Origin of the sequence: Polaribacter atrinae (assembly GCF_038023995.1) — a bacterium.
Lineage (GTDB): Bacteria > Bacteroidota > Bacteroidia > Flavobacteriales > Flavobacteriaceae > Polaribacter > Polaribacter atrinae.
The window spans coordinates 25001-120000 of the sequence record NZ_CP150660.1; the positions used below are offsets into that span (position 1 = coordinate 25001).

At 30.2% G+C, this 95000-nt stretch carries 60 protein-coding genes, 3 rRNA genes and 3 pseudogenes (2 of these 66 running past the window's edge); 36 read left to right on the forward strand and 30 right to left on the reverse strand.

Annotation, left to right across the window (positions count from 1 at the left end; translation table 11 throughout):
* The 3 genes from WG945_RS00115 to WG945_RS00125 all read left to right on the forward strand — a co-directional run.
* Positions 1 to 200: ribosomal RNA gene (locus tag WG945_RS00115) — 23S ribosomal RNA — on the forward strand; it begins 2685 nt to the left of the window's first position.
* Positions 201 to 307: 107 nt separating this feature from the next.
* A 5S ribosomal RNA gene (rrf, locus tag WG945_RS00120) occupies positions 308 to 417 on the forward strand.
* A 1126-nt stretch (positions 418 to 1543) separates the two neighbouring features.
* The gene (locus WG945_RS00125; protein WP_038527458.1) at positions 1544 to 2740 is read left to right on the forward strand and encodes an IS256 family transposase; all 1197 of its coding nucleotides are present in this window, start codon (positions 1544 to 1546) and stop codon (positions 2738 to 2740) included.
* A gap of 57 nt (positions 2741 to 2797) precedes the next feature.
* Here WG945_RS00125 and WG945_RS00130 read toward each other — a convergent pair whose 3' ends face one another.
* The 3 genes from WG945_RS00130 to WG945_RS00140 form a co-directional block, all read right to left on the reverse strand.
* Positions 2798 to 4573: an AMP-dependent synthetase/ligase gene (locus WG945_RS00130; protein ID WP_068448569.1), complete on the reverse strand. Its 1776-nt coding sequence runs from the start codon at positions 4571 to 4573 to the stop codon at positions 2798 to 2800.
* A 370-nt stretch (positions 4574 to 4943) separates the two neighbouring features.
* Positions 4944 to 5738, reverse strand: coding sequence for a pentapeptide repeat-containing protein (locus WG945_RS00135; protein WP_068448574.1), 795 nt, complete (start codon positions 5736 to 5738; stop codon positions 4944 to 4946).
* A gap of 255 nt (positions 5739 to 5993) precedes the next feature.
* Positions 5994 to 6821 (reverse strand): DUF6597 domain-containing transcriptional factor, encoded by an 828-nt coding sequence (locus WG945_RS00140; RefSeq protein ID WP_068448568.1) that lies wholly within the window; start codon positions 6819 to 6821, stop codon positions 5994 to 5996.
* Between the two features lie 378 nt (positions 6822 to 7199).
* Here WG945_RS00140 and WG945_RS00145 point away from each other — a divergent pair, with 378 nt between their 5' ends.
* The 3 genes from WG945_RS00145 (at position 7200) to WG945_RS00155 (ending at position 9254) form a co-directional block, all read left to right on the forward strand.
* A complete protein-coding gene (locus WG945_RS00145; RefSeq protein ID WP_082864175.1) occupies positions 7200 to 7946 on the forward strand; it encodes a GIN domain-containing protein in 747 nt (248 codons plus the stop codon).
* Between the two features lie 292 nt (positions 7947 to 8238).
* A complete protein-coding gene (locus WG945_RS00150) occupies positions 8239 to 8802 on the forward strand; it encodes a hypothetical protein (protein ID WP_068448566.1) in 564 nt (187 codons plus the stop codon).
* A complete protein-coding gene (locus WG945_RS00155) occupies positions 8793 to 9254 on the forward strand; it encodes a hypothetical protein (protein ID WP_068448565.1) in 462 nt (153 codons plus the stop codon). Before WG945_RS00150 ends, WG945_RS00155 begins: the two co-directional genes overlap by 10 nt.
* Positions 9255 to 9294: 40 nt before the next feature.
* Here WG945_RS00155 and WG945_RS00160 read toward each other — a convergent pair whose 3' ends face one another.
* The 8 genes from WG945_RS00160 to WG945_RS00195 all read right to left on the reverse strand — a co-directional run bounded on the left by WG945_RS00160 (position 9295) and on the right by WG945_RS00195 (position 29215).
* On the reverse strand, positions 9295 to 10524 hold the full coding sequence (locus WG945_RS00160; RefSeq protein WP_068448564.1) for a threonine/serine ThrE exporter family protein: 1230 nt from the start codon (positions 10522 to 10524) through the stop codon (positions 9295 to 9297).
* A gap of 81 nt (positions 10525 to 10605) precedes the next feature.
* Positions 10606 to 14298 carry a phosphoribosylformylglycinamidine synthase gene (purL, locus tag WG945_RS00165; RefSeq protein ID WP_068448563.1) on the reverse strand — a complete coding sequence of 1231 codons (3693 nt, stop codon included), beginning with the start codon at positions 14296 to 14298 and terminating at the stop codon, positions 10606 to 10608.
* Between the two features lie 158 nt (positions 14299 to 14456).
* Entirely contained in the window at positions 14457 to 16487 is a 2031-nt protein-coding gene (locus tag WG945_RS00170; RefSeq protein WP_082864174.1) for an endonuclease, read from the reverse strand.
* 33 nt (positions 16488 to 16520) lie between these two features.
* Positions 16521 to 18731: an endonuclease gene (locus WG945_RS00175; protein WP_068448561.1), complete on the reverse strand. Its 2211-nt coding sequence runs from the start codon at positions 18729 to 18731 to the stop codon at positions 16521 to 16523.
* Positions 18732 to 18817: 86 nt separating this feature from the next.
* Positions 18818 to 20029 carry an RsmB/NOP family class I SAM-dependent RNA methyltransferase gene (locus tag WG945_RS00180; protein ID WP_068448560.1) on the reverse strand — a complete coding sequence of 404 codons (1212 nt, stop codon included), beginning with the start codon at positions 20027 to 20029 and terminating at the stop codon, positions 18818 to 18820.
* Between the two features lie 413 nt (positions 20030 to 20442).
* Positions 20443 to 21396, reverse strand: a complete 954-nt coding sequence (locus WG945_RS00185) for a T9SS type A sorting domain-containing protein (RefSeq protein WP_068448559.1) — start codon at positions 21394 to 21396, stop codon at positions 20443 to 20445.
* Between the two features lie 305 nt (positions 21397 to 21701).
* Positions 21702 to 26204, reverse strand: coding sequence for a GEVED domain-containing protein (locus tag WG945_RS00190; RefSeq protein ID WP_068448558.1), 4503 nt, complete (start codon positions 26202 to 26204; stop codon positions 21702 to 21704).
* A 617-nt stretch (positions 26205 to 26821) separates the two neighbouring features.
* Positions 26822 to 29215, reverse strand: coding sequence for a T9SS type A sorting domain-containing protein (locus tag WG945_RS00195; RefSeq protein WP_068448557.1), 2394 nt, complete (start codon positions 29213 to 29215; stop codon positions 26822 to 26824).
* A gap of 70 nt (positions 29216 to 29285) precedes the next feature.
* Between WG945_RS00195 and WG945_RS00200 the strand changes: the two are divergent.
* Positions 29286 to 29456: pseudogene (locus tag WG945_RS00200) on the forward strand (T9SS type A sorting domain-containing protein); the annotation flags it as partial.
* A 189-nt stretch (positions 29457 to 29645) separates the two neighbouring features.
* Positions 29646 to 31742 (forward strand): ATP-dependent DNA helicase RecG, encoded by a 2097-nt coding sequence (gene recG / locus WG945_RS00205; protein ID WP_068448556.1) that lies wholly within the window; start codon positions 29646 to 29648, stop codon positions 31740 to 31742.
* Here recG and WG945_RS00210 read toward each other — a convergent pair.
* A complete protein-coding gene (locus tag WG945_RS00210; RefSeq protein ID WP_068448573.1) occupies positions 31735 to 32886 on the reverse strand; it encodes an MFS transporter in 1152 nt (383 codons plus the stop codon). The genes recG and WG945_RS00210 overlap by 8 nt on opposite strands.
* Before the next feature lie 306 nt (positions 32887 to 33192).
* On the opposite strand from WG945_RS00210, the gene cysS reads away from it, so the two are divergent.
* The 6 genes from cysS (at position 33193) to WG945_RS00235 (ending at position 40160) form a co-directional block, all read left to right on the forward strand.
* Positions 33193 to 34671, forward strand: a complete 1479-nt coding sequence (gene cysS, locus WG945_RS00215; protein WP_068448555.1) for a cysteine--tRNA ligase — start codon at positions 33193 to 33195, stop codon at positions 34669 to 34671.
* Between the two features lie 116 nt (positions 34672 to 34787).
* A complete protein-coding gene (gene yidD, locus WG945_RS00220; RefSeq protein ID WP_068448554.1) occupies positions 34788 to 35021 on the forward strand; it encodes a membrane protein insertion efficiency factor YidD in 234 nt (77 codons plus the stop codon).
* Between the two features lie 96 nt (positions 35022 to 35117).
* The gene (lgt, locus tag WG945_RS00225) at positions 35118 to 35963 is read left to right on the forward strand and encodes a prolipoprotein diacylglyceryl transferase (protein WP_068448553.1); all 846 of its coding nucleotides are present in this window, start codon (positions 35118 to 35120) and stop codon (positions 35961 to 35963) included.
* Positions 35964 to 36043: 80 nt separating this feature from the next.
* Positions 36044 to 39568 carry a YncE family protein gene (locus tag WG945_RS00230; RefSeq protein ID WP_068448552.1) on the forward strand — a complete coding sequence of 1175 codons (3525 nt, stop codon included), beginning with the start codon at positions 36044 to 36046 and terminating at the stop codon, positions 39566 to 39568.
* 51 nt (positions 39569 to 39619) lie between these two features.
* Positions 39620 to 39808, forward strand: a complete 189-nt coding sequence (locus tag WG945_RS17715) for a T9SS type A sorting domain-containing protein (protein WP_422894425.1) — start codon at positions 39620 to 39622, stop codon at positions 39806 to 39808.
* Positions 39809 to 39848: 40 nt separating this feature from the next.
* On the forward strand, positions 39849 to 40160 hold the full coding sequence (locus WG945_RS00235) for a DUF6787 family protein (RefSeq protein ID WP_068448551.1): 312 nt from the start codon (positions 39849 to 39851) through the stop codon (positions 40158 to 40160).
* On the opposite strand, the gene WG945_RS00240 is transcribed toward WG945_RS00235, so the two are convergent.
* A complete protein-coding gene (locus WG945_RS00240) occupies positions 40157 to 40426 on the reverse strand; it encodes a hypothetical protein (RefSeq protein ID WP_068448550.1) in 270 nt (89 codons plus the stop codon). The genes WG945_RS00235 and WG945_RS00240 overlap by 4 nt on opposite strands.
* Before the next feature lie 93 nt (positions 40427 to 40519).
* Between WG945_RS00240 and WG945_RS00245 the strand changes: the two genes are divergently transcribed.
* From WG945_RS00245 to WG945_RS00260, 4 genes are all read left to right on the forward strand, one after another.
* Entirely contained in the window at positions 40520 to 41146 is a 627-nt protein-coding gene (locus WG945_RS00245; protein ID WP_068448549.1) for an NUDIX hydrolase, read from the forward strand.
* 53 nt (positions 41147 to 41199) lie between these two features.
* Positions 41200 to 42015, forward strand: coding sequence for a lysophospholipid acyltransferase family protein (locus tag WG945_RS00250; protein ID WP_068448548.1), 816 nt, complete (start codon positions 41200 to 41202; stop codon positions 42013 to 42015).
* 197 nt (positions 42016 to 42212) lie between these two features.
* Positions 42213 to 43565: a 30S ribosomal protein S12 methylthiotransferase RimO gene (rimO, locus tag WG945_RS00255; protein WP_068448547.1), complete on the forward strand. Its 1353-nt coding sequence runs from the start codon at positions 42213 to 42215 to the stop codon at positions 43563 to 43565.
* A 49-nt stretch (positions 43566 to 43614) separates the two neighbouring features.
* Positions 43615 to 44340 (forward strand): diphthine--ammonia ligase, encoded by a 726-nt coding sequence (locus tag WG945_RS00260; protein WP_068448546.1) that lies wholly within the window; start codon positions 43615 to 43617, stop codon positions 44338 to 44340.
* 201 nt (positions 44341 to 44541) lie between these two features.
* Here WG945_RS00260 and WG945_RS00265 read toward each other — a convergent pair whose 3' ends face one another.
* Positions 44542 to 47019: a M14 family metallopeptidase gene (locus WG945_RS00265; protein ID WP_068448545.1), complete on the reverse strand. Its 2478-nt coding sequence runs from the start codon at positions 47017 to 47019 to the stop codon at positions 44542 to 44544.
* Between the two features lie 199 nt (positions 47020 to 47218).
* On the opposite strand from WG945_RS00265, the gene bshC reads away from it, so the two are divergent.
* Positions 47219 to 48811, forward strand: a complete 1593-nt coding sequence (gene bshC, locus WG945_RS00270; protein WP_068448544.1) for a bacillithiol biosynthesis cysteine-adding enzyme BshC — start codon at positions 47219 to 47221, stop codon at positions 48809 to 48811.
* Between the two features lie 272 nt (positions 48812 to 49083).
* The gene (rlmF, locus tag WG945_RS00275) at positions 49084 to 49938 is read left to right on the forward strand and encodes a 23S rRNA (adenine(1618)-N(6))-methyltransferase RlmF (RefSeq protein WP_068448543.1); all 855 of its coding nucleotides are present in this window, start codon (positions 49084 to 49086) and stop codon (positions 49936 to 49938) included.
* A 296-nt stretch (positions 49939 to 50234) separates the two neighbouring features.
* On the opposite strand, the gene WG945_RS00280 is transcribed toward rlmF, so the two are convergent.
* A complete protein-coding gene (locus tag WG945_RS00280) occupies positions 50235 to 50837 on the reverse strand; it encodes a hypothetical protein (protein WP_068448542.1) in 603 nt (200 codons plus the stop codon).
* 149 nt (positions 50838 to 50986) lie between these two features.
* Here WG945_RS00280 and WG945_RS00285 point away from each other — a divergent pair, with 149 nt between their 5' ends.
* Positions 50987 to 52471: a hypothetical protein gene (locus WG945_RS00285; protein WP_068448541.1), complete on the forward strand. Its 1485-nt coding sequence runs from the start codon at positions 50987 to 50989 to the stop codon at positions 52469 to 52471.
* Positions 52472 to 52481: 10 nt separating this feature from the next.
* Here WG945_RS00285 and WG945_RS00290 read toward each other — a convergent pair whose 3' ends face one another.
* The 4 genes from WG945_RS00290 to argS all read right to left on the reverse strand — a co-directional run bounded on the left by WG945_RS00290 (position 52482) and on the right by argS (position 56769).
* Entirely contained in the window at positions 52482 to 52760 is a 279-nt protein-coding gene (locus WG945_RS00290) for a hypothetical protein (protein WP_068448540.1), read from the reverse strand.
* A 130-nt stretch (positions 52761 to 52890) separates the two neighbouring features.
* Entirely contained in the window at positions 52891 to 53265 is a 375-nt protein-coding gene (locus WG945_RS00295) for a LysM peptidoglycan-binding domain-containing protein (protein ID WP_068448539.1), read from the reverse strand.
* Positions 53266 to 53447: 182 nt separating this feature from the next.
* Complete coding sequence (lpdA, locus tag WG945_RS00300; protein ID WP_068448538.1) at positions 53448 to 54836, reverse strand: dihydrolipoyl dehydrogenase; 1389 nt, start codon at positions 54834 to 54836, stop codon at positions 53448 to 53450.
* A 157-nt stretch (positions 54837 to 54993) separates the two neighbouring features.
* Entirely contained in the window at positions 54994 to 56769 is a 1776-nt protein-coding gene (argS, locus tag WG945_RS00305; RefSeq protein ID WP_068448537.1) for an arginine--tRNA ligase, read from the reverse strand.
* Positions 56770 to 56958: 189 nt separating this feature from the next.
* Here argS and WG945_RS00310 point away from each other — a divergent pair, with 189 nt between their 5' ends.
* A complete protein-coding gene (locus WG945_RS00310; RefSeq protein ID WP_068448536.1) occupies positions 56959 to 57483 on the forward strand; it encodes a YkgJ family cysteine cluster protein in 525 nt (174 codons plus the stop codon).
* A 170-nt stretch (positions 57484 to 57653) separates the two neighbouring features.
* Here WG945_RS00310 and WG945_RS00315 read toward each other — a convergent pair whose 3' ends face one another.
* Positions 57654 to 59759, reverse strand: coding sequence for a thioredoxin domain-containing protein (locus WG945_RS00315; protein WP_082864171.1), 2106 nt, complete (start codon positions 59757 to 59759; stop codon positions 57654 to 57656).
* Between the two features lie 265 nt (positions 59760 to 60024).
* Here WG945_RS00315 and WG945_RS00320 point away from each other — a divergent pair, with 265 nt between their 5' ends.
* From WG945_RS00320 to bglX, 5 genes and pseudogenes are all read left to right on the forward strand, one after another.
* Positions 60025 to 60408 (forward strand): hypothetical protein, encoded by a 384-nt coding sequence (locus WG945_RS00320; RefSeq protein WP_317039173.1) that lies wholly within the window; start codon positions 60025 to 60027, stop codon positions 60406 to 60408.
* A gap of 24 nt (positions 60409 to 60432) precedes the next feature.
* Positions 60433 to 61869, forward strand: a pseudogene (locus WG945_RS00325) (glycoside hydrolase family 3 protein); the annotation flags it as partial.
* Positions 61870 to 61992: 123 nt separating this feature from the next.
* On the forward strand, positions 61993 to 62241 hold the full coding sequence (locus WG945_RS00330) for a fibronectin type III-like domain-contianing protein (RefSeq protein ID WP_340867186.1): 249 nt from the start codon (positions 61993 to 61995) through the stop codon (positions 62239 to 62241).
* A gap of 67 nt (positions 62242 to 62308) precedes the next feature.
* Entirely contained in the window at positions 62309 to 63292 is a 984-nt protein-coding gene (locus tag WG945_RS00335) for an SMP-30/gluconolactonase/LRE family protein (RefSeq protein ID WP_082864170.1), read from the forward strand.
* An 8-nt stretch (positions 63293 to 63300) separates the two neighbouring features.
* On the forward strand, positions 63301 to 65556 hold the full coding sequence (gene bglX, locus WG945_RS00340) for a beta-glucosidase BglX (RefSeq protein WP_068448535.1): 2256 nt from the start codon (positions 63301 to 63303) through the stop codon (positions 65554 to 65556).
* Positions 65557 to 65744: 188 nt separating this feature from the next.
* Here the strand turns inward: bglX and WG945_RS00345 are convergent, their stop codons facing one another.
* From WG945_RS00345 to WG945_RS00355, 3 genes are all read right to left on the reverse strand, one after another.
* Entirely contained in the window at positions 65745 to 67640 is a 1896-nt protein-coding gene (locus tag WG945_RS00345) for a cytochrome-c peroxidase (protein WP_068448534.1), read from the reverse strand.
* A gap of 83 nt (positions 67641 to 67723) precedes the next feature.
* On the reverse strand, positions 67724 to 69328 hold the full coding sequence (locus WG945_RS00350) for a metallophosphoesterase (protein WP_068448533.1): 1605 nt from the start codon (positions 69326 to 69328) through the stop codon (positions 67724 to 67726).
* A gap of 524 nt (positions 69329 to 69852) precedes the next feature.
* The gene (locus WG945_RS00355; protein ID WP_068448532.1) at positions 69853 to 70200 is read right to left on the reverse strand and encodes a tetratricopeptide repeat protein; all 348 of its coding nucleotides are present in this window, start codon (positions 70198 to 70200) and stop codon (positions 69853 to 69855) included.
* Positions 70201 to 70739: 539 nt separating this feature from the next.
* On the opposite strand from WG945_RS00355, the gene WG945_RS00360 reads away from it, so the two are divergent.
* From WG945_RS00360 to WG945_RS00375, 4 genes and pseudogenes are all read left to right on the forward strand, one after another.
* A complete protein-coding gene (locus tag WG945_RS00360; protein ID WP_068448531.1) occupies positions 70740 to 71315 on the forward strand; it encodes a sigma-70 family RNA polymerase sigma factor in 576 nt (191 codons plus the stop codon).
* 194 nt (positions 71316 to 71509) lie between these two features.
* Positions 71510 to 72355: a FecR family protein gene (locus WG945_RS00365; RefSeq protein ID WP_068448530.1), complete on the forward strand. Its 846-nt coding sequence runs from the start codon at positions 71510 to 71512 to the stop codon at positions 72353 to 72355.
* 65 nt (positions 72356 to 72420) lie between these two features.
* A pseudogene (locus tag WG945_RS00370) lies at positions 72421 to 75684 on the forward strand (SusC/RagA family TonB-linked outer membrane protein).
* Between the two features lie 28 nt (positions 75685 to 75712).
* Entirely contained in the window at positions 75713 to 77263 is a 1551-nt protein-coding gene (locus WG945_RS00375; protein WP_068448529.1) for a RagB/SusD family nutrient uptake outer membrane protein, read from the forward strand.
* Between the two features lie 244 nt (positions 77264 to 77507).
* On the opposite strand, the gene WG945_RS00380 is transcribed toward WG945_RS00375, so the two are convergent.
* From WG945_RS00380 to WG945_RS00395, 4 genes are all read right to left on the reverse strand, one after another.
* Positions 77508 to 79046 carry a RagB/SusD family nutrient uptake outer membrane protein gene (locus tag WG945_RS00380; protein ID WP_068448528.1) on the reverse strand — a complete coding sequence of 513 codons (1539 nt, stop codon included), beginning with the start codon at positions 79044 to 79046 and terminating at the stop codon, positions 77508 to 77510.
* 18 nt (positions 79047 to 79064) lie between these two features.
* Positions 79065 to 81341, reverse strand: coding sequence for a SusC/RagA family TonB-linked outer membrane protein (locus WG945_RS00385; RefSeq protein ID WP_340867188.1), 2277 nt, complete (start codon positions 81339 to 81341; stop codon positions 79065 to 79067).
* 452 nt (positions 81342 to 81793) lie between these two features.
* A complete protein-coding gene (locus WG945_RS00390; protein WP_068448570.1) occupies positions 81794 to 83152 on the reverse strand; it encodes a pyridoxal-phosphate dependent enzyme in 1359 nt (452 codons plus the stop codon).
* 265 nt (positions 83153 to 83417) lie between these two features.
* On the reverse strand, positions 83418 to 84653 hold the full coding sequence (locus WG945_RS00395) for an ABC transporter permease (RefSeq protein WP_068448527.1): 1236 nt from the start codon (positions 84651 to 84653) through the stop codon (positions 83418 to 83420).
* A gap of 3 nt (positions 84654 to 84656) precedes the next feature.
* Here WG945_RS00395 and WG945_RS00400 point away from each other — a divergent pair, with 3 nt between their 5' ends.
* Positions 84657 to 85928: an exo-beta-N-acetylmuramidase NamZ family protein gene (locus tag WG945_RS00400; RefSeq protein WP_068448526.1), complete on the forward strand. Its 1272-nt coding sequence runs from the start codon at positions 84657 to 84659 to the stop codon at positions 85926 to 85928.
* A 239-nt stretch (positions 85929 to 86167) separates the two neighbouring features.
* On the opposite strand, the gene WG945_RS00405 is transcribed toward WG945_RS00400, so the two are convergent.
* Entirely contained in the window at positions 86168 to 86914 is a 747-nt protein-coding gene (locus WG945_RS00405; protein WP_068448525.1) for a transporter, read from the reverse strand.
* Positions 86915 to 87306: 392 nt separating this feature from the next.
* Between WG945_RS00405 and WG945_RS00410 the strand changes: the two genes are divergently transcribed.
* The 3 genes from WG945_RS00410 to WG945_RS00420 all read left to right on the forward strand — a co-directional run bounded on the left by WG945_RS00410 (position 87307) and on the right by WG945_RS00420 (position 91875).
* Positions 87307 to 88341: a quinone-dependent dihydroorotate dehydrogenase gene (locus tag WG945_RS00410; RefSeq protein WP_068448524.1), complete on the forward strand. Its 1035-nt coding sequence runs from the start codon at positions 87307 to 87309 to the stop codon at positions 88339 to 88341.
* A gap of 97 nt (positions 88342 to 88438) precedes the next feature.
* A complete protein-coding gene (locus tag WG945_RS00415) occupies positions 88439 to 89053 on the forward strand; it encodes a LysE family translocator (RefSeq protein ID WP_068448523.1) in 615 nt (204 codons plus the stop codon).
* Positions 89054 to 89388: 335 nt separating this feature from the next.
* Positions 89389 to 91875: a M14 family zinc carboxypeptidase gene (locus tag WG945_RS00420; protein ID WP_068448522.1), complete on the forward strand. Its 2487-nt coding sequence runs from the start codon at positions 89389 to 89391 to the stop codon at positions 91873 to 91875.
* Between the two features lie 258 nt (positions 91876 to 92133).
* Here WG945_RS00420 and WG945_RS00425 read toward each other — a convergent pair whose 3' ends face one another.
* Together WG945_RS00425 and WG945_RS00430 are read right to left on the reverse strand one after the other, a co-directional pair.
* Positions 92134 to 92601: a DUF962 domain-containing protein gene (locus WG945_RS00425; protein WP_068448521.1), complete on the reverse strand. Its 468-nt coding sequence runs from the start codon at positions 92599 to 92601 to the stop codon at positions 92134 to 92136.
* A gap of 548 nt (positions 92602 to 93149) precedes the next feature.
* Positions 93150 to 93644, reverse strand: a complete 495-nt coding sequence (locus WG945_RS00430) for a TlpA family protein disulfide reductase (protein ID WP_068448520.1) — start codon at positions 93642 to 93644, stop codon at positions 93150 to 93152.
* 1040 nt (positions 93645 to 94684) lie between these two features.
* On the opposite strand from WG945_RS00430, the gene WG945_RS00435 reads away from it, so the two are divergent.
* Positions 94685 to 95000 (forward strand): 16S ribosomal RNA (locus WG945_RS00435) (it continues 1202 nt past the right edge of the window).

Genomic DNA, 95000 nt, shown 5'->3' on the forward strand with positions numbered 1-95000 from the left:
GTGTACCTGTTGTTTCGCCAGAAGCATAGCAGGGTAGCTACGTCGGGAAGGGATAAGCGCTGAAAGCATATAAGCGCGAAACCCACCACAAGATGAGATTTCTTTAAAGGGTCGTTGGAGATTACAACGTTGATAGGTCATAGGTGTAAAGGCAGTAATGTCATAGCCAAGTGATACTAATAACCCATAGACTTATGTACGCTTCCCGCCGAAAGGCGGGAGCATAGACTCTTTATTTATTAGACGATTTAGATATTATTTTACCATATGTTAACTTATACAGTTAAATAAATTTAGCTGAAAATTTTAGGGTGGTTATAGCATTGGGGCTCACCTCTTCCCATCTCGAACAGAGAAGTTAAGCCCAATCGCGCCGATGGTACTGCATTTATGTGGGAGAGTAGGTCGCCGCCTTTCTTTAATCTTGAGAAATCAAGATCTTAAACCTCAATTCTTACGAATTGAGGTTTTTTTTTGCTCTAAATTTAAATGGTTTATTTGCATTAGACATACTGCAAAAAGGTATCATTAATATCTGCTGTTTTTTGACCTTATAATCTTAATTGGCTGGTGTTATTGTTAAGCCTGTTCTAATATATTTCTGATAAAATTTATCAAGTATAGGTTTAGTAATAGATAAAAAAAATCAATTGAAATCTATTTTAAATATATGTTTACGAAGTGTTTTTTTTAGTTTGGTTAATGTATAAGGATATTTGTCTATTGTTAACTTGAATCTCTAATTTTTTATGAAGTATTAATTTTACATTCTTTTTGATTTTAATAAATAAAACAAGTTTAGTTTTTTTTCTATTTTTTTGATGTACTGTTAACTTTATAATATTGTTATAGGTATTAATCGCTTAGGATATAAAAGGTATGCTCTTGTTATAAGAATACCTTTAATTATTAAGTAATATTTCTTTTTGATGGATTAAGTTAATTAAGGATCTTATCGATTATTTATGATAACGATTACATCACTGATTTTTGATCGTATATATAGAGTCTCTTACCAATTTCACGTATAACCTTATAAGTTTTCTGCTATTTATTGATTCAATGAGAATGTTTTATAAGGCATAATTTTAGTATAAGCAGTTTAAACAACTTCTAGTAATAGTATGTAAACGTTAAAAGGTAAATACGTCTTTAACTTGTTGTTTTTGCGTGAAGGATAGTAGGGGAAAGCCCACAGTGAGGCACGAACGAGGACTTGTAACGGATAGCCTGACCATTTATATTCTATTTTTTATAATTTACTTATTTTGTAGAAAATGGGCACGCCCTAAATATTAATTAAAAGAAGAGTAACTCTAATTTCGAACATATTTTTAAAGTTTAAGGCTACAAACTATAACCGATATAATAGTTATTTGGTTAAACTAAAAATGAGCGTAAAGTTTTATTATTAAACTTACGCTCATTTCAATGAAATTAAAATATAGAAGGCAGTATCTCATAAACTGTGTAAGTTTTAAAATCTCAGGTTAAATATTAATCTGAGATTTTTTTATTCATTAATTTTAACTTTTACACACTTATGAAACCAGAAGATTTATTAAACGAAGACTTTTTAAAACAATTCAAGAATGCACCAGAGCTAACATCCTTTTTAGAACAGTTGCACAAACGTGGTATTGAGAAGTTACTAGAAGGGGAACTAGATGCCCATTTAGACTACGATAAGCACAAAAAAAGTAAAGCAGCCAACCTTCGAAATGGTTACACTAAAAAGAAATTAAAATCCGTTTTAGGAGAAACAGAGATTCAAGTTCCTCGAGACCGTGATAGTTCTTTTAATCCTTTAATTGTAAAGAAAAGAGAAAGTACAACAGAAGGCATCGAAAATATTATTATATCGCTTTATGCCAAAGGCATGAGTAACAGTGATATTGAAGAACAAATACGTGAGCTGTACGATTTTAATATTTCTACATCCACTATTTCAAGGATTACAGATAAGATTACAGAAGATGTTATTGCTTGGCGGAACAGGCCTTTGGAGGCCACTTACCTAATTGTTTGGATGGATGGCATCGTATTTAAAGTTAGGGAAAACTCTAAAGTCATAAACAAGACTATTTATATTGCAGTAGGCCTGAGAACAGATGGCAAAAAGGAAGTCCTAGGATTATGGTTAGGTAAAAATGAATCTTCAGCCTTTTGGATGAGTGTTTTAACCGATATTAAAGCTCGAGGAACTCAAGATATACTTATCACAGCTACCGATAATTTAAATGGATTTACGGATACTATTAAAACTATTTTTCCGAAATCAACGACTCAAATTTGTGTTGTGCATCAAATAAGAAATTCGTGTCGTTACGTGGTCTGGAAGGACAAAAAGGAATTTACTCGTGACATGAAGCAAATCTATACTGCTCCTACAAAAGAAGCTGCCAAAGCTGCTTTAAATGACTTCAAAACTAAATGGGATTCTAAATATTCTTACGCCATTAAAAGTTGGGAAAATAATTGGGATGAGCTTACAGTATTCTTTGATTTTCCTATTGAAATAAGAACCATAATCTACACCACAAATCTTATAGAAAACCTAAATGGAAAGATACGGAAATACACAAAAAACAAACTCTCGTTTCCAACCGATGAAGCAGTTATGAAATCCGTGTTTTTAGCTTTGAGAGAAAGCACTAAAAAATGGACCATGCCAATCAGAAATTGGGGAGTGATACTAAATCAATTTTTAGCTATATTTGAAAACAGGATTAAGTTATAAATAACCTAACCCTGAAATTTTGAACTTACACACTTTTTAGGATAGTGTCATATAGAATTAAGATTTATAAATTTTATCAAATAATTCTTTATAGATTTCTTTAATAATTGCACGTTTCATTTTCATGGTTGGTGTTAAATGTCCGTCTTCAATTGACCATACGTCTGGTGTAAGTTCAAAACGTTTTATTTGTTCCCATTTACCAAAGTTTAAGTTACACTTATCTACTTCTTTCTGAATACGGTCAATAACAATTTGCGAATTAGCTATTTCTTTATTACTTGTACCAATATTTAAGTTTTTATGCTTAATCCATTCTTTTATAAAATCAAAATTTGGTTGTATAAAAGCAGCTGGCATTTTTTCTCCTTCTCCAATAACCATTACTTGCTCTATAAATAAAGATTGCTTTAATTCTCCTTCTAATAATGGTGGAACAACATATTTACCTCCAGAAGTTTTAAACATTTCTTTAGTTCTACCGGTAATTTTTAAGAAGCCTTCGCTATCTAGCTCACCTTTATCTCCAGTGTAAAAATATCCTCCTTTTAAAACACTTTCTGTTCTCTCTGAATCTTTATAATATCCTAACATTACATTAGGTCCTTTTACTAAAATTTCACCGTTTTCAGCAATTTTTACTTCAACTTTATCTATTATTTTACCAACGGTACCTACTTTAAAGCCTTTATTTCTTTGGTCATTTACAGAGATTACAGGAGATGTTTCTGTTAAACCATATCCTTCCATTATTGGCATTCCTGCTGCTGCAAATACTCTTGTTAATCTCGGTTGAAGTGCTGCACTTCCGGAAACCATTAATTTTAATTCTCCGCCTAAAGCAGCTTGCCATTTAGAAAAAATTAGTTTTCTAGCTAATTTTAGTTGAGTTTCATACCACCAACCATTTGCTCCATTTGGTTCGTATTTTAAACCTAAATTTACAGCCCAAAAGAACAATCCTTTTTTTATGCCTGTTAATGCTTCTCCTTTTAAAATTATTTTGTCGTAAATTTTTTCATACAAACGAGGAACCGCAGTCATTACTGTTGGTTTTATTTCTTGTGCATTTTCAGATAATTTTTCAATTGATTCTGCAAAATAAATAGAAACTCCACAATATTGATATAGATATAAAATCATGCGTTCAAAAATGTGACAAATAGGTAAAAAACTTAATCCTTTAGATTTTCCATAATCAAAGGGTACCCGTTTTTCTGAACTTAAAACATTGCTAACAATATTTCTATGAGATAACATTACTCCTTTAGGTTTACCTGTTGTACCAGATGTATAAATTAAGGTAGCTAGATCATCTGTTTTTACATTATTTTTTCTTTCTTCAACAACATTTTGATTACTTGTGTCTTTTCCAGATTCTAAAATCTCATTCCAACTTTTTTCACCTTTTATATCATCAAAAGTAAAAACAGCCTTTAAACTTGTGTTACTCTTTATCTTATTAATTTTTTTTAACACTTCTATATCTGAAACAAAGCAATAAATAGACTCTGAATGATTTAGAACATATTCATAATCATCTTCTGAAATAGTTGGATATATTGGTACATTTTGTGCACCAGTTTGTAGTACTCCAATATCACAAATGTTCCATTCTGTTCTATTTGTAGATGAAATTACGGCTATTTTGTCGTTTGGTTTTACACCTAGATTAATTAAGCCTCTACTTATTTGATTGGCTTGATCAATATATTGTTGCGTAGTAATAGATTGCCAATTACCACTTGCCTTAGAAATAAATGCTTTTTCTAAATTATAGGTTTCTAATTGGTAATAAGGGAAATCGAATAATCTTGTAACTTCTATTGCCATATATTCATATTATAATTGAAGTAGGCAAATTAGCAATTTTAGATTGATTTAACAAATACTTATTATAAGAGTTTTTTATTAAGAATAATATAAAATTTATATAACAATATATTCATATTATTAATGAATAGATTATTTACTTATGAGTATTCTATTTTAAGTTGTTTTTTGTTTTTTCTGTATTCTATTATTTATCATAAAAACCTATATTACTGATATTTATAATAAATATTTGGTTTTTTTACAAAAAAAAGCTAGCTTTTGTTTAAAAGCTAGCTATATACGGTTTTGGTTAGCCCCCTAATTCCAACCTCTTCCATTACGAGTGCAATTTAGAATTAATTGTAGATATTAATGCAGGTATAAATACCTATTTTTTATCTAATATGGATTTATTGAAGCTTTTTCCGTTTATTTTGGTGTATTTAGAATCAATTTCATAGCCTACTTTTATATTTGTAATATCAAATTTACCAGAAACTTTCATGTATTTAATATTTAAGTTTTCTTTAAAAATTGTGTTTTTGAAATTTACACCATCTAAAAATTGTGAATATTTAAAAGTAGCATCATCTTTAAATAGGACATCATTAAAACTTGTTGAATTTTTGAACTTTGCATATTTAAAAGTAGCTATTTCATGAAAGGTGGTATTAGCAAAACTAATTTCTCTATCAAATTTAGCATATTTAAACGTGCTATCATCTTTAAAATTACTTCCAGAGAAATCTGTGTTTTTTTCGAAACGAGAGTATTTAAACATTGCTTTACTTTCAAATAGGCAGTTTTTAAAAATTGTTTCATTCTCAAAGCTAGCAGTAAAAGTTAATCCAGTGTCTTCATCTGGTATATATGCTAAAACATCATCTATAAAAGTACAGTTTGTAAATGATACATTTACATCTATAATTTTTTTGATTTCGTTGGTAGAACTATTAGAATTCCAATTAAACCAACTACTTTTCTTTTTATGAGATGTTTTTTTAAGAGCTTCCTTCATATAAGTGAAATCTAACACTCCAATAATAGTTGCATTATTAATTGAAATTGATTTTCCTGTTTTTATGTCTTCCATAATTTTAGAAGCATCTATTTTTTTCTGTGCAACTGTAACAGTAGAGATTAGTAATAAAGTGAAAGCAAGTAGTAGTTTTTTATTTTTCATATCTTTAATATTAGATGGTTTACATATAAGAGACCTTTTTTTTTTTAAGTTGTGACACATTATGAAAAATAAATAGTAGTTTAATTACGTATATATTAAAGTGTTTTTAAAATGCAAAAAAGACCAAATAATTAAATTTGATCTTTTTAAACTCCATAGCAAATATACTTTGTATTACAATTGTAAAATACTTCCCCCAAAATATTTTATAATTGTATAAATAGAAAGACAAATATAGTTCTAGTAATAATTAGTCTATTGTAAAAAATCGTAACTGTTATTTTTTAAAGCTTTTTTTACAAGAATGTAATCTTCTTGAAAATAATTTTTGAAGGATTTTGAAGTAAATAATTTAAAGTCTTTAGCAAAGTGTGATTCATCATAGTAATCATACATATATATTAAGTCTTTTAAATCTATTTGCTCCTTTTCATATTTTCGCATTAAATTTACAAAACGTTTTATCTGAATATATTTTCCAGGTGTTAAACCAACCATTTTTTTAAATTTTGTTTCTAATGTTTTTTGGCCAAAAGGAACAGTCTTTAAAATTTCATTTACAGATAACAACCCTTCTCTTTTATTAATTTCATTAATAACGCTATCAATGATTATAGTATCTTTATTTTCTAGAATAGGTAGATAGTTTAAACAAATAGAAATTTCTTTAAATAGCTTTTCAGAATCATCTGCATTGTTTAAAAAAATAGTTTTTAATTTTTTTGATACATCTCGTTCTACAGATTCTAATGAAGCATGATCGTTTGTTAATAGAGAAAGATCAATATTGGTTAATTTAAAGAGTGTTGTAGGTTTAAAACTAATTCCGCAACAGAACCCTAAGTTGTCAATAAAAAGCGGGAAAGATTTAATAAATTGACCAAATATGGTAAGACCATTTAATTCTTTTTTATTTTTATTCTGAATGGTATATTGGTTTCCAGAATAGAAAAAAGCAATGCTAGAAAATGCCATAGGAATTATGGTTGTTTTTAGAGGCGTAACTTTTTCTGAGTATTCAACACTATAAAATTCGTCCACTAAATGAGAAGTAGTTTCAGTATTATAATATTTTAAATTCATAGGGATTAATTTCTTAAATATAAATAATTATTTTAACCTAAATTTATTTATGATCAGTTATGTTTTTGACTCATATAGATAGATTTCAATAATTATTTTAGTAACCACTTTCTATTATTGGGGGGAATTATGCTTAAAAAATAAGAGTGAAATTATTTTTTAAGGTTCTTTTAGAATGAGTTATTTTTAATTTGTTATACAGCAATAAACAACAGATTTGTTGCCTAATACTTTACTTGTTTTTTCTTTTGTAATAAATAATATCAGTAAAAATATAAAAAAGAGTAACATATTAAAAACCGATTAGTCTTTTACGTAGTAATAGCGTAGTTATAAAATGATAAATTACGTGTAACCGTCAATTTTAAAATAAAAATTATGAAATTTAAATTTATTACTTTCTTTTTAAGCCTGCTATTTTTAAACAATAATGCAAATGCACAAGAAACGATTCCGCTAAGTACTAATTTTAATAAAATTATTGTGAGTCCACATATAGAAGCTGTTTTTATAAAAGGGACTAAAGCCAGTATTGTAATAGAAGCTATAAGCGTTCCTGTAAAGAAGTTTAAGTACGAATTAAATAAAGGAACATTACAAGTCTATTTAGAAGGCGCTAAAACTTATACAAAAAACAAAAAAAGAGTGACTAAAAATTACGAAAAGAAAGTTCCTTTATATAATAATAGAGTAGTAAGTTTAATTATTACTTATGTAGATGTAGACCTCTTTTCTATAAGAGGTGAAGAAAAAATCACATTCCAAACTCCATTAAATCAAAATAAATGTATTTTAAGATTATATGGAAAATCAGAAGTTACCATTCCTACAATTGAAGTTGATAACTTAGATATTTCTATTTATGGTGATAGTTTTTTAAAGATGGAAAAAGGGAATGTTAATAAGCAAAAAATTAAAGCCTACGGTGCAAGTAAAGTCATGGCAACAGAAGTTCTAACCAGAGAAACCAAAATTACAGCCTATGGAAACGGTATATTTCAGTTACATGCATCAGAACTAATTAAAGTAAATTCTTATGGAGAAGCAACTATTTTATATAAGGGAAATGGGCAACTAAAAAAGGGAATTGTTATTGGAGAATCTACCATTAGAAAATTGATTTAGCATTATGGCGTTCCCAAAGGTCGGGCTTTCCGCTATATCTTTTTACTGAAAAAGTAAAAAGGATATCGCTGCAATCCCTAACGCAAAACAGCTTTTAGAGTTTTCTAAAAGCTGTTTTTTTATGTAAGATGTTATTGTTTTTTTACTTGTTAAAAACAATGATATTCTGCAATACACTTTAAACTTAATTGGTTTATATAAGTTACTCAAAAATTTATTAAAATGCTCTTAAATAAGAAAGCTTACACAAGTAATTTAAGTATTTTTGCAGCTTATAAATTTAATACATTTTATGCTTAAAAAGCACGTAAAACAGCTTTCATTCAGTTTAATATTATTAAGCCATTTAGGTTTTTTAGCAGCAATATTATATGAAAAACAACAGAACATTTATGTTTCTGTATTTGTTGTTTTGGTAATTGTTTTGCTTTTAATTAGGTATAAGAAAACATCGTTAAAAGCTAAAAATCATGATTTAGAACATGTGCTAACTGTCGCATTTGTTTTTTTTGGAGCAATTATTACCTACGTTTTAAGTGTTTCATTTAAATTAAGTAGTGTTTTAGCAGCAAGTTTAGTAGGTTTAGTTGTTAGTTTTGTTCCTACCTTTTTTAAAAAGAATAACTTTATTAAAGGAATGCCTACGGCTGTTTATTGTGGTGCTTTTGTAGGAATGACAAATGTTAATATTGCTCCGGATTATATATTTATAGCCCTAGCAAGTGTTATAACTGGTTTTCTGTTAGTAGGTACAAAAGATGCTTTTCATGGTTTTGGCGGAAAATTAGGGACCTTAGCTTTTGGAGGAGTTACCCTTGCATTTTTTATCACATTTATAATTTCTAGATGGCTATAGATTATTTTATATTATTAATAATAGGAGGGCTTTCTTCTATCATCACTTTTCTTTTACAAATAAAATATAAACAAGGACCCGTTAGGTCCTCTTCTTTAGTTGGTGTTTTTGTAGGAGTTTTTGTTTTAGTATTTCCTAATTTATTATCTACATACTTAACAGAAAATTTACCATTAGTTTGTTTTGGAGCTTCTTTTATAGGTATGGTATCTTCTAAAATTATGTCTGATTATATATTAATCGGGTTTTCAGGTGTTGTTTTTACGATTATTTATTTTAATACAAGCACCTATTTCAGTGGCTTTGGAGGTGGATTAGGCTCTGCAGCTTGTATTGCTCTATTAGTTACTTTAAGTATTCCCGTATTAAAGAAAAAAAGAAAATTAAGCAACGGATTTTTGTTGTTAAGAAGGCAAATGCGCTCTAGAATGAAAAAGAAAAACTACAAATAGATTTCTAAGATTTTTTTAGTTTTAACGTAAAAAAAAGATCTTAATTATTAGTTTCAATTAATTTTTTTCTAGGTTTTCTTTCTCTAAAAGTACCTGCAAAAAGTAATCCACCAATGATAGCCATTAATATAAAAGCGACCTCTTCAAAAATGTTTGCAGAAGCAGTAATAGAAGGATTAAAAAAAGAATTACTTAAGCCCATAAAAGACTTGCTTCCTGGTACAAGCATAATAATACCTTGTGTTAAATATACAGATTTTGGTGTTTTAGAAATTCTGCCGAACAGTCTACTAATACCAACAACGGCTAACGTACCAACAAAAGTACTTACTAATATCCCTAAAACCGATGATAAAAATACCGTAATAAAAAAAGCGAGGACTCCTGTTAAAACTCCAAAAAATATATCTTTTTTACGGACTTGAAATATCGGTAAAACCGTGATAGAAAATATAGGAATGGCACAAAATAAAGTCCATTTTGGCATATCAGACACATAGTGAGTTAGATCAATATCAATTAAAGAAGTCATTAAGCCTAATCCAAGAATTACTCCAAAAAATTGTTTAAACAGTACAATCATAGCATCAAAAAGCTTTGCGCTTCCCGACACTAAACTTTTAGAAGTTATTTCTTCTAATGCGGTTGTAATTGCCAATCCTGGAATAAAAATAATGATGGAGGCTAATATTGTCAAACCTAAATTAAAGTCAGGAAAAACTAAGGATAAAAGGCAACAGATAACAGTTATTACTAAAGCAGATAAAGACTCGAATACATTTTCTACATACTTAGATTTTGTAGCTAAGTAAACGAGTAGGTAAGTGATAGAACCTAATAATAAAGAAAAAATAAAAGACACCCAATTGGTACCAATCATCAAACTAAATGAACCTGCAGCAAAAGTATATGCGAGAAATAAATAAAAATGATTTATTTCTTTGGTTTTAGCATGAATAATATTTAATTCTTCATTAATGGCACTTTCATCAATTTTAGAATCAATAACTTTATTAGTCAGTTCGTCAATTCGAGAAAAAGCCCCTAAATTTAAAGATCCAGGAGGAATACATTCTACATAATTATAAGAATTTTTCTCATCATAAAAAACATAATTTATCCATGTAGGTAAATCCATAAAACTACCTGTTATACCTTTGTTTTGTGCAACTTCTGTTAGGTAAGACTGAATTTTATAGGATGGAATACCATAAGTGTGTAGGGCTTTACCTAATTCAACTATAAACTGATATTTTTTTGGAACTCTCATTGTACTTAATTAAATAGACTTGTTTTTAAAGCCAAAAAAAGGGCTTAAAAAAAGCCCTTTTAGATATACTTTTTTACTCAATTATTTTGTTAACCAGTTTTTAGCATTTACAAATGCTTCTAACCAAGGAGAAACTTCATCTTTTCTGTCTGTTGGGTAATTCGCCCAATTCCATTGAAAAGTAGAACGCTCAATATGAGGCATTGTAACTAAATGTCTTCCAGACTTATCACACATCATTGCAGTGTTAAAGTCAGAACCATTTGGGTTATTTGGGTATCCTGCATAACCATATTTAGCAACGATGCTATAATTTTCTTCAGCTTCTGGTAAGTTAAATTTTCCTTCTCCATGAGAAATCCAAACCCCTAATTCTGTTCCTGCTAAACTAGATAACATTACAGAGTTGTTTTCTTGAATTTTTACAGAAGTAAAAGAACTTTCGTGCTTATGAGAATCATTATGACCTAATTTACCATGTACTTTATGGTCTGGATTAATCAATTCTAATTCCATCCATAATTGTGCACCATTACAAATACCAACAGACAATGTATCTTCTCTTTTAAAGAAGTTTTTTAAAGCAGTGTTTGCTTTTTCGTTGTATTTAAATGCTCCTGCCCAACCTTTAGCAGAACCTAAAACATCAGAATTAGAGAAACCACCAACAGCACCAATAAACTGAATGTCTTCTAATGTTTCACGACCGGAAATTAAATCTGTCATGTGTACATCTTTTACATCAAAACCAGCTAAATACATTGCATTTGCCATTTCACGTTCAGAATTAGAACCTTTTTCACGAATGATTGCAGCTTTTGGTTTGTCTTTTCCTATTACAGGTAATTTACCTGTAAAATTCTCTGGGAATTTATACGTTAAAGGCTGATTTTTATAATTATCAAAACGATCTTGTGCTAAATTATTAGCAGTTTGTTTTTGATCTAATAAGAAAGAAGTCTTATACCAAACGTCTCTCATTTCTGTAACATCAAAAGAGAATGCATCTTCATTATTTTGAATATTTACTTTTCCTGTATTATTTGCAGTACCAATATTGAAAAATTCAATGTTATTTTCTGATAAAATTGTTTCTACAGAAGCATCTGCTTGAAAAACAATTCCTGAATTTTCTGAGAATAATACTTTTATAGCATCTTCTTCATTTAAAGCAGATATATTAAAATCTGCTCCTAAATTTACATCAGCAAAACACATTTCTAATAAAGTAGTAATTAAACCACCAGAAGCAACATCGTGTCCTGCGTTAATTCTATCAGCTTTAATTAAATCTTGAATGGTGTTAAAAACCGTTTTTACATACGCTACATCTGTAACATCTGGCGCTTCGTTTCCAATCGCATTTAATGTTTGATTAAATGAACTTCCACCTAATTTAAATTCGTCTTGAGAAATATTAATATAATAGATATTTCCACCATCAACTTGTAAAAGAGGCTCTACCACTTTACTAATTGCATTACAGTTTCCTGCTGCAGAAATAATTACAGTTCCTGGAGCAATTACTTCTCCATCTGTATATTTTTGTTTCATTGATAAAGAATCTTTTCCTGTAGGAACATTGATTCCTAAACCAATAGAAAATTCTGAAACGGCTTTTACAGCTTTGTATAAACGAGCATCTTCACCTTCATTTTTACAAGGCCACATCCAATTTGCAGAAAGAGAAACACTTTTTAAGTTATCTTTTAAAGGTGCCCAAATTAAGTTGGTTAAAGATTCTGTAATTGCATTTCTAGAACCAGCTTCTGGACTAATTAAAGCAGAAATAGGAGAGTGCCCAATACTTGTTGCAACACCTTCTTTTCCTTTATAATCTAATGCCATTACACCAACGTTGTTCAATGGAATTTGTAACGGTCCAACACATTGTTGTTTGGCAACTTTACCACCAACACAACGGTCTACTTTATTTGTTAACCAATCTTTACAAGCAACAGCTTCTAACTGCAACACTTGTTTTAAATAGATTTCTAAATTTTTGGTTTTATAACGTGGATTTTTATATTTTCTGATCACTGTTTTGTCTGTTAAAACAGTTTTAGGAGAAGAACCAAACATATCTTCTAAGGCTAAGTCCATTGGTTTTACACCAGTAGATTTAGATTCGAAAGTAAAACGATTATCACCAGTAACTACACCAACATCGTAAATAGGAGAACGCTCTCTATCTGCAATTTTATGTAAAGTTTCTAAATGTTTATCAGCAATTACTAATCCCATTCTTTCTTGAGACTCGTTACCAATAATTTCTTTAGCTGATAGTGTAGGATCTCCAACCGGTAAAGCATCTAAATCGATTTTTCCACCTGTATCTTCTACCAATTCTGATAAACAATTTAAATGTCCACCAGCACCATGATCGTGAATAGAAACAATAAAGTTTTCTTCACTTTCTACCATTCCACGAACTGCATTAGCAGCACGTTTTTGCATTTCTGGATTAGAACGTTGTACAGCGTTTAACTCAATTCCTGATGCAAACTCACCAGTATCTGCAGAAGAAACTGCTGCTCCACCCATTCCAATTCTGTAGTTTTCACCACCAAGAATTACAATTTTATCGCCTTCTTTTGGCGTGTCTTTTAAAGCTTGATCTGCTTTTCCGTATCCAATTCCACCAGCTTGCATGATTACTTTGTCGAAACCAAGTTTTCTTGCAGGAGAATCACTTACAGAAGAATTTTCTTCGTGTTCAAAAGTTAAAACAGAACCTGTAATTAAAGGTTGACCGAATTTGTTTCCAAAATCTGATGCTCCGTTTGATGCTTTTATTAAAATATCCATTGGAGTTTGGTACAACCAATCTCTAGCTTCAAATTTGTTTTCCCAATATCTAGAATTCTTAACGGAGTCGATAGAAGCTTCTAAACGAGAATAAGAAGTCATATAAACCGCTGTTCCTGCTAGAGGTAAAGATCCTTTTCCTCCTGCTAATCTATCTCTAATTTCTCCACCAGAACCTGTTGCAGCTCCGTTAAAAGGCTCTACAGTTGTTGGGAAATTATGTGTTTCTGCTTTTAAAGATATTACAGATTCAAAATCTTGTGTTTGATAAAAGTCTGGTTTATCCGCCGTTTTAGGTGCAAATTGTTCCACTTTTGGCCCTTTTACAAAAGCAACATTGTCTTTATATGCAGAAACAATATCGTTAGGAAATTGTTTAGAGGTTTCTTTAATCATATTGAATAGGGAAGTAGGTTGTTCTTCTCCATCAATAACAAATGTTCCGCCAAATATTTTATGTCTACAGTGTTCTGAGTTTACTTGGCTAAAACCAAATACTTCAGAATCTGTTAATTTTCTTCCTATTTTAGTAGCAACACTTTCTAGGTATGCTACTTCTTCATCACTTAAAGATAAACCTTCTTGATTGTTGTAAGCAGCAATATCTTCGATATCTAAGATTGCTTCAGGTTGAATTTCTATGGTAAATGAATCTTGATTTAAGCCATTAAATTTCTCAGAAATCATTGGGTCAAAGTCAGAAAACTCTTCTGTAGAAGCTGTAAATTCTTCTATTCTGATGATGTCTGAAATACCCATATTTTGAGTGATCTCTACAGCATTGGTACTCCAAGGCGTAATCATTGCTGCTCTTGGCCCTACAAAAAAAGCATCAATTGAAGTTTCTTCTATTTTTGGTTGATCTGCAAATAACCAAGTTAATTTAGCAGTCGTTTCTGTACTTAATTTTTTTGTTGTTTGAACAGCGAATATTTTACTGTCTATATTTCCAAAGAAATGAATCATTATTGTGTTTTATTTGGGTGTTGTTGTAAAATGCAAATTTACTTTTTTTCAATTTAATACTAATGATTTAATTTACTGAAATTTAAGAGTTATTCACGAGGTTATAAACCAAAAAAAAAGACCGCCGAAGCAGTCTTTTTTTTAAGATAATGTAGTAATTAATTCTTTATCAATTTTTTTGTTATCGATTGATTTTCAGATTTTATTTTCACTAAGTATATTCCTTTCGTTAAGTTAGAAGTATCTATGCTATTGTTGTTAGAGTTAATAGTCGCTTTTTTAATCAACTTTCCTAAAACATTGTAAACCTTAAGCTCTGCACTTTCTGTTATTTTAAAATAAACCTTATTACCGTCTGTTGGGTTTGGGTACATTTTAAAAGAGTTAAATAGATCTTCGCCTGTACTTAAAGTAGAAAAACAAGTCCAAGTTAAATCGTCTATGATTACACGATCACCTCCAGAGCTAGATTCATTTAGAACAACAGTTACATCACCAGAAATATTAATATCTGAAATTGTTGTTGTTTGAATTTCATCACCATAAGGTAATGTACCTACTATATTTCCGTTCACTAAAACATCTAATGTACCAGAACCTCCTGTAAAAGCACGTAAAGTTGAAGCTGTTAAACTTCCTATTCCGCCTGCAAATGTAGATGAAGTAAGTGAACCCGTTTTACTGTCTCTAACATCAAAAGCAATTGCTCTACCATTTAACTCTTGATCTGTTCTAGCCAAAGTAGCAGTCCATTCTAGTCCATTATCACCCGTCCAAGTTCTGGTAGAATATGAACTATCGTTAGTTGGCATCAATTCAAAAGTTTCTTCACCACAAGATGTTCCAGTATTTTCTGTTCCTGTTATCGCTTGTACAGTTTCTGATTGTTCAGAAACATTGCCTGCAATATCTTTTGCAGAAATAGTTACATTATATGTAGTTGATGCCGTTAAGCCTGTAACTTGGTATTCTGTACTTTGTACTGTCTCTTTTAAAGATCCATCTATAAAAATATCATAACTAGCTACACCTGAATCATCGGTAGAAGCTGTCCAGTTTATTTTAAAACCAGAACTAATTTGATTAGAAATAGTAATATCTGTAGGTACTGATGGAGCTGTAACATCTGATAATGTGGTCGCATTTTCAGCTACAGATTGAGCTGATTTATTATCTGCAATATCTTTAGCTAAAACAGTAATACTATAAGATGTATTTGGTGTTAAACCCGTTAAGGTGTATGTTGTTGTTGCTGTGTTACCTTGTAATACACCATTAGCAAAAACTTCATATCTTGTTACAGCTTCATTATCTGTAGATGCCGTCCAAGAGGCGTCTATAGTTGAAGTGGTAATATTGCTAAGAGAAATATCTGTAGGTACTGTAGGAGCTTCTGTATCTGGAGTTAAATAGATTCCCCAAGAATCTAAAGCATTATCTCCTCCCCAAATTCTAGTAGCTAAGTATGCATTGTCTATAAAAGGATTTCTATTTCCTTGTGCATACGTTTCATTAGAATCATGATACGTATTTCTTTGTCTTTCAAAATCTGATACAGGATCTTCTACGTTCCATTCTAAGAATAAATCGATCATTTCATCGTCTGGTCCAACAAGATTTCCAACACCAACACCGGTTGGTTTACATTGGTCAGCATAACGAATGTACATGTACATCATCATTCTAGCAACATCACCTTTCCATTCGTCTCCAGGATACCATCCTCCAGAAACTGGACCAGCATTACCAGAACCATCTGCAAATCTTAGACTACTTCTTTGAGCATTAAAACCAACATCAGATGGACGTAAATGATGTGCATCTGCACCAGGTCCAGCAGTACCTAGATTAGGCGTTCCTAAAGACTTTGCATAGGTGTGTTCTCTATTCCAATCATTAGAACCACTTCCGTTTTCATAAATACCTCTTGTTCTGGCAGTTGTGCCAGATGTAGAATATCCATAAATTAATAATACTTCTTGGTCATTTTCTGGGTTGACATCTGTTGCTTGTAAAGCTGGCCAACCATAAGATAGTATGTTTGTATGTGCTGCTATTGTTTTAACTGCTAACGCTTCTTTTAGTTCTAGTTCAGATTTTGTTAAATCTACATCGTCATAATAAGATTCTGCTTGCGCATTCATTAAGAATGAAGAGAATAATAAAAGTATAAGTAATGTTTTTTTCATGGGGTTTGTGTTTGTTAAGTTTAAAAAAATGTATTATTTTTTAATTAATTTTTTAGTGATAAATTGTTCTTCAGAATTAATTTTAAGGATATAAACTCCTTTTGATAAATCTGAAATATCAATAGAGTTTTTACTTTTAGTAATTTCTGAGGTTGATATCAATTTACCTAATACATTGTAAATAGTAATTTTTGCCTCTTTTGTAACACTAAAGTAAATGGTACTTCCATTTGTTGGATTCGGAAACATTTTAAAACTTTCAAAAGTGTTTTTAGTAGTTGTTAAAGTACTAGTATGGCTACCCAAACCGTCTGCAGTATTTGCAGGGAAAGGTGTCCATTCACCTTGTAAATCAAAAGTTGTATTTGGTGCACTGATATCACCATTTCTTCTTAATGTTTTGTTTACTGCAAAATTAGCGCCGTTACCAAATTCTCCTATAATATCTATTAATACGTTATCTTTAAATAAACCAATGGCGTCATTACCTGTAAAGTTTACAGGTTGCCCCCAGTTCGTTTCTTCAATAACTGGTTGTACTAAATCTACCTGACCAATGGTATTTGTTTCTGAATAAGTTTGTAATTCAGGAATTGAGTTCTTTCCATTTCCAATTACAAAAACATCTCCGGGAACAATATTTTTAACAGTTCCGCTATCTAGTGCTAGTGGAGATACCCATTCGCCAGTATCATTTCTATCTAGTTTTATTACATAACCAGATAAACTTACTGTACCTCCAGTTAAATTAACAATTTCTAATGCTTTGTTTGTTCCTCCGTCACCTTCAAAATATTCAGAGAAAAATAATTCTGAAGCAGAACCTCCAGATGCTCCATCTGTTGTTGTTGCATTTACGGCAGTACTTTGTGCCGATTTATTATCATCTTTATCTTTTGCTAAAACCGTTATACTATAAGTAGTAGATGTTGCTAAACCAATAACAGCATAAGTAGTTGTAGTAGAAGTTTCTTTAAAGGTTCCATCAATAAAAATATCATAACCAGCTACTTCGTTGTTATCGGAAGATGCAGACCAGTTTATATTAAAAGAACTATCTGTGATGTCTGTAATGGTAACGTTTGTAGGAATTGATGGTGCTGTAGTATCTGCTAAGGTTGTACCGACCACTTCATTACTTGCTTCAGATTTGTTAATTAAATCTTTAGCAATTACCTTAAAATTATAAGTTGTATTTGTTTCTAAACCTGTAATAGAGGCAGAGGTAGCTGTTGTTGTTTGTTTGGTTAAAACATCATTAACATACACTTGATATTGTGCAACGCCAATATTATCTGTAGAAGCAGTCCAGGAAATATCTATAGAAGTTAAGGTTTGGTTGCTTAAAGTAACATTAGTTGGTGCAGTAGGAGCTTCTGTATCACTACTTGTATAAATTCCCCAAGTATCTTCTGCGTTTTCTCCTCCCCAAATTCTAGTAGCTAAAAAAGGGTTGTCTATAAATGGATTTCTGTTTCCTTGTGCATAGGTATTTGAAGTATTTTCATGATAGTTGTTTCTTTCTTTTTCAATATCAGAAACAGGATCTTCTCTGTTCCATTTTAAGAACAAGTCAATCATATCATCAGGCGTAAATTGAGAATCTCCAACACCAACATTTGTTGGTAAACATTGGCTACCATAACGCAAGTACATATACATTATAATTCTAGAAACATCTCCTTTCCATTCATCTCCAGGATACCAACCTCTTGTGTCTGCACCATCAGGACCATTGTAAGTAATAGAAGAACGCCCTGAGTTTCCACTATCTAATGCAAATTTGTAGTTGTTTCTTTCTGAGTTTCTATTTTTGTCTGCGGGTCTTAAATTATGTGCATCTGTTCCCGCACCTGGGTTGTCTGTAATTAAACTTGGGTTAGCAAGCGATTTAGAGAATACATGTTCTCTATTCCATACAAAAGTAGCACCTGTACCGGCATCTTGTAAAGAATTATCTCTAGTTCTGTCATTAGTAATATCACTATCAGAACCATTTTCCCAACCGTAAATTAAAACAACAGAGTCTGGCTCATCAATAACTCTATCTGTAATTTTAGAAGCAGCCCAAACACCAGGAGTATAGCTTAACATATTGGAATGTGTGCTAATAATCTTGGTTGCTAAAGCATCTTTTAAATTGATGCCTGTTAATTGTAAATTTACATCATCGTAATAATCTTCTTGAGTGTAGGAAGTTAAAGATGTAATTGTTAAAATAAAAAGAAGTAGTTTTTTTACCATAGATAATAAAATTAAGTTAAAAATAAGTACTTTCTTTTTCAGCAATTAAGGACTATATCAGCAATAAATATAGTCCTTTGTTTTTTTTATTTTCTTTCTAAAAGTGCCATGTAAAATCCGTCGAAACCAGAAATATGTGCAAGTACTTTTTTATCGGATACAAATGTAAAGTCTTTTCCTGCATCGGATGTTAAGAAATGATTAACTTGTTCTTGGTTTTCTGATGGTAATACAGAACAAGTAGCATACACCATTTTTCCGCCTGGTTTTACCATTGTAGAATATTGTTGTAAAACATCTTGTTGTATTTTCTTTATGTTTTCTATAAACTCTGGCTGTAATTTCCATTTAGAATCTGGGTTTCTACGGATAACACCTAAACCAGAACAAGGAGCATCAATTAAAACTCTGTCTGCTTTACCTTGTAATTTCTTAATAGGTTTTGTAGAATCTATAACACGCATATCTATGTTGTGTGCTTTATTTCTTTTTGCTCTAACTTTTAATTTACGCAATTTACTTTCGTAAATATCCATGGCAATAATTTGACCTTTATTTTCCATTAAAGCAGATAAATGCAATGTTTTACCTCCTGCACCTGCACAAGTATCAATTACTTTCATACCTGGTTTAACGTCTAAATAAGCAGCAACAAGTTGTGATGATGCATCTTGAACTTCAAAATAACCAGCATGAAAAGCTTCTGTTTTAAATACATTTGCTCTTTCAGGTAAAATTAAAGCATCAGGATGGTTTGGTACAAATTCTGTAAGTACATTTTCTGCTCTTAATTTCTTTTGAAGTGCGCCTCTAGTAATGTTTAGCGTGTTTGTTCTTAAAATTACACTTGCTTGTACATTTAAAGCTGCAATTTCTTTAGTCCAAACTTCTTCACCTAATTCTTTAGAACACATTTCATCCATCCAATCAGGTATAGATTCCCTATACTTTCTTGTTTTAGATAATTCAGCAAAACGCCCTTTTATTCTTCTTTCTGGTACATCACCAATTTGATTCCAATCTGGTAATGCAATTCCTCTTAGAATACACCATACAGAGAATAATCTCCAGATATTGTCTCTATCATAAGGCGTTTTTACTTCTGCAATTTCGCTATATAAACGATTCCAACGAACAATGTCGTATATGGTTTCTGCTACAAATTTACGGTCTCTTGCTCCCCAACGTTTATCTCGCTTTAAAGCTTTTTCTACTGCTTTATCAGCATAAACACCTTCATTAAATATATCTCTTATGCTGTCAATAACTGCAAAAGTTAAGTTTCTGTGTAATCTCATTATTTCTTTTGAATATAATGCACAAATGTACAAAATCTGCCTTACGAATCATTAGTTTTGATTCATTTTTAACTTTAGATAGGTTTTAATAAGATTCAGTATTATTTATAGTGTTTTGTGTTTTCTTTTATTAATGGTAATTGTTGTCATAAATGAATCTGTTTTAAATAAAACAAAGGAAAGTTAAATAGATATCGATCTAACTTTCCTTTGCTATAAGCAATTATTTAATGACTAATTTTTTTGTACTTTTTATGGTATAAATACCATATGATACGGCTAAGATAATTAGTGTTAAAATGCCAGTTCTATCTCTAGACCTGGAGGTGGGTTGATTGGGGGAGTTTGGATGAGTGCAATCATGAGTTGAGTTAGGTTGTTTAGTTATTGGTTGTGTGTCATTTATTTATTTATCAAAATAGCACTTTCTTATTTATGATGCCTTTATCTGTATTTAACCTTACAATGTAAATACCCGTTGGTATTTGATTATTAATTGCTAATTGGTAAGAGTTTTTTAGTTCTTTAATTTCCCAAAAATTGGTTTTTTTACCAAGAATATTATATAAGGCTACTTTATATATTGTTACTTCTGGGTTTTTAGAAATAATTACGTTTTGATTTTTATTATCAGCATATATAATTGTTTCTTTCATTAGTGTATTTCTATCTACACTTAGTGCTTCAGATTCTTTAAAAGCTAAAACAAAACGTTCTGTGCAGACCCCTTTATCTAAGGTTATATTGATTTTTCCGTTTTCTAAGTTATAGGTGTTTCCTGTAAGTTTATCTTTTATATAAATGTCTCTAGAAACATTTTGAATTTGATCTAGCATTAAATTTACTTCTCCAGAATAGCCCATCGTTATTTCTAAAGGAACTTCTAAATCGTCAGATATTTCTTGTACACCAGTAATTACATATTTTCTATGATCATCAGAAAATTTCCAATAGATATGCGTGTCATTTGTTTCAAAAGATTCAGAGTCATATCCTTTCTCATAATCAAATGAATTTGATTCTTGAAAAGAAACTGCTATTTGACTATGTAATAATAAGTCATCTGTATTTTTATACTCAAATCCTAACTTAATAATTGGTAATAATTCTGCAGTGTTTGTTGTTTTTAATTTATTAGTCCTGTAATTTTTTAAAGGACTTTCTATTGTACTTAAAATAGGAACGCTTTCTTCACACAGTAAAGATGCTGTTTTTATAGGTGTTGTGTTCGCATAAGTTTGTGGAATGAACAACAATGATAGGGTTAAGGTTAAAAACAAGATTTCTTTTTTGTTTGTGAAGTATTGAGTTTTAAAAAAATCAGATACTTGAAAAATTAATTCTAATAGGTTTTTATCTTTATTCATTTTTTTGGGGGATTAAATTAAATAAATATTGTTTAAATATAATAAAATAATGTTTATTCTGGTTGATTTTTTGAGTATAAATCATTAAATATTGTGTAATTATTGTATATTCTTTTAAAAAATAGATTTTTGTTGAGAATTTAATAATAAAAAATATTGGTTTAAAAAAATGCATAAACACTTGAAGTATTCAGTGTATACTTTAAGAATTAACTATTTATTTGAAAGGAAATTTTAAACAAAAAATAGCTGAATAATGATAACATTATTCAGCTTTAATTGATAGACTTTATTCTTTTTAATGCTTATTCTATAATTACTTTTTTATTTATGTTACCTTTATTAGTGTCCATTTTTACAACATAGATACCTGTTGGTAATTGTTTGTAGATGTCTAGTTGGTAATCATTTTTTTGTTCTTTAATATTCCAAAGGCTTATTTTTTTACCTAAAATATTAAATAACGCTACGTTATTAATTTCTATGTCACTGTTTTTAGAAATTACAATCTGGTTGTTTTTATTGTCTGTGTAGATGTTTGTGTTTTTTGCTAGTATATCGTTTTCAACATCTAATACAGTGCCTGTTTCGTTCGTAAAGGTCAAAACAAACCTATCAATGTAAGTGCCTTTTTGTAGTTGAAATGCAGCGCTAGCATTATTTATTTTTTGTGTTTTACCCGTAAGTTTGTCTTTAATGAATACATTTTGATTGATGTTACTCTTTTCATCGATACGAATAGTGATTACACTATTTTTACTAACAACAATTTCTAAAGGTATTTCTAATTCATTAGATATTTCTTGTACACCAGCAATTACATAATTACGTTGATCATTCGGAAACTTCCAATAGAAGTCTGTAGAATTCATATCGTACATTTCAGAATCGGAGCCTTTGTCATAGTCAAAAGAGTTTTCTTGATTAAAAGAGATTCCTATTTGACGATGATAATTGTTTCCTACCTCATTAGAGTAGTTCATGCCTAGTTTTAAGATAGGCAGGCTAGAGTTATCAGTTTTTTCTGTTGTTTTCTTTTTATCACTTTTAAAAAATACAGATTCTTCAGATTCTTTTGTAATATATGCTCTTTGACTATTGTTAAAAATAATTTTACCTTTCGTGTTACTACCTTCTACAAAAAAACCTTGTCCTATTGCAATATAAGGCTCTGGAGCTTTGTACTTGTCTGCATAGCTAGTTCCTCCTGTACTAGGAACACAATCAATTTCACCATTCTTATTTATAAGTGTTATTTTGTCTATTTTAACACTAGATTGATCATTTGTAGAGGTTAGTGTAATATCACTACCTGCTGCTACACATAAAGTTAATACTTTATCAACATAATTATTATTTGTATTCGTAAAAGTAATATCACCTTTCTCGATGTCATTTACTTTTAGTTTTAAAACTTTGTCGTTAGTACTAGCATAGGTTATTATTAAAGTATCTATTCCGTTAGAAATATTATTAATTTTTAGGTAGTCATATTCATTTAGTGAAACTGCACTAATAGTCCCCGAATTAATTATAAGTCCATTATGTTCTGCTTCTTCTGCTTCTAGTAATATCTCTACAGGATCATTTGAATTAGCAACATATGCATTTGTAGCCATATCTTTATTTTGAGACGCATATCCACCTATATACCCTCCAAAGTTATGACCAGCTGTTCCATTGGTAGACTCTTCACCAACGTGTTGCCAAAAATATAACGTACCTGTGGTAGTATTTATATTGTCTTGAATAAATTTTCTAGCATTCATGGCGGACGGAAAAGGGTTTCCAATTAAATAAGATTCTCCGCTATTAATTTCATTTACGGTAGTAAAACTACCATCATTAGGTGTACCTACAAATGTGTAGTTTTGTATTTGTCCGGGCCCCTTAAATATATATCCATCACCTTTATTTATGGTTCCGTTTTTATATTTATGTTCCCAGTTAGATCTTCCGTTGCTTCCAGCAGCGTATGTATAAATCCAATAATCTGCTAGTTTAAGAAGCCCTTCGTTATAAGAACCATCATAACCAGAAACAAAATCAATTTCTTTAGGCTCATTGGCATTGGTACCATCTTTAAAAACTGTTTCTAGTGTATAAGTATTTTCACCTATGGTAGTAACAGGAGAACTCATATAATTATAACGATATTTACTAGGGACTTCAGATTCTTGATTTACAAATAGTTTTCCGTTACCAGTAATTTTAGTCGAATTGGTATGAGTTTGTACTAGTTGTGAGTTACCTAGTAAACGAATGTTTCCGTCTAATTTTATGTTGTTATTCACAACGAGTAAATTATCTGTTATTGTTAATTCTTTACTAAGATCTACTTCTAGTTTTCTAGCGCTTAGTTTATTATTTATGTGATTATAATTTTCATCTATTTGTACATAACGAGATCTATCCGGATATCCATTATCCCAAAGAGGTAGGGTTTCAGTAGAGTTTGTAGTTGTTTTACCAATTCTATGTAAGCCTAGTAAGGTATTTGCTTCTTTAGAAGAATTAAATACCTCTGAAATTAATGGAGCTTGTGGATGTCTGCTTATACTGATAATATCTGCACCAGATCCAGATTGATAGGTGGCGATATCATCATCTATAAAAGTTACCCATTCTTCGGAATCGTAATTTTTGTTTGGCTTTAATACTTCGTCTATTCTTACTAAAGAGGTGTTGTCTTTAATTGAAGTGACAACATCATACCTATTTTCCCAGGCTGTTGCATCAATTTTTTTTGTAGTTATTATAATATCTTTACTATCACTAAAATCTGTAATTGCAGCTTGTTCTATTGCTAAGCCATTTATAGCAGTAATTTTAGAACTTGGTTTTTTTATCAATACTGATGCTCCTGGAGCTATTTCTGCATTTATGTAAAAAGTTGAAGAAGGTTTAACATCTGTTAGGTCTCCTGACACATTTTTAAATAATGCCAAAGCAATTTTGTTTGCAGGTATTGTTTCTGTGGTGTTTGTATTTGTAACTTCTATCCATCTGTCTGTTGTATCATAATGAAGCACTTGCGTAATCATAGCAGATTCAAAAGCGGTGTTATCAGTAGGACCAATGTAAATGTCGTAATCTTCAATTTCTCCTCTTTGACTACCAAAATTACATGCAGAAGTTGGAGCTGAAGTGTGTTTAATACTTACACGTAATCTTGTTTTACCAAGGGTAGCAGTTTCTGGTACTAAAATATCTGTAAGTGCTATATTAAAAACACTATTAGAATTTCCTGAACCAGGATTGGATGTGCTAAAAACTTTATCCTCAGAGTCAGAAAAATCACCATTATTATTATAGTCTATCCAAACTGTAACAAATGTATCATTATTAGGGTCTCTAGTATACGTTATTTCTCCAGAAAAAGTTTCTCCTGCAACAATATTTGTTGAGACATTTTTATAATATTTGTATACATCAGCATTTTTATCACTAGAATTATTAATGTTACCAATCTTAACATTAGAAATGTAGTATCTGGAGTCCTTATTCACATCTACGTCGTCATTACAATATTGTACTTCTACTGTTGTAAAAGTGATAATACCTGTAAAATCATTACTACAAGTAGTAGCTGTTTTAACTTGTACGTCATATTCTAAACCATCATCTAAACCAGTAATCTTTTTATATTTTAAGCTAGAAGTAGTTTCGTTCCAATCAGTAGTTCCTTTTAGGCGATGTTGTATTATAAAAGGGCCTTCATCTTCAGATTCCCAGCGAACTATAGCTGTGGTTTCACTAATATTTGTTATTGAAATGGTAGGTGTTGCTGGATTTTTTATTGTAATATTTTGTGTACTAATTTTAGTAGTTGTTCCATTATTAAATATCCAATCTATTTTATAAGTACCTGGTGTTTTAAAAGAGATAGGATCTGTAGTTGTAGCTGTAATTTCTTGATTACAATTAAGGTTCATTACAGGTGTAATTGCTGTATAAGAACAATATTCTGTTATATCTTCTAGAGTAGGAGTAACAAAGTTTCCAGTATAAGGTTTTACGTTTACAGTAGTTGTAGACGTAGCTTTTAATCCATCTGAATCTGTTACAGTTAAAGTAACTGTAGATGGTGTTGAAATATCGTTACAATCAAAAATATACTTATCTAATGAGAATATTAAATCTAATCCATTTGAACTGTCAAAAGCATCATAGGAACCATTGTTAATGTCTTCTGTAGTTATAGTTGCATTTCCAAGAACATCTAAATTAAGATCTATATTGTTAATGCTTTTTGCAATTGGAGCTTCTGCAACATCTTTTATATAAATATCGTAATCTTCTGTTTCTCCAACTTGGTTTTCTGCATTACAGGCATCACTTAAATTATTTCTATTGATAGCAATACGCATTCTAGTTTTACCTGTTTTAGCAGTTGAAGGTATGTTTATTTGAAAATTTTTTATGATACCGTCTGAACTGTAAGGTTCGGAAACGGTGTTAACATAAACGACTTCTCCTTTGTCTGAGAAATCACCATCGCTATTGAAATCAATCCATATCTTTAGTGTACTTTGATTGTTGTTTTGTACATTATACCTAACAGAAGCAGCATAATTTTGCCCTAGATACACATCTGTAGATGTAGACAAAGTATTGTAATATTCATATACTTTGGCAGTATTATTAGAGTCTTGAAATAGGTCCCCAAAACTGACCTTACTTATAAAGAACTCTTTATTGTTATCTGTTTTAGTAGGTATACAATATGAAGATTGAGCGTTGCTATTATTGATTATAGCGCTTAGTAGTACAATACTAAAAAGGATATGTTTTTTTAGATTAGGCATTTTTATATGTGATAAACGAAAGTTATTTTTATTTTTTGTAGAATAGAATTGTTCTATTCTAAATTTTGGAATAGAACATGTGTTGTTAATAACCTTATAGCAAAACAATACTTTAGTAGTACTGATTGTGCGTTGTAAAATTTTTAAAAACTTTTAAAAGAGTAGTTGCTTTCTGTTGTTAACTATAAGTTACTGTAACTTATAAAATAATTTTAAATTATTTCATGTTAAGCAGATTTTCTTGTTAACGATAAATACTTTTGCTATTTTAAATCTTAGCAGTAAGAGGAAATTGTCATTTAATATAGAACGAGTTATTTCCCTAAATAAGTACGTTCCTTTTAAATGTAATAACATAAAAGAAAAATTTGAAATGCAAAATTAGTTGTTTTTTTATAAATAGAGTTACTAATAATTGTTAAAATATATAAAAAAAAACATACTCACAATATTGTTTTATAGAGGTTTAATTATTTTTCTTTTTATAAAATTAAATTAGTATTGCAGAGTATTATTTTGATATATTTTATAAAAAAAAACACCCTATTAAAATTATTTTAATAGGGTGAAATTAATTTACTCTTTAAGTATAAAGTGCAAGTAATAAATTGGTGCTACTACTCAAAAAGTACTTTTTTATTTATGTTACCTTTATCTGTATTCACTTTTACAATGTAGACGCCTGTTGGTAATTGTTTATAGATGTCTAGTTGGTAATCACTTTTTTGTTCTTTAATATTCCAAAGAATTACTTTTTTACCAAGAATATTAAATAACGCTATGTTATTAATTTCTACATCATTGTTTTTAGAAATTACAATTTGGTTATTTTTATTGTCGGCATATACATTTGTATAGGTAGACAATAATTCGTCTTCAATACTAAGAACCGCGTCTTGTGCAGTGGTAAATGCTAAAACAAATCTATCTGTATAAGTACCTTTTTTTAATTGGTATGTAGCACTAACATCATTTATTTTTTGTGTTTTACCTGTTAATTTATCTTTTATATATATGTCTTGATTGATGTTTTTTATTTCATCAACATTTATAGTAATTATACTATTTTGGTTGACAACAATCTCTAAAGAAACTTCTAAATCATTAGAGATTTGTTGTACACCAGCAATAACATAGGTACTGTTGTTGTTAGGGAATTTCCAATAGAAGTCTGTAGCACTCATGTTATTCATTTCAGAATCATATCCTTTTTCATAATCAAAAGAGTTTGCTTTATCAAAAGAAATACCTATTTGACGATGTAAATTATTTCCTTCGTTATTAGAATAATTCATACCTAATTTTAAGATTGGTAAGCCAGAATTTGATGTTTTTTCCGTTGTTTTCTTTTCACTTTTAAAGAAAACAGATTCACCAGATTCTTTTGTAATGTATTCTCTTTGACTATTGTTAAAAACAACTTTTCCATTTGTTGTATTCCCTTCAATGAAAAAACCTTGTCCAACAGCAATATATGGTTCTGGAGTTTTGTATTTGTCAGTGTATTCTTCACCACCTGTATTCGGAGCGCAAGAGATTTGTCCGTCTTCATCTTTAAAAACTACTTTGTCAACAAAAATACTATGGCCATCACTACTAGAAGTCAATGTAACATTACTACCAGCTTCTATACATAAAGCAATTTTAATTTCTTTATATAATAAGCCAGTGTTAGGAAATGTAATTTCTCTTCTGTCTGTATTGTTAATTTTAATTTTTAATGTTTTATCATAAAAAGATGCATAAGTTATTCTTAATGAGTCTACACCTCTAGAAATATTAGGAAACGTAATATGGTCTTCATTATTTAAAGAAATTACAGAGAAACCAATCATTGGTATTGATATTTCAAATCCATCTCCTTCAAGGGCATCTTCTGCTTCTAAGGTATAATTTACAGGTTCATTTTGGCTAGTAGCATTTGCTGCAGTAGCCATTGTTTTGTTTTGAGTAGCATAACCACCAATGTAACCTGCAAAATTATGCCCTGCAGTACCTTCATCCTCATCTTCTCCTACATGTTGCCAAAAGTATAGCGTTCCTGTTATTGAATCTTCGTTATCTTCTATAAATTTTCTAGCATTCATTGCAGAAGGAAAAGGATTACCAATTAAGTAAGATTGTCCTGCGTTTATTTCATTAATAGTATTAAACTCACCATCATTTGGTGTCCCTACAAATGTGTAGTTTTGTTCTTGTCCTGGTCCTTTAAATATGTAACCATCTCCTTTATTTATAGCTCCGTCTTTATATTTGTGCTCCCAATTAGATCTACCGTTACTGCCTGCAGCATATGTATATACCCAATAATCTGCTAAAGAAATATCAGTACCATTCACTGCACCATCATATCCAGAAACAAAAGTAATTTCTTTTGGAGTATTAGTTATTGTTCCGTTTCTAAGAACAGTTTCTAAAGTATAGGTACTTTCCCCTAAAGTAGTTACTGGAGAACTCATATAGTTGTAACGATATATACTTGGTACTTCAGATTTTTGATCAACAAAAAGTAAACCAGAACCCGATACTGTACTTAAACTTGTATGTGTTTGTACTAATTGAGAAGTACCAGATAAACGTATGTTTCCGTTTAATTCGATATTATTAGTAACTACTAATAAATTATTTGTGACTAATAATTCTTTAGAAGTGTCTATTTTTAGTTTTCTAGCACTTAATATATCTGTTGTATGGTTGTAATCTTCATCTATTATAACATAACGAGATCTGTCTGGAAAACCATTATCCCAAGTTCCATCTAAATTTCTAGTAGTTTCTTTAATTCTGTGTAAACCAAGTAATGTGTTTGCATCGGTATTAGAGCTTAGTATTTCTGATATTAATAATTCTTGCGGATGTCTTCTTTGGATAATAGCTGTAGATATTGCACTATTTACTACATCATAAGTAGCTATTGCATCATCTATAAATACACCCCACTCAGCAGCGTCATAATCTTTATTAGTATTAGTCGTTTCATCTATTCTTACAAATGATGTTTTGTTGGTCATATTTGAAATAACATCGTATCTGTTTGTCCATGAATAAGTTCCTGATAAAAATGAGCATGATTTAGAGCTAAAGAATGTGAAATTATATAATCTTTTAGGACAGAAAATTGGTCAATGGAATAACTTAGATCAAAAAGCGAAACAACAAAGATTAAAAACAACTAAATTATCTGATGCTATCTACATTATTAATATAGAAACAGATAAAGGTAAACTTTCAAAGAAAGTTGTATTAGAATAAATTGTTGAGGTTTATTAGTTATTTTTAAATAGTTCTATTAATTTTTATTATAAAAATTAATAGAACTATTTTTTTTAGAAGAGTTTGGTTATTAATTAAAAAAAAAAGACCATTCTTATCTTCAAAAATGATGAATTTCTCCATTATTAATATGGATTTCTGTATTTTCGTTTTTTATATTTTTTAAAATTGAATTTAAACTACCCAATAACATATATTAAAGGAATTAGTGTACAAAGAGCATCGCTTATGTATACAGAATTGGGTATAAAAACGTGTAACGATTTACTCAATTTTTTTCCCAATAGATATATCGATAAAACTACTTTTTACGCAATAAAAGACTTGCAGCCAAATTCTTCAGAGGTTCAAATTGTAGGTAAAATTACACGCGTAAAATCGGTAGCTCAAAAAAGAGGTAGTAGATTGGTGGCCACCTTTCAGGATGCTACTGGAAGCATGGAGTTGGTTTGGTTTAAAGGACAAAAATGGATTAAAGATGCGCTAAAAATTAATGAACCTTACGTGGTTTATGGTAAGCTGAATCATTATAATGGTAATTTTAGTATTCCGCACCCAGAGTTAGAGTTGGTGGTAGAATACAAAAAAAAGTTGCAAACCAAAATGCAACCTGTGTACCCGTCTACAGAAAGACTTGTGAACTCTGGTGTTTCTAATAAATTAATGAGAACGTATGTTCAGCATTTATTACAACAGTTTTTCGAAGTAATTACAGAAACATTATCACAAGAAATAATAGACAATTTTAAATTGATGTCTAAACGAGATGCTTTGCTAAATGCACATTTTCCTAAAAGTCAAGAAAATTTAGCGAAGGCTCAAAATCGATTAAAATTTGAAGAATTATTTTTTATTCAATTACAATTATTACGAAAAAAACTCATTAACAAAACAAAAATAAAAGGCTTTGTTTTTGAAAACGTGAGCGATTATTTTAATACATTTTATAAAGACCATTTACCATTCAACCTAACGAATGCTCAAAAAAGAGTATTAAAAGAAATTCGAAAAGATGTGGCTTCTGGTGCTCACATGAATCGCCTTTTACAAGGAGATGTTGGTTCCGGAAAAACCATTGCAGCCCTATTAACCATGCTTATGGCAATAGATAATGGTTACCAGGCAACCATTATGGCACCAACAGAAATTTTAGCAACGCAACATTACCACGCAATTTCAGAAATGTTGAAAGACATGGATATAAATGTAGATTTATTAACAGGATCTGTTAGGGTAAAAAAACGAAGAGAAATTCATGCGAATTTAGAAGATGGAACTTTACATATTTTGATAGGAACACACGCTTTGTTAGAAGATAAAGTAAAGTTTAAAAACCTAGGAATTGCAATTATTGATGAGCAACACAGATTTGGAGTTGCACAAAGAGCTAAATTGTGGACCAAAAATATTTTGCCGCCCCATATTTTAGTAATGACGGCAACACCAATACCAAGAACATTGGCTATGTCTGTATATGGAGATTTAGATATTTCTGTGATAGATGAATTACCTCCAGGAAGAAAAGAAGTGAAAACGGTACATAGATATGATAGCAACCGTTTGGCTGTTTTTAAATTTATGAGAGATGAAATTGAAAAAGGACGACAAGTATATGTTGTGTATCCTTTAATTCAAGAGTCTGAAGCCATGGATTATAAAGATTTAATGGATGGTTATGAAAGTATTTCAAGAGATTTTCCAACGCCAAAATATCAAATAAGTATTGTACACGGTAAAATGAAACCTGCAGATAAAGAACATGAGATGCAGCGTTTTGTAAAAGGAGAAACACAAATTATGGTGGCTACAACCGTAATAGAAGTTGGAGTAAATGTGCCTAATGCAAGTGTTATGATTATTGAGAGTTCAGAACGATTTGGGCTTTCTCAATTACATCAATTAAGAGGAAGAGTAGGACGTGGAGGAGACCAAAGTTATTGTATTTTACTTTCTAGTTATAAATTGTCTGAAGAAGGGAAAACACGATTAAAAACCATGGTAGATACTACCGATGGTTTCAAAATTGCTGAAGTAGATTTAAAATTACGTGGTCCAGGTAACTTAATGGGTACGCAACAAAGTGGTGTTTTAAACCTTAAAATTGCTGACGTTGTAAAGGATTCTAAAATTTTAGTTGCCGCAAGAAATACGGCAATTAGTGTTTTACAAGAGGATTCTAATTTATCGCAACCAGCAAACATCAATATTAAAAAAGCATATGTAGAATTGTCTAAAAATTCTAAAATTTGGAGCGAGATTAGTTAGATTTCTTTAGTAAAACCAAGTAGTAATAAGAAAAGCAAATACCTATTGCTACCATACCAACTCCAATAAGTAGTGGCGAATTGTAGGCATAACCATACGTAATTGGTAATCCGCCAAAAAAAGCACCCATAGTATTTCCTAAATTAAAACTAGACTGACCGCCTGCAGCAGCAATACTTTCTGATCCTTCCGCAGAATCTATTAAAAGCATTTGTATTGGTGATGAACAACTAAAAGCAGCAACGCCAGTAATAAATGCCATTGCATAACTCATAAACGGAATGTGGGCGGTAAAATAGATGATAATTAAACAGAGCATCATAAATATAAAAGAAACCGTAACTGTTTTTTGAGGGGTAATTTTATCTGCTAACTTTCCTCCTAAAAGGTTTCCTATAATCATTCCCAAGCCAACTAAAACCATAACAAACGGAATTCCGTCTTCATGAACTTTGGTAATTTCCGTCATTAAAGGTGCTATATAACTTAACCAAGCAAATAACCCACCAGTTCCTATAGAAACCATACCAATAATAACCCAAGCTTTTTTTGTTTTAAAATACCCCAATTGACTTTTTTTACTAACTTGTGATAAAGGTTGCATTTTAGGAATCCATAAATAAATAGAAAGCATCGATAATAAACCGAATAGACTTATTATTAAATAGGTGTATCTCCAAGAAAAATGATGCCCTATATAAGTACCTAAAGGAACACCAATAAGGTTTGCAATGGTCATACCAGTAACCATTATTGCAATTGCTTGTGCTTTTTTACCTTTATCTGCAAATTTTGCGGCAACTACAGAACCAACTCCAAAAAATGCACCATGTGGCAAACCTGCCATAAACCTTGATATTAATAAAACAGAATAAATAGGTGAAACAGCAAATAATCCGTTAAAAACAGCAAACAATAACATTAGAAAAATTAATACTTTTCTAGGTGAATATTTAGCAGTGAATAAGACTAAAATAGGAGAACCAATAACAACGCCTAAAGCGTATAAAGAAATTAAATGTCCTGCAGACGGAATATCAATATTTAAGTCTTTAGCAATATCAGGTAGAATTCCCATCATTGTAAACTCTGTCATTCCTATAGCAAAAGTTCCTAATGCTAATGATAATAAACTTTTCTTAATCATATAATTTTTTTGACACCCTTTTATAAAAGTATGGCAAAAGTACTACATGTTATGTTCCTAAGAAGAATCTAATCTGATAGATTTATAAACTTTTTAATGTTAGTTATTAATCTTAAAAAAGTATAATATTTGGCTATAATTACTAAGATTTAACTCTATTTATAAGGTGTTTACGTAACAGCTATTTCTCTTGATAGAGAATTTAATTATATTTTTAAAATCTTAGCAAACTTCTAACAAATTCCATTTCGTCATTCTCTTTAAAGTGTCTATCTTTATCGGCTGTAAATAGTCACTTATTTAATGGAACTGTACAAAGAAAATCAACTAAAAGTATACAACTCTTTAACCAAATCTAAAGAGGATTTTAAAACCATAACAGACGGATACGTAGGTATGTATGTTTGTGGTCCAACCGTTTATAGCAACGCACATTTAGGTAATGTTAGAACCTTTATGTTTTTTGATGTTGTGTATAGATACTTATTGCATTTAGGGTATAAAGTGCGTTATGTACGTAATATTACCGATGCAGGTCATTTAGAAAACGATGCAGATGAAGGCGAAGATAAAATTGCAAGAAAAGCACGTTTAGAACAAATTGAGCCGATGGAAGTTGTACAAAGGTACACGGTAGACTTTCATGACGTTTTAAAAAATTACAATTTTTTACCACCAAGCATAGAACCAACTGCAACAGGACATATTGTTGAGCAGATAGAAATGATTAAAGAAATCATAGAAAAAGGTTTTGCTTATGAGGTAAATGGATCTGTATATTTTGATGTACATGAGTACAATAAAAAAGAGAATTATGGTATTCTATCCGGAAGAAAAGTAGAGGATTTATTACATAATTCAAGAACTTTAGATGGGCAATCAGATAAGAAAAACCCACAAGATTTTGCCCTTTGGAAAAAAGCGGATGAAAAACATATTATGCGTTGGCCTTCTCCTTGGAGCGATGGTTTTCCGGGGTGGCATTTAGAATGTTCTGTAATGAGTACAAAATATTTAGGCGAAAGTTTTGATATTCACGGTGGTGGAATGGATTTAAAATTTCCGCACCACGAATGTGAAATTGCACAATCTAAAACATGTAGTGGAGTTACTCCTGTAAATTATTGGATGCACACAAATATGCTTTCTTTAAATGGACAAAGAATGGCAAAATCTACAGGGAATTTTATTTTACCAAATGAAATTTTATCTGGAGAAAATACGATTTTACCAAAACCATTTTCTGCAAGTGTAGTTCGTTTCTTTAACATGCAAGCCAATTATAGAAGTATTTTAGACTTTTCTGGAGATGCATTAGAAGCATCAGAAAAAGGACATTCTAAATTGATGGAAGCGGTTAATTTCTTAGATAAGATAGAAGCAGGAAAAACATCTACGTTTGATGTGCAAAAATGGAAGAAGGATTGTTATGCTGCAATGAATGACGATTTTAATACACCAATGTTAATTCCTCAATTATTTGAAGCTGTAAAGGTTGTAAATCAAATTAAAGAACATAAAGCAAGTTTAACGGCAGATGATTTAGCTGAATTTAAAACAACAATTAACGCATTTGTTTTTGATGTTTTAGGGTTGATGAATGAAAATTCTCAAGACAATTCAGAAAAAATAAATGGCGTAGTAGAATTGTTGATTAAATTAAGAAAAGAAGCAAGAGAAAATAAAGATTGGGCCTTGTCAGATCAGATTAGAGATGAATTAATTGCATTAGGAATTCAACTAAAAGATGGTAAAGAAGGAACCACTTTTTTAATCAATTAAGAGGTAATTACGAATTATGAATTTCAAGTTTTTGAGTGTGATTGTCATTTCGAAATAAGAACGATTGAGAAATCTCATAATCAGGATGTATTCATTTAATTCTTAAAGTTTAATCATTGAAAAAAATACTGTCTTTTCCATTTATATTGCTAGTTCGTTTTTATCAAACCGCAATTTCACCATTTACACCAGCAACTTGTAGATACAGTCCTACGTGTTCACACTACACAATTGAGGCTTTGCAAAAACATGGTTTGTTTTCTGGGGGATGGTTAGCATTAAAAAGAATTTTTAGTTGTCACCCTTGGGGAGGAAGTGGTTATGATCCTGTTCCAGAAAAGAAAGAATAATAATTGTTACCTCGAGCGCAGTCGAGAGGTTTTTTATAAATTGTAGTTAATAATGAGGTCTCGACTGCGCTCGACCAGACTTAGAATAAGAAAAATATGAGCTTTTTAGCAATTACATGGAATCCTTCTATAGGAATAGATTTAGGTTTTTTTACCGTTCGTTGGTACAGTTTAATGTTTGTAGCCGCATTTTTATTAGGTTTACGACTAATGAAAAAAATCTATGTAGAAGATAAAATTCCGCAAGAGAAATTAGATGTGTTATTTATGTATGTCTTTGTTTCTATGCTTGTTGGTATGCGTTTAGGAGATGTGTTTTTCTATAGTTGGTCTTATTATCAGAATCATTTATTAGAAATATTTTTACCGATAAAAGAAAGTGCAAACGACTCTTTATTTGGTATTATTAAAGGATGGAAATTTACTGGTTTTACTGGTTTTGCAAGTCATGGAGCAGCAATTGGTATTCCTATTGCTATGTTCTTTTATGCAAAAAAACACTTACAAAAACCTTGGTTATTTATCTTAGATAGATTGGCTATAATGGTTGCCTTGGCTGGTTTTTTTATCCGTTTAGGTAATTTTTTCAATTCAGAAATTTATGGAAAAGCAACAGGTTCTAGTTTTGGAGTAATTTTTAAAGCAGCAGGAGAAACAGTACCAAGACACCCTACACAATTGTATGAAGCATTTAGTTACTTAGCATTGTTTTTTGTGATGTGGCATTTATTCTGGAAAACAGACAAAAAAGAACAAACAGGATACCTTTTTGGTCTTTTTATGATAGTACTTTGGTCTTTAAGATTCTTTATAGAATTCTTAAAAGAGGCACAAGTAGATGGAAGAGAAGATTGGATTTTAAACTCTTTAAATACGGGGCAAGTTTTAAGTATACCTCTAGTTTTAATAGGTTTATGGTTGATGCTAAGGAAGAAAAAATAGTTTGATTATCTAAAAAATTAACATTTTTTTTGTAGATTTATTGTTAAGCTCTTCAAATCCTTAATAGATTTAGTTCAACTATGAAATTTACAACTCCTTTATTTTTTGTTTTTGCACTTCTGCAAATGACAGTAATGGCCCAAAGTTTAAAATATAGCGGCCCTAATTATTTTGATATTACAGAAGTCGATTTTGTAGGAGCTACAAATGGTATTATTTCTTATGAAACAACTCCTAATGGGATGGCATTTGGAGATGGAGGAACAAAATTTTATGTGGTTGGTTCTAGTGCAAATTTTATTAGTCAATTTAACTTAACCACACCTTACGATTTATCTACAATGTCTCATTTAGATAAAAACTATTTTATAGAATCTAGTGTAGATAATAATCCAGAAGATGTAACTTTTAATACATCTGGCTCTAAAATGTACATTACAGGAGAAAGTAATATTAATATTACAGAATTTGATTTACCTATAAATTGGGATGTTTCTTCTGCCATAATTAATGATACTTTTGATATTTCTGCAGCTATATTTTCTTATGATGGGTCTTCAGCAACAAGGCCTCATGGTATTACTTTTAATAATGACGGTTCTAAACTATATGTATTAGAGAGAGATACCGATAAAGTTTACGCATTTAATCTAACTACTGTTTATGATGTTTCTACAGCAAGTTCAACGGGTGTTGTAGATTTAGATGTTTCTAGTCAAGAAGGCAATCCAAGAGGACTTGCTTTTAATAATGATGGAAGTGAACTATATGTTATTGGGACGACCGGTGATGATATAAATACTTACACTTTTCCGTCAGGGAGTGAATTTAATTTATCACTAGCTAGTTACTCTTCTAATTTTTCCATTCAAACGCATGAAAAAGAACCCCAAGAAGTTATTTTTAATGATATAGGTTCTAAATTTTACGTTCTTGGAACAGATGGAATAGACGTAGATGAATATACATTATCTACTAATTTCGATTTTACATCTACCGTAACATATTTAGATAGCTATAAAATAGAAACAATAGAAAAAACAACACATGATGTATTGTTTAATGCAGATGGTACTAAAATGTATGTTGCAGGAGATATTTTAAATTCGGTATCACAATTTTCTTTATCTACTCCGTATGACATTTCAACAATAACTTTCGAAGATGCTTTATCCATTAGTAGTCGAGAAACATTTATTAGAGGTATACAATTTAATAATATTGGAGATCGGTTTTATATTACTGGATCACAATCTGATGACATAGAAGAGTATTCTGTTTCTACTCCATTTGATTTATCTTCTAGTGTTAATCATTTAGGTAGTTATAATATAAATTCAGAAGATTCAAATCCATCTAGTTTTACTTTTAATAATGATGGAAGTTTGTTATTTCTTTTAGGAAACAATACCGATAGAATAATTGTATATTCCCTTTCTACTAATTTCGATTTATCTGGTATTGCATCTGGTTCTATAGGTAGTTTTTCTGTTAATACAGATGATGATTCACCAACAGGTTTAGCTTTTAATAATGATGGTACAAAGTTTTTTATTACAGGTAATGAATTTACAAAAGTTTTAGAGTATACATTAATTACTCCATTCGATTTAATTAGCAGGACACCAATTTTAACAAATGAATATTCGGTTAATGATACTGAAGTAAGGCCAACAGGGATTACTTTTAATAATTCAGGTTCTAAAATGTATGTAGTTGGTTTCCGTAATGATAATGTTAATGAGTATAATTTAAAAAAAGGTTTTTTACCCGAAGTAGCAGCAACAAATACCGGAACAATAAGTACTTCTAATCCATTAGTTGTAACTATAAGCGGAGATACTTTTGCAGATATTGATGGAGATGATTTACTTGATGAAAATACCGAGTTTACAATCACTAATTTACCAGAAGGACTAACACCTGTTTTTACGTTGTCTGACGCAGATACAGTAGCAACACTCTCTTTTACAGGAGTAGCAAAATCTCATTTAGATACAGATGATGTAGCAGATTTAGTTTTTAATTTTACAGATGCAGCCTTTACATCATCCACGGCAATAATGGTTACTAATGCGGTAGCTTTTTCAGACTTTGTAGGTATAAACTTTATAAATTGTTATGATGATATTATTTATAATGGAAGTTGGTCTGGTGGAAGTGGAGTTAGTGGACAACCAACAGTAGCAGATGTAACAAAAGGAATTCGCATTCAATCTGATGTAACTTTAAATGAAGATGTAGATTGTTTTTGTTTAAATGTAGAATCTGGAAATACTTTATCAGTAACAACAGGTTTAGAGTTAAACGTTTCTAACTCTTTAGAATTAATAGGAGATATCCGTTTATTGGGGACTTCTCAATTAAAGCAAACACATACAGGTGTTAAAAATGCATCAGGTTCAGGAAACCTTTATAAAGATGTAAAAGGAAATTTATCTAACGTTTATCAAACAAGTTATTGGTCTTCTCCAGTAACAACAAATGGAGAAACATACAATATAAAAGGTGTTTTAAAAGACGGTACAATTCCGTTAGCAGCAACGGGTACACCTTTAGATATTTCTTTTACAGATAATTATAATGGAGATAATAGTACTTCTCCTATAAGATTAAGTAGAAGGTGGTTGGCTAAACTTGTAAATAGTAATGATTGGACAAGGCAAATAAATGAATCTACAACGTTATTAAACCCTTCAGAAGGTTTTACTAAAAAAAGTACAGGAAATACAACTGGGCAAAATTATACTTTTGTAGGGAGACCTAATGATGGAGATTACACAAGTGAAATAGCTGCTTATGGTTCTGGTACATGGAGTGTTTTAGGTAATCCTTATGCTTCTCCTATAAATGCAGATACCTTTATAGCTGATAATGCAGGAGTTATTGTTGGGTCATTATATTTTTATGATTCTGGTGATGATACTTCTCATGTAAGAGGAGAATATTTAGGAGGTTACGCAACAAGAACTTCCGGTATAGGAACTCCGGAATCTGGCATTGGAGGAACAGGAACGAAGACTCCAAGTCAGAATATAGATATAGGTCAAGGTTTCTTTGTAGAAGCATCTGCTTCTGGAGGTTCTGTAAATTTTAATAACGCACAAAGAGTTTTTGATGTTTCTGGTGCTGCAACAGAAGTATTTCATAAAAGTAGTTTAATTACAAAGAAATCGGCTTTTCCTATTTTAAGAATAGGTTATGAGTTTTTGTTAACCGACCAAACGTATCATAGACAAGTATCTGTTGGTTTTAGAGGATTAACAAATGAGTATGAAGATGGTTATGAAGCAGAAATGTGGGATTATAAATCCACAGATTTGTCTTTAAAAATTGAAGAAAAAGATTTTCCTTATGCTATTACGGGGATAGAAGATTTTAATAAATCTTTAGTAATACCTCTTAAAGTTCAAACCGATTTAAATAGAGATGTTACTTTTAAGATAGATGACATGACAGATATCGATTCTGAAGTCTATTTATATGATAGTGTCACTGAAAACTACGTTGATATAACTGTTACTAATGCAACAGTAAATCTAGATTCTGGTGTTTATGATGATCGTTTTTTTATTACTTTTAATCAAACTGTTCTTGGTTTATAGCTTAATAAAATCAATAATTTTACAATTAAGAGTAAAGAAAAAGAACTCATAATTTCATCAAAAGAAGTAATAGAGAAAGTACAGATCTATAATTTGTTAGGGCAAAATGTTACTACTAAAATAAATTTATTAAAACAGCCTGAAGTAAAAGTTAATACAGCTAGTTTTAATAAGGGAATTTACATCGTTAGAGTAAAAAATTCAAACGGGAGTTTTACTAAGAAAATTAATATCAACTAAATTTCCTTAATTGGTTTCCTAATTGTAGTTTTGTCGAAATATGGAAAAATTAAAACAACGTTGGGGAGTAAAAAATAATTGGTCTATTGTAGCAATTATTTTGGTGTTTTCTATAAACGGTTCTTTTGCTACTTGGGTAGCTAAACCTATTACTAGTTTTATAGGACTGTCTCAAGACACAACAAACCCTTGGGTATTTTGGCCTTTAAGAATTATGTTAATTTTTCCTATTTATCAAGCAACATTGCCTATTGTAGGTTGGTTTTTTGGTCAGTTTAAATTCTTTTGGGCTTTCGAGAAAAAGTTTTTAAGTAGATTGGGGTTAGGTTTTTTATTCAAAAAAGAAGATTAAAACATTATAATTTCTTCTACTTCTTCCTTTTTAATGACATGGCTGTAAAACCACATTATTGTAAATGTTGGTATGATATCTAAAAAAGGGATGGCTTCTTCAATAAAACTGATTATAGCAGCAACTTTTCCCTGTTTTCCTTTGTACATTTTGGATATTAAATAACTAGATAATGGAGCCCAAAGAACATCTATAAAAGGTATTGGAATAATACCAATAAGATCTAGTAGAATGCTTAGAATTAGTTTTTTGTATTTTTTAGTCATAGTTGTGTTTTATAGTGTCATTCAAAATTCTTGCCAAATACTGCTTATTTAAAGTCGAAAAAGAATAATTTTGTTAAAATTAAATTTTTCTAAGTGAATTTTAACGATTTTAAAAATAAAATAGCGCAATTAAAAACAACTGAGTTAGGAGGTTTATCTGCACAATTTAAATTAGCACCTAAAATTAGACTAAAATATGATGCTGATAAAATTACTGCAAATAATCCAAAAAAAGCGGCAGTATTAGCATTGTTTTATCCAAATTTAAAAAATGAAACTTGTTTTTTACTCACACAAAGAGCTAGCTATAAAGGAATACATTCTGCACAAATAAGTTTTCCAGGAGGTAAGAAGGATCAAACGGATACAAATCTTCTAAAAACAGCGTTAAGAGAAACCTTTGAAGAAGTTGGTGTTGTTGAGGAATCTATTGAAATAATTAGAGAATTAACAGATGTATATATTCCGCCAAGTAATTTCTTGGCAACCCCTTTTTTAGGATATGCAAATCAAAGACCAAATTTTAATTTAAACTACGAAGTAGCGCAAACAATTGAGGTTCTACTAAGAGATTTGTTAAGTGAAACAAATTTTACTTCTATAAAAATGAATACTTCTTATATGAATAACGTAGAAGTACCGTGCTTTAATCTAGATGGTTATGTTGTTTGGGGGGCAACAGCCATGATGCTTTCTGAAATTAAAGAACTCTTAAAATAGCATCTTTCTTAATTGTTTTGTAAGTTTGTTAAAATAACTAAAACTAATTTAGAATGCCTTTATTTAAAAGGAACCCATTTGGTCATATTTTATTCCTAAAAAAATGGCTTATAAGAATTTTTGGAATTGTTTCTCACGGTAGATATCGTAAATTCAATAACCTACAGATTGAAGGTTCAGAAAATCTTAAAAACTTACCAGATTCAGGAGTCTTATTTATTGCCAATCACCAAACTTATTTTGCTGATGTAGCGGCAATGTATCACGTTTTTAATGCTTCTTTAAGTGGTAGAGATGATTCTATTAAAAATATTGGATATATCTGGAAACCCAAATTGAATGTTTATTTTGTTGCTGCAGGAGAAACAATGAGAGCGGGATTATTACCTAAAATATTTGCTTATATGGGATCTGTTTCTATAGAAAGAACCTGGAGAAGTGGTGGTAAAGATGTAAAAAGACAAGTTAAAAATTCTGATATTTCTAATATTGGAAAAGCAATAAAAGATGGTTGGGTAATTACTTTTCCACAAGGTACAACAACCCCTTTTAGACCAATTAGAAGAGGTACAGCTCATATTATTAAAACCTATAAACCAGTTGTAGTACCAATTGTAATAGATGGTTTTAGACGTTCTTTTGATAAAAAAGGATTAAATATTAAGAAACGTAATGTTTTACAATCTATGGTTATTAAAGAACCGTTAGATATAGATTATGAAAATGAAACCGTTGCAGAAATAGTAACTAAGATAGAGTATGCTATAGAGCAACATCCTTCATTTTTAAAAGTTTTATCTGTAAAACAATTAGAAGAACTTACAAAAGAAGAAGAAGAATTGAATAAGAAAAGAGAGTTTTGGAGCTAATTATTCAATTTGAAATATACTACTTAAAAGCCTCGAAATTTCGAGGTTTTTTTATGCAATAAAATTAGATTTAAGAACTTCATCAATAGGTAAACAACCAACTTTTGTACAATCTATATTTGTTTATAATAACCATATTAAAAACTATATAGATATACCCTAATTAAGCTGTATATTTGCAGTCTGAAAAAAATGATATGCGTACAAAAACCATCAAAAAAAATAAGATTAACGTAGTTACTTTAGGGTGTTCTAAAAATGTTTACGATTCTGAGGTGTTAATGGGACAATTAAAGGCCAACGGAAAAGAGGTTGTTCACGAAGATGAAAACGATGATGGAAATATTGTCGTAATCAATACTTGTGGATTTATTGGTAAAGCCAAAGAAGAATCTATTGATACAATTTTACATTATGCAAAAAGAAAAGAAGCTGGTGAAATTGATAAAGTTTTTGTTTCTGGTTGTTTAAGTGAACGTTATAAACCAGATTTAGAAGCAGAAATTACCAATGTAGATCAATATTTTGGTACGCACGATTTACCGAATCTTTTACAAGCATTAGAAGCAGATTATAAGCACGAATTAATTGGTGAACGTTTAACTACAACACCTAAACATTATGCGTATTTAAAAATAGCAGAAGGTTGTGATAGACCTTGTTCGTTTTGTGCAATTCCTTTAATGAGAGGAAAACACGTTTCTACACCTATTGAAGATATTGTTACAGAAGCAACAAAACTTGCAGAAAAAGGAATTAAAGAAGTAATGTTAATCGCGCAAGATTTAACGTATTACGGATTAGATATTTACAAAAAAAGAGCATTAGCAGATTTATTAGAAGCTTTGGCTAAGGTAGAAGGAATTGAATGGATTAGAATGCATTATGCTTTTCCAACAGGTTTCCCTATGGATGTTTTAGAGGTAATGAAACGTGAACCTAAAGTGTGTAATTATTTAGATATTCCTTTACAACACATTAATACAGAGTTGTTAAAGTCGATGAAACGTGGTACAACGCACGAAAAAACAACGGCATTAATTCATAAATTTAGAGAAGTTGTCCCAGAAATGGCTATTAGAACAACTTTGATTGTTGGTTATCCTGGAGAAACAGAAGAAATGTTTCAAGAGTTAAAAGATTGGATCGAAGAAATGCGTTTTGAACGTATGGGCGCTTTTGAGTATTCTCATGAAGAAAATACTGGAGCATATGTTTTAGAAGATGATGTACCTGCAGAAGTAAAGTTTAGAAGAGTAAATGAGATTATGGAAATTCAATCTCAAATTTCTTGGGAATTAAATCAAGAGAAAATAGGAAAAACATTTAGATGTTTATTCGACAGAAAAGATGGAGAGTTTTTCTACGGAAGAACAGAATCTGATTCGCCAGATGTAGATAATGATGTTATTGTAGATGCAAAAGAACATTATATTAAAATAGGTGAATTTATAGATATTAAAATCCACGAAGCAGGAGATTATGATCTATACGGTACACCAACTGTTAAGCAAGAAAAACCAGTTTCTTTAAATCAAAAAAGAAAATAAATAATCAAAATCCTACTTTATGTAGGATTTTTTTATGCAAATTGTTCGTATGAAAAAAACGTATTTTAATTGGAGTTCTGGTAAAGATTCTGCTTTGGCACTTTATAAAATTTTACAAGATCCAACTTACAATTTAGATTTATTAGTAACCACAATTAATAAAGATTTTAATAGAGTTTCTATGCACGGTCTTAGAAATGATTTATTATTAAAGCAAGCAGCATCTATAGGAATCGATTTAAAAACAATAGAATTTCCTGCGGATGTTACGATGGATTTGTATGCTGAAATAATGAAAGAGGCGATGGATTCTTTAGTAGAAAAAAAATATTCACATACTATTTTTGGTGATATTTTTCTGGAAGATTTAAAAGCATACAGAGATACTAAATTAGCTGAGGTAAATATCACAGGAGTGTATCCGCTTTGGAAAAAAGATACTAAAGAAGTCTTGCAAGAATTTTTAGCTTTAGGCTTTAAGGCAATTACAGTTTGTGTAAATGCAAAGTTACTAGGCGAAGAATTTGTGGGACGAGTTATCGATGAACAGTTTATAAAGGATTTACCAGAAAATGTAGATGTTTGCGGAGAAAATGGTGAGTTTCATACTTTTGTTTTTGACGGACCTATCTTTAAAAACCCAATTGATTTTTCTATAGGAGAAAAAGTTCTTCGTTCTTATACGTTACATGATAATGAAGATGATAATTGTTATCAAGCTAAAAAAGAAGAAGCTAACCACGATACTAGTTTTTGGTATTGTGATTTGAGTTGATTCTACTTTTTATAAAATATAAAAACCCGATCTATTGATCGGGTTTTTAAGTTTTAATATTGTTTGATGATAAATATTAATTGAGCTCTTAAGATAACTTGTTTTAAGTAACTGCTTGCGTTAAGGATTGAAATGGCATCCTTTTTACTTTTTTGTAAAAAGATATAATGGAAAGCCTGTTAAAACGCCCAAATTAAAAATCTATTTCAATTTATCTGAATTTAATAAGAAAACAGCATTGGCAACAAATAGTTTTCCGTTTTGCCAGAAAGATCTAAACAAAGGGTTGTCTACCATATAAATGATGCTTCCGCTACCCATTTTTTCCTCGGCAAATAAAACAGATTTTGGTACTTTTTTTATGGCTTTACTACCTGCGTAACCAGATACATTTTTAACATTTTCATCAAAGTAAGCAACGTTATTTCCGTCTTTTAAATACTCATACGTAGTTCCACCCAATTTTAAAGAAAAATAGGTTTTTCCATAACCAAAAGCTAATGGATGCGTATTGTCTAAAGTACTTTTAAAAATACTACCGGTAATTAAATGGGCTACACTTTTGCGTTCTCTATCTGCAAAAGGAATTAAATTTGCTTCTTTAATTATTTCTTCGGATACTTTCTTTTTTAAAGAGAATTCCTTTTTATCTGCAAAACTATTTAAAGCGTTTCCAATAGCAATTAAAGTACCACCAGAACGCGTCCAAGTTTTTAATTTCTCTAAAGTAGTTTTTGTTAAAACTGAATTATATCGTCCGTCAGGAATAATAATAACATCGTATTTTGAATAATCTAAATAGCTAAAATTGTCTGAGTTTACATTGGTTATTGGGTATTGTAATTGTGTTTCAAAGAAATGCCAAATTTCACCAAAGCTTAAAGAAGATGTTCCCTTACCAGATAAAACCGCAACTTTTTGTTGGTTGATTGGTTTTACAGAATACGAACCAAAGTCTGCACCAGAAGAAACAAAACCTGTAGAAACATTTGCTAATTCTCTTTGGTGCTTGTTTGCAATGGTTATTAAATTCGTATCAAAATCATCATTTCTGTTGTCATTTCTTAAAATAATTAAAGTTCCTCTTTCATACGATTTACCCGCAATAGAAAAAGGTTTTTCTGAGAAACGAGGCGTAATATTTGCTTGTAACAAAGCTCCTAAAAAAGTGGCATCCTTTAAACTATTCCACTTAGAGATGTAAGCATACGCACTTTTATCAATTAAATTAGTAATAGGTTTTGTGGCTTTGCTAGCGCTAGAACTTACTTTTGTTTTAGAAGCAATTGCTTTAAATCCGTGGGCATAAGGTAAAGACCAAGCAGTAATATCATAGGTTAAAGAATCTACTATTTTTGCTTTAGGCTCAAAAAGTACTTTTACCATTTTTCCTTTTGGCTGATTGGTGTGTATTACTAAATCAGATGAAGAAACATTCATTTTAGCTTCTTTTTGAGTACTATAATCATACCCTTTTACAGTACCTGTATTTGTGTTTTCATAGGTAATTTCATGCGTGTCTAACAATGCTTTTAAACGATTTGTCTTGTCTTCATTTTCATTTTTTAACACATAACTTTTGAATTCTATAGCATCATTTTTAAAGAACTTTCTAAATTCGGTATTTAATTTTTCTGCATTTTTAGAGGAAACTTCTACAGTAGACAAACCTGTTGTAAGATGATGTGTAGCTCTATCTTTTAAGGTTAAAACTTCTCCTTGATCTGTATTGATGCCTAAACCAGCCATTCCATGACCAGCTTGTTCATAGGTCATTCCAATGGCACCCATATAAGTTGGGTAGGTGTCTCCGTAACTTGGGTATAATAAATCGAAACTTTCTTTTGTAAAATACAACCAACCTTCTTTATCAAAGTAACTCGCATGATTTTTTCCTATTTCAGTTTGAAATTCTCTTTGCCAATCAGAAATAATTTCATGAAAAGGTTCTGCCGCTGGTGCAAAATAATAAGGATTATTGATATATTGTTCGTGGAAATCTACATGTACATGAGGCATCCATTTGTTATACATTTTTATACGTTGTGCAGATTCTACTTGTGTAACCCAAGCCCAATCTCTATTTAAATCGAATAAATAATGATTTGGTCTTCCAGAAGGCCAAGGTTCTGCATGTTCTTTTGCATCTTGGTTGCTATTATAAGGAGTGCTTTTTACTTGGTTGTACCAATTCACATATCTATCTCGTCCGTCTGGATTTACAGAAGGATCTATAATTACCACTGTGTTTTCTAACCAAGCAGCTTTTTTAGTAACCAATTCATACAAAGTTAACATGGCTGCTTCTGTACTAGAAGCCTCGTTTCCATGTACGTTGTAACTTAACCAAACAATGGCTTTATTGTTTTTAGAATTTCCAGAAAGAATACCTGTTTGCGTAAGGTTGTTTTTTCTAATAGTTTCTAAATTATTGATGTTTTCTTGCGAAGAAATATAACTTAAATACAAAGGTCTGTGTTCATTAGTTTCTCCGTATTTTTCTAATTTTACATTAGATAAAGTGTTGCTAACATATTTAAAATAGTCTACAACTTTATGATTTCGGGTAAAACGAGTACCAATTTCATAACCTAAAAATTGAGAAGGAGATTGTAGTGTTTGAGAAAAAATGCTTCCAACCGTTAAGAAAGCAGTGATAAAAAGGATTTTAATTTTCATAAAGATGGGTTTGGAAGCCAAAAGTAAGAATATATTTTTTTGTTTATCAGAAGATTGATTCTTTATGTTGTTAAAACTTTGTTAGATTGAAAGAAGCCTTTCGACAAAGGATAAATAATTCGTATTTTTATCAAAAATTAATCAAACTAAATGAATTCTACCACAGAATCTGATTGTTGCAAAAACCGTGTTATTTAAGATGAAAGTAACACAGATACCATTTCAAAAAACAGGATTTTTTTCTAATATAATGCTAGATTATTTAGAGAAAAAAGAGTCTATACAACCATTTTATAATAATTTTCCGGATATTTCTGGTTTTCATAATCAGATAGAAGAGAAGCAAAAATCGTTTAGATTGCAATCTAGATTGGTGCTAGTAGATGCTTTAAAAAATCAATACAAAGGTTTTAACGTTTCTAAAAAAACGGAAGAAAACATTGAAACTCTAAAGTTACAAAATACATTTACAGTGACTACGGGACATCAATTAAACTTGTTTACGGGTCCTTTATACTTCTTGTATAAAATTCTTTCTACTATTAATTTGTGTGAAGAATTGTCTGAAAAATTTCCAGAACAAAATTTTGTTCCAATTTATTGGATGGCAACAGAAGATCATGATTTTGAAGAGATTAATTATTTTAATTTTGATGGAAAAAAAGTACTTTGGAACCGTGAAGATGGTGGGGCAGTTGGACGTTTTTCTACTGAAGGATTAGCAGCCGTTTTCGATGTTTTTTCTGAACACTTGGGGCATTCTAAAAATGCAGAATTTCTAAAAAAGTTATTTTTTGATGGGTATTTAAAACATCATAATTTAGCTGATGCTACACGTTATATTGCAAATGAATTATTTAGCGATTATGGTTTGATTATTTTAGATGGAGATGATGCTAGTCTAAAACAATTGTTTACCCCAATTGTAAAAGACGAACTAGAAAACGAAACTTCGTTTAAAGCTGTTTCAAAAACAATTATAGATTTAGAAAAGAATTATAAAATTCAAGTGAACCCAAGAGAAATTAATTTATTTTATTTGGGAGCTGATTTTAGAGAACGTATTATTTTTGAAGAAGGAGTTTACAAAGTAAACAACACAGATATTACTTTTTCTAAGGCTGAAATTTTAAAAGAAGTAGATGAAAATCCGAAAGCATTTTCTCCAAACGTAATAATGAGACCTTTATACCAAGAGGTAATTTTACCAAACCTTTGTTATTTAGGTGGAGGAGGAGAGATGGCGTATTGGTTAGAATTAAAAGATTATTTTAAAGAAGTAGCCATTCCATTTCCTATTTTACTATTGCGTAATTCTGTGCAAGTAGTTTCTGAAAAACAAGCAAAAAAGTTAGAGAAATTAAATATTTCTTTAGAAGAACTGTTTTTAAATCAATATGATTTATTGTCTGAAAAGGTGATAGAAAACTCAGAGATTAAGGTGAATTTTAATGAGAAGATTCAGTTTTTACAAAAGCAATTTTTAGAACTGAAAGAAGTAGCCAAACAAACAGATGTTTCTTTTGTAAATGCAGTAAATGCACAAGAAAGAAAGCAAGTTAAAGGTTTAGAGAATTTACAAAAGCGTTTGTTAAAAGCAGAGAAAAAAAGACAAACAGATTTAGTGGAAAGAATTACGCTACTTCAAAATGAAATTTTACCAAATCAGAGTTTAGAAGAGCGTCAACGTAATTTTTCTGAATATTATTTAGAATATGGTTCAGCATTTACAAAAGCATTAAAAGTTTCATTAAAACCATTGCAATTAGAGTTTACAATTTTAGAACTGTAACACAGCTTTTTTTAGAGAGAATATAGCTGTTTACAGCGTTTTCTCTAAAATGTTTACCTCATACATAACGTTCTCTCATTTTGAAATGATTTTTTTTGAAGTGAATTATGTGTTTTAAATAGAAAATAAATTATTTTGAACTAACTTTATAAATTCGAGCTAATTCATCTTATTATAAACTACTTTTGACCTTTGAAAAAAAGAAACACAAATGGCTGTGACAATCAGTATAATTCGTTTTGTTTTTTTTCAATATAATTACACGAAATACAATGAAAGATAAAGGATTACACCCAAAAAATAAATTCAACAAAGGTTATAATTTTGATGAATTAATTATCATAAACCCAGCATTAAAAGAATACGTCGCTAAAAATCAATTTGATACTGTTACCATAGATTTTTCAAATCCGGATGCAGTAAAAGAATTGAATAAAGCTCTATTATTTTCTTTAGATAAAATTTCTACTTGGAATTTTGGTGACAAAAACTTATGTCCTCCAATTCCTGGACGTTTAGATTACATTCACCATTTAGCAGATTTACTTTCTGGAGAAAAAGATATTAAGATATTAGATATTGGTACAGGTGCAACTGGTATTTATCCTTTATTAGGTATTGCAGAATATGATTGGAATTTTGTAGCTACAGACATCGATTTAGATTCTTTAGATACTGCCCAAGATATTATGGACGATAATAATTTTACAAATAAAATTGAATTACGTCAACAATTAAATGAAGAACAAATTTTAAAAGGAATTTTAAAAGACACAGATTCTTTTTCTGCAACAATGTGTAATCCTCCTTTTTACAAATCGGCAGAAGAAGCACAAGGAGCTAATGGAAGAAAGTCTAGAAACTTAGGCAATAACGCAGTTAGAAACTTTGCAGGAAACAACAATGAGCTTTGGTACATTGGTGGAGAAAAAGCTTTTTTACATAATTATTTATATGAAAGTTCTTTGTTTCCTAAAAGTAGTAAATGGTACACAAGTTTAGTTTCTAAGAAAGAAAACGTAAAAAGTTTAGAAAAATCTTCTGCAAAATTAGGGGCTGCTGAGTTTAAAATTATTCCGATGCATCAAGGAAATAAAGTAACTAGAATTGTTGCTTGGAGGTTTTAAGAAAACTTCTTTATTTTCTTAATAAGAAAACATATTTATAAAAAAAGGTTCAATCAAATTTCATTTTGATTGAACCTTTTTTTATTTGAAATAATAGATTTCTCAATTGCTAAAAAGCTCATTTGGAAATTACAGTCGGTTTGTTGTTTGAAGTTGAAATTCAGTCTGTCATTCCGAATGAGGAACGAAGAGGAATCTCATCATGTTTTTAATAATCTTAATAATGTAGGTTTTGTAAAATTTTCATGAGATTTCTCAATCGCTAAAAAGCTCATTTCGAAATGACAAAAGAAGACTTAGTTAAACACCACATCATTAATTTTATACTTTTTACAAATAAAATGTAACAGCGTATAAACTAACATATGTACAAAAACCAAACAGATAAACGCATACAAAGGCACTCCAAAAAGTTGATAAGGCCAATAATAGGTCCAAACTCCTAAATAAATAGTAATTACTTCTCCAAAAGCAGGGAGAATTAAGGCCAATAAAATTGCCAAAAGAATCTTGTTTTTTTGAGTTTTCTCTTTTAATAAAGGAATTAAATTACGTTCTAATTTGTACAAATAATGGAAGGCGAGCATCCAAGCAAAAGGTAACCATAAGGGCAATTCTCTTGTAACTTCATGATACTCCCAATATCCATTTGCAACTCCCCAAGTTTCACCAACAATTCCTCCAAAACCAGTTAATAACATACCTATTAATAACAACCAATTCTTGTTTGTTTTTGGCTGAATTATTTCTTTATAGATATTAGATACAATTTTTAGCACTAAAATTCCTGCAATTATAGCGTCATATTCTTTTAAAAGACCAATAAAAATTCCTGCAATTATTAATTTTAATAGCGCTTTAAGCGTTTCTTTTAAGAATAGTTTTTTGTTAGTAATCAATGTGTTATTTCTTTTTTGGCAAAAATAAGGTTCTAAATTGAGTCAACTCTTATTTTTTTATAAAATTGAACGATATGAGTTCATTCTTTTCTGTATTGAAGTAAGAAAAAATAAATTAGTATGTTAGATTTGTTTTAAAGCTAACTCACATGAATAAAAAAACGTTTAAAATATTTTTACTAGTCGTATCTATTTTATCTATTTATAAAATTGTGGAGTATCGGGTTACAAAAAAATTAGACGCATATTTAATAACCCAAGAATTAAATTATGACACGTTATCAATAAATTTATTATTTGGGAATATTACTTTAGAAAATGTTTCTAAGAAAAAAGACAGTCTTCAGCTTAGTGCTGAGAAGTTAGAAATAAAAGGAGTTTCTTATTATCAATATCTAAAAAATAATTCAATTTATATTCAAGATTTAAAAACGATTAACTCTACAATTACAGGAAAAATTCTAAAAAAAGGGCATAAAAAAGAGACTCGTAAAGATTCCTCAAAAAAGGCTCCCTTAGATTTAAAAATAGATAATATTGACTTTGAAAATGTAGAAATTGATATTCAAAAGAATGATAATTTTCCTTTAACGGTTAAAAACATTTCTTTTGTAATTAATGATTTTGAGCTGGATACTTCTCAAAACAAGTCGATTCCTTTTTTATATTCTAATTTAGAGGTATCGGTTATTGATTTTGAAACTCAGTATTCTAAAGTTCAAAAAGTGAAGTTTTCTAAACTGATTTTTGAAAAAGACAATTTATCTTTAGACAGTTTAGAGATTGTACCTTTAAAGTCAAGAGAAAAATATATCTATCATGTTTCCGAAGAAAAAGAACTGATGACTTTATTAAGTGAAAAGGTTGTTATTTCTGATATAAAAATATCCGAAAAAGAAAAATTTAACTTCACGGCAAACCATATTTTATTTGAAGAAGTTTTTTTTAATTTATACTTAGACGGAACTGTATTAGAACATCCAGATAAAAGAAAAGACTTGTATAGTAAAAGTCTTAGAGAGCTGCCTTTTAATATTGATATCAAGAATGTAGAGATTAAAAAATCGAAAATTGTTTATGAAGAGTACACCATAGAAGGGAACAAACCAGGTATTTTAAATTTCGACAATCTAAATGCCCAAATAAGTAATATAAATAATAATAGTGTTAGAGAAAACAACGTAACAACAGCAAAGATTCAATCTAACTTTATGAAATATTCTCCTTTAGATATTGAGTGGATATTTGATATCAATAATAAAAATGATAATTTTAGAATTAAAGGAAGTTTGTTTGATGTGAATTCAAAAAATATGAGTTCTTTTTTATTGCCAACCATGAATGTGAAAATGGATGGTTATATCGATAAAATGTACTTCGATTTTGAAGGCAATGATTATACTTCTAACGGGAAGTTAAATTTAGATTTTAAAAACTTTAATATTAAAGTTTTAGATAAAGACAAAAGTAAGAAAAAGGTACTAAGTTGGTTGGCAAATCTATTTATAAAAGATTCTTCTAAAAACGGAATTGTAAAAGTAGCAACTGAAAATGTAGAAAGAGATAGAACAAAATCTTTTTGGAATTTCTTTTGGAAGAATGTTGAAAAAGGACTGCAAAACTCGTTAATTTAATAGCTTAAAACTATGCCTCTTTTTTTAATCTTTGATATTTCTTCTCATAAATAGTAAAAGAAACATAATAGGATAAAAGAAAATATACGCAAAATAAGGTAAGGACTTTAGTTACGAATTGTAAGGTTAAAAAACCTTGTACACTTTCTATAAATTGAAAAACAATACCAAAGGGAATTGCAAAGTAAAGACTTTGTAATAGGGCGTATTTTACTCTTTGTGTTCTTTTAGGTTCCCAATATTTTATAAAGTTGTCTTTCTTAGACTTTGCAGATTCTTTAGAACTCATTTTTAGTTTTTAGAATTCAAAGATAAATAAAACGAAATAAATTTAGTTTCTAATACAGTTTTTTTGGCAATCAATACAAATAAAAAAACCGAAGCAACTTGCTTCGGTTTTAATATAGTTTTGTTTATGCCTAGATATTAGGGATCACCAATTCTTGTCCTATTTGAATTGCATCTGGGTTATTTAAGATGTTTGTATTTGCTTCAAAAATAATATTGTATTTTCTTGAGTTACCATAATATTTTTTAGATATTTTACTTAAAGTATCTCCGCTTTTTACAGTATGATTTGCAAAAACAGAAGTATCTGCAACTTCTATATTTGCTTTAATATCTGTAGGATTGTCTCCACCTACTTCTTTTATTTTATCCCAAAGAAGGTTTTTTTCATATTGGTTTTTTGCCGTACCAGTTACGTGTAAAACACCATTTTCTTCTTTTACATCTCCATTTTGAATTGCTAATTGCTCACCTAAATCTAATACACTTTGATATTTTGTTTTCATTTTGTTTTTTAGTTATCGTTAATACTTGAAAGATACAAAAAAACCGAAGCAAGGAGCTTCGGTTTTCGTTAAAAGTACTGTTTTTATAGATGAAATTTAACTGTTGTAAGTAGTATCACCTTTTTTATATATTGATTTGTGGTTCTAATAAACTACAAACCAAACAGTTTAGTGTTTAAATCTTATAAGTGAATTACTTCATCATAAGCATCCGCAACTGCTTCCATAACAGCTTCACTCATTGTTGGGTGAGGATGAATTGTTTTTAAGACTTCATGACCAGTAGTTTCTAATTTACGTCCTAAAACTGCTTCTGCAATCATATCTGTAACACCAGCACCAATCATATGGCATCCTAACCATTCACCGTATTTTGCATCAAAAATTACCTTTACAAAACCTTCAGTCGCTCCAGATGCAGTTGCTTTACCAGATGCAGAAAAAGGAAATTTACCTACTTTTAAATCGTAACCAGCTTCTTTAGCTTTTGCTTCTGTCATACCCACAGATGCAATTTCTGGAGTAGCATAAGTACAACCAGGTACATTTCCGTAATCGATTGGTTCTGTATGTAAACCAGCTAATTTCTCAACACAAGTAATTCCTTCTGCAGAAGCAACGTGTGCTAAAGCTTGTCCAGGAACCACATCACCAATAGCATAATAACCAGGTATGTTTGTTTGGTAAAAATCGTTTACTAAAATTTTATCTCTATCAACAATAATACCAACATCTTCTAAACCAATGTTTTCAATGTTAGATTTAATTCCAACTGCAGATAATAAGATATCAGCGGTTAAAGTTTCCTCTCCTTTTTTAGTTTTTACAGTTGCAACAACACCTTCACCAGAAGTATCAACAGATTCTACAGAAGAATTTGTCATTACTTTAATACCCGCTTTTTTAATAGATTTTTCAAATTGCTTTGAAACATCAATATCTTCTACAGGTACTACATTTGGCATAAATTCTACAATAGTAACATCAGTTCCCATAGAATTATAAAAATGAGCAAACTCAACACCAATTGCTCCAGAACCTACAACAATCATAGATTTTGGTTGCGTTGGTAAACTCATTGCTTGTCTATAACCAATTACTTTTTTACCATCTTGTGGTAAATTAGGTAACTCTCTAGAACGTGCACCAGTTGCAATAATAATATTGTCTGCGCTATATTCAGTTACGGTACCATCTTCTGCAGTAACATCAACTTTTTTACCCGTTTTAATTTTACCAAAACCGTTAATAATATCGATTTTGTTTTTCTTCATTAAAAAGGCAACACCTTTACTCATTCCATTTGCAACACCACGACTTCTTTTAATAACAGCTTCAAAATCTTTATCAATTGCCTCTGCTTTTAAACCATATTGATCTACATGCTTTAAATAATCATAAACCTGTGCAGATTTTAACAATGCTTTTGTAGGTATACATCCCCAGTTTAAGCAAATTCCACCTAAGTTTTCTTTCTCTACAATGGCAACTTTAAAGCCTAATTGAGAAGCTCTAATTCCTGTTACATAACCTCCAGGTCCACTTCCAATAATAATGATGTCGTATTTCATAATTGTATATTTAACTTTTTATTTCTCTGTTTTGGGCGTTTTAACGGGCTTTCCGTTGTATCTTTTTTGTAAAAACAAAAAAGGATGCCACTTCAATCCCTAACGCTTGCTAATTTACTAACTTTTGGTCTTACAGCCAATGTAAGAATCAACTAATTTACATTCTCTCTGGAACCTGAATTCCTAACAATAAAAATGCAGATTTAATAGTATCAGCTACTTTTTTAGACAATTGTACTCTAAAAGCTTTTTTATCTAAACCTTGTTCTCCTAAAATATGCACATTCTGATAGAAAGAATTAAATTCTTTTACCAAATCATACGTGTAATTTGCAATAATTGCTGGCGAATAATTAGCAGCAGCTTGTTGCACCGTTTCTGGATATAACTCTAATTGTTTTAGTAATTCTTTTTCCTTTTCGTGTAACTCTATCTTTACAGGTTCAGAATAATCAAAATCTGCTTTTCTAATAATAGACTGAATTCTAGCATAGGTATATTGAATAAAAGGACCTGTGTTTCCTTGAAAATCTACAGAAGATTTTGGGTCGAACAAGATTCTCTTTTTAGGATCTACTTTTAAGATAAAGTATTTTAAAGCACCTAAACCAATCGTTTCATATAACTCGTTTTTTTCAACATCAGAATAGCCATCTAATTTCCCTAATTCTTCAGAAATTTCTTTTGCAGTTGCTGTCATTTCATCCATCAAATCATCGGCATCTACAACAGTTCCTTCTCTAGATTTCATTTTACCAGAAGGTAAATCTACCATTCCGTAACTTAAATGATGTAATTGTTTGGCCCAATCAAATCCTAATTTTTTTAAGATTAAAAACAATACTTGAAAATGGTAATCTTGCTCGTTACCAACCGTATAAACCATTCCACCAACATCTGCATAATCTTTTACACGTTGTATAGCGGTACCAATATCTTGCGTCATATACACTGCTGTTCCGTCAGAACGCAACACAATCTTTTCATCTAAACCATCTTCTGTTAAATCACACCAAACAGAACCGTCTTCTTTTTTATAGAAAACACTTTTTTCTAAACCTTGTGCAACTACATCTTTACCTAATAAATACGTGTTACTTTCATAATATAAGGTATCAAAATCTACACCCATACTTTTATAAGTAACCTCAAAACCTTTATAAACCCAAGAGTTCATTTCTTTCCAAAGAGCAACAACTTCTTCGTCTCCAGCTTCCCACTTCAACAACATTTGTTGTGCTTCTACAAATAACGGAGCTTCTTTTTTAGCTTCGTCTTCGGTTTTACCTTCCGCAATTAATTGCGCAATTTCTTTTTTATATTCTTGGTCGAATTTTACATAGTAATTACCAACCAATTTATCACCTTTTAAACCTGTAGATTCTGGCGTTTCTCCGTTTCCGAATTTTTCCCAAGCCAACATAGATTTACAGATATGAATACCTCTATCGTTAATAATCTGTGTTTTATAGACTTTTTTACCAGCAGCTTTTATAATTTCTGCAACAGAATAGCCTAATAAATTGTTACGAACGTGCCCTAAGTGCAAAGGTTTATTTGTATTTGGAGAAGAGTATTCTACCATCACTGCTTTTTCATCCGCCTTTGGCGAAACGATTCCATATTTAGAATCTGGGTAGATCGAATTGAAAAAGTTAGTATAAAAACTATCGTCAATGACTAGATTTAAGAAACCTTTTACCACATTATAATTAGTGATTTCGGTAACATTTTCTACTACATATTTACCTAAATCCTCACCAATTTGTACCGGATTTCCTTTTTTGTGGCGCAATAAAGGGAATACTACTACCGTAATATCTCCTTCAAATTCTTTTCTTGTTGCCTGAAATTCTACAGTTGGAATTTCTATATTGTATAGTGCTAAAAACCCTTCTTTTACTTTGGTTTCTATAATGTTTTGAATGCTCATTTAGTATCGAAAATTGAAATGCAAAATTACGTTAAAAGATTAAAAGATTCAAGCCTTCACAATTAAAGATTTACATGTTTAAATTAGATGAATTTTAAGCGATAAAATAGAAGTAATCTATGTCTAAGATATTTGTGAAACCTTTTTTTAGAAATCTTGTTTTAAACTATTAAATTGTATTTTTGCACAATGGAAAAACGTCTAGAACAATTACCAAAATTAGCAGAAGAAGCTAAAAAGGAAAGTCTAAAGTACTTTGCGACGCTTAAGAAAAGAACGCCCAAAAATTTAGATTACGTTGTACAAGAATTGCATGATGCAGAATTTAAAAAAACAGATTGTTTAACCTGCGGAAATTGTTGTAAAACTACAAGTCCTATTTTTACGGATAAAGATGTAGAACGTATTTCTAAGCATTTAAAAATGAAAGTGGCCGGTTTTACAGAGCAATATTTAGAAAGAGATGAAGATGATTTTATGGTGTTAAAAACAGCACCTTGTTCTTTCTTTGACGAATCTGATAATACTTGTTTTATTTATGATGTTCGGCCAAAAGCGTGTTCTGAATATCCGCATACAAATAGAAAAAAGTTTATAAACATATCTGATTTAACGGTTGCAAATACAGCAATTTGTCCTGCTGCTTATTCTATTGTAGAAGCATTAAAAAAAGCAGTACCTATGGTTTCTAAAGTGAAAAAAAGAAGGAGTTAATTAGGCTAATTGTTAAATATATCTAAAAATAAAATTCAAATATATTTTGGCATAGAACTTGCTTTTATAAATATGAAGACAACGTAGTTAACTGTTTTCATTGTGTAGATTATTTGAATTAGTTGATTAAACAAACCATCTCTTTGGAGATGGTTTGTTAGTTTTATAAATTATTTGTTAATCAACTCAATCGCCTTTATAGTTTCTTTCTGCGGCAGTTTACAAGTACCTAAATTACAGACGTAAATGAAAGTTTCATCTGTTATAAATTTATCCTTTAATAAAGGAATGGTGTTGTTTTCATTGGTAGAACCTACAATGATGGTATTAGGAATGTAATGCTCTTGTAATTCATTTTTAAGGAGCGTTGCTTTTTCTCCAACAATGGCTACTTCATAAAAAGGTCTTGTATAATTAGTCATCAAGTTTAACCAATTACTATAACCAGATGGAGTTTCTAAAATATGACCAAGCATATTATGAAGCATTTGTTTTGCTATTTTAGTGTAATTTGTATCATAATAATACAATCCTAATTTAAACAAACAGTTTGCTAAAATAGAATTTGGAGAAGCAATTACATTATCATCTACTTTTACTTTTCTAGTTATTAATTTTTGACTTTTATTAGAGGTAAAGTAAAACATATTGTTTTCTTTATTAAAATAGTGTTCTATTGTAAAGTTCATTAAATTTCTAGATTCTTGTAACCATTTTTCATCAAGAGTTACTTCATACAAATTAATAAAAGCATCTATTAGAGTTGCATAATCTTCTGAATATGCCTCAATTGTACTTTTTTCATTTTTGTAATTACGAAATAAGTTTCCGTCTTTATGTAATTGGTTCTTTAAAATAAAATTAGCATTTTTTAGTGCGGCTTTTAAATAGTCTTTATTTTTTAATGCTTTATAAGCGTCTAGATATCCTTTTATCATTAAGGCATTCCAAGAAGTTAAAACCTTACCATCTAAATTAGGTTTTGCTTTTTCCTTTCTGGCTTTTTTAAGTATTTTTTTCCAGTTTTTTATGGTTGATGAAAGTACATCCGCATTTATTTTATGTTTTTGAGCAAAAGCAGCATCCGTAGAACTTCTTATTAAAACATATCGGTCTTTTTCCCATAGGCCAAAATCACTTATATTATAGTACTCTTCAAACAAAGCATAATCATCAGTAATTAAATTTTGTAATTCTTGTTTTGTAAAATAATAATATGCACCTTCTTCTAATTCGTTTTTTTTGTTTTTACTATCCGCATCTAAAGAGGAAAAGAAAGTCCCATTTTGGTCTGTTAATTCTTGATTTACAAAATTTAAAGTTTCTTCAATAACTGTTTTGTACAACTCTTTTTTGTCTTTTTGATACGCTTTTGCATACAAACTAACAAGTTGTGCATTGTCATAAAGCATTTTTTCAAAATGAGGAATGTGCCATTTTTTATCAGTAGCATATCTAGAAAAACCTCCGTTTATTTGATCATAAATTCCACCAAAAGCCATTTTTGTTAAGGTAGTTTCTACATGGTTGTTTATGTTAAGATCATTAAATTGATAGCCATATCTCATTAAAAAATCTAAAGAATTTGGCATTGGAAATTTAATATCACTTTGTTCACCACCATATATTGTGTCAAAGTTTTGTTTCCATTTTAAAACAGCATTTTCTATTTCGATACCTTTAAATTCATCTTTGTCTTCTTTTAGTGTAATTAATTCAGATTGCTGTAAACCTTCCGTTAGTTTTGTTGCAAAAGCAATTGCTTTTTCTGGAGTTTCATTATAGAGCGCAGAAATGTTTAATAAAATCTGTTCCCATTGTTCTTTAGTAAAATAAGTTCCTCCAAAAATTGGTCTACCATCTGGCAATGCAATGCAGTTAAGCGGCCATCCACCGCTACCGGTCATTAGTTGTACTGCATTTAAATATACATTATCTATATCTGGTCTTTCTTCTCTATCAACTTTAATATTAATGAAATTTTCGTTCATTATTTTGGCTATTGAATCGTTTTCAAAACTTTCTTTTTCCATTACATGACACCAGTGGCAAGCAGAATAACCAATAGAAATAATAATTAACTTATTCTGGTCTTTGGCAAGTTGTAATGTTTTATCATTCCAAGCTTTCCAATTAACAGGGTTGTTTGCATGTTGTAATAAATAAGGACTCGTTTCGTTGGCTAATTCATTTTGACTTGCTGTTTCTCCGTTTTTATTACAACTTAAACAGAGCGTTAAACATAAATAGAATAAGGTTTTAGTAATGAGTCTCAAGCTTTTATTTTTTATTAAAAATTAAATTCAAATATCAATAGGACTAAAGTATTATAAAACTCTAATTTAAAAAATTCTTTTGATGCAAAATCTAAAGCATCAAGTAACTCATATGTGTTATTGCCTTATAAAATGAGGTGTTAAGGGAGTAATTGCAACAAATGTTTTAATCTTAGTTCAAATAGTTTTATTCATATATTTAGTTAAATAGTAGTTTTATCGAAAATAGTAAACAATAAAATAAACTTTAACTATGAGACTAGCGTTGAAAAAAAATATCCCTGTACTCGTTTTTGTTTTGTGCTTGCAGATTTCATATACGAAAGCACAAAATAAGATTCCTAAAATTGAATTAGAGAAAAACCAAATATCTACAGTCTTTATAGAAGCCAAAATAGATAGTATAATTGCTGTTTTAACTTTAGAAGAAAAGGTAGCAATGACGCATGCACAATCTAAATTTAGCACAAAAGGTGTTGCTAGATTAGGTATTCCAGAAGTTTGGATGTCTGATGGACCTCATGGAGTGAGAGAAGAAATTAGTTGGGATGCTTGGGAAAATGCAGGTTGGACAAACGATGCTATCACCGCTTTTCCGGCGCTTACTTGTTTAGTAGCAACTTTTAATCCTCAATTAGCTGAAAGTTAAGGTTTTAGTTTAGGTGAAGAAGCTAAATATAGAGAAAAAGATGTACTTCTTGGTCCTGGTGTAAATATCTATAGAACACCAATGAATGGTAGAAATTTTGAGTATTTAGGTGAAGATCCTTTTTTAGCCTCTACCATGGTTGTACCTTATATTAGAGGTGTACAAGAAAACGGAATTGCTGCTTGTGTAAAACATTTTGCTTTAAACAACCAAGAACATTGGCGTGATAAAATTAATGTAGAAGTAAGTGATAGAGCATTGCATGAAATTTATTTGCCAGCATTTAAAGCTGCTGTGCAAAAAGGGAACGTTTGGGCATTAATGGGCGCTTATAATAAATTTAGAGGTCAGTATACAACGCATCATAAAATTCTACATAAAATTTTAAAAACAGATTGGGGATTTGATGGAGTTGTTATTAGTGATTGGAGTTCTGTGCACTCTACAGAAGAAGCTGCGTTGTATGGCGTAGATATGGAAATGGGAACAGGAACAGATGGTTTAGGAACCACTACAAATAACCATTATCAACATTATTATTTAGCAAATCCATTTTTAAAAGCAATTAAAAATGGAGAGTTAAGTGAAGATTTAGTAGATGATAAAGTACGTAGAATTTTAAGATTAATGTATCGTACAAACTTAAATCCTAACAGAACTTTAGGTAAACTTAATACTGACGAACATCTTAAAGTTGCTAGAAAAGTAGCTATAGAAGGAATTGTGTTATTAAAAAATGAAGATAATTTCTTTCCTATTCAGGATAAAAAAGGAGTAACAATTGCCGTTATTGGAGAAAATGCAACGAGAGATATGACACAAGGTGGAGGATCATCTCAATTAAAACCTCTTTTCGAAATTTCTCCTTTACAAGGGATAAAAGAACGATATAAAAATGCAACCATTGTTCACACAATGGGATATGAATCTGGCGCTTCTGTGTATGATGAAATTCTACCTGCAAGTTTAAATCAAGATTCTTTGTATGTAAAAGCAATAGAAGTTGCTAAAAAAGCAGACATCGTTCTTTTTGTAGGAGGATTAAATAAAAGTCATCACCAAGATAGTGAAGGAGATGACAGACAAGTTTATGGCTTACCTTACGGACAAGAAAAATTAATAAACGGAATTTATGAGGTTAATAAAAACATAGGATTCTTATTAGTTACAGGAAATGCAGTAAAAATGCCTTGGGTTTCTAAAACAAAAGGAATTTTACAAACGTGGTATTTAGGTAGTATGGCAGGTCATGCAATTGCAGATATTGTTAGTGGAGATGTAAATCCTTCGGGGAAACTTCCTTTTTCTTTTCCAAAAGAATTAAATGACAATGCAGCTCATACTTTTGGTAGAATTTCATATCCAGGAGATGGAGTTAATCAAGAATATATAGAAGATATTTTAGTAGGATATAGATGGTTTGATACTCGAAAAATTAAACCTCAATATGCTTTTGGTTACGGATTGTCTTATGCAGATTTTAAAATTTCTGATGTAAAGATAGATCAAGAAAAATATGCTAAAAAAAATCAAATAAAAGTAACTTTTAAGGTTGCTAATACAGGTGATAGAGAAGGAGCAGAAGTGGTACAAGTATATGTTGGTAAACACAAGTCTAAAGTAAAAAGAGCTTTAAAAGAATTAAAAGGTTTTGCGAAAGTAAATTTAGAGAAAGGAGCAGAAAAAACAGTTACAATTTCTATTGACGCAACCTCATTAGCATATTATAATACAGAGATTTCAGATTGGTCTGTAGAAGACGGAACGTATTATTTATACGTAGGCAATGCATCTAATAACATTGTGAAAAAGATTAAGTTTAATTTGTTTTAATTTGAGTTGTTAAAAGTGGAAAAGCAGTATAAAGTTACTTTGTGCTGCTTTTTTTGAATAAAAAATTATGATAAAAAAGATATTATGTATTAGTTTTTCAATATTACTATTTGCTTGTAATTCTAAAAAAGAATATAGAGAGAAAATTGTAAAAGGTAAAAATAAAACGGTAACACTAGCTTATCAAATAAAGGCCAAGTTAGGAGAAGGTGCTATATGGAATTATAAAACACAAGAGCTTTATTGGGTAGATATAGAAGGAAAGAAATTTAACATTTATAATCCGAAATCTAAGGTAAATACAATTTTAAATACAGCATCTAGAATAAGTACTGTTGTTCCTTTTACAGAAAATGAAGCGATGATTGCTCTTGAGGACGGAGTGCATAAAATGAATTTACAAACCGGAGAAAGTACTTTGTTTACAGACATGAAAAGTGAATTACTTGGCAGTAGATTAAATGACGGAAAATGTGATCCAGCAGGAAGATTCTGGGTTGGTTCTATGCATTTTAAACAAGAAAAAGGAAAAGCTAATTTGTACACTATTTCATCAGAAAATATTTTACAAAAGAAAATTGATAGTGTAACAATTTCTAACGGAATTGTTTGGACTTCCGATAAAAAAACGATGTATTATATTGATACGTCAACATCAACCGTAAAATCTTTTGATTATAATAATGAAACAGGCGAAATATCAAACGAAAAATTGGCTGTTAAAATTCCGATTTCATTAGGTTTTCCTGATGGAATGACAATTGATGAAGAGAATATGCTTTGGGTTGGTATGTGGAATGGTAATGCAGTTATCAGATTTAATCCTGTAACAGGAAAAGTTATTTCTAAAATAGAAGTTCCTGCTCATAATATTACTTCATGTGCCTTCGGAGGAGAAAATTTAGACATCTTATATATTACTTCTGCAAGTGTAGATATGACGGCTGAAGAAATAGAGAAATATCCTTTAGCAGGTTCTATATTTAAAGTAAAACCAGGTGTTAAAGGAGTAAATAGTAATTTTTATATCGAAAATAAATCAACCAAATAAAAAATATTATGAGAAAATTATTCCTTTTTATACTGTTATTGGTAACAATTATAAGTTGTAAAGAAAATAAAAATACATCTTCTGTAAAAGACACTATGCATGAAGCTAAGATTCAAGCTTTACTACAAAAAATGTCTTTAGAAGCAAAAATTGGGCAAACCAATTTAAGAGGAATGCACAGCACAGAAAGTGAGCTTCCTGAAAAATTAATTGCATCTGTTAAAAAGGGAAGTGTAGGTGCTTTTTTAAACATCATGAATTTAGACTATGTAGATGAATTGCAAAGAATAGCGGTAGAAGAAAGTCCGAATGGAATTCCGTTAATTTTTGGTAGAGACGTAATACATGGTTTCAAAACTATTTTTCCAATTCCTTTGGGATTAGCTGCTACTTGGAATACACAAATAGTAGAAAAATCTTCTGAAATTGCTGCTTTTGAAGCAACGTCATTTGGCATACGATGGACGTTTGCACCCATGTTAGATATTGCAAGAGATAGCCGATGGGGGAGAATAGCAGAATCTCCAGGAGAAGATCCTTATTTAGCAAGTGTTTTAGGAGCTGCTTATATCAAAGGTTTTCAAGGAGATAATTTAACAGATCCTTATAGAATGGCGGCTTCTGCAAAACACTATATTGCTTATGGAGCTGCCATTGGCGGTAGAGATTACAACACGGTTAATTTAAGTGAACCACTTTTAAGAAATGTTTATTTACCTCCATTTAAAGCCGCTATAGATGCGGGGTCTGCAACGGTTATGAGTGCTTTTAATGAAATAAACGGAATTCCGGCAACAGGAAATGAGTTTCTATTAAAGGATGTTTTAAGAGGAGAATTGCAGTTTGATGGTTTTGTAGTAAGTGATTGGGATTCGGTTACAGAAATGATTGCTCATGGTTTTGCTAGTGATGAAAAACATTCGGCAGAATTAGCAGCAAAAGCAGGATTAGATATGGAAATGAATAGTGAAGCTTATGAACATTATTTAAAAGAATTAATTAAAGAAGGAAAAGTAAGTATAGAAGAATTAGATGAATTTGTTCGTAATATTTTACGAATTAAATTTAGACTTGGTCTTTTCGAAAATCCATATAGAAACAAAGAACACACAGGAAACTTGTATGCAGAAAGTCATTTAAAGGAAGCTAAAAAAGCAGCGATTGAAAGTACCGTTTTGTTGAAAAATAAGGATTCTATTTTACCAATATCAGAAAAAACAAATGTTGCTATAATTGGTCCTTTGGCAAATGCCCCACACGAACAATTAGGAACTTGGGCTTTTGATGGAGAAAAAGAACATACTAATACGCCTTTAGATGCTTATAAAAAAGTAAATACAAATTTTCTGTTTGCCAAAGGATTGGATTATAGTAGAGATAAAACTAAAAAAGGATTTCAGGAAGCAATTGATATTGCAAAAAAATCTGATGTTATTTTATTCTTTGGAGGTGAAGAAGCTATTTTATCAGGAGAGGCACACAGTAGAGCAAATATAGATCTCCCTGGTGCTCAAGAAGAACTACTTAATGAATTGGCAAAAACAGGAAAACCAATTGTTTTAATTATTATGGCAGGTAGACCTATTACTATTACCAATATTATAGATAAAACGGATGCTGTTTTAATGGCATGGCATCCAGGAACAATGGGAGGTGAAGCTTTGTATGAAATTATAAATGGTATAAAATCTCCAGAAGGAAGATTACCTGTTTCTTGGCCTAAAACAGCAGGACAATTACCGTATTTCTACAATCATAAAAATACAGGTAGACCTGCAGATAGCATTAACTATATTCCTATGGATAAAATACCTATTGCTGCGTGGCAAAGTTCTTTAGGAAATGATTCTCATTATTTAGATGTTGGTTTTACACCACACTTTCCTTTTGGTTATGGTTTGTCTTACACGACTTTTAAATATGAAAATGTATCAATTTCTAAAGATGTTATCAATTTTAATGAAGATTTAGAAATTAAAGTATCCGTAACAAATTCGGTGAAAAAGGATGGTAAAGAAATAGTACAATTATATGTACAAGATATTGTGGGGAGTATTACAAGACCGGTAAAAGAATTAAAAAGGTTTAAACACGTATTCTTAAAAAGTGGAGAAACAAAAGAAGTTACTTTTAAAATTTCTTCTAAAGATTTAGAGTTTGTAAACCATAAAATAATAAAAGATGCAGAAGAAGGGACGTTTAATCTTTGGGTTGGCCCTAATGTTGCACAAGGTTTAAAAGCTTCTTTTACTCTTAAAAAATAAACATTAGCAAGTTGAATTAAATTAAATACATTGGGGTAAAAAGAAGGTGCTTATTATATAGAGTTCCCTAAGTTTTGCTTATGGGATTTTTAATGCAGATGAACGTGTATTATATTAAAAATATATTAGAAGAAATTTTTAGTTGTAATGTACAGTTGACTTCAGTATAAGCTTCTTTATATCAATATTTATTCTAAAACTTCGTTTTTAGTTTTGTTTGTCTTGTGATCTGAAGTGTCAGAAAGTGTTTTGATGAAAGCAATAATAACATTAATTTCTTGTTTAGATAAATTTAAATGAGCGTTCGAAAGTGTTTGGTTTTCTACTTTTAACCCCATTCCTTCTCCGCCTCCTAAATTATAAAATGCTAAAACATCTTCTAAAGTATAAAATAATCCATTGTGCATATAAGGAGCCGTTAAATCTGTATTTCTAATAGAAACTGTTTTAAAAGAATTTTTAAAATAAGGTTGTTTATCACCTTTAAGACCATTATCATAGCGACCTAAATCATTATCTAATTTAGGCGAAATTGAATCAAAACCCTGTGTAATTCCTAATACTTCCGATTCTGTTTCTAAATAAAATGGTGGTGTAGTACCGTTAAAAACCGGAGCAAAATGGCAAGTTGCACAAGTTCCTTTTCCCATAAATAAATTAAAACCTCGCTTGGCATTTTCTGGATATTCTTTAATTTCGTTTCTTACGTATTTATCAAAAAGACTATTAAAAGACTTTAATGAATTTACATAGGCTGCAATTGCATTACTTATAGATTTTTGATTGATGGTCTGTTTATGAATACCTCCATAAGCATCTTTAAATAATTTTCTATAGTTATTGTTTTTAGTTAATTTATTAATTATTACTTTAAAAGTAGTATTAAATTCTAAGGGGTTATCAATAACATGAGCCACTTGCGATTCTAAATTAGAAGCACGCATGTCTAAAAAGTAACGCGTGGAATAACCTGCGTTTAAAAGGGTTGGAGCATTTCTAGTACCAAAGGTTCCTTTTTTATTAGAAACACTTTTTGGCAAACCATCTGTAAAACCTTTACTAGGGGAATGACAAGTTAAGCAAGACATTTTACCACTATTAGAAAGCAAGGGATCATTAAATAATAACTTACCTAATTTAATTGTTTTTTTATTATCTAAAGGTAAGTAAACTAATTCTGAATAAAAATTGGCATTAATAAAGTTGACATCAAATATATTTTTTGCTTTATAATTTTGAGCGTGTTTTTTATAAGGTTCTAACAGGGTATTATTTAAGTTTTGAAATTCTAATAATTCTGCATACAACGGATTTACTATTTCCTTTAAAAAGAGCATTCTATCAAAATTATTAAAATTATTTTCTGATAGTAATAAGTTTTTACCTTTTTTAAATACCTTTATTATGTTTTTAAATTTAGTGTTTGCATTAGAATTAATTTCTTCTTTAAAATAAGAAAAAGTAGTTTCCATACTTTGTAAACTCACCAAACTTTCTTCTAGACCATTTACAGAACCAGGTGTATCGTAACCTGTTATTCCTAGGGTGAAAATCCGTACTATGCCAGAGCGAATAGATTCTATAATTTGACTAGGTTTTAAGGCAATAGGTAAATGGCTTTTTAAAAGAAAATCTACTCGTTCTTTTAATTTATTAGCCAAGTTTTTAATCTGTTGTTTGTTTTCTAAAGAATTTTCTTCAAAAACGACTTCATCTAAAGCTTGTAAACCATTTGGGTGTATAACATTTGTCGCTTCAAAATATTCACTTATTTTGGGTAAAGGAGCTCCGTTTATATAACTGGTATTGTAAAATGTTTGGTAATAATCAAAAATGAATTCAATTTTTTTATAAGCTAATCTTGTTTTTTTAATTTGGTATTTTATGTCTTTATAAGAACCGATGTTATTTGAAAGGGAGTCTAATAAATTAACTTCTTTTTGAAACTTTAAAAAATTACTAGAATAAACAAAGGCTATTTTTTTTAAAACAGGATCGGTTTTATAGAGCTTACTTCTGTTTTTACCCGATAAGATAAAAAAGCAAGTAAAAAGTAAGATACATAAAACACTTTTTTTTTTCATTGTATACAAAGTTTATCAATTATTAAGGCTTTTTTATTCTTATAAAAAAGCCTTAATAGTAATTCTTTAAAATTGATTTTTTATTATTTTAAGAGAACAGATTTGTAAAAAGTTTTTTTATCTGTAGTTATTTCTAAAACATAAGTACCTAACTCCATCTTTTTAACGTCAATTTTATTGTGTTTACTTTCTTTTATAAGTTGACCAATAGTATTGTAAAACTTAACTGATTTTAATTTTTCTGTAGGGTTGATGTTGATTGTAAGTAAACCATTAATAGGGGCTATAAAAGATTTTTCACTTTTTGTTACTTCCTTTTCAATTTCAGGTTTAACAGTTATGTTAGATTTATTGATGGTAAAATAATCATCAATTTCATTATTATCACGTAAAAATTTAACGGTTAAATTTTGCCCACCTTTTCCGTCATCATCAATCTCCATAACACAAGAACCTAACTTGTTTAAAGAAATATACATGGCTTTATGGTTTAACTCACCACCAGATATTTGTCCAGAAGATCCTGTTGTAATATAAACAGCTCCTTTTGTGTCTATATTTGTTTTTTTGTAGGCTCCATTTCCATTTATTTTTCCATCTCCATTTCCATTTTCACTAACAATGTTACCACCTTTTGTTGTTTGATTAGCATTAAAAGTATTTGAAAATCCGTGATGTCCGTTTAAAAAATAAGAACGTTCGTAAGAATGACTGTGCCCGTTTAAAACAAGGTCTATACCATTGGCTTCTAACATTGGCATAAAATTTTCTCGCATTTCAATAAGTCTATCTTCTACATCAGAATCATGAGAACCTTTAGAGTATGCAGGATGATGAAATAAAGTTACAATCCAATCTTGTTTTGTGTTTTGAATATCTGATAAAGCCCAATTATACATGGCATCTCCAACGGCACGACTAGAATGATGAGAGTCTAATATTATAAAATGGATATTAGCATAATTAAAAGAATAATATGCTTCGGTACCAGATGCTATTCCGCCTGCTTCTGCTTTTTTAGGAAAAGTAAAAATATCATAATAAGGACCAGATTGTGTGTCTGAATCTGCCGTATAACCATCGTGGTTGCCTAAGCAAGACCAAGCTACAGATTTTTTTAACATTTCATCATAAACATCAAAAAAAGCAAGTTTATATTCTTCATCTGTTCCGCTACTATAAGCATTGTCCCCTAAAAGGAGCATCATATCTGTCTTACCAGGGTTAATAGAATCAGAGTCAACATACTTATAATAAGCATCTCTTACATTTCTTTGGCTTTTATTATCTGTACCAGGATCTCCCAAAATCCATGCGCGAACAAATTGATCTGTACCAACTTTTGGAGCAGTTACTACATACATGTCTCCAGAAATACTTTCAGACAAAACTTCTTTTTGATTACCGATGTTAAAATAATATTTGGTATTTGGTAGCAAACCAGATAAAAGAACTTCATGCTCTGTTGTTTGTTTTTTATTTGTTTGGTTCTTAAATAAAGAGTCTAATTTTGTACCGTAATTAACAACAGATGCTGTTGCAATATTTGTTCTCCATTTTACAATAACACTGGTTGATGTTCCGCTTTGTAAATAGGGGCCTCTTTTTACAATAGTAGAAGTAGAAGTTTGAGAAAATAAAGATACCGTAATCAGCATAAATAGTAAAAGCATGCTTTTTTTAATCATAATATTTAGTTATTAATGGTGTTTTCTAAAGTTTTAATTTGTTCTTTTAGCTTAATTATTGACTTCATATTTTTAAATTTTATATCTAATTCTGCTATATTCATATGAGCCAGTTGTAAAGCAATATTTGCTTGTTGAGGTTGGTTAACGTTTGCTAAATATTTAGCTTTTTTATAATACCAAAACTCATTTCTATTGTACTCACTAATAAAATAATTATACTGTTTAATTACTTTTTCTGTTTGATGAGATTCTTTTAAATATTCTAATTTTTTTAACTGAAGAGATAAAGTGTTTTTTCCAAGTTTATCTAACCCTGTTTCAATAGCACTTAATGCTTCTTTATAGTTTTTATTATTTTCCGTAAGTATAATGTTTGCATATTCTAAGATCTCTTCCGGACGAATTTCTGGTAGGTTCTTAATAACAAATCGATATGATTTTATGGCTTTTTTATATTCTTTTAAATGAAATAATATTTGAGCTTCCAGCTTTTTGCCTATACTATTTGTATTTTCTTTTTTTTAATAAAAAGCTATATGTTTTAATGCTACCTTGTATTCTTCAGACAAATAATTAACCTCTGCAATTCTATATTGTAGTACATTTTCTTGATTCCCTAATTGTTGAGACTTCTTATAATCGGTTAAGGACTTTTTATATTCTGAATGTTGTTGGTATAATAAACCTCTTTGAAAATACAGATTACAATCTTTAGGGTTTTGTTTTATTTCTTCCGTTTTCTTTTCTATTCTAAGAGATAAATCTCCATGTGCAAATATTTGTGTATGTAATAGTAAAAAAGAAATGATAAAAACAGTTCTAATAAAAATAGGACTATTGAAGTTTAGTGAAAATGATTTTTTTTGCATGGAAAGGAAGAAGTTTGGAAAGGCAAATTTATATAATCTGTTTTCAAATTATTTTTTACAAAATTAAAAACGAGAAGGAGTTAATTTGTTGATAATAGAGGGCAATCCGCTGTTTTACTTTAATATGTTTTTTTTTTTTTTTTTGCTTAAAGTGTTGTTTTGTAGTTGTTTATGTGTTTTTGTTACGTTTAGATTAATAATAAGTTAAGTAAATGTTTATTTAGACTGAGTTTGTTCAAATTATAATTATGAAAATTTGAAACTATAAACTGATACCTAAAATAGGACCGAAATACGGTTTTAAAGGCTCTTCTTTAGTGCTTTAAAATAGTATGTTTTTTATTAGAAATCCATTTTAAAATAATCTTCATTCCTTGAATTTAGATTTTTTTTGATGGTTAAAAATATTAACAACCAGTGATTTATCAGAATATGAACCCTTTGTTTTTTGATTTAACAGAATGATAATATTTACTTATTAGAGGTTGCTGTTAAATACTATTTTTTTGTAAAATCTAAAGATGCTAACAAATTAATTTATGGGTAAACAACAGGACTATAATAAAGCCTACAATGAGTATTGGTATCAACTATTTGGTTACGCTAATAATATTTTAAGATCTAGCCAAGACGCAGAAGATGTTACGCAAGAAGTTTTTTTAGATTTATGGAATCGGTTAAACGATTTATCTATTGAACATTATAAAGCCTATTTATTTAAAGCCGTAAAGTTTCAATGTGCAAAGAGACTTCGTAGCAAACCTTTTACAGAGGTTTTGTTAGATAAGATGGAGGCTGTTTTAAATTTAGATGATACGGATGACGTAGAAGATATCGCTGAGAATAAAGCATTACTTATCAAAAAAATAGATGTTTTAGCAGATGAATTATTACCAGAAAAATGTCTCAAAATATCCAAACTTCGGTTTAAAGAGAGCTTAAGTTATAAAGAAATTTCAACGGTATTAAATATTTCTACCAGTACTGTTGATAATCAAATAAACAAAGCATTAAAAATTTTACGAAAATCAGGTGTTTATAGTTCAGAAATGATGATACTTCAATTTGTTTTAACAGGTCTTATAACTGCTCCATGTTATCTTAGTGTTAGCTAGGTTAATAAAACCTTAACTTAAAAAAAAGGCATAGGGGATAATTAAAATCTGGGTACTTAACAGTAAAGGGAAACTATTTCTCTAGCAAGTAAGTACATTATGAAAGAACAAGATTTTAAAATTATTTTAAAAAAAATGAAGAAAGAACTGCTACACAAAAAGAAATTGATTGTGTAGAATCTTTTTTTGATGAAATGCAAAAAGATGGAACAAAACCTATTGATTTTAAATACAATCTTGCTCTTAAAAACCGCATTTACAAAAGAATTCAAAAAAATAAAAAACCAGCATTTATTAGGAGCTGGACTATTGCTGCTTCTATTGTTATTTTATTAGGGATTAACTTTTATTCTCTAATTTATAATAAGAGTTTTTCTTTTTTTAATAGTCAAGATAAAATAGCTCTCATTTTAAAAGAAACAGATTTAAATCAACAGGTAAAAGTTTCTTTGCCAGATGGTTCCTTCGTTATTTTAAATGGAGAAAGCTCTATAGAATATCCAGAAAATTTTAATGATACAATTAGGCTTGTAAAACTTAAAGGAGAAGCCTTTTTTGATGTTACAAAAAATATAAATAAACCATTTGTAATTCAATCTGGTAGCATTAGAACTAAAGTGCTAGGGACTTCTTTTAATATAAGAGAAGCAAAAACTACTACAGAAGTGGTGGTTCATACAGGCCTGGTAAAAGTAACCTCTAAAGAAGCATCTGTATTTATTACTCCCAACCAAAAAGTAATCTATAATAACAAAACAAACAAACTATACAAGAAAGAAGTAAATGCAGAAGTAACAAACCTTTGGTGGAAAGAAGAAGTGGTTTTAGAAAAAATAAAAATTGAAGAGTTAGCAATAGAGCTTCAGAAGTTATATAAAATTCCATTTGTCTTTAAAACCGAAGAGATTAAGGAAGCGTATTTCTATTCTTTACGATTGTCTAAAAATGAAACATTAGATGAATTATTAGTACGTGTAAATTTTATCAACGAAGTAAAACTAATCAAAAATAATAATATGGTTGAAATAGTAAAAAAATAGTAAGGTAAATTAATAAAAACAATAAGAATTACATTAAAAACTAAATAAAAATAACACTTAAATAAATGAAGAAATTTTACAGTAAAACATTACAACTAATACTATTTGTATGTTTTTTTAGTACGATTCAACTATATGGATCGTCGCAAAATATTGATGTAACAAATTTAACATTAAATGAAAAAGGAGTTACGCTGGTAACAATTTTAAATAAAATATCTAACGTTACACACTTTAACATTACTTATGGCAATTTTATAGCAAAGAATCATCAGCAATACAACGCTGTTTATCAAAATAAACCATTGACTTTAATTTTAGAGGATTTAGGAAAACGTGCTCAGTTTGATTTTAAAGTGAATGGTAATGAAATTTTAATAGGTAAAATAAAAGAAACTAATAAAAACGTGTTGCAACAAAAAGTAACCATAACGCGTATTATTGTTGATGAAATAGGTGAACCTTTGCCAGGTGCTAGTATTCTAGAAAAAGGAACAAATAATGGAGTTACAACAGATTTTAATGGAGGGTTTTCATTAAAAGTTTCTAATAATAAAGCTGTAATTGTAGTTTCTTATTTAGGTTTTGTAACTAAAGAAGTTCCGTTAGAAGGAAAAAAAGAAATCTCTGTTCGTTTAATAATGGATTCATCTAGTTTAGATGAAGTTGTTATTGTAGGGTACGGAAGTGTTAAAAAAAGTGATTTAACGGGGTCTGTTTCTTCTATCGATTCAGAAGATTTAGTTGCTTTTCCTGTTATGGATGCAACACAAGCTTTACAAGGTAGAGCTGCAGGTGTAACTGTGCAAGCTACAAACGGAGCGCCAGGTTCTGGTTATAGCATTCAAATTAGAGGAAATACCTCTATAAATGCAGGTAACGATCCTTTAATTGTTGTTGATGGTTTTATTGGAGGTGTAATGCCTCCTGCGGAAGATATTGAATCTATGGAAATTCTTAAAGATGCTTCATCTACAGCAATTTATGGAGCAAGAGGAGCAAATGGAGTTGTAATTATCAGTACAAGTAGAGGTACCAAAGGAAAGACACAATTTAGTTTTTCTTCTTCTTATTCTACACAGAAAGAAATTAATCGCTTAGATTTATTAAATGCAGACCAGTTTACTTCTTTTATAAATGAATTAGATCCTAGTTTTGTGCCTGAGTTTACAGGAGAAGGAATTGATTGGCAAGATCAAATTTACAGAACTGGTGGAGTTCAAAATTATCAACTATCTGCTTCTGGAGGAACGGAAAAAGTAAACTATTATTTATCGGGTTCTATTTTTGATCAAAAAGGAATTGTAGAAAATTCAGATTTTAATAGATACTCTATAACTTCTAATTTAGACTTAAAGGTCTCAGAATCTGTAAAATTAGGTTCAAGTATTTTTGTTCGTAGAACTAATAAAAACGGAGTTAAAAGTCAAGAAGGAGGAGATGCAGCACAAACAGGTGTAATTTCTGGAGCTTATAAATTTTCGCCAACACAAGGAGTTACAGATGAAAATGGAGACAATTCTTTAAGTACCATTGGTTACCCTATTGATAATCCGTATGCTTTAGCAAAAGAGTATAAAAATGAGACAATTACAGATTTGTTTCAGGGAAATGTATATGCAGAAGTTGGACTTTTTAAAGATTTAAAATTTAAATCGACTTTAGGTGTTAGTATCAATCAATCTAGAACCGGACGTTATTATCCAACAACTTTAGATAGAGGGAATAGTGTAGGTGGTGAAGCTACTTTTAGTACAAGAAAGAGTACAAGTTTTATCAACGAAAATTATTTAACGTACAATAAAACGATCGGTAAAAAGCATGATTTTTCTATTATGGCGGGTTATTCTTTACAAAAAGATAGATCAGAATCATCTAATATAATTGCTTCTGGTTTTATTTCTGATTCTTTTTCTTTTTGGAATTTAGGAGGAGGAACAAACCCTGCTTCTGTAGATTCAGAATTATCAGAAACTGCTTTTGAAGCTTTCTTTGGTAGAATTAATTACACGTTAGACAATAAATATTTATTTACGTTTACTGGTCGCCAAGAAGGAGCTTCTGTATTTGCAGCAAATAATAAGTAAGGTTTTTTTCCATCAGCAGCTTTTGGATGGAAAATTTCTGAAGAACAATTTTTATCAGAATCAAACGTCATCAACTTATTAAAATTACGTATGAGTTATGGTCAAGTTGGTAACCAGGCAATTAGTCCTTATCAATCTTTAGCATCTTTTACAGATGTTTTTTCTACAGTTCAAGGTAGTACTGTTACCGCAATAAGACCGTCTACCATTTCTAATAATGATTTAACTTGGGAAACCACTACACAAACAAATATTGGGTTAGATCTTCAGGTTTTAAGAAATCGATTTGGTGTTACTTTAGATTATTATAATATGAGGACCAATGATCTTTTATTTGATGTACCAACACCAAATTATACAGGTTTTTTAACGCAGTTACAAAACATTGGTACCGTAGAAAATAAAGGATTTGAATTTGCTGTAAATGCAAATGTCTTACAAGGTGATTTAAAATGGAAAACGTACGCTAATATTTCATTCAATAAGAATAAAATAATAAAATTGGTAGATAATGATACCGACGGAAATGATATATTTTATTCATCATCGCCATTGTCTGGAGCAGGAACTACTCAATTATTAAGAGAGGGGTTATCTGTTGGTCAATTCTGGGGATATATTTATGAGGGTGTTGTACAAACTGCAGATGATGTACTTGTTGGCGGAGAAGAAATTGGAGGAGAAAAGTTTAAAGACCTTAATGGAGATGGTGCTTTAACGGATGATGATAGAGCAGTAATTGGAGATCCACATCCAGATTTTAGTTGGGGTTGGAATAATGATTTTAGCTACAAAAATTTAAGTCTTAATATTTTTATTCAAGGTTCTAAAGGAGGAGAAATATTAAATTATACTTTAATGGAATTAGGCGCTTTAAACGGAAGAACCAATGTTACTACAGATGCTCTTAACCGTTGGACACCAACAAATACAGATACAGATATTCCACAAGCAAGAGTAAGTAGAAGTTTTGTAACCTCAGATAGATGGATAGATGATGCCAGTTATATTCGAGTAAAAAATATTTCTTTGGGATATAATTTCCCTGAAACTTTGTTATCTAAAATTAGTTTGTCTTCTGCAAGACTTTATTTAAGTGGGCAAAATTTATTTACAATTACAGATTATAAAGGGATAGATCCAGAAGTGTCTTATAGTAATTCTAGTAGTAATATAGGACTAGATTATGGTAGTTATCCAAACGTTAAATCATTCACTTTAGGGGTAAACATAGAATTTTAGTATTTAATAAAAAATTGAAATTATAATTATGAATAATATAATAAAATTATCTGCATTAGCTGTTTTAACTTTTATGGTGAGTTGTGTAGATTTAGATGAAACTCCAGAAGGCTCTTTAACTCCAGAAGGATTTTTTAATACAGTAGATGATGTGTACCCAATGATAGATGGTACATATGGCTTAATGGCTTCTTCTAGTTATTATGGAGCCGGACTTACAGTTCCGTTACAATTAATGAGTGACATGGTAGATAACGGATATGAATTTGGTGATTATGCCGAGTTTAGTCCATTTTTAGTAACGCCAACAAACTCTTATGTAAACGATGTTTGGGCATCTTCATATCAAACAATTGCAACAGTCAATACAGCAATAAAAGGAATAGGTCTTTTAAAGGATACAAATGAAGAAGAGAAAACTCTTGTGGAAGGAGAAGCAAGGTTTGTTCGTGCATTTTTGTATTATCATTTGGTAAGACTTTATGGTAACATTCCTTATATCGATAATCCAGATATTGCAGATCCTTTAAGTATAAAACAAGCTACTAAAGAAGAAGTGTATGCTAAAATTTTAGAAGATATGACGTTTGCTTTTAATCATTTAGAGATGACCTCTAGGGGAAGTGTAAAATCTAGACCGTCTAAAGGTACAGCTGCTACTTATTTATCATCTATATATTTGACTTTAGGTAATTGGGAGAAATCTTATGAAAATGCGAAATGGGTAATTGATAATGCTGGTCAATTAAACTATGCTTTACAAGATGATTATCAGAATATTTTCAGAAATAGTGAACAGTGGATTTCTACAGAAGATATTTTTACAATAGATTTTACGAATAATCAAACTGGGCAAAATCCTAATCCGGTTACTTATGAAAACGATAATAAAGTTGGACCATTTAATGGAGTAGAAGGTGGAGTGAAACCTATAAGAGGATGGAGTATGTTAGTTCCTCATATTAATGTTTATAATAATTGGGATGTTAGAGATTACAGATTAAAAGTAAGTTTAGCAGATTCTCTAATCTTAGATGATGGTACTGATGTTGTAAGGCCTTATACCGATTTTGAAATAGCAAGACCACATATTGCAAAGTTTAATAGATTTCCAGGAGAAGGGAGAACTACTGCAGGATGGAGATCTGATTTAGATTTTGTTGCTTTTAGATATGCAGAAGTTTTATTGATTGCTGCAGAATCTGCAAACGAATTAGGTTTAATTACAGAAGCTGTTGGATATTTAAATAAAATTAGAAAACGTGCAAGAAATGCAGGTGCTATTAATTTTGAAGGAAGTGGCTACGGGGTTTATATGGCTTCAAGTTATCCAGAAGATGTTGATGCTATTATCAATCAAGAAAATTTAAGAACAACCATTATAGAAGAAAGACGTGTGGAGTTTGCTTTTGAATTTAAAAGATGGTATGATATTGTTCGTTTAGATTTAGGAAACGAAGTTTTTAATATTGATGGATTAGAACCTCAATCTAATTTTAAAGAGTTTAGATACTTATTACCAATTCCTCAAGATGAGATGAATAAAAATGAAAATTTTGTACAAAATTCTGGGTATTAAAAACAAACAATAGCCTAAATATTTAAAAAACCTCTGTTTAAAACTATTTTAAACAGAGGTTTTTTTTATTGCTTTTATAAAAATAGGAACACCTATAATATTATTCTCTAACGCATTATTTTTCCTTTCTTAGCTAATTATGATAGGAGACTTGTAACTCTACCATTGTTATAAATAAAGAAAGCAGCATGAAAATTGTTTTCATACTGCCTTACTTTCTGATTAAAATAGGGGGACTTTTATTTTAGTATCCAGGGTTTTGATCAGTAAGAGATAACTTAGAATTTTTATCGATTTCTGTAATTGGAATAGGGTATAAATCATTTGTAGAGCTATAACCGGTTCCAGATAATTCTGTTGCTGCTTTACCCCAACGAACTAAATCCCAGAAACGTTGTCCTTCATGTGGTAATTCTAAGAATTTTTCATTAACAATAGCTTCAAATAACGCATCACCTGTTAAATTCACATCAATATTTGCTAAACCAGCTCTGTTTCTAACTTTATTTAACTCTGTTCTTGCCATACCGTCTTGTCCGTCTTTATTATAAGCTTCTGCAGCTAATAATAATACTTCTGCATAACGAAACAGTCTGTAGTTTGTACCGTAATTTAATTCTTTAACACCATCACTACTTGTGTCTTCTAGTTTTGTACCATATTTTATTCTAATAGCACCTTCATAATCCCAAATTACACCACCAGTTGCTGCTGTTGGGTCTACAGAACCACCTGCAGCAATTAATTTAGCTTCTGTCATAAGCGTTGCTGCTTTTCTTTTTGTATCACCAGCGGCTTCAAAAGCTTTTACCAATTTACTAGTAGGTAAGTTAAATCCCCAACCGTTAATAAGACCTGTTCCAGTAACATCAAAAATTCCATCACCTCTTGGGCCCATTAGTTGTATGTGTAAGTTACTTTCGTTTCTACCACCCCAAGCAAGGTTTCCCCAGTCTCTAGCTGATGTAGATATGTATCCCATTTCGAATAATGATTCTTTTCCGAATTCTTTATGGATACTCCAAACGTCTTCTGGGTTTGTTTCTAAGTCTATAGCAGGGTTGTCTATTACAGATTTAAAGAAAGGGATAGCATCGCTATATTTTTCTTGAAAAACCAATACTTTTCCCATTAATGCTTCTGCAGTTTCTGATGTTGCTCTAAAACTATCTGATTGTCCTTTACCCGGTAAATCAGCAATTGCAGCAGTTAAATCTAATTCTACTTGCGTATAAATAGCTGCTCTAGAAGATTTTTCTATTCCAAAATCTTCAGCTTTTTCAGGTAATGTTAATCTTAAAGGAACATCACCAAACATGGTAGTTAACTCAAAATAACACCAAGCTCTCATAAATTTTGCTTCTGCTAAAGCTCTGTCTTTATTTCCTAAATTACTATCAGAAATGTTATTGATAACTAAGTTAGAAAGTGCAATAGTTCTGTAATATAAATCCCAAACACTCGCTATAGATACATTAGATGACGATACTTTGGCATAATCATCAATGTTTTGAAGTTGATTTTGATCATTTTCATTTCCACCGGCTGCATTAGAATCGTCACCTGGAAGTAATTTTACTAAAAAAGCGCTGCTCCAATCTTTGCTGTAGTTGTGTTGCATTAAATCATAGATACCTATAATTGCCGTTTCTACATTTTCTTCTTCAAGAAAATATGTATCTAATTCTTCTACATTTATTCTAGGGTTTTCTGTAAACTCATCGGTACAAGAAAAGATTCCTAGAAAAAGAATTCCTATAATTGTTAAAAATGTTTTTTTCATAATATGTTGTATTTTTTATTAAAAATCTAAAGAGAGTCCGAATACTGCTTTGGCAGCTGTTGGGTAAAAACCTCTGTCTACACCTATAGAATTATAGTTAAAATTTCCTATTTCTGGATCTAAACCTTTGTATCCTGTAATGGTGAAAAAGTCATCTAAAGAAACATACATTCTTAAATTTTTGAGATGTACTTTGTTGGTGAATTTTTCTGGTAAAGTATACCCAAACTGAATTTGTTTTATTCTCATAAAAGAACCATCTTCTACCATTAAATCTGTTTCATAAGAACCAGTTACACTTGCAGCGCCTGGAAAATTAGCTACATCACCTGGGTTTTGCCATCTCTCATTAAAGAAGTGGACAGGTTTGTTGGTAATAGGTCTTGATGGTTGATGATACGTTGCAATAATATCATTACCTATAGTTCCTTGAAATTGTAAGTTAAAATCAAAAGCTTTATAACCTAAGTTGATGTTTCCACCAAATAAAACATCTGTATGTGGTGAACCTATATTTGTTTTATCTGCAGAAGTAATTCCTGCAACACCATCTGTGTCTTTTATGATTACTTCTCCAGTTGCAGTATTAATTCCGTCTGTTTTATATCCGTAAAAATACCAAGATGGTTGTCCTTCTGTAAACCTTGTAATTCCATCTGCATTTTGAGGAGCACCAGCTCCAGGTAGAGAAGTTCCTTCTGGAACAAAAAGAATTTCTGTAACGTTATTTTGTAAAGTAGATAAGTTTGCATTAAGATTATATCTAAGACCGTTTTCTGTTGTATCTCCATAACCTATTTCAAATTCAAAACCTTTATTTTCTATAGTACCTGCATTAAACTCATTAAAAACAAACCCTGCAGAACCTGGTGTAATTAAAGAACCATCGTTAATAATGGCATCTCTTGTTGTCTTTTTATAATAATCAACAGAGAAAGTTAACCTGTTTTGTAAAGCTTTCAAATCTACACCTAAATCTAATTGTTCTGATGTTTCCCATACTAAGTTAAGGTTAGAATATCCCGTAATTTGTGCTCCTGTATTTCCTAAATAATCGATACTTTGTCCGTTTATTGTTGAGGTAATATAGGTTCTATCTGAGTTACCATTTAAGTTATTTCTACTTCCGTTTTGTCCCCAACTTGCTCTTAATTTGAAATAATTTAATTTAGAGTCTTCTTTCCAAAAATCTTCTTTAGAAACTACCCAACCTGCAGAAAATGCTGGAAATGTACCTGCTTTATTTGCTGTTGGAAACTTATCTGATTTATCTCTTCTTACAGAGGCTTCGAATAAATATTTACCAGAATAATCGTAAGAAAATCTACCAAACATAGATACCATATTATCTGGTGATGGATCTATTAAGTTTATTTGTGTGTTAAAGTCTGGTAAGTCAAAATCGAAACCTACAAAGTCTGCAATAGAAGCAGAACCACTTCTAGATGTTGGTGTTGTAACTCTTGTTTCTTCTGCAGAATATCCTGCTAATAATTTAAAGTTATGATTACCAACTACTTTTTCATAAGAAGCAAAGTTTTCCCACAACCATCTTTTAGATTTTACAATTGTTTGAGAACCTGTATAGGTTGTATTTGCTGCTTCTGACGATACATAATATGGGGTGACAGTATTTCTGGTATCCCATTGATTTTTATCATACCCTAACCTTGTTGTAAAAGAGAAACCGTCAAAAGGTTTAAATTTTAAATACGCTGAGGTTAAGAATTGATACGCATCTACAGTTGTTCTATTAATGTTGTTTGCATAGGCAACAGGATTTATTACTTCTCCTGTAGAATAACTTGGATATCCATATACATTGCCATTTCTGTCTTTTAATACAGGAACATTGTTTGTGTTAGCACGATCTATAACCGATTGCGGTACACTTCCATTGGTATAAGTAACAGGAGTTAAAGGATCTATAATCAACATATTTTGTATAACTCCTCTTGTATCATTGTTTTCTTGAATTCCGCTTTTATCTGAAGAAGAATAGGTAGAATTAACACCCACTTCTAACCATTTTGCAACATCAGCTTTTAAGTTTACTCTAAAAGTAGATCTCTTAAAAGAAGTACTGCCATCACCAACGATACCTTCTTGGTCTAAATGAGATGCAGAAGTATAATATGATAATTTTTCTGTAGCACCAGATAGGTTAATGTCGTTTCTGTGCATTATAGCTGGCGAGAATGTTTCTTCAATCCAATCGGTATCATACCCATTTCTCTTAAAATTAAAAATATTTCTGATAAAATGCAGAATTTGGTAACTAAATATTATGAAAATATGTTTATTCTAAATAAGGTTTGTGTTTCATAAAATTAGGTATAGAAATTTCTATTATTAGAAATAATCAGTTTGTCATTTTACAATTTTAGTTAACTTTTATTTGGTTGTAGAAAAGAGGATATTCTTTTTCTTTAGCATTTAAAGATAGTTTTACAGAACAAAATTAGATGCAACAAATTAAACATCTAATAACAGAGATGTTGTTTTTTATAACAAGTAAAATAAATAAACCCTTATTTATGAAGGGTAAGAGAAGTATCCATTAAAAAAAAGTTGCATTGAGTAGATTGATTACAAGTATAGATGCGTATTATTTTTTTTTAAAATAGAACTCTCATAAATTTTATTACACACTTGTAATTATTAAAGAGCATAAAAAAAACACCTCGTTAAAGGTGTTTTTATTTGTATAAATTATAAGATTCAGAAACTAGTTTCGCATCCTAAAATTACATAGCGCTAATAATATCGTACTTTGTAATAATCTGATGATTTCCGTTCTCTAAATCAACCAAAACAGCATCATTTTCTTTGGTTATCAACTTAGAAATATCTTCTAATTTTGCAGTTATTTTTACAATAGGATATGGTTTACCCATAATGTCTTTAATAGGTTTGTCTGCAATATTTTTATCAGCAATAAAATTGTGTAATAAAACAGACTCATTAATAGAACCTACAAAACCGTGAATATCTTTTACTGGAATCTGAGAAATTTTATATTCTTTCATACGCTCAATAGCATGCGAAACCAATTCTTCTGTTTGTGCGGCAACCAAAGGAGTGTTATCATGGTTTTTAATTAAACCAGCAGCAGTTTTAATGTCTTCTTCTAAGAAACCTCTGTCTCGCATCCAATCGTCATTAAACATTTTACCCACATATCTACTTCCGTGATCATGAAATACAACTACAACAACGTCCTCTTTTGTAAAGTTTTCTTTTAATTGCAACAAACCTTTTATAGCAGAACCTGCAGAGTTTCCTACAAAAATCCCTTCCTCTTTGGCAATTTTTCTAGTATAAACCGCAGCATCTTTATCTGTTACTTTGGTAAAACCATCAATTAAAGAAAAGTCAACGTTTTTAGGTAAGATATCTTCTCCAATACCTTCTGTTATATAAGGATACACCTCATTTTCGTCAAAAATACCTGTTTCATGGTATTTTTTAAACACAGAACCGTAGGTATCAATTCCCCAAATTTTAATGTTTGGGTTTTGCTCTTTTAAGTATTTTGCCGTTCCAGAAATAGTACCTCCAGTACCAACACCAACTACTAAATGAGTGATTTTTCCATCCGTTTGTTCCCATATTTCAGGACCCGTTTGCTCATAATGTGTTAAAGCGTTACTCGGGTTGTCATACTGATTTACATACCAAGAATTTGGCGTTTCTGCACCCAAACGTTTTGAAACCGAATAATAAGAACGAGGATCTTCTGGTTCTACGTTTGTAGGACACACAATTACTTCTGCACCAACGGCACGTAAAATATCCATTTTTTCTTTAGATTGCTTGTCAGATATTACAAAAATACATTTGTAACCTTTTACAATTGCAGCCAAAGCCAACCCCATTCCGGTGTTTCCAGAAGTCCCCTCTATAATGGTTCCTCCAGGTTGTAAACGACCATCTGCCTCTGCATCTTCAATCATTTTTAAAGCCATTCTATCTTTAATAGAATTTCCCGGATTAAAAGTTTCAACCTTTGCCAATACCAAAGCATCTACTTCTTTTGTTACCGAATTTAACTGCACCAATGGTGTATTACCAATGGTTTCTAATATATTTTTAGCGTATTTCATTATTTCTATTTTCGAGTGTAAAGGTAAATTAATTTTTGGGCGTTCCCAAAAAGGTCGCGCTTTCATTACTCGCTTTTAACACTTTTTAAGAAGTGTTAAAGAGCTTAAACATACCATTCAATCGCTAACGCAAATTGTTTGCCAGCAATTTGTATTTACCAAAGCTAACAGCTTGTTTGCGTTAGCGATTGAAACGGCATCCTTTTTAGAGGTACGAGAAAAAGATATAGTGGAAAGCGCGACCTTTTTAGGGAACGCCCAAATGTTAAGTAAATTTAATAGACTTAGATGGATTGATTTTAGTAATGATATAAGAAGGAATAATCAACATTAAAAAAGACATAATTAACGTACCAATATTTAGCAATACAATAGCTTTTAAAGAAATGTAAACAGGCATTGTAGTTACATAATAAGTTTCTGGATTAAGCGTAATCAACTTAAAGTAATATTGTACAAAAAGGATTGATAAACCAATGATATTTCCCAAGAATAAACCTTTTAAAATAAGATAAGAGGCGTTGTATAAAAATATTTTTCGAATGCTTGTATTTGTACTTCCTAAGGCTTTTAAAATACCGATCATCTGTACACGTTCTAAAATTAAAACGAGTAGGGCAGTAACCATATTTATACCAGCAACCAAGATCATAATGGCAATAATAAACCATACGTTATTGTCAAAAAGTTCTATCCATTCAAATACAGCAGGGTAACTGTCTAAAATAGTTTTACTGTTTAAAGTAGCTCCTGTATTGCTGTAAATCTCTTCTCCTTTTTCTTCAATTTTATCAAAACTATCTAAAATAACTTCAAAACCTCCAACTTCATTATCAGACCATTTGTTGAGGTTTTGTACCTCTCTAATGTCACCAATCATCATACTTTTATCAAATTCTGCAAAACCAGAATTATAGATTCCTACTATGGTATATTTTCTATTTGATGGCAGTTTACTAGTAGCTGTTTTTATAAAAGTAGCTAAAATAGTATCGTTTAATTTTAATTGTAAACGATTTATAATGGTCTGAGATAATAAAACTTCACGGGTTCTATCTTGGTTAAAATTGGGTACTCTACCTTCTCTTAAATATTCTTTAAAAAAAGACCAATCGTAATCTGTAGAAACTCCTTTAAAGATGATGCCTTCAAAGGCTGTTTTTGTTCTTAAAATTCCTGCTTTATTTGCAAAAACCTGAATGTTTTTAATGCCGTCTACATTTTTAAACTTCGGATAAAAATCTTGATTTTTATTTATAGGTACGGTAGATACATCAGAATTATTAGCATCGTAATTTACAATTTGAACATGGCCTTTAAATCCCGCCATTTTATCGCGAATTTTATATTGCAGGCCAGCACCTGTTGCTACAGCAATTAGCATAATAATAATTCCCAAAGCAATTGCTGTAATGGCAATTTTTATTATTGGAGATGAAATGCTATTTTTATACTTTTTACCGGCAATAATGCGTTTTGCTATAAATAACTCGTAATTCAAATTATGATCAATTTTAAACCTTTCAAAAGTACATATTTATTCTTATTTCTACTGCTGAATTTTCAGCTCATTTCTTATGCTCAAAAGAAAGAAGTTCAAGATTCAAAATTGAATGTTCAAAGTTCAAAAAATGAGGTTTTAGAAATTAAAACGGGTGCAGCGCAAACCAATCTGTATCTTAATTTATTAAAAGGAAAAAATGTGGCTGTGGTTGCAAACCAAACTTCTGTATTGTCTGTTTTAGAAAGGGCAGAAGTTGGACCTAATGTTATGGGTTCTAAAAAAGTTACACATCATTTGGTAGATTATTTACATAATTATAACGGAATAAACGTTAAAAAAGTTTTTGCTCCAGAGCATGGTTTTAGAGGAAAAGCAGATGCTGGCGAGGTTGTAAAAGATGGTTTTGATACCAAAACGGGTTTACCAATTGTATCGCTTTACGGTAAAAATAAAAAACCATCTGAAGCGCATTTAAAAGGAGTTGATGTCGTTGTTTTTGATATTCAGGATGTAGGTGCGCGTTTTTACACCTATATTTCTTCTTTACATTACGTAATGGAAGCGTGTGCAGAAGCAGGAATAGAAGTAATTGTTTTAGATAGACCCAACCCAAACGGACATTATATAGACGGACCTGTTTTAGAATTGGAACATACTTCTTTTGTTGGTATGCATAAAGTTCCGGTGGTTTACGGAATGACCATTGGAGAATACGGACAAATGATTAACGGAGAAAAATGGCTTAAAAACGGAATACAGTGTAACTTAAAAGTGATTCCGTTAGAAAACTATACGCATCAAACAGCATATAGTTTGCCTATAAAACCATCTCCTAATTTACCAAATGATAAAAGTATAAATCTATACCCAAGTTTGTGTTTCTTTGAAGGTACCAATGTTTCTGCAGGTAGAGGAACCGAAATGCAATTCCAAATTTATGGTTCTCCATTTTTAACAAAAAGCGATTTTACTTTTACTCCACAAGCAAATGAAGGTGCTAAATACCCTAAGTTTAAAAATCAATTATGTTACGGAGAAAACCTACAAGAAACAGAGAATCTTAGTAAAATAGATTTGTCTTTTTTGATAAAAGTTTACAAGCAAAATACGTCTAAAGAATTTTTTAATAATTTCTTTACCAAATTAGCAGGAACAAAAAAACTACAAGAACAAATAGAAAAAGGTGTGCCCGAACAAGAAATTAGAAAAACTTGGCAGAAAGATATAGATGCTTTTAAATTGATTAGAGCTAAGTATTTGATTTATGAATAGAGAAGCAAAGAATTCTTAAGTTCTATAGAAAAACATAGAAACAAAAAAGCCCGTAATTTCTCACGAGCTTTTTTAGTTTTGGTTAAACGTTTCTTATATATTAAGGTTGTAAGTTAAGCCAACAGTATAATTGGTAGATTTACCAATATTACGACCATCAATTACGCTACTAACCCCAACACTAGCACCTAATTCTGGAATAATGTTTTTGTAGATAGTTGCACCAATTCTAGTGTATTCTACTTTAGTTTCAGGGAATTACCTACAAAAGTACTATCAGAAATATCAACACCATCTTTAGAAGCTAAATAATCTAACCAACCTTCTACATAAATAAAAGAACTAGCATATCCTATTTTGGTGGTTGCGTAATATGCATTTGGTACATCAAAATCATTTCCACCAGCAGTATTATCTGCATCTCCTTTAAATTGATATGAATTTAAAAAAGTAGCAAAAAAACCTGCATCGTTTTGTAAATGTAAACCTGCAGTTAAGTTGGTAGAAAAAGTATTATTACCAAGAGATAAAATTCCGTTTGCTTCGTAATCTGTAGGGATATCAACACTTAAACCTGTAATTACGTCTAAATTAAATTTATTAAAATTTAAACTATAAGCATTGTATTTTAAACCGATAGAAATATCTTGAAAACCATCTTGTTCTGTTGTTCCGTTAAAAGGATCTGCAATTCCATTTCCTTCTGCAGAAATATAAGGAGCATTTAAAACAACAGATAATTTGTTTGTAATTCCGTATTTAGCATATATGCTATAGATATTTTGATCAATTTCATTGTGAGCAGGAACTGCGTCCATTTTTGTAGTTCCAGCATAAAATTTTTCATAATTACTAGAAGTATAAGAAGCTGTAATAGATAGATCTCCTTTTTTAGGAGTAAAACCATCTAACAATCCTTGAGCACTTGTTTGTAATGTTAGTAATAGACCAAAAATTATTCCTAATACTATGTTTTTTGTATTCATTTTTTTGTTTTTAATAATTAGGTTGCTTCGTCGAAAGGTCAATACTTTAATTACAGCAGACTTTTTTTTATGATGAAATTAATAGCTTTTAAGGGTTATTTATTCAAGAAATAGAAAAGGTTATAAACTCTTTTTAAGAAAGTTATAAATGTTTTTATGACAGGTGTTTTTTTTTGAAATAAATTAATTTTTATTCTTTTTTTTAAGGGATATAGTAATTTATAAATAGATAAAAGGCTTTTTTTTTTCTAATTTTTTACTTTAAGAGAAGGTAAATTGAGATTGCTATGGTCTGTAATTTTTAAATTGAAATATGTTTTAGAGTTTAATCGCTATAAAATGTGTAATTTTGAAAACTAGAAATAAGCTACTTAAATTAATTCTAGTAAAGCATGTACAAATCTGTTGTAAGACCAATTTTCTTTTTATTCGATCCTGAAAAAATTCATTATTTTACCTTCTCTTTGGTTAAAACCCTTTGTAAAATTCCTTTTGTTTCTTCAATATTCAAAAGCTTGTATGTGTTTGAAGACAAGCGTTTAGAAAAAACTTTATTCGGAATTACTTTTAAAAATCCTGTTGGTTTAGCTGCTGGTTTTGATAAAAATGCTGTTTTATATAACGAATTGGCTAATTTTGGTTTCGGTTTTATAGAAATAGGAACCGTAACCCCAAAAGGACAAGTTGGTAACCCTAAAAAAAGATTATTTCGTTTAAAAGACGATCAAGGAATTATAAACAGAATGGGTTTTAATAATGACGGAATGGAAGCTGCCATTAAAAACCTTAAAAAGAATAAAGGACAAGTTGTTATTGGTGGTAACATTGGTAAAAATACAACAACTACTCCAGAAAACTATACAGAAGATTATTGTGAGGTTTTTAAAGAATTGCATCCTTATGTAGATTATTTTGTACTAAATGTAAGTTGCCCAAATGTTGGTAGTCATGCAAAACTGAATGACAAAGATTATTTATTAGAATTGATTTCTGCTTGTCAGGAATTGAATAATAAAGAAAAAATACAAAAACCAATTTTACTTAAAATTGCTCCGGATTTAAATAATAATCAGTTAGATGAAATTATAGAATTGGTAAGCGAAACAAAGATTGATGGTGTAATTGCTTCTAATACTTCTACAAATAGAGATAACTTAAAAGTTTCTAAAGAACGTTTGGCAGAAATAGGGAATGGTGGTGTAAGTGGTCAGCCTGTAAAAAAACAAAGTACTGCTGTTATTAAATATTTAGCAGATACTTCAAAAAAATCTTTTCCTATTATTGGCGTAGGAGGAATTCATTCAGAAAAAGATGCTTTAGAAAAGTTAAATGCAGGAGCAGACTTGGTACAAGTATATACAGGTTTTATTTACGAAGGTCCTAGTTTAGTAAAACGAATTAACAAAGCCATTTTAAAACAACTTTAGGTTTTATAATTTATAGATATTCCAAAGTCTACAAGAATTTCTGAAAACAACTTTAAATAAACTTATTTCAGAGGGGTTTTTCAATGATTAAAAATATATGATAGAAATTTTAATTTCTTTTGCAATAGCAACGTCTATTTTATCGATTTCTCCAGGTCCTGATAATATTTTTGTACTTACACAAAGTATTGTTAATGGAACAAAATATGGGTTGGCTACAGTTATTGGTTTAATGTCTGGTTGTTTGGTGCATACTTCCTTAGTTGCTTTTGGCGTTTCTGCAATCATAAAAGAAAATGAAAATCTTTTTTTTGTGATCAAATTAATAGGAGCAAGTTATTTAATCTTTTTAGCGTACAAAGTCTTTAAAAGTGATGCGAAAATTGTCTTATCTAATGATGGTGTTAAAAAAGAGTCAATCGTAGCACTTTTTAAAAAAGGGTTTATCATGAATGTCTTAAACCCAAAAGTGGCTTTATTCTTTTTAGCATTTTTTCCTCAGTTTTTGTTTTCTAATACAATCTCAACAGTTATTCAATTTTATACTTTAGGTGGAATCTTTATTTTAGTTTCCTTTTTAGTTTTTGGAATGATTGCTGTTCTTGCAGGCAGTATTTCTAATTACCTAAAAGAACATGCTAAAATAGGTGTGTATTTAAAATGGGGACAAATAATAGTATTTGTCTTTATTGCAATTATGATTCTGTTGTAAGTACTTGTTTTATATCTTTATAAAACTCTGTCAATTCAAGAATTTTTACAACTTAGATGCGTAAAATTGTATGGATAGAATATTTTTGGGTTCCTTAAAATTACCAGAACTACTAGTTCATATTGCTTTTTTACTTACAAATTACCTAAAACCTACCTATAGGTAATTAGTAGTTCGGTCTTTGTGAATATAACCAATCATAATTTTTATAGATTCATACTTTTTATCAATAATATAAAAGAGGATAACTCTACTGAAATAGATAAAATGTTAAAGTATTAAAAGAGTAATTACCTGAATAAGTATATTTGTTTGATAACCAAATTAAAACATAAATGAAAAAAGTACTACTCTTATTTATGTTGTCTACATTTTCTATAGTTGGGCAGCAAATAGACTTATCTTATTATTTACCAAAAGGAAATTACAATGAAAAAATACCAACACCTAAAAGTGTTTTAGGGTATGAAGTAGGTGAGTGGCATGTTACGCACGATAAATTGGTAGAGTATATGAAAGCTTTGGCGGTTTCTTCAGATAGAATTTCTATAGAAAATAGAGGAACTACATTTGAAGGTAGACCTTTATTGTTGCTAACAATTACATCACCAGAAAATCATAAGAACTTAGAAAGTATCAGAAAAAGACATATTGAAGCTACTAATAATGATGCGGTAGATATTACAAAAAATCCTATTGTTGTTTATCAAGGATTTTCCATTCATGGTAATGAGGCAAGTGGTTCTAATGCAGCATTGGCGGTTGCGTATTATTTAGCTGCTGCTGATAATATTGATGATGTTTTAAATAATACCGTTATCCTTTTCGATCCTTCTCTTAATCCAGATGGTTTACAGCGTTTTGCATATTGGGCAAATACCAACAAAAGTAAAAACATTAATCCAGATCCTAATGATAGAGAATATACAGAGGTTTGGCCACGAGGAAGAACCAATCATTATCAGTTTGATATGAATAGAGATTGGTTGCCTGTACAGTTACCAGAAAGTAAAGTTAGAATTGCAAGTTTTCATAAATGGTTACCAAATATTTTAACAGATCATCACGAAATGGGGAGTAACTCTAGTTTCTTCTTTCAACCAGGAATTCCTTCTAGAACAAATCCGTTAACACCACAAATGAATCAGGATTTAACGAAAGAAATAGGATCTTATCATGCAAAAGCATTTGATAAATTAGGTTCTATGTATTTTTCAGAAGAAAGTTACGATGATTTTTATTACGGTAAAGGTTCTACATTTCCAGATATTAACGGAAGTATAGGTATTCTGTTTGAGCAAGCAAGTTCTAGAGGACACGCTCAAGAAACAGAAAACGGAATTTTAACGTTCCCTTTTACAATAAGAAATCAGTTTACGGCAGCTTTATCTACTTTAGAAGCCGCTAAAAATATGCGTGTAAAAATATTACAATACCAACAAGATTTTTACAAAGAGTCTAGAAATACAGGTTTTAAAAAAGCTATTGTTTTTGGTGATGAAAAAGATGGCGCAAAAAGCTATCAATTAGCAGAAGTGTTAAAGCGTCATCAAATTAAAATACATGAAGTAAAAGATGATTTTACGCAAAATGGCAAAAACTTTAAAAAAGGATATAGTTATGTAGTACCAATGAATCAGAAAAACCAACGTTTGGTAAAAGCAATGTTCGATATAAGAACAACCTTTAAAGACAGTTTGTTTTATGATGTTTCTGCTTGGACTTTTAACCATGCTTTTGGTGTAGATTATGCAGAAAATATATCGCTTGCAAAAGCAGGAAAAGAAATTACTGAATTAAAAATGAATACAGGTATTGTTTCTTTTAAAAGTGATTATGGTTATTTAATGCCTTGGAATGAATATTATACACCTAAAGCTTTAAATGCAATTTTACAAAAAGGTTTACGTGCAAAAGTAGCTATGAAAAATTTTATAAATGGCGATACTTCTTACGATTATGGAACTGTTTTTATTCCCGTTCAAAATCAAGAATTAAATGCTGATGAAATGTATCAGTTTTTAGAAAAAATAGCAATAGAAAGTCATGTTAAAATTGCAGGAGTTACTACAGGTTTAAATGAAGGAATAGATTTAGGATCTAGAAGTTTTAGTGCTATTAAAAAGCCAAAAGTAGCTATGCTAGTGGGAGACGGAATTACGGGTAATGATTCTGGAGAAATTTGGCATTTATTCGATCAACGTTTCGATATGCATTTAACTCGTTTAGATATGAATTATTTTACAAGAGTAGATCTTAATAAATACACACATATTATTATTCCGAGTAGTCGTTTAGAAAAGGATGCAATAGAAAAATTAAAAACTTGGACTACTAATGGGGGTATTATTATTGGTTATAAAAACACAGTTAAATGGTTGGCAAGTAATAAATTTATAACGATAGATTTTGATAAAACTAAAATGGATACTATTAATGATATTTCTTTTGAAAATCGTTCTTTAAAATCTGGAGCACAAGTTATTGGTGGTGCTATCTTTAAAGCAAAAGTAGATCGTTCTCATCCAATTAATTTTGGATATAAAAATGATGAAATTGCATTGTTTAGAAAAACAACCTTGTTTATGAAACCAGATAAAAAGAGTTATAATAATCCTATTCAGTATACAGCCAACCCATTATTAAGTGGGTATATTTCTAAAGAGAACGCCAAAGTAATTAAAAACACAGTTCCTTTTAAAGTACAAAGATTAGGTAGAGGTAGCGTTATTGTTTTTACAGACAATACAAATTTTAGAGGTTTTTGGTTTGGAACCAATAAATTATTAATGAACACAATTTTCTTTGGAGATAAAATGTAACGTTTATTTACCAAGAATATAGCATCAAAATCGCAATGTTTAATTAATAAACTTTGCGATTTTTTTTATTTAATAGTTTCTTAATTGTAACAAATAGAATACTTAAACGGCTTATTTATGTTACCAACTAAATATATAAATGAGTTTTTTTTATTAATAAGTAGTTTTTTTAGCTTTCAAAAAAACATTAATTTCAATTATAGCTCCTATTATCATATCAACTTTAAAAAATATTCAAATGTAATTTCGTCTTTTATATTATTTTTTCTTCATGCCTAATTTCTGAATTACCCATAATGGGCCTATCAATAAAAACTCTAAATCTTTTAAAAAAGATGGTTTTGCTCCTTCTACTTTATGTCCGTAAAACTGACCAATCCAAGCTAAAACAAAAATAGTAATAGATGCATAGAGTAAGCTTACTTGGTTACCTAACCAAAAATTAGCAAGAATAGCTATTAAAATGATAAAGAGCATTTCAATAAAATACCAAAACCCTAAACGTAAATAAAAAACAGAAATTACAAGACCAACAATTACAGCCCAATTTTCTATCAAAGGATTAGAAAGCACAAAAGTATTTTCTAAAAATGTAGTTGGTATGCTCATGAGTAAACCAATAACACTAAAAAATATAAGGGGAACACAAACGTAATGAATGGCTTGGTTTGTCTCATTTTGATGACTTACAGCGTATTCGTCAAAATATTCTTTGGCAGTTTTCATAAAATTGATATTAAAAATTTACAAGATAACTATTTTTTATAAAAAAGAATTGCTATTATTTCCAACCATTTATTATCATTAACTCTTCTATATGTATAAAAAGATGTTTACTATGACCAAGCATAAATACATATATTCTCTTTTAAATGAACTTCATTATTCCTAGAAGGATGAATAAAAGTTTTTCTAATTCAGTACCCGTTAATTTTCATAAAATAAATAACCATATCTAGAGAGTAAGGCCTTTAAAGCATCAATAGATAAAAAAATAGGAGCATATTTAGATTCGTTCAATTTAGCCAAATAATCTTCATAAGCCTTTATTACTGGTTTATCTTTTGTCAATCCCCATTTAAAACATAAATAAGAATTATAGTGACTATCATAACAATGGTGTACAAGCTGTCTAATTATCCAAACATCTTTTCTATACGGAGTATCTAACTATATATAATACAGTTGTTTGGTTTTTGTAGGCGTTTTTTTTAAAGTTGATAATTGTATGAATACTATCTTTTTTAAAAATCAAATCAACATTAAAAAAACAATTAAGCTTTATAATTATCAATTAAATCTTGTATAACTTCAGCAGTAAGTTCATAGCCCTTTAATTGTGGCCAACCTTCCCAAACAACAATTCCATCAGGATCTATAATAATACAATGTGGAATCCCCTTAATCTCTAACTTTCTATTAAGTCTAGCTCTTCTATCAATTGCACTATAATATTCAATTTCAGCTTTTTTAAAACGTTTAATTTTAGCTTTAGACTCGTTGCTAAGAGCAATAACAACCAAATCTTTGGTAAATTTTTTATGAAAAGCATTCATTTCAGGTATCCCTTTAATACAAGGTCCACACCAAGTAGCCCAAAAATCTACTAATATAAATTTCCCATCCGTTTTAGGTGCATCTGTCAACCAAGAACCCACAACTAATTCAGGTGCTTTTTTATTTAAAAACGATTTTGCCCACATTTTCTTATTTTGACTATAAGAAGTCATAACAAAAAGACCAATACAAACTAAGATAATTTTTTTCATTAGATAAATATAGTGGTTTTAAATCTCATTGTTTTAATAATTGTATCAAAAGCATCCTATATAACATTTATTGGTTTCCCTTGGGTGTTCCCTTTTTTTAGTTCGATTTAAAGAAAGTTAATGTCCTATATAATGATAAGTATTCAAAATAAAGAAACTTTCAGATAAAAAAGGTCGGGCTTTCCACTATATCTTTTGCTTCATACTTCACAAAAGGATGCCGTTTCTATCCCTAACACGAATTGTTATCCAAATAAAGTTCTTGATAAAGTAATTTTCAGACATACTATAAGAACTAATTTTTAAAAATTAAAAGAAAACCAACAAACAAACCTTACTGTATTGAATACTTTCTATAACAAAACACCAAGAAATACTCCAGTCCATCAACAAGCGGATAAACCCTCCAAAAAATAGTCAAAAAATAGAGCTTATAAATCACTCAAAACAAGCTTATTAAAAGCAAGTATAAAATTAAATTAAAATAAAGGTAAAAAAATAGTTGTTAGATTAAAAAGGTGTTGTAAGTTTGCACCCGCTAACAGCAATATAGGGTTGTTAGTTGAGTTCATTGAGGAGTTGTAAGTCGAGTGAAAGTTAAGGAGTTAAAACGATAAGTTTGTAAAAACGAGTCAAAAAAAACTTTAATTTTTATGAGGTTGGTTTGTAAAAAACGTTGTATGTTTGCAGTCCGAAATTTTCGGCAAAACGTTCATGCTTTTTACTAGCAAATTAAAATAGAAAAAAGTTTATTTTTTTATTGTCAGATTAGAAATAGTTTGTATGTTTGCAGCCGCTAAGAAATACAGCGAAAACGATCAGAGAAAATTTGGAATGACTATTGAAAAAGTCAGTTAGTTCGATTCTAACCTTTCTACAAAGTTTTATTTAGGGAGTAGCTTTAGGGTTACTAATTAATATTAAAACAAAGTTCATTGAAAATATTGAAATTGACAGCGTAATTAAAGAGTAGAATAACCATGTTTAGATTTATTTAAACAAATTCTTTTGAAACTTATTCATTATAATATTTACAATATACAATGAAGAGTTTGATCCTGGCTCAGGATGAACGCTAGCGGCAGGCTTAACACATGCAAGTCGAGGGGTAACATTGTGCTTGCACAGATGACGACCGGCGCACGGGTGCGTAACGCGTATAGAACCTACCTTTTACTGAGGGATAGCCTTTAGAAATGAAGATTAATACCTCATAGTATTGAGACTTGGCATCGAGTTTTAATTAAAGATTTATTGGTAAAAGATGGCTATGCGTCCTATTAGTTAGATGGTAAGGTAACGGCTTACCATGACTTTGATAGGTAGGGGTCCTGAGAGGGAGATCCCCCACACTGG

What these genes read in the sequence shown, in the direction of transcription:
- WG945_RS00430 (WP_068448520.1), bottom strand. Translation starts at nt 93,644, where the DNA reads ATGAAAAAAATTATCTTAGTTTGTATTGGTCTTTTTGTTATGACTTCT.
- lgt (WP_068448553.1), top strand. Translation starts at nt 35,118, where the DNA reads ATGAGCTTTTTAGCAATTACATGGAATCCTTCTATAGGAATAGATTTA.
- WG945_RS00410 (WP_068448524.1), top strand. Translation starts at nt 87,307, where the DNA reads ATGTACAAATCTGTTGTAAGACCAATTTTCTTTTTATTCGATCCTGAA.
- WG945_RS00375 (WP_068448529.1), top strand. Translation starts at nt 75,713, where the DNA reads ATGAATAATATAATAAAATTATCTGCATTAGCTGTTTTAACTTTTATG.
- WG945_RS00265 (WP_068448545.1), bottom strand. Translation starts at nt 47,019, where the DNA reads ATGAAAATTAAAATCCTTTTTATCACTGCTTTCTTAACGGTTGGAAGC.
- lpdA (WP_068448538.1), bottom strand. Translation starts at nt 54,836, where the DNA reads ATGAAATACGACATCATTATTATTGGAAGTGGACCTGGAGGTTATGTA.
- WG945_RS00415 (WP_068448523.1), top strand. Translation starts at nt 88,439, where the DNA reads ATGATAGAAATTTTAATTTCTTTTGCAATAGCAACGTCTATTTTATCG.
- bglX (WP_068448535.1), top strand. Translation starts at nt 63,301, where the DNA reads ATGAGAAAATTATTCCTTTTTATACTGTTATTGGTAACAATTATAAGT.
- rlmF (WP_068448543.1), top strand. Translation starts at nt 49,084, where the DNA reads ATGAAAGATAAAGGATTACACCCAAAAAATAAATTCAACAAAGGTTAT.
- WG945_RS00190 (WP_068448558.1), bottom strand. Translation starts at nt 26,204, where the DNA reads ATGCCTAATCTAAAAAAACATATCCTTTTTAGTATTGTACTACTAAGC.
- WG945_RS00125 (WP_038527458.1), top strand. Translation starts at nt 1,544, where the DNA reads ATGAAACCAGAAGATTTATTAAACGAAGACTTTTTAAAACAATTCAAG.
- purL (WP_068448563.1), bottom strand. Translation starts at nt 14,298, where the DNA reads ATGATTCATTTCTTTGGAAATATAGACAGTAAAATATTCGCTGTTCAA.
- WG945_RS00285 (WP_068448541.1), top strand. Translation starts at nt 50,987, where the DNA reads ATGAATAAAAAAACGTTTAAAATATTTTTACTAGTCGTATCTATTTTA.
- WG945_RS00170 (WP_082864174.1), bottom strand. Translation starts at nt 16,487, where the DNA reads ATGAAAAAAACATTACTTATACTTTTATTATTCTCTTCATTCTTAATG.
- WG945_RS00360 (WP_068448531.1), top strand. Translation starts at nt 70,740, where the DNA reads ATGGGTAAACAACAGGACTATAATAAAGCCTACAATGAGTATTGGTAT.
- WG945_RS00290 (WP_068448540.1), bottom strand. Translation starts at nt 52,760, where the DNA reads ATGAGTTCTAAAGAATCTGCAAAGTCTAAGAAAGACAACTTTATAAAA.
- WG945_RS00260 (WP_068448546.1), top strand. Translation starts at nt 43,615, where the DNA reads ATGAAAAAAACGTATTTTAATTGGAGTTCTGGTAAAGATTCTGCTTTG.
- WG945_RS00335 (WP_082864170.1), top strand. Translation starts at nt 62,309, where the DNA reads ATGATAAAAAAGATATTATGTATTAGTTTTTCAATATTACTATTTGCT.
- argS (WP_068448537.1), bottom strand. Translation starts at nt 56,769, where the DNA reads ATGAGCATTCAAAACATTATAGAAACCAAAGTAAAAGAAGGGTTTTTA.
- WG945_RS00145 (WP_082864175.1), top strand. Translation starts at nt 7,200, where the DNA reads ATGAAATTTAAATTTATTACTTTCTTTTTAAGCCTGCTATTTTTAAAC.
- WG945_RS00295 (WP_068448539.1), bottom strand. Translation starts at nt 53,265, where the DNA reads ATGAAAACAAAATATCAAAGTGTATTAGATTTAGGTGAGCAATTAGCA.
- WG945_RS00250 (WP_068448548.1), top strand. Translation starts at nt 41,200, where the DNA reads ATGCCTTTATTTAAAAGGAACCCATTTGGTCATATTTTATTCCTAAAA.
- WG945_RS00130 (WP_068448569.1), bottom strand. Translation starts at nt 4,573, where the DNA reads ATGGCAATAGAAGTTACAAGATTATTCGATTTCCCTTATTACCAATTA.
- WG945_RS00400 (WP_068448526.1), top strand. Translation starts at nt 84,657, where the DNA reads ATGATCAATTTTAAACCTTTCAAAAGTACATATTTATTCTTATTTCTA.
- bshC (WP_068448544.1), top strand. Translation starts at nt 47,219, where the DNA reads ATGAAAGTAACACAGATACCATTTCAAAAAACAGGATTTTTTTCTAAT.
- WG945_RS00180 (WP_068448560.1), bottom strand. Translation starts at nt 20,029, where the DNA reads ATGAGATTACACAGAAACTTAACTTTTGCAGTTATTGACAGCATAAGA.
- WG945_RS00365 (WP_068448530.1), top strand. Translation starts at nt 71,510, where the DNA reads ATGCAAAAAGATGGAACAAAACCTATTGATTTTAAATACAATCTTGCT.
- WG945_RS00230 (WP_068448552.1), top strand. Translation starts at nt 36,044, where the DNA reads ATGAAATTTACAACTCCTTTATTTTTTGTTTTTGCACTTCTGCAAATG.
- WG945_RS00240 (WP_068448550.1), bottom strand. Translation starts at nt 40,426, where the DNA reads ATGACTAAAAAATACAAAAAACTAATTCTAAGCATTCTACTAGATCTT.
- WG945_RS00390 (WP_068448570.1), bottom strand. Translation starts at nt 83,152, where the DNA reads ATGAAATACGCTAAAAATATATTAGAAACCATTGGTAATACACCATTG.
- WG945_RS00185 (WP_068448559.1), bottom strand. Translation starts at nt 21,396, where the DNA reads ATGAATAAAGATAAAAACCTATTAGAATTAATTTTTCAAGTATCTGAT.
- WG945_RS00160 (WP_068448564.1), bottom strand. Translation starts at nt 10,524, where the DNA reads ATGAGAGTTCCAAAAAAATATCAGTTTATAGTTGAATTAGGTAAAGCC.
- WG945_RS00310 (WP_068448536.1), top strand. Translation starts at nt 56,959, where the DNA reads ATGGAAAAACGTCTAGAACAATTACCAAAATTAGCAGAAGAAGCTAAA.
- cysS (WP_068448555.1), top strand. Translation starts at nt 33,193, where the DNA reads ATGGAACTGTACAAAGAAAATCAACTAAAAGTATACAACTCTTTAACC.
- WG945_RS00405 (WP_068448525.1), bottom strand. Translation starts at nt 86,914, where the DNA reads ATGAATACAAAAAACATAGTATTAGGAATAATTTTTGGTCTATTACTA.
- WG945_RS00140 (WP_068448568.1), bottom strand. Translation starts at nt 6,821, where the DNA reads ATGAATTTAAAATATTATAATACTGAAACTACTTCTCATTTAGTGGAC.
- rimO (WP_068448547.1), top strand. Translation starts at nt 42,213, where the DNA reads ATGCGTACAAAAACCATCAAAAAAAATAAGATTAACGTAGTTACTTTA.
- WG945_RS00175 (WP_068448561.1), bottom strand. Translation starts at nt 18,731, where the DNA reads ATGGTAAAAAAACTACTTCTTTTTATTTTAACAATTACATCTTTAACT.
- WG945_RS00155 (WP_068448565.1), top strand. Translation starts at nt 8,793, where the DNA reads ATGGCTATAGATTATTTTATATTATTAATAATAGGAGGGCTTTCTTCT.
- WG945_RS00135 (WP_068448574.1), bottom strand. Translation starts at nt 5,738, where the DNA reads ATGAAAAATAAAAAACTACTACTTGCTTTCACTTTATTACTAATCTCT.
- WG945_RS00150 (WP_068448566.1), top strand. Translation starts at nt 8,239, where the DNA reads ATGCTTAAAAAGCACGTAAAACAGCTTTCATTCAGTTTAATATTATTA.
- WG945_RS00420 (WP_068448522.1), top strand. Translation starts at nt 89,389, where the DNA reads ATGAAAAAAGTACTACTCTTATTTATGTTGTCTACATTTTCTATAGTT.
- WG945_RS00355 (WP_068448532.1), bottom strand. Translation starts at nt 70,200, where the DNA reads ATGCAAAAAAAATCATTTTCACTAAACTTCAATAGTCCTATTTTTATT.
- WG945_RS00235 (WP_068448551.1), top strand. Translation starts at nt 39,849, where the DNA reads ATGGAAAAATTAAAACAACGTTGGGGAGTAAAAAATAATTGGTCTATT.
- WG945_RS00350 (WP_068448533.1), bottom strand. Translation starts at nt 69,328, where the DNA reads ATGATTAAAAAAAGCATGCTTTTACTATTTATGCTGATTACGGTATCT.
- WG945_RS00425 (WP_068448521.1), bottom strand. Translation starts at nt 92,601, where the DNA reads ATGAAAACTGCCAAAGAATATTTTGACGAATACGCTGTAAGTCATCAA.
- WG945_RS00195 (WP_068448557.1), bottom strand. Translation starts at nt 29,215, where the DNA reads ATGACCAACAAAACATCATTTGTAAGAATAGATGAAACGACTAATACT.
- WG945_RS00345 (WP_068448534.1), bottom strand. Translation starts at nt 67,640, where the DNA reads ATGAAAAAAAAAAGTGTTTTATGTATCTTACTTTTTACTTGCTTTTTT.
- WG945_RS00380 (WP_068448528.1), bottom strand. Translation starts at nt 79,046, where the DNA reads ATGAAAAAAACATTTTTAACAATTATAGGAATTCTTTTTCTAGGAATC.